This is a genomic window from Bacteroides clarus YIT 12056 (assembly GCF_900129655.1).
GTDB lineage: Bacteria > Bacteroidota > Bacteroidia > Bacteroidales > Bacteroidaceae > Bacteroides > Bacteroides clarus.
In genome coordinates this window covers 173,014-288,356 of the sequence record NZ_FQWK01000005.1, presented here as the reverse complement: position 1 = coordinate 288,356, position 115,343 = coordinate 173,014, and the positions used below count along the sequence as shown (strand labels likewise).

Annotated in this window: 90 protein-coding genes and 2 tRNA genes (2 of these 92 only partly in view); 46 read left to right on the top strand and 46 right to left on the bottom strand. The window is 44.8% G+C overall.

The window, feature by feature from the left end; translation table 11 throughout:
• On the bottom strand, positions 1–781 hold the 5' end (the start) of the coding sequence (locus BUB52_RS10650; RefSeq protein ID WP_009122134.1) for an acetate--CoA ligase family protein. The gene continues 1,283 nt to the left of window position 1, outside the view; the window shows 781 of its 2,064 coding nt (coding positions 1–781); the start codon lies at positions 779–781; the stop codon falls past the left edge of the window.
• 218 nt (positions 782–999) lie between these two features.
• On the opposite strand from BUB52_RS10650, the gene metG reads away from it, so the two are divergent.
• The 3 genes from metG to BUB52_RS10635 are packed head-to-tail and all read left to right on the top strand — an operon-like array spanning position 1,000 to position 5,503.
• Positions 1,000–3,042, top strand: coding sequence for a methionine--tRNA ligase (metG, locus tag BUB52_RS10645; protein WP_009122132.1), 2,043 nt, complete (start codon positions 1,000–1,002; stop codon positions 3,040–3,042).
• Positions 3,043–3,047: 5 nt separating this feature from the next.
• Complete coding sequence (locus BUB52_RS10640) at positions 3,048–4,493, top strand: lipopolysaccharide biosynthesis protein (RefSeq protein WP_009122131.1); 1,446 nt, start codon at positions 3,048–3,050, stop codon at positions 4,491–4,493.
• A 2-nt stretch (positions 4,494–4,495) separates the two neighbouring features.
• Positions 4,496–5,503, top strand: coding sequence for a glycosyltransferase (locus tag BUB52_RS10635; protein ID WP_009122130.1), 1,008 nt, complete (start codon positions 4,496–4,498; stop codon positions 5,501–5,503).
• A 14-nt stretch (positions 5,504–5,517) separates the two neighbouring features.
• Here BUB52_RS10635 and BUB52_RS10630 read toward each other — a convergent pair whose 3' ends face one another.
• Genes BUB52_RS10630 through BUB52_RS10610 form a run of 5 tightly spaced genes read right to left on the bottom strand, consistent with a single transcriptional unit; the run spans position 5,518 to position 9,570 of the window.
• Positions 5,518–6,015 carry a KdsC family phosphatase gene (locus tag BUB52_RS10630; RefSeq protein ID WP_022218528.1) on the bottom strand — a complete coding sequence of 166 codons (498 nt, stop codon included), beginning with the start codon at positions 6,013–6,015 and terminating at the stop codon, positions 5,518–5,520.
• Between the two features lie 37 nt (positions 6,016–6,052).
• Positions 6,053–6,913, bottom strand: coding sequence for a glycosyltransferase family protein (locus BUB52_RS10625; protein ID WP_009122128.1), 861 nt, complete (start codon positions 6,911–6,913; stop codon positions 6,053–6,055).
• Positions 6,910–7,953 carry an N-acetylneuraminate synthase family protein gene (locus BUB52_RS10620; RefSeq protein WP_009122127.1) on the bottom strand — a complete coding sequence of 348 codons (1,044 nt, stop codon included), beginning with the start codon at positions 7,951–7,953 and terminating at the stop codon, positions 6,910–6,912. The genes BUB52_RS10625 and BUB52_RS10620 overlap by 4 nt, the downstream gene beginning before the upstream one ends.
• A 16-nt stretch (positions 7,954–7,969) precedes the next feature.
• On the bottom strand, positions 7,970–8,722 hold the full coding sequence (locus BUB52_RS10615; protein ID WP_009122126.1) for a cytidylyltransferase domain-containing protein: 753 nt from the start codon (positions 8,720–8,722) through the stop codon (positions 7,970–7,972).
• On the bottom strand, positions 8,719–9,570 hold the full coding sequence (locus BUB52_RS10610) for a hypothetical protein (protein ID WP_009122125.1): 852 nt from the start codon (positions 9,568–9,570) through the stop codon (positions 8,719–8,721). Before BUB52_RS10610 ends, BUB52_RS10615 begins: the two co-directional genes overlap by 4 nt.
• A 226-nt stretch (positions 9,571–9,796) precedes the next feature.
• Here BUB52_RS10610 and BUB52_RS10605 point away from each other — a divergent pair, with 226 nt between their 5' ends.
• Positions 9,797–11,062, top strand: coding sequence for a glycosyltransferase family 4 protein (locus BUB52_RS10605; protein WP_039950857.1), 1,266 nt, complete (start codon positions 9,797–9,799; stop codon positions 11,060–11,062).
• Positions 11,055–11,801: a glycosyltransferase family 2 protein gene (locus tag BUB52_RS10600; protein ID WP_009122122.1), complete on the top strand. Its 747-nt coding sequence runs from the start codon at positions 11,055–11,057 to the stop codon at positions 11,799–11,801. The genes BUB52_RS10605 and BUB52_RS10600 overlap by 8 nt, the downstream gene beginning before the upstream one ends.
• A gap of 136 nt (positions 11,802–11,937) precedes the next feature.
• Here BUB52_RS10600 and BUB52_RS10595 read toward each other — a convergent pair whose 3' ends face one another.
• The gene (locus tag BUB52_RS10595) at positions 11,938–12,636 is read right to left on the bottom strand and encodes an SIR2 family NAD-dependent protein deacylase (protein WP_009122121.1); all 699 of its coding nucleotides are present in this window, start codon (positions 12,634–12,636) and stop codon (positions 11,938–11,940) included.
• Between the two features lie 196 nt (positions 12,637–12,832).
• Here BUB52_RS10595 and BUB52_RS10590 point away from each other — a divergent pair, with 196 nt between their 5' ends.
• The 11 genes from BUB52_RS10590 (at position 12,833) to BUB52_RS10540 (ending at position 23,668) form a co-directional block, all read left to right on the top strand.
• Positions 12,833–13,426 carry a BamJ family beta-barrel-assembly machinery protein gene (locus BUB52_RS10590; protein WP_009122120.1) on the top strand — a complete coding sequence of 198 codons (594 nt, stop codon included), beginning with the start codon at positions 12,833–12,835 and terminating at the stop codon, positions 13,424–13,426.
• A 13-nt stretch (positions 13,427–13,439) separates the two neighbouring features.
• Entirely contained in the window at positions 13,440–14,303 is an 864-nt protein-coding gene (locus tag BUB52_RS10585) for a BamJ family beta-barrel-assembly machinery protein (RefSeq protein WP_009122119.1), read from the top strand.
• A gap of 240 nt (positions 14,304–14,543) precedes the next feature.
• Entirely contained in the window at positions 14,544–15,008 is a 465-nt protein-coding gene (locus BUB52_RS10580; protein WP_004291634.1) for an Lrp/AsnC family transcriptional regulator, read from the top strand.
• Positions 15,009–15,082: 74 nt separating this feature from the next.
• Entirely contained in the window at positions 15,083–15,394 is a 312-nt protein-coding gene (locus tag BUB52_RS10575) for a DUF4491 family protein (protein WP_009122118.1), read from the top strand.
• A 91-nt stretch (positions 15,395–15,485) separates the two neighbouring features.
• Positions 15,486–15,559 (top strand) — tRNA-Ile (locus tag BUB52_RS10570).
• 206 nt (positions 15,560–15,765) lie between these two features.
• Entirely contained in the window at positions 15,766–16,539 is a 774-nt protein-coding gene (locus BUB52_RS10565) for a LiaF transmembrane domain-containing protein (protein ID WP_009122116.1), read from the top strand.
• 3 nt (positions 16,540–16,542) lie between these two features.
• A complete protein-coding gene (locus tag BUB52_RS10560) occupies positions 16,543–17,352 on the top strand; it encodes a LytTR family DNA-binding domain-containing protein (RefSeq protein WP_009122115.1) in 810 nt (269 codons plus the stop codon).
• A gap of 140 nt (positions 17,353–17,492) precedes the next feature.
• Positions 17,493–18,239, top strand: a complete 747-nt coding sequence (locus BUB52_RS10555; RefSeq protein ID WP_009122114.1) for a M15 family metallopeptidase — start codon at positions 17,493–17,495, stop codon at positions 18,237–18,239.
• Positions 18,240–18,497: 258 nt separating this feature from the next.
• Positions 18,498–19,763, top strand: coding sequence for a class I SAM-dependent methyltransferase (locus BUB52_RS10550; RefSeq protein ID WP_009122113.1), 1,266 nt, complete (start codon positions 18,498–18,500; stop codon positions 19,761–19,763).
• 161 nt (positions 19,764–19,924) lie between these two features.
• Complete coding sequence (locus BUB52_RS10545; RefSeq protein ID WP_009122111.1) at positions 19,925–22,693, top strand: TonB-dependent receptor; 2,769 nt, start codon at positions 19,925–19,927, stop codon at positions 22,691–22,693.
• Between the two features lie 42 nt (positions 22,694–22,735).
• Entirely contained in the window at positions 22,736–23,668 is a 933-nt protein-coding gene (locus BUB52_RS10540; protein ID WP_009122110.1) for a metallophosphoesterase, read from the top strand.
• Between the two features lie 173 nt (positions 23,669–23,841).
• Here BUB52_RS10540 and BUB52_RS10535 read toward each other — a convergent pair whose 3' ends face one another.
• The gene (locus BUB52_RS10535) at positions 23,842–25,647 is read right to left on the bottom strand and encodes a mechanosensitive ion channel family protein (protein WP_009122109.1); all 1,806 of its coding nucleotides are present in this window, start codon (positions 25,645–25,647) and stop codon (positions 23,842–23,844) included.
• A 214-nt stretch (positions 25,648–25,861) separates the two neighbouring features.
• On the opposite strand from BUB52_RS10535, the gene BUB52_RS10530 reads away from it, so the two are divergent.
• The 3 genes from BUB52_RS10530 to BUB52_RS10520 all read left to right on the top strand — a co-directional run bounded on the left by BUB52_RS10530 (position 25,862) and on the right by BUB52_RS10520 (position 32,486).
• Positions 25,862–26,824: a calcium/sodium antiporter gene (locus BUB52_RS10530; RefSeq protein ID WP_009122108.1), complete on the top strand. Its 963-nt coding sequence runs from the start codon at positions 25,862–25,864 to the stop codon at positions 26,822–26,824.
• A 57-nt stretch (positions 26,825–26,881) separates the two neighbouring features.
• Positions 26,882–28,018: a hypothetical protein gene (locus BUB52_RS10525; RefSeq protein ID WP_009122107.1), complete on the top strand. Its 1,137-nt coding sequence runs from the start codon at positions 26,882–26,884 to the stop codon at positions 28,016–28,018.
• A 124-nt stretch (positions 28,019–28,142) separates the two neighbouring features.
• A complete protein-coding gene (locus tag BUB52_RS10520; RefSeq protein ID WP_039950781.1) occupies positions 28,143–32,486 on the top strand; it encodes a hybrid sensor histidine kinase/response regulator transcription factor in 4,344 nt (1,447 codons plus the stop codon).
• Positions 32,487–32,626: 140 nt separating this feature from the next.
• On the opposite strand, the gene BUB52_RS10515 is transcribed toward BUB52_RS10520, so the two are convergent.
• The 6 genes from BUB52_RS10515 to BUB52_RS10490 are packed head-to-tail and all read right to left on the bottom strand — an operon-like array spanning position 32,627 to position 45,830.
• Entirely contained in the window at positions 32,627–35,077 is a 2,451-nt protein-coding gene (locus BUB52_RS10515) for a pectinesterase family protein (protein ID WP_009122105.1), read from the bottom strand.
• A 25-nt stretch (positions 35,078–35,102) separates the two neighbouring features.
• Positions 35,103–36,938 carry a fimbrillin family protein gene (locus tag BUB52_RS10510; RefSeq protein WP_167317658.1) on the bottom strand — a complete coding sequence of 612 codons (1,836 nt, stop codon included), beginning with the start codon at positions 36,936–36,938 and terminating at the stop codon, positions 35,103–35,105.
• Positions 36,939–36,997: 59 nt separating this feature from the next.
• Positions 36,998–38,605 carry a pectate lyase family protein gene (locus BUB52_RS10505; protein ID WP_009122103.1) on the bottom strand — a complete coding sequence of 536 codons (1,608 nt, stop codon included), beginning with the start codon at positions 38,603–38,605 and terminating at the stop codon, positions 36,998–37,000.
• A 29-nt stretch (positions 38,606–38,634) separates the two neighbouring features.
• Positions 38,635–40,539: a fibronectin type III domain-containing protein gene (locus tag BUB52_RS10500; protein WP_039950778.1), complete on the bottom strand. Its 1,905-nt coding sequence runs from the start codon at positions 40,537–40,539 to the stop codon at positions 38,635–38,637.
• Positions 40,540–40,569: 30 nt separating this feature from the next.
• Positions 40,570–42,567 (bottom strand): RagB/SusD family nutrient uptake outer membrane protein, encoded by a 1,998-nt coding sequence (locus BUB52_RS10495; protein ID WP_039950856.1) that lies wholly within the window; start codon positions 42,565–42,567, stop codon positions 40,570–40,572.
• A 20-nt stretch (positions 42,568–42,587) separates the two neighbouring features.
• The gene (locus tag BUB52_RS10490) at positions 42,588–45,830 is read right to left on the bottom strand and encodes a SusC/RagA family TonB-linked outer membrane protein (RefSeq protein WP_009122100.1); all 3,243 of its coding nucleotides are present in this window, start codon (positions 45,828–45,830) and stop codon (positions 42,588–42,590) included.
• 398 nt (positions 45,831–46,228) lie between these two features.
• On the opposite strand from BUB52_RS10490, the gene BUB52_RS10485 reads away from it, so the two are divergent.
• The 3 genes from BUB52_RS10485 to BUB52_RS10475 are packed head-to-tail and all read left to right on the top strand — an operon-like array spanning position 46,229 to position 50,253.
• On the top strand, positions 46,229–48,151 hold the full coding sequence (locus tag BUB52_RS10485; RefSeq protein WP_039950854.1) for a DNA topoisomerase IV subunit B: 1,923 nt from the start codon (positions 46,229–46,231) through the stop codon (positions 48,149–48,151).
• Positions 48,148–48,621, top strand: coding sequence for a pantetheine-phosphate adenylyltransferase (coaD, locus tag BUB52_RS10480; RefSeq protein WP_009122098.1), 474 nt, complete (start codon positions 48,148–48,150; stop codon positions 48,619–48,621). The genes BUB52_RS10485 and coaD overlap by 4 nt, the downstream gene beginning before the upstream one ends.
• A gap of 18 nt (positions 48,622–48,639) precedes the next feature.
• Entirely contained in the window at positions 48,640–50,253 is a 1,614-nt protein-coding gene (locus BUB52_RS10475; protein WP_009122097.1) for a S41 family peptidase, read from the top strand.
• 8 nt (positions 50,254–50,261) lie between these two features.
• On the opposite strand, the gene BUB52_RS10470 is transcribed toward BUB52_RS10475, so the two are convergent.
• Positions 50,262–50,864: a phosphatase PAP2 family protein gene (locus BUB52_RS10470; RefSeq protein WP_009122096.1), complete on the bottom strand. Its 603-nt coding sequence runs from the start codon at positions 50,862–50,864 to the stop codon at positions 50,262–50,264.
• Positions 50,865–50,977: 113 nt separating this feature from the next.
• Here BUB52_RS10470 and BUB52_RS10465 point away from each other — a divergent pair, with 113 nt between their 5' ends.
• The 4 genes from BUB52_RS10465 to BUB52_RS10450 all read left to right on the top strand — a co-directional run bounded on the left by BUB52_RS10465 (position 50,978) and on the right by BUB52_RS10450 (position 55,519).
• Positions 50,978–51,880, top strand: coding sequence for a helix-turn-helix domain-containing protein (locus tag BUB52_RS10465; protein ID WP_083554544.1), 903 nt, complete (start codon positions 50,978–50,980; stop codon positions 51,878–51,880).
• A gap of 163 nt (positions 51,881–52,043) precedes the next feature.
• Positions 52,044–52,748, top strand: coding sequence for a fumarate reductase (locus BUB52_RS10460; RefSeq protein ID WP_039950777.1), 705 nt, complete (start codon positions 52,044–52,046; stop codon positions 52,746–52,748).
• Between the two features lie 35 nt (positions 52,749–52,783).
• Positions 52,784–54,730, top strand: coding sequence for a fumarate reductase/succinate dehydrogenase flavoprotein subunit (locus BUB52_RS10455; protein WP_009122093.1), 1,947 nt, complete (start codon positions 52,784–52,786; stop codon positions 54,728–54,730).
• A 33-nt stretch (positions 54,731–54,763) separates the two neighbouring features.
• Positions 54,764–55,519 carry a succinate dehydrogenase/fumarate reductase iron-sulfur subunit gene (locus BUB52_RS10450; protein ID WP_004291708.1) on the top strand — a complete coding sequence of 252 codons (756 nt, stop codon included), beginning with the start codon at positions 54,764–54,766 and terminating at the stop codon, positions 55,517–55,519.
• A gap of 117 nt (positions 55,520–55,636) precedes the next feature.
• On the opposite strand, the gene BUB52_RS10445 is transcribed toward BUB52_RS10450, so the two are convergent.
• From BUB52_RS10445 to BUB52_RS10410, 7 genes are all read right to left on the bottom strand, one after another.
• Positions 55,637–56,527 (bottom strand): helix-turn-helix transcriptional regulator, encoded by an 891-nt coding sequence (locus BUB52_RS10445; protein ID WP_009122092.1) that lies wholly within the window; start codon positions 56,525–56,527, stop codon positions 55,637–55,639.
• A gap of 146 nt (positions 56,528–56,673) precedes the next feature.
• Positions 56,674–57,654, bottom strand: a complete 981-nt coding sequence (locus tag BUB52_RS10440; protein WP_254302477.1) for a fimbrillin family protein — start codon at positions 57,652–57,654, stop codon at positions 56,674–56,676.
• 43 nt (positions 57,655–57,697) lie between these two features.
• Positions 57,698–58,663, bottom strand: a complete 966-nt coding sequence (locus BUB52_RS10435) for a DUF5119 domain-containing protein (RefSeq protein WP_009122089.1) — start codon at positions 58,661–58,663, stop codon at positions 57,698–57,700.
• A complete protein-coding gene (locus BUB52_RS10430; RefSeq protein ID WP_009122088.1) occupies positions 58,660–59,625 on the bottom strand; it encodes a DUF3575 domain-containing protein in 966 nt (321 codons plus the stop codon). The genes BUB52_RS10435 and BUB52_RS10430 overlap by 4 nt, the downstream gene beginning before the upstream one ends.
• A 406-nt stretch (positions 59,626–60,031) precedes the next feature.
• Positions 60,032–61,150 (bottom strand): DNA-processing protein DprA, encoded by a 1,119-nt coding sequence (dprA, locus tag BUB52_RS10420; protein WP_009122086.1) that lies wholly within the window; start codon positions 61,148–61,150, stop codon positions 60,032–60,034.
• Positions 61,143–61,550 carry an acyl-CoA thioesterase gene (locus tag BUB52_RS10415; protein WP_009122085.1) on the bottom strand — a complete coding sequence of 136 codons (408 nt, stop codon included), beginning with the start codon at positions 61,548–61,550 and terminating at the stop codon, positions 61,143–61,145. The genes dprA and BUB52_RS10415 overlap by 8 nt, the downstream gene beginning before the upstream one ends.
• Before the next feature lie 44 nt (positions 61,551–61,594).
• Positions 61,595–62,881, bottom strand: coding sequence for a peptidase U32 family protein (locus BUB52_RS10410; protein WP_009122084.1), 1,287 nt, complete (start codon positions 62,879–62,881; stop codon positions 61,595–61,597).
• A gap of 85 nt (positions 62,882–62,966) precedes the next feature.
• Here BUB52_RS10410 and dusB point away from each other — a divergent pair, with 85 nt between their 5' ends.
• Positions 62,967–63,944: a tRNA dihydrouridine synthase DusB gene (gene dusB / locus BUB52_RS10405; protein WP_009122083.1), complete on the top strand. Its 978-nt coding sequence runs from the start codon at positions 62,967–62,969 to the stop codon at positions 63,942–63,944.
• Between the two features lie 290 nt (positions 63,945–64,234).
• Here dusB and BUB52_RS10400 read toward each other — a convergent pair whose 3' ends face one another.
• Genes BUB52_RS10400 through BUB52_RS10390 form a run of 3 tightly spaced genes read right to left on the bottom strand, consistent with a single transcriptional unit; the run spans position 64,235 to position 67,157 of the window.
• Entirely contained in the window at positions 64,235–65,200 is a 966-nt protein-coding gene (locus BUB52_RS10400; RefSeq protein WP_009122082.1) for a phosphatase PAP2 family protein, read from the bottom strand.
• On the bottom strand, positions 65,191–66,198 hold the full coding sequence (locus tag BUB52_RS10395) for an NAD-dependent epimerase/dehydratase family protein (RefSeq protein ID WP_009122081.1): 1,008 nt from the start codon (positions 66,196–66,198) through the stop codon (positions 65,191–65,193). Before BUB52_RS10395 ends, BUB52_RS10400 begins: the two co-directional genes overlap by 10 nt.
• Before the next feature lie 44 nt (positions 66,199–66,242).
• The gene (locus BUB52_RS10390; protein ID WP_009122080.1) at positions 66,243–67,157 is read right to left on the bottom strand and encodes a cation diffusion facilitator family transporter; all 915 of its coding nucleotides are present in this window, start codon (positions 67,155–67,157) and stop codon (positions 66,243–66,245) included.
• 159 nt (positions 67,158–67,316) lie between these two features.
• On the opposite strand from BUB52_RS10390, the gene rnr reads away from it, so the two are divergent.
• On the top strand, positions 67,317–69,476 hold the full coding sequence (gene rnr / locus BUB52_RS10385; RefSeq protein WP_009122079.1) for a ribonuclease R: 2,160 nt from the start codon (positions 67,317–67,319) through the stop codon (positions 69,474–69,476).
• Positions 69,477–69,510: 34 nt separating this feature from the next.
• Positions 69,511–69,990: a pyridoxamine 5'-phosphate oxidase family protein gene (locus BUB52_RS10380; protein ID WP_009122078.1), complete on the top strand. Its 480-nt coding sequence runs from the start codon at positions 69,511–69,513 to the stop codon at positions 69,988–69,990.
• A gap of 57 nt (positions 69,991–70,047) precedes the next feature.
• On the opposite strand, the gene BUB52_RS10375 is transcribed toward BUB52_RS10380, so the two are convergent.
• From BUB52_RS10375 to BUB52_RS10360, 4 genes are read right to left on the bottom strand one after another with little or no spacing between them, the layout of a single operon-like run.
• Positions 70,048–72,321 (bottom strand): chondroitinase-B domain-containing protein, encoded by a 2,274-nt coding sequence (locus BUB52_RS10375; RefSeq protein WP_009122077.1) that lies wholly within the window; start codon positions 72,319–72,321, stop codon positions 70,048–70,050.
• Positions 72,322–72,349: 28 nt separating this feature from the next.
• Positions 72,350–73,930: a sialate O-acetylesterase gene (locus BUB52_RS10370; protein WP_009122076.1), complete on the bottom strand. Its 1,581-nt coding sequence runs from the start codon at positions 73,928–73,930 to the stop codon at positions 72,350–72,352.
• Positions 73,931–73,935: 5 nt separating this feature from the next.
• Positions 73,936–75,381 (bottom strand): RagB/SusD family nutrient uptake outer membrane protein, encoded by a 1,446-nt coding sequence (locus tag BUB52_RS10365; RefSeq protein WP_229116276.1) that lies wholly within the window; start codon positions 75,379–75,381, stop codon positions 73,936–73,938.
• An 18-nt stretch (positions 75,382–75,399) separates the two neighbouring features.
• On the bottom strand, positions 75,400–78,507 hold the full coding sequence (locus tag BUB52_RS10360; RefSeq protein WP_039950771.1) for a SusC/RagA family TonB-linked outer membrane protein: 3,108 nt from the start codon (positions 78,505–78,507) through the stop codon (positions 75,400–75,402).
• Positions 78,508–79,012: 505 nt separating this feature from the next.
• On the opposite strand from BUB52_RS10360, the gene BUB52_RS10355 reads away from it, so the two are divergent.
• The 4 genes from BUB52_RS10355 to BUB52_RS10340 are packed head-to-tail and all read left to right on the top strand — an operon-like array spanning position 79,013 to position 83,808.
• Positions 79,013–81,175, top strand: coding sequence for an alginate lyase family protein (locus BUB52_RS10355; RefSeq protein WP_009122073.1), 2,163 nt, complete (start codon positions 79,013–79,015; stop codon positions 81,173–81,175).
• 31 nt (positions 81,176–81,206) lie between these two features.
• Positions 81,207–81,551, top strand: a complete 345-nt coding sequence (locus BUB52_RS10350) for a cupin domain-containing protein (protein WP_004291739.1) — start codon at positions 81,207–81,209, stop codon at positions 81,549–81,551.
• A 5-nt stretch (positions 81,552–81,556) separates the two neighbouring features.
• Positions 81,557–83,023 (top strand): MFS transporter, encoded by a 1,467-nt coding sequence (locus tag BUB52_RS10345; protein ID WP_004291742.1) that lies wholly within the window; start codon positions 81,557–81,559, stop codon positions 83,021–83,023.
• A 32-nt stretch (positions 83,024–83,055) separates the two neighbouring features.
• Complete coding sequence (locus tag BUB52_RS10340) at positions 83,056–83,808, top strand: SDR family NAD(P)-dependent oxidoreductase (RefSeq protein WP_009122072.1); 753 nt, start codon at positions 83,056–83,058, stop codon at positions 83,806–83,808.
• A gap of 74 nt (positions 83,809–83,882) precedes the next feature.
• Here the strand turns inward: BUB52_RS10340 and BUB52_RS10335 are convergent, their stop codons facing one another.
• The gene (locus BUB52_RS10335; RefSeq protein WP_009122071.1) at positions 83,883–84,839 is read right to left on the bottom strand and encodes a 2-hydroxyacid dehydrogenase family protein; all 957 of its coding nucleotides are present in this window, start codon (positions 84,837–84,839) and stop codon (positions 83,883–83,885) included.
• Positions 84,840–85,059: 220 nt separating this feature from the next.
• Here BUB52_RS10335 and BUB52_RS10330 point away from each other — a divergent pair, with 220 nt between their 5' ends.
• Positions 85,060–85,773, top strand: coding sequence for a FadR/GntR family transcriptional regulator (locus BUB52_RS10330; protein ID WP_009122070.1), 714 nt, complete (start codon positions 85,060–85,062; stop codon positions 85,771–85,773).
• A gap of 62 nt (positions 85,774–85,835) precedes the next feature.
• Here BUB52_RS10330 and cysK read toward each other — a convergent pair whose 3' ends face one another.
• Complete coding sequence (gene cysK, locus BUB52_RS10325) at positions 85,836–86,783, bottom strand: cysteine synthase A (RefSeq protein ID WP_009122069.1); 948 nt, start codon at positions 86,781–86,783, stop codon at positions 85,836–85,838.
• Positions 86,784–86,941: 158 nt separating this feature from the next.
• Here cysK and BUB52_RS10320 point away from each other — a divergent pair, with 158 nt between their 5' ends.
• From BUB52_RS10320 to BUB52_RS10270, 11 genes are all read left to right on the top strand, one after another.
• Complete coding sequence (locus BUB52_RS10320) at positions 86,942–87,841, top strand: serine O-acetyltransferase (protein ID WP_009122068.1); 900 nt, start codon at positions 86,942–86,944, stop codon at positions 87,839–87,841.
• 60 nt (positions 87,842–87,901) lie between these two features.
• Positions 87,902–89,323 (top strand): THUMP domain-containing class I SAM-dependent RNA methyltransferase, encoded by a 1,422-nt coding sequence (locus tag BUB52_RS10315; protein ID WP_009122067.1) that lies wholly within the window; start codon positions 87,902–87,904, stop codon positions 89,321–89,323.
• Between the two features lie 20 nt (positions 89,324–89,343).
• A complete protein-coding gene (locus BUB52_RS10310) occupies positions 89,344–91,533 on the top strand; it encodes a S9 family peptidase (protein ID WP_009122066.1) in 2,190 nt (729 codons plus the stop codon).
• Positions 91,534–91,577: 44 nt separating this feature from the next.
• Entirely contained in the window at positions 91,578–92,852 is a 1,275-nt protein-coding gene (gene purD, locus BUB52_RS10305; protein WP_009122065.1) for a phosphoribosylamine--glycine ligase, read from the top strand.
• A gap of 6 nt (positions 92,853–92,858) precedes the next feature.
• Complete coding sequence (locus tag BUB52_RS10300) at positions 92,859–93,863, top strand: hypothetical protein (RefSeq protein ID WP_009122064.1); 1,005 nt, start codon at positions 92,859–92,861, stop codon at positions 93,861–93,863.
• Positions 93,839–94,318: a YqaA family protein gene (locus BUB52_RS10295; RefSeq protein WP_009122063.1), complete on the top strand. Its 480-nt coding sequence runs from the start codon at positions 93,839–93,841 to the stop codon at positions 94,316–94,318. Before BUB52_RS10300 ends, BUB52_RS10295 begins: the two co-directional genes overlap by 25 nt.
• A gap of 26 nt (positions 94,319–94,344) precedes the next feature.
• Positions 94,345–95,073 (top strand): tRNA (5-methylaminomethyl-2-thiouridine)(34)-methyltransferase MnmC2, encoded by a 729-nt coding sequence (mnmD, locus tag BUB52_RS10290; protein WP_009122062.1) that lies wholly within the window; start codon positions 94,345–94,347, stop codon positions 95,071–95,073.
• 71 nt (positions 95,074–95,144) lie between these two features.
• The gene (locus BUB52_RS10285; protein ID WP_009122061.1) at positions 95,145–96,047 is read left to right on the top strand and encodes a metal ABC transporter solute-binding protein, Zn/Mn family; all 903 of its coding nucleotides are present in this window, start codon (positions 95,145–95,147) and stop codon (positions 96,045–96,047) included.
• Between the two features lie 2 nt (positions 96,048–96,049).
• Complete coding sequence (locus BUB52_RS10280; protein ID WP_009122060.1) at positions 96,050–96,814, top strand: metal ABC transporter ATP-binding protein; 765 nt, start codon at positions 96,050–96,052, stop codon at positions 96,812–96,814.
• A gap of 502 nt (positions 96,815–97,316) precedes the next feature.
• A complete protein-coding gene (locus tag BUB52_RS10275) occupies positions 97,317–100,661 on the top strand; it encodes a glycosyltransferase family 117 protein (protein ID WP_009122058.1) in 3,345 nt (1,114 codons plus the stop codon).
• 98 nt (positions 100,662–100,759) lie between these two features.
• Entirely contained in the window at positions 100,760–101,374 is a 615-nt protein-coding gene (locus BUB52_RS10270; RefSeq protein WP_022218661.1) for a polysaccharide deacetylase family protein, read from the top strand.
• A gap of 102 nt (positions 101,375–101,476) precedes the next feature.
• Here BUB52_RS10270 and BUB52_RS10265 read toward each other — a convergent pair whose 3' ends face one another.
• From BUB52_RS10265 to metK, 12 genes are all read right to left on the bottom strand, one after another.
• Positions 101,477–102,709, bottom strand: coding sequence for a DUF4861 domain-containing protein (locus BUB52_RS10265; RefSeq protein ID WP_009122056.1), 1,233 nt, complete (start codon positions 102,707–102,709; stop codon positions 101,477–101,479).
• Positions 102,710–102,852: 143 nt separating this feature from the next.
• Positions 102,853–103,656, bottom strand: coding sequence for a gluconate 5-dehydrogenase (locus BUB52_RS10260; protein WP_009122055.1), 804 nt, complete (start codon positions 103,654–103,656; stop codon positions 102,853–102,855).
• A 33-nt stretch (positions 103,657–103,689) separates the two neighbouring features.
• Complete coding sequence (kduI, locus tag BUB52_RS10255) at positions 103,690–104,532, bottom strand: 5-dehydro-4-deoxy-D-glucuronate isomerase (RefSeq protein ID WP_009122054.1); 843 nt, start codon at positions 104,530–104,532, stop codon at positions 103,690–103,692.
• Positions 104,533–104,823: 291 nt separating this feature from the next.
• A tRNA-Gln gene (locus tag BUB52_RS10250) sits at positions 104,824–104,894 on the bottom strand.
• A gap of 92 nt (positions 104,895–104,986) precedes the next feature.
• The gene (gene tyrS, locus BUB52_RS10245) at positions 104,987–106,279 is read right to left on the bottom strand and encodes a tyrosine--tRNA ligase (protein WP_009122053.1); all 1,293 of its coding nucleotides are present in this window, start codon (positions 106,277–106,279) and stop codon (positions 104,987–104,989) included.
• Positions 106,280–106,357: 78 nt separating this feature from the next.
• On the bottom strand, positions 106,358–107,005 hold the full coding sequence (locus BUB52_RS10240; protein WP_009122052.1) for a TatD family hydrolase: 648 nt from the start codon (positions 107,003–107,005) through the stop codon (positions 106,358–106,360).
• Positions 107,002–107,223, bottom strand: a complete 222-nt coding sequence (gene yidD, locus BUB52_RS10235; RefSeq protein ID WP_009122051.1) for a membrane protein insertion efficiency factor YidD — start codon at positions 107,221–107,223, stop codon at positions 107,002–107,004. The genes BUB52_RS10240 and yidD overlap by 4 nt, the downstream gene beginning before the upstream one ends.
• Positions 107,220–107,639: a ribonuclease P protein component gene (gene rnpA, locus BUB52_RS10230; RefSeq protein ID WP_009122050.1), complete on the bottom strand. Its 420-nt coding sequence runs from the start codon at positions 107,637–107,639 to the stop codon at positions 107,220–107,222. Before rnpA ends, yidD begins: the two co-directional genes overlap by 4 nt.
• A gap of 164 nt (positions 107,640–107,803) precedes the next feature.
• The gene (locus BUB52_RS10225; protein ID WP_009122049.1) at positions 107,804–108,556 is read right to left on the bottom strand and encodes a uroporphyrinogen-III synthase; all 753 of its coding nucleotides are present in this window, start codon (positions 108,554–108,556) and stop codon (positions 107,804–107,806) included.
• A gap of 4 nt (positions 108,557–108,560) precedes the next feature.
• Positions 108,561–109,292: a DUF4271 domain-containing protein gene (locus BUB52_RS10220; protein ID WP_009122048.1), complete on the bottom strand. Its 732-nt coding sequence runs from the start codon at positions 109,290–109,292 to the stop codon at positions 108,561–108,563.
• On the bottom strand, positions 109,289–109,876 hold the full coding sequence (locus BUB52_RS10215; RefSeq protein ID WP_039950851.1) for an LOG family protein: 588 nt from the start codon (positions 109,874–109,876) through the stop codon (positions 109,289–109,291). The genes BUB52_RS10220 and BUB52_RS10215 overlap by 4 nt, the downstream gene beginning before the upstream one ends.
• A 180-nt stretch (positions 109,877–110,056) precedes the next feature.
• Entirely contained in the window at positions 110,057–111,349 is a 1,293-nt protein-coding gene (gene metK / locus BUB52_RS10210) for a methionine adenosyltransferase (RefSeq protein ID WP_009122046.1), read from the bottom strand.
• 286 nt (positions 111,350–111,635) lie between these two features.
• Between metK and BUB52_RS10205 the strand changes: the two genes are divergently transcribed.
• Positions 111,636–112,664 carry an endonuclease/exonuclease/phosphatase family protein gene (locus BUB52_RS10205; protein WP_039950768.1) on the top strand — a complete coding sequence of 343 codons (1,029 nt, stop codon included), beginning with the start codon at positions 111,636–111,638 and terminating at the stop codon, positions 112,662–112,664.
• A 10-nt stretch (positions 112,665–112,674) separates the two neighbouring features.
• Here the strand turns inward: BUB52_RS10205 and BUB52_RS10200 are convergent, their stop codons facing one another.
• The 3 genes in view from BUB52_RS10200 to BUB52_RS10190 are tightly spaced (at most 12 nt apart) and all read right to left on the bottom strand, a layout consistent with a single transcriptional unit that may run on beyond the window.
• Entirely contained in the window at positions 112,675–113,775 is a 1,101-nt protein-coding gene (locus BUB52_RS10200) for a glycoside hydrolase family 88/105 protein (protein ID WP_022218650.1), read from the bottom strand.
• A 12-nt stretch (positions 113,776–113,787) separates the two neighbouring features.
• On the bottom strand, positions 113,788–115,014 hold the full coding sequence (locus BUB52_RS10195) for a DUF2264 domain-containing protein (protein ID WP_009122043.1): 1,227 nt from the start codon (positions 115,012–115,014) through the stop codon (positions 113,788–113,790).
• 9 nt (positions 115,015–115,023) lie between these two features.
• Positions 115,024–115,343, bottom strand: the final stretch of a protein-coding gene (locus tag BUB52_RS10190) for a DUF2264 domain-containing protein (protein WP_009122042.1). Its footprint extends 871 nt past the window's final position; only the last 320 of its 1,191 coding nucleotides appear in the window; its start codon lies beyond the right edge, outside the window; it ends in the stop codon at positions 115,024–115,026.

Sequence of the window (115,343 nt, the reverse complement as noted above, 5' to 3'; positions counted from 1 at the left end):
CTCCCGTATGCGAGGATGCCGCACGACTGCCGCTCTCACTGCTGCCGGATTTAATGGCCGCAATCTTGCATCCCTTCTTTATCAGCGAAGAAGCATGGAACAGCAATCTGTCAGGATCGCTTATACTTTCGATATAAAGCAGTTTTATCTTGGAGTCTTTTTCCGAATCGAAATGCTCGTCCATATATTGCAGCACATCTTCTACTCCGATCTGCTTGGCATTGCCCACAGACCATACGGAATTGAACTGCAGCCCTTTTGTAACCGCACTCTCCAGAATAAACACCGCAGTCGCTCCGGAGCTGGATATCAAATCGACGCCTTGCGGATGCAGATTGGGGATGGGCTGACTGAACACGCTATGATGCCACGTATTCATCAATCCGATACAATTGGGGCCTATCAGCGAAGCGCCGTACCGATTCGCCGTTTCCAGAATACGGTCTTCCAAAAGCGCGCCCTCATGCGTTTCCTCACCAAATCCGGCTGAAAGGATAATGAACGCACGTACCCGCTTCTCAGAAGCAAGCAACTCTACCGCATCGGGACAAAGAACGGCGGGAATAGCAAGGATAGCAAGGTCCGTATCGGGAATATCCTTTACATCGGCATAGGCCTGTACGCCTTGCACTTCAGTCTCTTTCGGATTCACCGCCCGCAGTTCTCCGGTATAACCGCCATGAATCAAATTCTTCAAGATAGCCCCGCCGGGTTTATGTACATTGTTGGAAGCTCCCACCACCACAATACTGGCAGGATGCAGCAATTGGCTTGTTATCATAGTCTGTTCATATTAGTATAGTACGACAATCGTACAAATATACAATTTATATGCATAACGGCAAGAAGATAATCTTTTAATATTACTTCTTCTTTACTCTTTCAAAGACGGAAGGTTCCGGGCAAGAAGTATATATTCCTCTTTTTGTAGGTTTGAGAGAAAACCGTTATCTTTGCACATCTTAAAAGCGTTCATAACAAAAGAGATACATATATACAATGGAAAAGAAATTCAAGCGTACCACCGTGACATCGGCACTGCCCTATGCCAACGGCCCCGTTCATATCGGACACCTGGCAGGGGTTTATGTACCTGCCGACATCTATGTCCGCTACCTGAGACTGAAAAAAGAAGATGTGGTCTTTATCGGCGGCTCCGACGAACACGGAGTGCCCATCACCATCCGCGCCAAGAAAGAAGGAATTACACCGCAAGATGTAGTAGACCGCTATCATACGCTTATCAAGAAGTCTTTTGAAGAATTCGGCATTTCGTTCGATGTGTACAGCCGTACCACCTCAAAGACACATCACGACACTGCTTCCGAGTTTTTCCGCAAACTGTACGACAAAGGCGAATTCATTGAAAAGACCAGCATGCAGTACTACGATGAGGAAGCCAAGACTTTCCTTGCCGACCGTTACATCACCGGCGAATGCCCCCACTGCCACGCAGAAGGCGCTTACGGCGACCAATGCGAAAAGTGCGGTACAAGCCTCAGCCCTACCGACCTGATTAATCCGAAAAGCGCCATCAGCGGCAGCCAACCCGTAATGCGCGAAACCAAACACTGGTATCTGCCCCTCGACAAACATGAAGCATGGCTGCGCCAGTGGATATTGGAAGACCATAAAGAATGGCGTCCCAACGTGTACGGCCAATGTAAAAGCTGGCTCGACATGGGCTTGCAGCCGCGTGCCGTAAGCCGCGACCTAGATTGGGGTATTCCCGTTCCGGTGGAAGGCGCCGAAGGCAAAGTGCTTTACGTATGGTTCGACGCTCCCATCGGCTACATCAGCAATACCAAAGAATTGCTGCCCGACTCTTGGGAGAAATGGTGGAAAGACCCTGAAACACGTCTGGTTCATTTCATCGGAAAAGACAACATCGTATTCCACTGCATCGTATTCCCCGCCATGTTGAAAGCGGAAGGCAGTTATATCCTACCCGACAACGTGCCCAGCAACGAATTCCTGAATCTGGAAGGAGATAAGATTTCCACTTCCCGCAACTGGGCCGTATGGTTGCATGAATATCTCGCAGAATTCCCCGGCAAGCAGGACGTGCTGCGCTACGTGCTCACCGCCAATGCTCCGGAAACAAAAGACAACGACTTTACCTGGAAAGACTTCCAGGCACGCAATAACAACGAATTGGTAGCTGTATACGGTAACTTCGTAAACCGCGCCCTGCAACTCACCAAGAAGTACTTCGACGGTGTAGTACCCGCTGCCGGCGAACTGAACGATTACGACCGCGAAACGCTGAAAGAGTTTGCCGACGTAAAAGAAGAAGTGGAAAAGCTGCTCGACGTATTCAAATTCCGTGACGCACAGAAGGAAGCCATGAACCTGGCGCGTATCGGTAATAAGTACCTGGCAGATACAGAACCTTGGAAACTTGCCAAGACAGACATGCCGCGCGTAGCTACCATTCTGAATATCTCCCTGCAACTGGTCGCCAACCTTGCCATCGCTTTCGAACCGTTCCTGCCGTTCAGCAGCGAAAAGCTCCGTAAGATGCTGAACATGGACAGTTTCGACTGGGCAGAACTCGGTCATACAGACCTGCTGCCCGCCGGACACCGACTGGCAACCCCCGAACTGTTATTCGAGAAGATTGAGGACGATGTTATCCAGGCACAGGTAGACAAACTGCTCGCTACCAAGAAAGCGAACGAAGCAGCCGGCTACAAGGCAAATCCTATCAAGCCCGTCATCTCATTCGAGGACTTTGAGAAATTGGATATCCGCGTAGGAACCGTATTGGAATGCGAAGCCGTACCTAAGATGAAGAAACTGTTGAAGTTCAAGATTGCCGACGGACTGGAAAACCGTACTATCGTCAGCGGTATTGCCCAGCACTACCGACCGGAAGAGCTGGTAGGCAAACAGGTACTGTTCATCGCCAACCTGGTTCCCCGTCAATTCAAGAACGGACTGGTGAGTGAAGGTATGATACTTTCTGCCGAAAACTATGACGGCTCACTGGCTGTAACCTCATTGTTACGCGAAGTAAAGCCCGGTAGTGAAGTAAAATAATCCATATGAGTGAGCCTTCACTGAAACAACGAACAATAGGAGCATTGCTCTGGAACTTGCTGGACCGTATGGGCCAGCAAGTTTTGTTGTTTATTGTCGGTGTCCTCGTAGCCAACATACTCTCCGTTGAAGACTACGCATTGGTAGGAATGCTCGCCATTTTCAGCGCAATTGCCAATATCGTACTGGACAGCGGGTTCAGCGCCGCTTTAATCCGCAAGCAGGACGCTACCGAAACAGACTATAATTCTGTATTCTATTTCAACATCTTCATCAGCGCCTGCCTTTATCTGCTGTTATTCGTCTGCTCTCCGCTCATCGCCGGATTCTTCAACCAGCCTTTACTGACAGACCTTGCCAGGGTTATTTTCCTTGCGCTTCCCTTTAACTCGCTAAGTCTTATACAAACCACTTTACTCAACAAGCAAGTCAGCTTTAAAATTCTAACCAAGATTAATCTCATCGCCCTTACGGCATCCGGCATCGGTTCGCTTGCCATGGCATATGGCGGTATGGGAGTATGGACGCTGGCGTGGCAACCCGTTATACTGGCCTTCCTGCGTACCGTCCTTTTATGGTTCTTCAATAAATGGCGGCCTCAACTATTGTTCAGTATAAGTCACATCAAGGAATTATTCGGCTTTTCTTCCAATCTGCTGCTTGCCGGTCTGGTAAACTCCATTTTTACCAATATCTATTCGGTAGCTATCGGTAAATTATATCCGCCCGTTCAATTAGGATATTATTCACAAGGAAACAAGTTCAGCCTGATGGTAATCAGCTCGGTCTACTCCAGCCTGCAGACAGCTACTTACCCCATATTCTCGCATATCCAGAACGACAAAGAAAGAAGTCTGCGTTCTTATCGCAAGACGATACGCTTTACCGCTTTCCTCACGTTCCCCCTTATGACAGGCATGGTATCCGTAGCCTATCCGTTTATCGCACTGATACTGAAAGCGGAATGGATGGGTTGTGTGCCTTTTTTCCAACTGACCTGCCTGGCAGGAATCTTCACCATTCTGAGTACCGTCAACCAAAACTTTGCCAAAGTGCAGGGGCGCTCGGACCTTATCTTCAAACTGGAAATAGCACGTACCCTGCTGATTATAGCCTGCCTGGCAGCCAGCCTGAAACAAAGCGCGCTTATCATGGTAGCTTGTCTGGCACTTACCCAGATATTGATTTACCTGATCAGTATCGTTGTTATCGGAAAGGCCGTAGGGTATAGCTGGCTGAAACAGATAAGGGATATTGCCCCTTACGCCGTTCTCTCCGTAATCATGTGGGGAATACTGCTGATACCGGACTGCTTCCTGACGGAAAATTATCTGCTGCTTCCTGTGAAAATCGTTATCGGTATTCTGTTCTATTATGGAATCAACCGGATATTAGGCTCCGCAATCTTGGATGAAGCCATCCGGTTAGTATTAAAACGAAAAAGCGACTGATTATGGAAAAGACCGTGAAAGTCAGCGTCATTATGCTGGCATATAATATTGAGAATTATATAGAGATTGCCATCAAAGGCGTATTAAGCCAAAAGACCGACTACCCCGTTGAGCTAATCATAGGTGAGGACCGCAGTACCGACCGTACCTACGAAATATGCAAGCGATACCAGGAAAAGTATCCGGAGCTCATCACCGTGATACGGCACGAAAAGAACCTGGGCTACCAGCGCAATTATATGGAGACCTACAAACATTGCCGCGGTGAATACGTCGCCGTTTGCGACGGTGACGATTATTGGTTTGACAGGCGCAAGTTACAGCGTGCTACCGATTTTCTGGACACCCACAGTCAGTTCGCAATATGTTTCCACAGGGTAGTCAACTACTATGAGGAGGACGGAAGCAAGAGCCTGTCCAACGGACATCAAAGGAAAATCACCACCATCTCCGACCTTGCCGAAAGCAATTATATTACCAACTCTTCATCCGTATTCCGAAGATGTTACTATCCGGAAATGCCCGAATGGTTTGCCAAGTTCACTTCATGCGACTACGCCCTGCATCTGCTGAATGCACAACATGGGAATATCTATTATTTCGGCAAACCCATGGCCGTATACCGCAAACACAGCAAAGGGATATGGAGCGAAACCGGCATGGACAGGAGACTGGACATCGCACTTACCACCAGAGAGTTCCTTTTGGACTACTTCAAAGACAGACGTACGGATGTATACAACGGACTACGGCAGGCACATGCCAATATATGCCTGAATCTCATCCGTTATTATATCAGTTCCGGACAACCGCAACGAATAGAGGAAGCGGAACAGCGCCTGCTGAAATACCAGCCGCAATGGACGTTGAACGATGTGAAACGGCAGGAGACATTACGCCCCCGGCAAGCCGGAAAGAGAATAAAAGCGCAAATCGGGAAAATGCTGACATGGGGAAGAGAAACCGTTTCACGATACATACCGCTTCCCCGCGTCAACACAGAGATATGACATACATATTCCGGTTATAAGAAACGCTCTATGACAGTCTGCAAGCGTCCGTTGTCCGCCAGCAGTTTCTCCACAAACTCGCGAAAAGCTCCATAACCGCCGTGTGCGGTCGTTACATACTTTACTTCGCGTTTTATATATTCAGGCGTATTGCCGGGAGAAGCGCTGTAACCCACCAAGCGCAACAGCGGCAAATCATTCAAGTCATCACCGATAAAGGCAACTTCACCCAATGAAATACCTAACTCGCGACACAGTTCCTCAGCCTGTGCCACTTTATCCTTGACTCCCAGATAGCAATAGTTGATTTTCAACTTATCGGCACGTTTCCGGACAATTTGCGTATCCTCACCGGTCATAATAGCCACAGGTATATCCAATTCGCGCAGAAAAATCACTCCCCAACCATCTTTCACGGAAAAACGTTTCATAACGTCTCCTTCGGCAGTATAATACATTCCGCCGTCAGTCCAGACACCGTCAATATCAGTAATCACTAATTTCGGTAGCATACCTATCATATTTAAGATTAAGAAATAAGAATATCCATCAACCGCGCTCCCCCAGCCTACCGCGCTTCCCATCACGATAACCGTCCCAAAGCGCTTTCCATTTAGCAATCTTCCGCTTTTCATACAAAAGCACAAAGATAATCCGTTTATATAAATGATAACGCAAATGGGCTTTCAGGTTCAAACTTTCAGGATAGAGTTTGTGAAGCACCATACCATTACGCACATTATAATAAGTACGTGCCGGAGGATATTCGTTCGGGAAAACCTCCTTACCCAATAAGCGGTGTTTCTTCTTCTGATATCCCAAATCGTGCTGCAACAGGATACTTTTGAAACAAACCGTCCGCACGCCTCTGCGTGCCGCACGCCAGCAATACTCACAATCAATGCCCCACACAAATAGTTCTTCCATAAAAACACCCAGCTCTTCAAACAGGCCGACGGGATAAACAGTACCGGAAGTCATGGCCGAAAAAACCTCATCGACAGTATCCGTCACGGGATAAAGAGAGGACTGCCGGGATTTTATAAAATAATTCACGGAGAAAATAATCCGCTTATTCTCTCCATACTCTTGAATGGCCGTTATATAACGCCGGAAATCGCCTTGCAGAAAAAAACTATCCTGATCCAGCGTCAGCAGATGCGTATATCCATACTCACGGGCATAAGCCACGGCATCATTCAACGCAGCACCGATACCTACATTTCGGCCGCATCCCCTGTACTCCAAGCGTTCCGGATGACTGATATCCGGCAAAGGCAGTCGCTCTTGCCCGTCTCCGGGCGTATTATCCCATAACAGCAATTTATCCACCTGTGACAGATAGCTGTCGATATTCCCGGCTAAATCTTTACCGGGATGATAGAGAACAACAACAGCCAGCAGTCTCATTCCTCAATCAATGAAGAATAAATAATCTCGTTACGCGGTATCTCTTTCCGTACCCGGCGGCCTACCACCTTATCACGTTCCGCCCACTTAAAGCCATCGCCCGGACTAAGCAGGTGGATATCCTCTTCCGTAATAATATCTCCGGGATGCAGCGCCTTATTCGTGGCGATGGAACGTTCCAGTTTCACTTTGGCTGCAGAGACGGCGGAGTCGATATACAGTTCCTCCCTGCCCAACCAGTGCTCGGCGATACGAATATCACGAATCATGCGGTTTACGCCATCCGGCCCTAAAGAACCTTGCTGGTCTGTTCCTTTCATGCGGCGGTCGATGGTGACGTGCTTCTCTATAATCTCCGCACCCATTCCTACGGCAACCACCGGGGCTGCGATACCAATGGTATGGTCGGAAAAGCCGATATGATACTGTCCGTAATGCCGTTTCAGATAGGTTATCGTTTTCAGATTCAGATTGTCGGGCCGGGTGGGATACTGCGATACGCAGTGCAGTATGGATATATCGCTGTGATAACGGGTGATAACATCCAATGCGTCATCCAGCTCCTTCTTACCCGCCATACCGGTAGAAAGGATGATAGGTATTTTGGTTTCGGCCATGACTTCCAGCAACGGCAGGTTGGTAAGGTCACGGCTGGCCACTTTCAGGAGGTCGGGCGTAAAGAGTTTCAATAAAGACATACAACCTTTTGAGCACAGAGTTTCCACGAAATCCATTCCCAATGACTTGGCATGCCTGTAAACTTCAAAATGTTCTTCATCCGTCAGCTCCAAACAGGCGCGGTGCTCGCCATAAGTGCGTCCAAAAGAGTGGGGAGAGTCGTACGGACGGTTCATCTGCGAATCGGTCAACTCTTCATTCAAATCCCGTTTGGTCATCTTTACCGCATCCATAGGACGAAGTTCGAAATTAAAGACTTCTTCGCGTACGGGACGTGACACCAAATCGACAATCAATTTGGCTATATCGACGGAGCCGTTATGGTTCTGTCCGATTTCTCCGATAATATATGTACTCTTCATTTATATAATAAATTTATCATTTCTCGTTCCTTGCAATATTCTCCAGCATCTTGGCACGATATTCCGGATGCGCTTCCACCAACCGGAGCAATGCGTGGACGCTTCGGTCGGTCTGCTCATAGAAAGTAGCGTAAAGCTCTTGCAGCAAGGTAAAATCTCCCATCGTATCGAGCGTAAAGCGAAGGTCTAACCGGCCTTCCAATTCATCGGGCAACGGAAGCAGACGAATACTGAACGCTTCGGGATGCGTATAGAGGTAAATCGTAACGTGCTCTATATACAGCTTCTCCTGTGTAGCGGCAGCTGCACGGCGCAATGCGTCGGCGGTTGTCAGCTCGGCAAACAAGCCTAAATGCGATTTGATGGTAGGGCGGCCGTCTGCAAAGCCGTAGGCAATATAATCCGCCGGCCGGGCGTCATGTTCCGCGAAAAACGTCAGGAAACTGTCGGGACGCAGGAAAGGATTATCCGAACAAACACGGATAAAGCGGTCTAAGCCGAACGTTGCGGCCGCCCGGATAAAGCGGTCGAGCACATTATCCTCATCGCCCCGGTAGCAACAGATACCTGCTTCACGGGCAACCTCCGCCAATATGTCATCCTGAGGGCGGTTGGTAGTGGCAAGGACAATCGTCCTACCAATACAAGCCTGCTTGATATTGCCGATTAAGATGTCGATAATGCGCTGCTTGCCATAGAAAGGGAGCAGTATCTTATTATGCAACCGGGTAGAACCGGTACGTGCCTGAATGATGATTCCGTCTTTCATAACTTCATTCGTTTAAAAGCGTCTATATAACTGCCCGGCGTAACGTTAATCACTTCCTTGCCCAACCGTCGAGCATAGGCTTCGAGCACGAAATAGGACTTAAAGGCCACATACATGTGGTAAAGTATCGTATAAAGCCGTGCGCTATGCAGGTTCTCCTGCGTCACCGTCGCCGCCTGCGACTTGTCACGGTCATAGAAATGCTTTTGGTGCATCAGTACCACATTATCGTCCGTCACCGTGATTTCCGGCAACCAGGAATGGTCGGCACCTGCCAGATAAATCTTCTTGAACGGCAGGCGCAATCCGATGGCGACAGAGGGAATCAGCACATTGTGAGGGCGGGGTACCCCCCAACCTTTACCGAACACCCAGTTACAGAATCCCTGTACACCTTCTATCGGAGTGGTATTGTAAATGCAGAGGCGGATATTCCGGTTACCGGCCAGCATAGGCTGCCACTCTTTATTCTTCAAAGCACGGGCAGGAATAAACAGGTTCATCGGCCAGGCGGTCTTTTCGGCAAGCGTCTGAAACAACTGCACACGCTTTTCGGGAACAATCCAAAAAAGAGGGTCGGCTATCAGATATATCTCCGGGCGAAGCAGCTCGAACATAGGGGAGGTAACGCAGAAATTCACCGCCAGCAACGTCTTGCCTTTTATAAAATCCGGAGTTTCCTGAACCGTACGGTTCAATGAAGGGCCGTTAGCCAGTATCAACAACTCTTCCGGATTACTGAACGACGACGGCAAATGCGTACGCCACTTGGATTGCAACAGTATCTTCACCACGCTCAGGAAAGTCTGCCACAGTTGCTCCAGTCTTTTCATTCCTTTATCTCCCATACTTACATTTATTTTCTACCGATGAGCCATAGGTTTCTTACGACGAAAAGCCCGTTTCCTCCGATGATAAATCCGCTTTCCACCTCAATATTTTCATTGCTTACGACATCACGGGCTTTTAACTCCGGCAAAGATAGGGAGTTTAGCGGTTACAGACTAAAAAAATAAAAGATTTATGGAGCAGAAAGCGGCAAAAGCAGTACTTTTGTCCAAACATTCCGCAAAAATGAGAGTACTATTAATCAATACATCCGAACGCATCGGCGGAGCAGCCGTGGCGGCCAGCAGACTAATGGAGTCGCTCAAGAATAACGGCATCAAGGCCAAGCTTTTGGTACGTGACAAGCAAACCGACCAAATCACCGTAGTTTCATTGAGCCGCAACTGGCGCATGGTATGGAAATTTGTCTGGGAACGTATCGTTATATGGAAAGCCAACCATTTCAAACGGGATAATATCTTTGCCGTCGATATTGCCAATACGGGTACGGACATCACCTCGCTCCCGGAATTTCAGCAAGCGGATGTAATTCATCTTCATTGGATAAATCAGGGGATGTTGTCTCTGAGAAACATCGAGAATATCCTCGCATCGGGCAAACCCGTAGTGTGGACCATGCACGACATGTGGCCGTGCACCGGTATTTGCCATCATGCCCGCGAGTGTACCCGCTATCAGCAGGAGTGCCGTAACTGTCCTTTCATTCATGGCAATGGCGGCAAGAAAGACCTCTCCTACCGGACTTTCTACAAAAAACAGAATTTGTACAAAGGACGGCACATCAACTTCGTAACGTGCAGCCACTGGCTGGAAGGCTTGGCAAAGAAAAGCGCCTTGCTCGCCGGACACACGATTACCTGTATTCCCAATCCCATCAATACCAACTTGTTCAAGCCGCACAACAAGCAAGAAGCGCGCAGCAGATGTAAACTGCCTCAGGATGCCAAGCTCGCTCTGTTCGGCTCTGTAAAGATAACGGATAAGCGGAAAGGAATCGACTATCTGGTAGAATCGTGCAAACTGCTGGCGGAAAAGCATCCCGAACTGAAAGAAAAGCTCGGCGTCGTCGTTTTCGGCAAGGAGTCGCAGCAATTGGCGAACTTACTGCCTTTCAAAGTCTATCCGCTGGATTTTGTCAGCAACGAACATCAGTTAGTGGACATTTATAATGCGGTAGACCTTTTTGTCACTCCCTCACTGGAAGAAAACCTGCCCAATATGATTATGGAGGCCATGGCGTGCGGTATTCCCTGTGTCGGCTTCAACGTAGGCGGCATCCCCGAAATGATAGACCATCTGCACAACGGATATGTGGCGCAATATAAATCGTCCGAAGATTTTGCCAACGGCATCTACTGGACGCTTACCGACCCGGATTATTCCAGTCTCTCCGAACAAGCCTGTCGGAAAGCCGTCACCCACTATTCGGAAGGTACTATCGCTAAAAAATATATCGACCTGTACAACAAAGTCACCGGAAGAAATGCATAATCATCTCACCCCCAAGTTCAGCGTCATTACTGTAGCCTACAATGCCGAAGCGGTATTGGAAGACACTATCCAGAGCGTTATCTCGCAAACTTACCGCCATGTGGAGTATATCATTGTGGACGGGGCCTCGAAAGACAAAACGCTTTCTATCACAGACCGCTACAAGAATCACATCGCACAGGTAGTAAGCGAACCCGATAAAGGCTTGTACGACGCCATGAACAAAGGCATCCGGCTGGCTACGGGCGATTACCTTTGTTTCCTCAATGCCGGCGACAGTTTCCATGAGGATGATACGCTGCAACAAATGGTACATACATTGACAGGAAGCGAATTGCCTGATGTGCTGTATGGCGAAACGGCTCTGGTAGATAAAGAAGGGCACTTTGTCCGTATGCGCCGTCTGTCCGCCCCGGAAACGCTGACGTGGAAAAGCTTCAAACAAGGAATGCTTGTCTGCCATCAGGCATTTTTTGCCAAGCGCGCTTTAGCAGAACCATATAATTTGAAGTACCGTTTCTCCGCCGACTTCGACTGGTGTATCCGTATCATGAAGAAAGCGCAGACGCTACACAATACTCATCTCACGATAATAGACTATCTGGACGAGGGTATGACTACCCGGAACCGGGAAGCCTCGCTCAAGGAGCGCTTCCGCATCATGGCGCAACATTACGGCTGGATAAGCACCGCAGCCTATCATGCCTGGTTCGTACTGAGGGCGGTACTGAAAAAATAATTTGTACGGTTTAATAAAATCGGATGTGCCGTCTTATTGGCACACTTATGCCATCGAGCAGGCACAGGCCTGCCATCATAGTGACATAACATTGCCAATGAAGTGACACGTACATATAGGCTACGGGCAAGCGTACTTAGGGTTTAAGCAGCGAACGCAACTCTTGCACACCTTCCGATGCTCCCTTTTGGATTATATGTATCCGCCGCGTGGAATGTACATCTACCGGTTTAGGATCTATCAGATACACTTCCGCCTCACGAGGCACGTAGTTCAGCAATCCGGCAGCCGGATATACATTCATCGAAGTACCGATAATAACGAATATATCCGCTTTTTCCACATAGTTGACGGCCGTTTCAATCTCAGGAACCGCCTCCCCGAACCAGACGATAAAGGGACGAAGCTGAGTACCGTCACCGGCCTTATCTCCCAACTTCACTTCGTATTCATCCGGTTTCAGTTCTTTTATGTAATGCGGATTATAAGGGGCGCGACTGGAACAAACTTTTGTCAGTTCGCCATGAAGATGAATAACCCGTTTACTTCCGGCACGCTCGTGCAGATTGTCAACGTTCTGTGTAACAACCGTCACATTGAAATCCTTCTCCAGTCCGGCAAGCCCGATGTGCCCGGCATTCGGCTCTACGTCCAGTAATTGCTTGCGGCGCTCGTTATAAAAGTTGATGACCAGTTCCGGATTACGGGCATAACCTTCGGGAGTAGCCACCTGTTCTACCGGATACTTATCCCACAACCCGCCTGCATCACGAAAAGTACTGATGCCACTCTCGGCGCTCATACCCGCACCAGACAAAACAACCAAGTTCTTCATCTTTATATCTCCTTAAAGTTCATATAGTCATACAAATGTATGAATAATACCCGAAAAGAGGGAAGTTATTTTCACTTGCTAAGATTTTTTAATCTGAAAAAAACAAAATCATTCAAATAAAAGACGTACTTTTGCCATTCGTTAATTTGCAATAGGCTGGAAAAGAAATCATTTCAGCCGTCAACAAAATCACTTTATGGATAAATTCAGTTATGCTATCGGCCTCGGAATAGGTCAGAATCTTTTAAGTATGGGTGCTAAGGGCATCGCAGTAGATGACTTTGCACAAGCAATCAAAGACGTCTTGGATGGCAACCAAACGGCTATCAGCCACACGGAAGCCCGCGAAATAGTAAATAAGTACTTCGAAGAACTGGAACAGAAAATGAACGCCGCCAACATTGAAGCCGGCAAGAAGTTCCTTGAAGAAAACAAAAAACGTCCGGGCGTAGTTACCCTGCCCAGCGGACTCCAGTACGAAGTAATCAACGAAGGCAACGTAGGCACATACGCAAAAGCTACCGACCAGGTACAATGCCACTACGAAGGTACATTGATTGACGGAACATTGTTCGACAGCTCCATCAAACGCGGCCAACCCGCCACATTCGGCGTGAGCCAGGTAATTCCGGGATGGGTGGAAGCCTTGCAACTGATGCCCGAAGGCGCCAAATGGAAGCTTTACATCCCCAGCGAATTGGCTTACGGAGCACAAGGCGCAGGTGAAATGATTCCGCCGCACAGTGCCCTCGTTTTTGAAGTGGAACTACTTAAAGTATTAAATAAATAATTTTAAAAGCAAAATGAAAAAAGTAACATTTATCATGGCTCTTGCAGCAGCTGCCGGTTTGGCTTCTTGTACTGCACAAAGTCCGAAAGCAAATCTGAAAACGGACATCGACTCATTATCTTACGCTATCGGTATGGCACGTACTGAAGGCCTGGACCAATATCTTGCACAACAAGGTATCGATTCCACTCAGATGACAGACTTCCTGAAAGGTTTCAACGAAGGTGCAACAAAAACAGATAAGAAAGATGCCGCTTACATGGCAGGTCTGCAAATCGGACAAATGGTAAGCAAGCAATGGGTAGAAGGTTTCAACCAACAGATTTTCGGTGGAGACTCTACACAAACTATCAGTCGTGAGAACCTGTTGGCTGGTTTCGTTGCCGGAGTTATCGGCAAGGGCATCATGACCAAAGAAGAAGCTCAGACTTTTATGCAGACCCAAATGGATGCCGTAAAATCTAAAGCTTTAGAGAAGAAATACGCTGACAACAAAGCTGCCGGTGAGAAATTCCTCGCAGAAAACAAGACTAAGGAAGGTGTTGTAACTACTCCGAGCGGTCTGCAATATAAAGTTATCACCAAAGGAACCGGTGCAATTCCTGCCGATACCAGCAAAGTGAAAGTAAACTACAAAGGTACATTGATTGACGGAACAGAATTCGACAGCTCATACAAGCGTAAAGAACCTGCTACATTCCGTGCCAACCAAGTTATCAAAGGTTGGACAGAAGCTCTCACCATGATGTCTGTAGGCTCTAAGTGGGAACTCTACATCCCGCAAGACCTGGCTTACGGCGCAAGAGAAACCGGTGGTCAAATCAAACCGTTCTCTACCTTGATTTTTGAAGTAGAACTGGTAGGTATCGAAAAATAATACGATAACGCAATAAAGCGGTAGGGCGGTAAAGTGATGATACTTTACCGCCCTATTCAATTATCACCCTACCACTTTATCACCTCTCCATCCCTTATCACTTTATCACCTTATTAACCTATCACTTTATCGTATTATCACTTTTATTCTTTTTTTCTTCCCATTTTATAGATAAATTAAAATAAAGTCCTATATTTGCTTACTATTTGATAAGAACAAGAACTTTACTTATTTACTATTATGGAAAAAATAGACAATCTTGATCGGCAGATTCTGGAGATTATTTCCCAAAATGCCCGTATTCCTTTTAAGGATGTAGCTGCCGAGTGTGGCGTATCACGTGCTGCCATTCACCAACGTGTACAGCGCTTGATTGATTTGGGTGTCATTGTCGGATCCGGCTACCATGTAAATCCCAAGTCTTTGGGTTACAGAACTTGTACTTATGTAGGAATCAAATTGGAAAAAGGTTCCATGTATAAGGCTGTTGTCGCCGAGATGCAAAAGATTCCCGAAATCGTGGAATGTCATTTTACCACCGGTCCGTACACTATGCTGACCAAAGTGTATGCACGCGATAACGAACATTTAATGGATTTGCTGAATAACAAGATGCAGGAGATTCCCGGTGTCACCGCAACAGAAACTTTAATTTCACTGGAACAGAGTATCAAGAAAGAAATTCCTATTTGCCCGGAAAAGTAAGATAAATAAAACAATAGAGTGATAAAATTGTTATTTTATCACTCTATAATTTTACCACCTTATCACTTATAAATATGGATTTCTTAAACGAATATCACCTGTCAGGACTTGTAATCGGTATCTGTACTTTCCTTATCATAGGTATCTTTCACCCCATAGTAGTAAAAGCCGAATATTATTGGGGAACTAAATGCTGGTGGATTTTCCTACTGTTAGGGATCGGTGGCGTCATAGCCTCATTATGTACCGAGAACATTCTGGTAGCCTCACTTCTTGGCGTATTCGCATTCTCATCATTCTGGACTATCAAAGAAGTCTTTGAACAGGAAGACCGGGTAAAAAAGGGATGGTTTCCCAAGAATCCTAAACGAACATACAAATTCTAAACAAAATACATTCGCATTTTTATCTGAAACGCTTGCATATTTCAAGAGAAAATACTACTTTTGTCCCCGCTATCCGAGATAAGGATACACCGGACTTGTAGCTCAGTTGGTTAGAGCAACAGACTCATAATCTGGAGGTCCCTGGTTCAAGCCCAGGCTGGTCCACAAGAAAGAGGCTCATTCCGAAAGGAATAGAGCCTTTTTTAGTTATAAACTATTCAAGTTACCGGAAAACACGCTCATTCAGTACTCCCAATTCATCGGTTTCTATCCGGTTTTCATCGGTTTTCCAACCGTAACTACCCGAAAAGTATTCAGCAACATAAAGAATTAATCTACTTTTGAGCCGACAATCATAAAAACCAAAAACAATGGAAGACAAACAGAAATTCCCGTTTCACAAAGGTTATGGCAAAATGCTGACAGCCTCACTCCTTATCCTTACCGGATTATTACTCTTTGCCCGCAATTCGGGAATGATAACCGAAGAATATTTCAACCTTCTGGTAGCGTGGCACTCCCTTTTTATTATAGTAGGTACATACACCATCATACGCCAACGCTATCTTTTGGGCGGTACTTTACTATTGGCAGGCATCTATCTTTTAGGCAACAAACTCATGTTATTCCCCGATAACTCCCAAGCAATGTTTTGGCCTTTAATTCTTATCCTTACCGGAATCTTTGTCATCAGCCCCCATCGAAGTAAACATTGGAAAAACCGTAGAATGCAACATGCCAGAATGATGCAACAAATGGCAAATGCAAGAATGGGAACACAAGGAGAACAAAAATACCAATCGGAAGACGGTTTTCTATACTCAAACAACTCGCTCAGCGCCGTACGTCATGTAGTATTGGATGAGCTGTTTAGAGGAGCCAATATACGCACCTACTTCGGCGGTACAACAATCGACTTACGCCATACACACATAGCCTCCGGCGAAACCTACATAGACCTGAACTGCAACTGGGGCGGAGTCGAGTTATTCATCCCTTCAGACTGGAAAGTACAAATAGAGTGTAACTGCTTCTGCGGCGGTTGCGAGGACAAACGTTGGAAAGGAGCGGAAACCAAACAAGAATGGTCTGTACTCGTCATCCGGGGCAATATATCATTCGGCGGCATAGAAATAAAAGATTGACGTATGGAAGCACATCCGATAACAGATTACCCTTATCGCTGGACTCCGGCACTGGGACTTTCACTCTTTCTGGTGATTGCTCAAACCGCATTGCTCCGGTGTTATACCGACACAGACTGGATACCCGCCCTAATAGACGGAATTACCACAATTGGATGGTTCATAATACTATCCTATCTGTCATGGTTTATAGTAGGCACCGTTTCCATGTGCAGAACGAACATCATAACCGGTGTAACAGTCATTTTATTATGGCTGGCAGGAAGTTTCATGATTTGCGACATCATGGTAAGAATTGCAGGTATGCCATACATACCATTTGCCTATACCATACCTTTTCGCCTTTTGTTCGGTATCCCCGCCTGGATAGCCATACTTTTATGGTATCATCTCCAACAGGCAGGAAACGTACCTTCGGAAGAGGCAAACTTTCCCATCCCCGAACACGAGGAGATATCCACAGAAGAACAAGTACGAGATGAGCCCATCGACCGCATTACTGTAAAAGACGGTTCCCGGATACATATCATCAAAGTAGAAGAACTGCTATATATACAGGCCTGCGGAGATTATACCACATTGGTAACCTCCACGGGAGAATATATTAAGGAGCAAACCATGAAATATCTTGAAACACATTTACCCGCAGACAACTTTGTTCGTATTCATCGTTCAAGTATTGTGAATATAACGCAAATATCCCGTCTTGAACTTTTTGGCAAAGAAACATATCAGCTGATACTAAAGAACGGAGTAAAGCTACGGGTAAGCCTTGCCGGTTACCGATTACTGAAAGATCGTCTGGGTATATAAATCAAATACGAACCGGAGTTTCGGTAACCATCCCCTCTGCTACCGCCACAGCTATTTACATCACCATAAATCCTTAGCTGTAATAAGACCTGCTTTATCATATTTCGATTATCTTTGTCCATCACAAGGAGAATTGAAATATGATAAAATCTGCAAGATACCTGTTCTTCATCTGCATATCGGCTATTATTGGGAGCGGATGTCGGCAACATCCTTCCATACAAACCGCTGCGACTGAAGATATTTATACAGACACCATATGCTCCGTACTCCCTGCCAAGAGCAAAATGGCGACTTATCTGGATTCACTCGGCTTCATCAATATTGCCGAGGCGGATAACAGTATTGCCATAGACCTAATGTACACCCGTGCAGACAATTTCACAGGGCAGGTATTATACGAAGACTTGCATGAAGCCTATCTTCACCCGGAAGCAATGGAAAGCCTGCTGCAAGCCCAAAAGTTCTTGAAAGAGATACGTCCTGATTACAGCCTCATCGTCTACGACGCAGCACGTCCTATGTCTGTCCAGCAGAAGATGTGGAACGTGGTAAAGGGAACGCCCAAATATATATACGTATCCAACCCCGCACGGGGCGGTGGCCTACACAACTATGGCCTGGCAGTCGACATCAGCATCATCGATGCCCAAGGACAGCCGTTACCAATGGGTACCCCCGTAGATTATCTCGGTAAAGAAGCCCATATTACCGGAGAAGAGCAATTAGTACAAGCAAACAAGATTACCAAACAAGAAATGAAGAACCGCCGTCTCTTGCGTAAAGTAATGAGAGAGGCCGGTTTCCGCCCGTTACCCAGCGAATGGTGGCACTTTAACCGTGTCAACCGGCAGACAGCCAAAGAAAAGTACCCAATAATCCCTTAACCCAAGCAACCTCTATCTGCAAAAAACGGACAGTCTGCGTCTTACTTTGTTTCCTTACTATAATTTTACAAATGATACAAACCAAGAATTGAAATCTCCTCATATAGTGCAGAACTGTTTGTTTTGGTTATCTTTGTAATAAAATACCAAATTATCCCCCAATGATAACAAGAACAATGGACATTTTCACGTTTAGAAAGGAGATATAAAAAGATATATTTGACAATACAGTTCCTTATCTTAAAAAATTTACCGAGAATGGAAAAGACACGAATGACCGAAATACACAGCCAAGACACTCTCCACTTCATCCGTACACACCGCCGGGAAGACGTAAGACTCCTTGCTTTGCAGGCACACCGTTACCCCTCGGTAGATATACCTGCCGCCATCACACAAATTTCCGGCTGGCAGATTGCCAGAGAGAAGATACCTGCATGGGCCGAAAACGAGAAGATACTCTATCCGGCTCACCTTTCTCTGGAGCAATGCTCCTCCGAGGTGACGGCACGATATAAAGCGGAGATTATAAACCGTCTGCTGAAACCTGAGCAACAGAGCTCCGAAGAAAATGCCACTCCCATATCGGGAAATTCCTTCACCGACCTCACAGGCGGATTCGGCATTGACTGCGCCTTTTTATCTTCCTGCTTCCGGAAAGCTACTTACGTGGAACGCCAGCAAACACTTTGCGAGATTGCCCGGCACAATTTTCCCGCCTTAGGGTTGAACCACATTTCCGTCTGCCATGAAGACAGCATTCACCATCTGCAAGAGATGAAACCCGTAGATTGGATATTCATAGACCCCGCCCGACGTGACGGGCATGGAGGTAAAACGATAGCTATCAGCGAGTGCGAACCTGATGTGTCCGCTTTGGAAGACTTACTGCTTGAGAAAGCGTCACACGTTTTGGTTAAGTTGTCTCCTATGTTGGATCTGACTCTCGCATTGCACGATTTGAAACATGTACAGGCAGCCCATGTCGTTTCCGTCAACAACGAATGCAAAGAGCTTCTCCTCGTATTAGGGCACGAAACAAATTTATCCTCCGAGGAAATTCCTATTCACTGCGCCAATCTCACAGCATCGCAAAAGGCTCAAAACCTTCTGTTCACCCGCCAACAGGAGAAAGAGCATCCATGCCCGTATACCTCCACATTGAAAGCATACTTGTACGAGCCCAATGCATCCATCCTAAAAGCCGGAGCGTTCCGCAGCGTTTCATCCATATATAATGTAGAGAAACTGCATCCCAACAGCCACCTTTACACTTCCGACGCATATATACCGGACTTTCCCGGACGCAAGTTCCGCATTACCGGCAGTAGCAGCCTCAACAAGAAAGGGCTTAAAGAACTGATAGGTACGGAAAAAAAAGCCAACCTCACAGTACGTAACTTCCCCACCAGCGTGGCCGAACTGCGAAAGCGCCTGAAACTGGCGGACGGTGGAGATATCTATCTGTTTGCAACTACCCTTGCCGATGAAAAAAAACTATTGATTGCCTGTAAACAACCCTGATATATAGTCAAAAAGCAGTAAAACATAAAGACGTGGAACCGGCATATCCGATTTGCAACTTAATTGTAATATTATTGTTACCGGTTCTTCAAAATCCCGTAAAACAGACGTAACTCCATACCTGTACTTTTGCCGCAAATTATTAACAGATAATAACAGGTATGAAACAAATTGTAAGAGCATTCTTATTCCTGCTCCTATTCGCAACGGCCAGTAACACGACAATGGCCGATGAAAAAGCAAATATCGTTAAACAAGGTACGATACGCGGCCGTATCATCGATGTAACAAAGCAAACTCTCCCGGGCGCTTCAATCTATATCGAGAAACTACACACCGGCGTGACGAGCGACGTCAACGGTTTCTACACATTCCCCAACCTCGACCCGGGAACTTATACGGTGAAAGTAAGCTACGTAGGTTACTCGCCCGTAGAGCTGAAAATCACGATTCCCGCCGGACGTACTTTAGAGAAAGACGTGGTACTGAACGAAGGGGTCGAACTTCAGGAAGTGGTTGTGGGCGGCGCATTTCAGGGACAGCGCCGTGCCATCAACGCCCAAAAGAGCAATCTGGGAATTACCAATGTAGTATCCGCCGACCAGGTAGGTAAATTCCCCGACTCCAACATCGGCGATGCCTTGAAACGTATCTCCGGTATCAACGTACAGTACGACCAGGGGGAAGCCCGTTTCGGGCAAGTTCGCGGAACAAGCGCCGACTTAAGTTCCGTAACTATCAACGGCAACCGCGTACCCTCTGCCGAAGGTGAAACCCGCAACGTACAGCTCGACCTGATTCCGGCAGACATGATTCAGACTATCGAGGTAAACAAGGTAGTCACCCCGGATATGGATGCCGACGCCATTGGCGGCTCTATCAATCTGGTTACCAAGAACTCGCCTTACAAGCGCACCATTGCAGCCACCGCAGGAACAGGCTACAACTGGATTAGCGAAAAGGCGCAACTGAATCTGGGATTTACCTACGGCGACCGTTTCTTCAACGACAAATTAGGATTGATGGTATCAGCCTCTTATCAGAATTCCCCTTCCGGTTCCTACGACACCGAATTTACATGGGAGCAGGATGAAGACGGAAAGCTGTATGTCAACGACTATCAGATACGCCAGTATTATGTAACCCGCGAACGCCAAAGCTACTCCGCTGCTTTGGACTGGGACATCGACACTAACCACAAACTTACTTTCAAGGGTATCTTCAACAACCGCAACGACTGGGAAAACCGTTACCGCACCAACCTGAAAGACCTTGAGCCGGATGGCAGTGCCACCGTACGCATACAAACCAAAGCCGGAACACCCGATAACCGCAATGCCCGTCTGGAACGCCAGCGCACGATGGACTTCGCCCTCGGCGGCGAACATCTCTTCGGACCTCTCGCCATGGACTGGCACGCAAGTTACGCCAAAGCCAGCGAAGAACGCCCCAACGAACGCTACATCGACTTCCAGCTCAAGAAACAGAAATTTAATATGGACTTGAGCAACGAACGTCAACCTTTTGCTTCTCCCAAAGACGGTTCTACAATGACCTTGAATGACGAATTCAGTCTGAAAGAACTGACCGAACAACAAGAAGACATCAAAGAACAAGACCTGAAATTCTCCGCCAACTTCAAACTTCCGTTCAAAAACGGCAATAAACTGAAATTCGGCGCAAAGGTGGTTCGTAAAACCAAAGACAAGGAGGTGGATTTCTATGAATACTCTCCGCTGGACGAAGACGCCTTTATGGAAAACAGCCTTAAAAATACTGTTGACCAATCCAACAAGCACTTCATGCCCAATAGCAAATACCAGACAGGAATCTATGCCGGCAAGGAATACACCGGGTCATTAGACCTGAACAACGCCTCATTGTTTGAAAAGGAACAAGTACAGGAAGAGCTGGCAGGTAACTTCGAAGCCCGCGAAACCGTCAGTTCCGGTTATATCCGCTTCGACCAGAAAATAACAGACCGCGTAGAGTTGATGTCCGGTCTGCGCATCGAAAACACCGACTTAGCCTATACCGGACGTACATACGACGCGGACGAGGATATCACCGGCAAAACCGAACGCCAACACAACAGTTACATCAACTTCTTACCCTCACTGCTCGTAAAATGGAACGTAAACGAAGACTTCAAAGTACGCGGTTCATTCACCCAGACATTGTCACGTCCCAAATATTCGGCTCTTGTACCGAGCGTAAACATCAAGCGCTCCGACAATGAAATCACTATCGGAAATCCCGAACTGAAACCGACCATGTCTTACAACTTCGACCTGAGCGCCGACTATTATTTCCGTAGCATCGGTCTGGTCAGTGCCGGTATTTTCTACAAGAAAATCGATGACTTCATCGTAGACCAAATCAGTACCAACTACGAATACCAAGGTAATGTATATACTCGCTTCACGCAACCCAAGAATGCGGGTAACGCCAACCTGCTCGGCGTAGAGCTCTCTTACCAACGCGATTTCGGCTTTATCACCCCTGCCTTGAAGTGTATCGGTTTCTACGGAACCTATACTTATACACACTCCCGTGTAGAGGATTTCAACTTCGAAGGCCGCGAGAATGAAGAAGGCCTCAGCATGCCGGGGTCACCGACACATACCGCCAATGCCTCGCTCTATTTCGAGAAAGCCGGACTAAATATCCGTTTAAGCTATAATTTCGCTTCCGACTTTATTGATGAAATGGGTGAAAGCGCCTTCTACGACCGTTACTACGACAAAGTGAATTATATGGATGCCAACGCGAGCTATACCTTCGGAAAGAAAATCAAGACAACATTCTACGCCGAAGCCAATAACCTGCTGAACCAGCCCCTCCGCTACTACCAAGGTACGAAAGACCGCACCATGCAAGCCGAATACTACGGTGTAAAGGTGAATGCCGGAGTAAAGATTAACTTCTGACCTTATACTATCATTCAATAATATCTAACACAAGAAACAACAATGAAGAAAATATTCCTTTTATTATTCGTTACCTTGCTGGGCAACCCGGCAATCGCTCAAATCACCGATTATTCCATATTCGACAAGAAGTTCAACTTCTACGTAGCCAACGACTTGGGACGTAACGGCTACTATGACCAAAAAACCATTGCCGAACTCATGGGAGTAATGGCGGAAAACGGTACAGACCCGGAATTTGTACTCGCTACGGGCGATGTACACCACTTTGAAGGCGTACGGTCCGTCAGCGACCCGTTATGGATGACTAATTACGAATTGATTTACAGCCATCCCGAACTGATGATAGACTGGTTCCCCCTGCTGGGCAACCATGAATATCGCGGCAATACACAGGCTGTACTGGATTATTCGAATATCAGCCGCCGCTGGACGATGCCCGCACGTTACTATACCAAAGTCTTTGAAGATAAAGGCATGACTATCCGGGTGGTATGGGTAGATACCGCTCCGATGATAGACAAATACCGCAATGAAAAAGAAACCTATCCCGACGCCTGCAAACAGGATTACAAACAACAGCTCGCATGGATCGATTCTGTTCTGACCACCGCTAAAGAAGACTGGGTAATCGTTGCCGGACATCACCCCATTTATGCCGAAACGCCGAAAGACGGAAGCGAACGCCGGGATATGCAATCACGGCTCGACCCGATACTCCGCAAACACAAAGTAGATATGTATATCTGCGGACACATCCATAACTTCCAGCACGTCCGCGTACCGGGCAGCGATATAGATTACATCACCAACTCCGCCGGTTCGCTCAGCCGTAAAGTCAGTCCCATTGAAGGTACTGTGTTTTGTAGTCCCGAACCCGGTTTTTCCATTGTGTCCGCCAATAAAAAGACATTGGAGTTGCGCATGATTGACAAGAAAGGCAATGTGCTGCACACCGTGACACGCAGCAAATAATTCTTTTTAAAAATAAGTTCCATTTATAAGAGGCAAAACATTTAATGCTTTCTTTTCAGGTACGGATTACACAGATTTTCACGGTTCCCTTTAATTTTATCCATGTTTTTCCGTGTAATCCCGTGCCTGAAAGAAATAAATAGTAAACGAGCCTTTGTTTTATAGCATATTAATTATTTCTTCTCCCGCAAGTCGTCCTTCGGAATCGTACTCTGGCTTCCATCACGTGTAGCCACATAATGCGGAGACATAATCTCGATACCCGCTTCATTAAATTTGTCCTGGATATTCTGATGCAAATCAGAATAAATATCCGCCAAACGGTCGGCCTCTTTGATATATGCATTCACCTGATACACCGGATACCAATCGCTAAGCGAGGTTTCCAGCACAAAAGGACGCGGATCGTCTATCACACCGGGCGTATTCAGTGCGGCCTCTATCAACAGTTGATGCGTCTGCCGCCAAGGGATATCATAACCGATACTTACCTCTGAATGAATAATTAAACCGTATTCACGGGCAGAAGCGCTGTAATTGACGGTATGCGAGGACATGATGAAAGAATTCGGAATAGTTACCACCTCGTTCTTCGGCGTTCGGATACGAGTGACAAGCGGAGTCTTTTCGATAACGTTACCCGTCGTTTCATTCAGCTGAATACGGTCGCCCAACTTGAAAGGACGCATATAAGTAATCACCAAACCGGCAATAATATTCCCGATAACAGTACTTGACCCAAGCGAAACTATCAATCCTACAAAAACCGAAATGCCCTGAAATACTCCGGACTTGGAACCGGGCAGGTAGGGATAAATCATCGCAATCATAAAAGCATAGAGCAGAAAACGGATGATGTGGAAAGTAGGTTCAGCCCAATCGGAATAAAAGCCGCGTATCTTCAACCGCTCGGATTTCACCTCATTGGCAAGGTAATGGACAAAACGCACCAAATACTTCACCGCATACCATATCACAAAGATAGTGAACAGATTGGGTATGTACTCCACAACCGAAGTAAAGATACTCTTTACCGGAATCCAAATATAAGAAAACAGCTGGTATGCCAGGCTCTTGGTCTGCGGAAAGATGGAAAACAACAACGGAACCGTCAATAGTAATTGAAGGAACATGATGATATAACGCAGCAGATTCGAGAGGAAAATAAGCAGGTTAACCTGTTTCTGCGTGTCCAGTAATTCGTAATCCTGAATGGAGAAAGGTTTTAATTTAGTATCTTTCAACCTCTGTATCCGCACTTTCAGTTTCTTAAACAGCCAGATGGTAAGTCTGAAAAGGAAATATTGCCCTACAAGCACCAAGACAAAATACAGGATACGCTTGCCCAACTGCCACAGACCGTGCTCATCTTTCATTTCTTTCAACTTATCGACAATAACTTTACGGTTGTGGGCAGCCAACCGGTCACGGGTACAGTTCTCCCACAATCCGTCCTGGTCGATAAAGGAAGCGATGACTTTATTGTCATACATAAGGTCGGTAACGATATCGCTGCTTTCCATATACAGTGAATCGGGACGCAGATTAAAGCGTTTGCTCAATTCTAATATGGCAGCGGCATCCATCTCGGCACGTTGCTGGGGAGTATGGCCGCCACGCTTGGCATAGAGATAGAACAGCGTATCTCCCTCTACCACCACCGGAACGCCGGGAGTCACCTTACGCAGGGAGTCGATGCGTTGTTTCTGCTGCAAGTGTTTTACGGAGTCGGCCGCATAGCTGGCAAGCCTCAGTTGCTCCATTTCCATACGCAGGTTGGCTTCATTCAGCCGGGCTGCTTCCAACTCCTGCTTGATTGCCGACAGTGATACCGCAGAATCCGAGTCTGCCTTTATCGTTGTAACCGGAGCCAAGCTGTCTCCTTCTATGGCGCGAAGCACTTTCTCTACCAATTGGGCAGAAACTCCGTCGGCTGTCAGTAACATCAGCATCAGCCACAAGGCGCGAATCCCTCTCATCTCAAAATATTTTATTGGTTGTTATAATATGGTTACTTTAAATAAAACGTCAAACATACAGAATGTTTTTCATATTTCATAAAAAATGAACCTGTTCATTCCATTCCGCTATCGGTTTAAACAAATTCTTCATTCCCGCAGAAGTAAAACGGATTCCCTCTTAAACTCTCTTAATCGGAATTTTACATTATCTTTGCCCGCAAAAATAGATTCCATGAACATTCTGTTACTCGTAGGAGGACTTCTCCTCATTCTATTAGGTGCCAACGGACTGACGGACGGAGCTGCGTCCGTAGCCCAACGTTTCCGTATACCCAACATCGTTATCGGACTGACAATCGTCGCTTTCGGAACGTCTGCCCCGGAACTGACGGTCAGCGTATCTTCCGCCTTGAAAGGAAGCGCGGATATAGCTATCGGCAATGTCGTAGGAAGCAACATTTTCAATACACTGATGATTGTAGGCTGTACCGCACTGTTCGCCCCGATTGCCGTGACCCGGAATACGCTGCAAAAAGAAATTCCTTTGTGCATCCTCTCTTCCATAGCTTTGCTGGTTTGTGCCAACGACGTATTTCTGAATGGAGACGAAGCCAACATCCTCAGCATTACCGACGGACTGCTGTTACTCTGTTTCTTCGCCATCTTTCTGAGTTACACTTTTGCCATTGCCTCGCGTACCCCCGAAGAAACGGCAGGTAATGACGGGAATATCAAGCAATTGCCGCTCTGGAAATCCACTCTCTACATTTTGGGTGGCCTCGGTGCGCTTATTGCCGGCGGCAGCTTCTTCGTAGACGGCGCAAGCGGCATTGCACGCAGTCTGGGAGTAAGCGAGTCCGTTATCGGACTGACGCTTGTGGCCGGCGGAACGTCACTGCCCGAGCTTGCCACATCCATTGTAGCAGCCTTGAAGAAGAACCCGGAAATAGCCATTGGCAACGTAGTGGGCAGCAACCTGTTCAACGTATTCTTCGTATTAGGTTGCAGCGCATCCATCACACCTTTACACCTGACGGGCATTACCAACTCGGACTTATGGGTACTGGTAGGGTCGGGCATTCTGCTTTGGCTCTTCGGACTGTTCTTTGCCAAACGCACCATTACCCGTATCGAGGGAAGCATTATGGTACTTTGCTACATTGCATATACGGCATTCCTCATTTATAGCCTGTAAGGCAGCGTAGTTTAAAGATTTTCATGTATCTTTGCCCACTCATAACAACATACAACTATGGCAATTACAATTAAAAAGGTCTCTACGAAAAAGGAGCTGAAACAGTTTATCCGCTTCAATTACAAACTATACAAAAACAATCCGTATTCAGTACCCGACCTCTACGATGATATGCTCAACACCTTCAACAAGAAGAAAAACGCCGCTTTCGAGTTTTGCGAAGCCGACTATTTTCTTGCTTATAAGGATGATAGAATCGTAGGACGCGTAGCAGCCATTGTCAACAATAAAGCCAATCAGACCTGGAATAAGAAAGAAGTACGTTTCGGCTGGATTGACTTTATCGACGACCCCGAAGTATCAGAAGCCCTTATACGTACCGTCGAGGAGTGGGGTAAAGAGCGGGGTATGACCCACATACAGGGTCCGTTAGGCTTTACCGATTTTGATGCGGAAGGTATGCTTATCGAAGGTTACGACCAGCTCAGCACAATGGCAACCACTTATAACTACCCCTACTACCCGCAACACATGGAACGCATGGGCTTCGAGAAAGACGCCGACTGGGTAGAATACAAGATTTATATTCCGGATGCCATACCCGACAAGCATAAACGCATTTCAGAACTCATCCAGCGCAAATATAACCTCAAAATCAAAAAGTATTCTTCCGCCAAGAAGATTGCCCGCGACTACGGACAGGCTATTTTTGAACTGATGAATGAAGCATACAGTCCGCTGTATGGCTATTCCGCCTTGTCACAACGCCAGATTGATCAATACGTAAAAATGTATCTGCCTATTCTGGACCTTCGTATGGTGACGCTGGTTACAGATGCCGAAGACAAACTGGTGGCGGTAGGCATCTCCATGCCTTCCCTGTCAGAAGCTTTGCAGAAGTCTCATGGACGTCTGCTGCCCTTCGGTTGGTATCACCTGCTGAAAGCCCTGTTTATGAAACGTCGCGCCAAAATGCTGGATTTGCTGCTGGTAGCCGTGAAGCCCGAGTATCAGAACAAGGGCGTAAACGCATTGCTATTCTCCGATTTAATCCCTGTCTATCAGAAATTGGGCTTCGTGTTTGCGGAAAGCAATCCGGAACTGGAACTGAACGGCAAGGTACAGGCACAATGGGAATACTTCAAGACCGAACAGCATAAGCGTAGAAGAGCGTTTGTCAAAGCTATAAAGTAAGGCGCAACATAGTAAGATAGAGGACAAAATAAGGGAAAGGGTGGATTTTTTATGTAAAATCCACCCTTCTGTTTTTCTTCTGAACGCATTTCATTATTTTTGCTTAAACTTTAAAATAATGACTATGAAGCGGCTTAGCTTTTTCTTCTTCTTTCTGTCAGTCGTGTTATCCGCTGTTTCCCAACCGGTATGCCAGATTAAATACTTCTCAGTCAGTAACGGCCTTGCACAAGGCAACGTGATGAGTATTCTGCAAGACCAAAAAGGGCTTATGTGGTTCAGTACCTGGAATGGGATAAACAAGTTTGACGGTTACACGTTCAAAAACTACAAAATATTCCAAGAAACGACCTACTCTTTCGAAAGTAACCGTATAGGCAACATTGTAGAAAGTAAATACGGCGATATCTGGTGTACTACGTATGACGGACAAGCATGCCTGTTCGATGTCAAAACCGAGAAATTCATAGACGTCCTCCAACCGCTTACCCGGTCTCTCAATCATTCGAACCATGTCATACGTATTCTCTCGCTGAAAAAGGGAATTGCCTGGATACTTTGTAAAGACGGATATACTTACCGTGCCGACGAGCAACAGTGCAAGGACGGAAAAGGCATCTCGCCTTATTCCATCTTCAATGGCAACCTGAAAGGCAATCAAGTCTATACGGTCTTTCAGGACTCCGAAGAAGACGAATGGGTACTGACCGACAAAGGCATCACTATCGTCGGGAAAAAGACATTGGACACAGACTTCCCGTTCCGTCACATCATCCAATGGAAAGAAAACATCTATCTTGCCGCCGAACACGGCAAACTGGCCGGCTATGATTTCAAAACCCGCCAACTGAAATTCATAGATGTCCCCTATCCGTACCGGAACATCGCCAATCTGACAATCATCGGAAAAGATACGCTGGCATTGGCAACAGATAACGGACTCATACTCTATACCCCCGGCAACAACAAGTTCCGTCAGATAAACATCCAAACTCCCACTCAACACTCCAACTACGTAGAATCCGTCTACCAAGACCGGCATGGAGATATCTGGGTATTCTCGAATACGCCGGGCATTATCCGCCTCAACATGGCCGCCAATGAAAAAGAGCATCTGGTTACTCCCCGGGACGAGTTGGTTAAACATGAACGCAAAAGCCGTAAAATAATCTTTGAAGACAACACAAACACCTTATGGATGTTACCCACCGAAGGAAATTTCTCCTATTATGACAGAAAAGAAAAGAAACTCAAGCCATTGGTAATAGATATAAATCATCCCAAATCCATCTTCAGCCCGTTAGTCCGAGTTCACACCATCGACAATCAGGGCAATGCCTGGATGGCCAGTGCGCGCGGCGTCTACAAATTAAGTTTCTCACCGCAAAGTTTCCATTTCAATCAAACCGATCATGAAGCCGAAACACGCGCTTTCCTGCGCGACAGCGGCGGGCGGCTCTGGAGCGCATCAAAATCAAACCATGTCCGCATATATGCTCCCGACGGGAACTTGGAAGGCTATCTTTCCAAACAAGGCGATATCATCAAGGAACAGGCGCATTTTTTTGAAGATATCTATGATTTCATGGAAGACCAGGAGCACAACATATGGATGGGAAGCAAAGGTTCCGGTCTCTATTTGCTAAAAAAACAAGATACCGGCAAATACTCCGTTCATCACTATCAGTACAACCCCGAAGAGCCTTACAGCATTAGTGGCAACGACGTTTACACCATTTTCCAGGACACCCGTAAACGTATCTGGGTAGGATGTTTCGGCGGCGGCCTGAACCTGATAAAACAAACCGGAAATGGAGAGATACAATTTATCAACTGCAATAACGAACTGAAAAATTACCCCACAACCTACGGAACAAAAATACGTAACATCGCAGGCGGCCCCGAAGGAGTTATTTTTGTAGGAACCACCAGCGGATTAATTACGTTTGCGAGCGACTTCAAGCGTCCCGAAGAAATCAAATTTTACAGGAACAATCACCGGACGGGTGATACTCACAGTCTGAACGCAAACGATATTATGCAGATTTACACAGACAGGCATAATACGACGTACGTAATGAGCTTTACTGGAGGAGTCAATAAAATCATATCCGGACCACTGCTTGGAGAGGATATCCAATTCAAAGGATATGACAAGAAGGACGGATTGGCTTCGGATTTAATGCTTTCCATGATAGAAGATAACTCCGGTCAGCTATGGTTCGTGTCCGAGATAGCATTGTCCAAGTTCAACCCTGATAAAGAAACGTTCGAGAACTATCAGCTAAATTCAACTTATCAAGACTTCAATTTCTCGGAAGCCTTACCCGTAATAAACGCCCGTCACCAAATTGTTTTAGGAACCGATAAAGGTTTCTTGGAAGTAATGCCCGACAAGATGAAAAAAAGCAGTTATGTACCGCCAATCATCTTTACCAACCTCAGGATACAGGGGCATCCGGTTGAGCAGTCGATTGACAATCTGGCCGAGCTGGAGTTAAAAGCATCGCAAAGAAACGTCACTTTTCAGTTTGCCGCCCTTGATTATGTCGCTCCCGAGCACATTCAATATGCTTATCGTCTGGAAGGATTGGAGAAAGAGTGGAATGAAGCCGGCAACAACCGTTCGGCAAGCTACATCAACCTACCGGCCGGAGAATACCGTCTCCAGGTCAAATCCACCAATAGCGACGGTGTATGGACGGACAACATATATTCCCTTCCCGTACGAGTACTCCCCACTTTCTGGGAAACTTACTGGGCATGGGTGTTCTATTCCATGCTATTCATCCTTTTCACGGCAACGATTGTTTATGTGCTATTCTACATATACCGCCTGCGTCACCGGGTAGATATGGAAAAACAGCTCACCGACATCAAACTGCGTTTCTTCACCGACATCTCTCATGAGCTGCGCACACCTTTAACCCTAATCAGCAGTCCCGTCGCAGAAGTACTGGAGAATGAACCGCTCTCGCCCACCGCGCGCGAATATCTTACCGTAGTGCATCAAAACACCGAGCACATGCTTCACCTGATGAACCAAATACTGGATTTCCGTAAGATACAAAACCAGAAAATGAAGCTGTTGGTAGAAAAGAAAGACTTGATTTCATTGTTACGGAAATCAATGGACAACTTCAAACTAATCGCCAAAGAGAAAAATATGGATTACCGGCTGGTGACACCTGTACAGTCCGTATACGGATGGGTAGATAAGGACAAATTTGAAAAAATATTCTTTAATCTGCTATCCAATGCATTCAAATATACGTCTCCCGGCAAAGCGATTACCATAAAGGTTATCCCGAAAGAAGAATCGGTCGATATAGAAGTGAAAGACGAGGGAATAGGCATCGTGCCCGACAAGCAGCGTGTGTTATTCCAACGTTTCGAGTCTTTGGTGAAACAGAACATTCTACAGCCCTCTTCCGGTATCGGCCTGTCATTGGCGAAGGAAATGGTGGAAATGCACCACGGAAGCATTCAGGTAAGCAGCCAGCCGGGCGTCGGCAGTACTTTTACCGTAACCTTACCCCTGCAACAGAAAGTGTTCGAAGAAGACATGCAAGCCGAGTTCATATTGGATGACGACAAACAGGAAACCGTTTCCGCAGCCAACGGCTTAGACGGAGAAAACGCATACATGGAAGAAACGGAGATGACTGATTCCGACTGTAATTCCATATTAGTGGTGGAGGATAACAATGAATTAAGGCATTTCCTCAAGAGCAGTCTGTCCGGCAGCTATAATGTGATAACCGCTTCCAATGGAAAGGAAGGATTGCAACGTGCCATCGACAATGTGCCGGACCTCATTATCAGCGACGTTATGATGCCGATAATGGATGGTCTGGAGATGATAGGGCAGATTAAGGCAAACAATAATATCTGCCACATTCCTATCATCGTGTTGTCCGCCAAGGCTTCTTTGGACGACCGTATCGCCGGATTGGAACACGGAATCGACGATTACATCACCAAACCTTTCAGTTCCACTTACCTGAAAATCCGTATCACCTCTCTTTTACGCCAGCGCAAAGAACTGCAAGAGATGTACATGGCCAAGCTAACCGCAGGCAAGGACGTAGCTTTGGCGGATGACATTCCGGAACCGTCACAGCCGCAAATAACCCCGCACGACAAACTGTTTATGGAAAAGGTTATGGAGTTCATGGAAGAACAGATGGACAATCCGGATCTGACCATCGAACAATTCGCAGAAAAACTCCTGTTGAGCCGAACTATCTTCTATCAGAAGCTAAAATCAATAGTAGGACTGTCGCCTGTGAATTTCATATGCCAGATACGCATCAAACGAGCGGTACAGTTATTCGACAGCGGTGAATATAATATTTCGCAGATTGCTTATATGACGGGATTCAATGACCCGAAATACTTCAGCCGTTGTTTCAAGAAGATTGTAGGGGTAACCCCTTCGGAATACAAAGAAAAGAAGCAGCCATAACCGTGATATCGGACAGGCATTACGAGTGAGATATGATTAAAAGCCTTTTAATGTGATATTATAAGCCTTTTAATATGCAATTAAAAGGCTTATAATAGTAAATCACTGCAGGGAAGAGAGTAGGAACAAGTGTCGGCAAACTATTCAGTGAACCATGTTGTGTCTACGTAACCACCTAAAACGGTAGAGCGGTCTTTAAAGTATTGATTGTACTCTTCAAGGGTAAGCGTATGTATTCTATCTGCTCCATTAACACCACTTTCCTGTACAGACTTCTTATTTTCGCCATCATAGTACGTACAGTTATACATTTTACAACCGTCTTTGATGCCGGTGTCTTCACCGAGTGATACAACGTTATTTCCATCATTATATCGAATATCATCATAACCTGCAATAGGAACCATCGACTTATCCTTAGAATTAATACCGCCGCTGAAAAACTCCTTATCAATCGTAGTATTGACAAATGTTATATTATCAACCATTCCGGTGCCATCAGACCCTTCCAACAAACGGCACTTTGTCACTCCCTCCGCAACGGTCAAACTACACTCTGAAAATACATAACCGATATTATTTGCCTTAACACGCGCATTGAAGCCACGCCCACCGGAGGTTATCATTTCGACTTCGCAGCTTTCAAACAGGCATGCGGAGTTTCCTCCCCATATAAAATCGGTATCACCCTCTACATAGCAATCATAAAACCAGTTATAACCGCCACCCGGCAATAATGTATCCTGCTGACTATAAAATCTGCAGCGTACAAATGCCGTGGCATTATCGCTCTTGTTACGAATGCACAACACTTCCGCCTGCGTCTTCGTTGGATACAGGCAACGCATACTGACATCCTCAAAACGAATTTTATCCGCTTTTCCGGCTATCAATACACCGGCTCTTCCGCCGCCCTGATTACGTCCGTCGACATAGGGAATATCCATTCCCGGTTTCAGAGCATCGGCAAGGCCGCTGTCGCAACCGTCTTTGATACCCGGATTCCAGTTGTTGTTATTGTCCGACTGTATCTCGGTCTTATCCGCTCCGGCTCCCTTAACGGTAAGGTTGCTCAAATTACGGATATTGACAATTTCTTCAAACTTTCCTTCATCAAGCATAATGGTCTTTTCACCTTCTACCGCATTTCTTGTAAAGAAATCCACGGCGCCTTGCAAAGTATAAAAGTCCGCATTCGCATCCGTATGACTTACACTGACCGTAGTTTTCACTTCCGGTTCCGGACGGGTAGTGAAAAACCATTTGGAAGTAGTGATACCTTTGAATCCGTCATGCTGTATCGCTTCCTTGTCTATAAGTACAAAATAGTCGGTACCGAAATCCAATTTACGACTGTGAGGTTTAATAATGACTTCCTTGCCATCCACTTTTACAGCATGGTAGTTCACAATCAGTTTACGATCGCTCGAACCGATAACGTCCATCCAGGTATTAAACTTAGTACCGCCATTTTCCGAAATAGGCTCCTGACGTTCATCCATGCGGATTTCATCTATCGGTTCCGCAGGGTTATCCGCCCGATAAATACGGATAGAACCGCTTGTGCCTAACCGAGGCGTTTCTCCTGTAAACGTAATTTTCAGTTCAGTATCGGCAAAAGCTCCCTTATCGCAGGGATAAAGTTTGTATTGGGAAGCTGTGGCTATTCCGGTGGTCGTCTCATTCTGCCACGGAGTGGAAGAACTGCCGCTCTGTTCCACATCCGCCGCACCATCTATTGTACCCGATTCGGTAAGAATTTTCAAAGAAAAGACATACTTATACCCTGCTTCCAGAGAAGTCAATCCGGCAGTATTATCTTTGAACATCCAGCTATAAGCTTTGCCGTCAATCGAAAATTCGGCCACACAGTTATCAGTCAGCTCGCCGGGAAAGACAATCGCTTCGATACTGTTTTCATCTGTATTCAGAAAAGCCTGAATAGGTGCGGTGGCCGTTTGCGCAGAAAGATTTCCACTCTTCAGGTTTAATGTCACATGTGTTTTCATACCCTGAAATATCGGTTCTCCATCCGCTTGCAGCGGTTTTTCCTCTTTATCGGTCAGCTTCAAAATAACCTTCGCCAAACAATGGGAAAAGTTAAGCGGCACCATCGAAGAAGACTCTTCGCGGGTACGAGCGTGTGTGCCGTCCGATACGGCATACATCAAATCATAAGGAGCGGTACCCTGTTGCTGATTATCCAACACCAACGGATAAAGATATTCATTGATGTTTTCTACATAAGGATAATATGCTTTGAAAGAAACTTCCTGCTCATCCGCAGGAAACATCAAAGGTTTATCGGCTTTAAAGGTGGCAAGTTGCTCCTCATTCTGGCAGGTGTACGGAACATTATTGGAGAATGTCATCAAATTCTCCGTCCCTGCAGCGTACATATAAGTACCTATACGGTCTCCCTTAGCCCAGCTTCCGCCATCGGTCGCGATACGGGTTTGGTATTCTCCGATATTAGCGGAGAACACCACGCCGTTACTGTCCGATGAAGCTACTCCGTTGTTGTCTTCATCAGAACATGCATAAAGGCAAAGAACACCTAAAAGGGTGTATATATAAGATGTAAATTTCATATCAATAACTGCTTGTTGATTTTAGTTATTTCTTCCAACGCGGGTCACCGATGGTAATACCATCAGCAGGGGTAAAGTTCTTACCACCGTCCCCCGCATCTTCATTAGGGAAAATTTCAGCTCTAGACTTTGTATCATCTATTGCTCCATTATTGGTAAAATCAGCAATCTTAATACCGGAACCTGTTGCTGCAATATTATTTTGGATGACAAATGTATAAGCGCTATTATTAGTTCCTTTTACTCCATAGGCAATATGAGCATCTCCTGCCAAAATCGATATATTATTCTCATAATTTGTCAAATAGCCATAGCCGCCTGCTGTCTGAACGAGATTTTTCTTTAAATCGACTAATGTACAGTTCGTAACTTTAATAGGTTCACATTGCTTTATATCTTTAGTATCATTAGACTTACTAGAGAAAAATGCTATTTGTGAGAGGTTATACAGTGTGGAATTATTTAATGTAACAGCAAGTACCACACCATAATCAAAAACACATTCGACATTGTAAATTCGGCTATCATCAATAGTAAAAGAAGACAATCTTGAGAAATCAGTACTATTGGTCTCCGCCAAGTCTTTTCCACGTCCATAAACTGCTTTCACGCCATGAATATAACAGCCTTTTACTGTTAACTCTGCATCTTCTTTCAGCTCAGCTGCACAGATTGCCGTATTCGCATCAGTACCTTCAATTTCCAAATCTTGGAATGTAAGTTTATTCAACGTTCTTTCCGGCACACTCAGCCCTTTCATCGTAACCTTTGCCTGTCCCTCTTTTCCAATCAATAACAAATCCGTAATGTCTGCAGGTACGGTAATCATATCTGCCTTATAAGTATTTCCAGTAACAAACTTCAAGGCAATAGGACCTTGTTTTCCATTAAGGCAACCGGCCAATGCTTCCGCATCATCAGCAGGTGCTTCTACGACCATATATCCGGGTATTTCCGGTGTCACAGCTTCAGCATTACCGTTCACATCACCACCCGGTTTATACGGAGAGTTACCGCCTTCTATCTGGTCTACACTGCCCAATACGGATTCGCTTAAACCGATTTTGATAGTGTATATATAACCTGCCTTCAATTCAGAAATAGTACCGGAATTGAAAGTATACTCATACGTATTATCCTCTGCTGCATCAGTAGTAATAATCATACTGAGAGCTGTAGCCGGATTAGTAGGTAAAACCAATGCACTATATTTATTGTCGGCAGTCTTGCAGGGGGTGATATAACCTTTTGCTTCATTAGAAAACTCACCGGTAGCGATATTGAAATCGGCACTTATAGATATTCCCTGAATAGATACGCTCTGTACAGTCTCACCGCTATTAGAAGTAATCTCAATGGCAAGTTTTGCCAACTGATGCTTGAACGTCATAGACAAACTCTTGGCACCCTCACTACTTACATTATCATTCACAGCCCACATTAAATCGTGAGTAGCATAGCCTTCTGCCTGGTTTCCCAATGCAACTTTATAAATACCGCCGGTAATATCTCCATTTTGCGGATAATAAGCTGTAAACTTGGCATTCTCACCCGCAATCTGGATACCGGTCTCTGAAGTAAAATCCACAGGGCTTTCTCCGCCCTGTGTATAAAACAAGACGTTATCGGCACCATTCAGAATATCAGTACTCCCGGTACCCGCACCATACATATATACACCTATTTTATCAGTATTTTCCCATGTATTAGTCACATCATTGAAACGTGTATACGCTTTCCCGGCTGTCTGCAAAGACATCACTCGGTTATCCGCACTCCGGGAAAGATTCTCAATCTCGTTATTGCAGGCCGTAATCATTGTTCCGGCCGCCATTAAAGTAAATAGTTTAAAAAGTTTCATAGTACTATCCGTTATTTTTATATTAATAAATATTCCGTGTTGTTCATCCGGTACAACCATTACTCGACTACCGTGCCGCCCTCGCGACACTTATCCATAATGTCTTGTACCAAACTGTTCAGATACATTTCCAGATTGGTATATTCACCATTTTCATCAACAGTCTTTAAATTGCCATCGGCAGCATAATCCTTGTTCAATCCGTATTGCGTTTCCCAATAATCGGGAATACCGTCACCGTCGGTATCGGCCAAATCGTTATCCGCCACCTGCACCAATACAGGATAGCCATTTTCATCCACTCCTTCTACAATACCTACCAGCTCACTCGGATGGTTAATATAACCCAACTTATGGTTACTCCCTTGAATATTGCACGTTGCCTTACGCTCAGCTACTTCATCCATGATGAATTTGTCATAAGTGTCCCGATAGTTGCAAGCACCTACATACTTCAATACCTGCTCGTAGGCTGCCTCAGCCGTATGAGTAGTAACTCCTTTAACATCTACTACCTGACTGCCGTTATTGATGACCGATTTACCCTCGGACTCCCAAGTATAATCATTACCGTCATTGTCTTCCTGTTGTGCATAAACACCGTCTGTCCAGTTATCAGCAGTCACATCCGCATTGCCGAACATATAATTGCCGTCAATATAGAAGCGTCCCCATATTCCTTTAAAAGGCTCGAATCCCTCACCGTTATCATAATTCTGACCGTAAATGCCAATACGTGCGATACGATAACATCTTCTGTCTCTTAACAAGTCGGTGGTAGGTCCCGGCTTATAATAATTGTTCACCAGATTGGCATGCTGTGTTTCACCACCGTAACATCCTTCGCCACCCCAGTTGTAGAAAACATTGTTACGTATATCAACCTGTTCGCCCAATTCCAAAGTAGAGGGACGAGGGCCAAGACGCGGTGTACGGCTGTCACAGTGTGCTATCAGATTATGATGATAAGTAGCATTGTGCCCACCCCAGTTACCAGCAAAGCCATGCGCTTTACCATCCTTTGCCTGTGTGAAGTAAAGAGCCTGCGAAGCAATGCACCACTGTACGGTAGAGTTCTCCATGCCGTAAACCGAAAGAGTCTCATCCGAACTCCAGCTTACAGAACAGTGGTCTACGATGATATTCTTTTTATCCATACCGCCAAGACCGTCCACATCATCCGCCGGGTTACCCGGACGGAAACGCATGAAGCGTATAATAACATTATTAGCGGCAATGGTAAAGGCTTGATCCGCTATACAGATTCCACCCGGTGAGGTCTGTCCGGCAATGGTTATGTTATCAGCTTCTATCTTCAACGCTTTTTTCAAGTGGATAGTACCCGCTACATCGAACACGATAGTACGCGCACCGCTTTGGCGGACCGCCCAGCGGAATGTACCCTGGTCACCGTCACCGCCGTCTTCCAATGACGTTACATGGTAAACTTTACCACCACGTCCGCCTGTAACGTCACGTCCATGTCCTTCAGCTCCGGGAAAAGCACGTAACTCACCGTAATTCAACTGGGTAATGGTACCTTCCGGAATTTCTTCCGGAAGGAGAGGCTTATAATCATTATCCAATTTGGGCTCAATGGAAGTACATGACGCAAACAATGCACTTCCCGCCAAAAGGCTGCAACTCAACAAATATTTTATTTTCATAATTCTATCTTTATTATTTGATTCTGATTTTAATTATTCCAACGCGGGTCACCGAATTTCTTATAATCTTTCGGAGCTACGGTAAAGTCTCCAGCCGCTGCATTCGGGAATAGCTCCGCACTGGTTTTATCAATGTTCATAACTGTGGAAGAAGCAGGCCACCCGTTTTTACCGTAAGTAAAATCACTGGCGGAATAAACATTCTCGGCTGTTACTGCATTGCCATCCCTAAATCCCGAATCTGCGGCAATCTTACCACCAAACAATGTATTGGTAACCTTCAACGCAGAACCTAATTTCTCATCATTTGTAAACGCCTTACCATCACTATTCGGAGCTTCATAAAAAGTACATCCTTCAATATTAAATGTACGGGGAACTATTTTTGAGCGAATAACGTTACCTGCCATATTAAAAATAGTAGAATTCTTAATATTGATATTCGTCAATGTACCACTCTTATCCTCCGTCAGATTAAGCAAGCTTCCATCCTTTGTAAAATTGCCGACTATACAATTACTAATTGTCAGTATACCTAAGCTAGGCTTACCTTCTCCATGTTTCACTCTAAACAAGACTTGTCCGTCTAAAATATCACAGGCTTCTATCTTCATTTCCGTGAATGTGTTGGAATCATCCTGAATATTAAATATACGACCATTGGCGTTCTCGACAGTAGTAGTAATCTCCAAATTAAAGAACTCTATCGTATGGAAACTTCCCTTGATTCCCAATGCACTGGCCAACCTCAACACAGCTTTACTATCATCACTTTCCTCACCCCAAACAATTACATTTATATCGGAAGTACTCGGTATCTTTATGTCATCCACCTCGTTGCCATTATTCTTCATTTTTTTCAATGTAAAATCAGCATTGGAAGCCAGCTTAAATACCGTATTCCGAGTGATGCTCTTTGTTACTTCAGTGATAAAGTCATCCTCTGAACCTATCTCAATCACCGTGTACCCGGCAGGAATAGCGCGTTTTGTTGTAAATGTCTTATATCCCATCACAGCCGTACCATTCAGCAAAGCAAATGTATAAGTAGTATAATCATTGAGACTATTCAGCATAAGGCCGCTGTTACCATCAAAGGAAACCGGATTGGCAGTAGAATATTCCGTACCTTCCACCAGAGTATATGCATTGGCTCTGACATTGCCAACATAATTCCAGTCAAGAGTAGCGCTGTTTGTTTGGACATTACCGATTGTAATCGGCAACATCTCGCCTTCATCGGTCATTACTTCAATGCTTCCGCGCATTGTCTCTCCATTATAGATTTCAACCGTATAGCGTGTTCCTTGGGTAAGGCCGGAAATAATACACGAACCAAACGCTATATCAGCTTCCGAAAGTTCAATAGTTTCATCATAAGAAGCGTCTTCCGTATAAATGCGGATACGGTCAACTTTGCAAGGTTGCCAAGAGATACGGATGGATTTTTCTTCAATGTCACCGTTATCGGTGGAAGGAGTCACCAATACTTGTTCTTCTTTACAAGTCTTAAAAGTCCCATCTTCCAGATAAACCCAATCGGACTCTTTATCTCCGTTCACCGACTTGATACGTGCATAATATTCCGTATTCGGGCTCAATTCCTTTAGCGTATAAGCAGTCTTCGTTATCTGCTCATCCCCATTACCGAAAACAATACTCCCCTCAGAGGTTCCCGGCTCCACTTCGTCCGTCAAAAGAGCAGTACTGATTTCTATAATATAATTTTTCGTTTCCGGAGTACCTTGCCAAGAAACTTCAGCCTGCGCAATATCTTCCGCGGGAGTAACCGTGAAACTGGACGTCTTCGTACCGAAAAGACGAGCATAAGCCGAATCCGCCTCCCAATCATTACCGTCGGTACAAGAACTCGTACTAAGAACGGCCGAGAGCAGCAATGCTCCCAAACCGATAATATATCTAAAATCTCTCATAATGTTTCTCATTGTTATAGGTTCTGCAAATTAGTTGGCGTAGCCATAAGAGTTATACAAATTTCCATTCGATGTAGAAATGGTAGTAGAAGCGATGGGCAATAAATAGCGGTTCTTCACCTCCTTGTTCAAACCGGATGAAATGCTCGGCAGGTTAATCGTCAACTGTTCCTGTCCCTTACTGTCATTCAATTCCTTACCCCAGAAATCCTTACTCTCGAAGCCACTTGTACTCGACGGTTTTTCATACCAATTGATACTATTCATGTCTATCTCCTGGTCGGCATATACAGCAGTGGTTTTGTACTTGTAATATACCTTTGAAGGATAGCCCCCCGCCTGGTCGGCAAGATTTACACATTCCTTATAAGCCTCTTTGAACTCATCGATTTTGTTACTGAGTTCGTTCCAACGAATCAAGTCGAATTTACGTACACCTTCACCGGCAAGCTCCCATGCATTCTCGTCCATAATGGCACCCATGAAACCTTTATCGGCAATAACCTTCTCAATGAAAGCTTCTCCAACAGCCTTGTCCGCATCGGCATAAGCCCGTTTATGAACAGCTAGCAGGGCATCTTTAGCAGTCATCACACATACATTTCCATCCGCATCCACTCCTTGAGCCGATTCCGTCTTGTAATTTTCATAAACCGCTTCTGCATACATAAGCAAAACATGCGGATAACGCATCTTCACCACATTGATACCCGAACAAATCTTGGCGGACGCATCTCCCGCACGTACGGCTTCCAGCCATGACGTATTACCCGCCATCATGCGGTAATCCCACTTGCCGCAGTAGATAGAGAACGGCTTGTTACCGGAAAGGGTTTCACGAAACGCCTTCGTATCTTTATCTGTAGAAAACTCCGACAGTGCGCAGGTAATATTACGCCGCGTATCTTTTCCACTGTGGTCAAACGACCAGAAATAAGGAGCCGTCAATTTCAGCTTGCCGGAAGAATTACCTTTCAGCCCGAAGTAGCTGCTTGCTCCGCTTACACGGAAACCTACCGTATATCCCAACTCACCGCTTTTATTCAGCATCATCGGGATTTCAAACAAGTTTTCCGGTTGTACGGTCTGCAACTCACACACATTCATTTGTCGCCAATACTCCTCTACCGAAGTGGTCAGGGAGTGCTTCATGGAGTTGATGACAGCAGCCAGATGTTGCTCCGCCAACTTGTACATTTTGGCACGCGTCTCGTCGTCACAACGTTGGGTCGGATAGACAGGATCGCTGTTCTCTCCTTCAATATACCCCTCTTTCGCTTTCTCCCGGATAGCAAAGCCGGCACGCGTCAGCGCGATATTGGCCAATAATCCGTGAGCGTATCCGCGTGTAACGTGTTCCGTAGTATATCCGTCCTCACCTGCCCACGGAAGGTCCGGGATAATCTCTTCCAAATCTGTAATCAACGAGTCCATAATCTCATCACGGTCTGTCTTGCCAAGATAAGCATTGCTCAAATCCGATTGAGAACGCTCCATCTTAAAAGGAATATCACCGAACAAACGTATCAAATCGAGATAAACCATTGCACGCAATGTTTTCGCCTCAGCACGATAGCACAACATTGTTTTCTTAAGAGCCCGCGCTTCACTCGTATCTTCCGAGGGATTCAGCAAAGGACTTGCCTCTACGCCTTCAATCACCAAATTGGTATTCTCTATCAGCTTATACATGGCATCCCACACATTTGCCAGTCGCGACCAGCCGGGACTGCAATTATAGTTCATACATCCACGCTCATTCGACGTATTGCTTGCATCCACCCCTAAACCGTCCACCAATTCGCAGTCCGTATTCAGTCCGCAAACAATAGGGAGAAAGCTCGAATAGGTCTGGTCCTGTGTCAAATCGCCATACACCTTATTCAAAGCGAGATTAGTATAATACGTATTATTAAACACCGTTTCATCATTCATCTCTGACGGTGAACTTTGGTCAAGGAAATCGGAGCAAGAAGTAAAATAAATGACTCCCGCCGACAATATCAAGGTTTTATAGATTGCTTTCATATACATTTATATATTTAGAGTTAGAACGTAATATTGATACCACCGACAAACGAACGGCTTTTCGGATAAGCCGCATAATCGACACCCGGTGTCAACGCATTGCGCTTACTGCTGGTATCGACCTCAGGGTCTGCACCGGTATAGTTGGTCCAGCAGAACAAGTTATATCCGGTCAGATATATACGCACATTCTGCAGGAACGCTTTCTTCACCCAAGTTTTGGGGAGTGTATAACCCACGGTAATATTGTTGATACGTAAGAAAGAAGCATCTTCCACAGCATAATCTATCAACTGCATGGTCGTAACCGCAGCCGGGTGGAAGATTGAAGCGTTACGATTGAGTTGGTTCAAACGCAGTCCGGCCTCAGTCATAGAACCGTACGTTTCGAGTACAGCGCTACTGCTGCTGGCAAGATTCAAACCTGTTTCCGGGTCAATCCACGTGTAACGGTTACCCAATGCAAAGTCGTTATTCAAATTGTAACCTGTCCTTGAGCCGGAACGGAACGAAGAAGCCAACTTTGTACCATTGATAATTACATTTCCCAACGAGTAGTTGAAGAACAGATTGAAATCGAAATTACCGACATTACCGTTAAAGCCAAAACCACCTGTCAAAGGAGCCACAGTATTACCTAACCGTTGTTTGATGGGGTTACCGTTTTCATCGCACTGGAGTTTCAATCCTCCTGGAGAGTAAGCACCACCGGTAATGGTCTGACTATTATCTTTCAGTCCGTCACGCAATGTCCATTCACCGTCACCCCAAATCAGATCACCATTGGGATTGGAAACTGGGTCGTACACCGTATAATATCCGTTAGTTTTGAATCCCCATACTTCACCTAAACGGCCACCTTCTTCTACACGGAAATCCTCATACTTGGAAATCGTACTTCCCGCCCAATTGCTACTCTGCCATGGAGTATCCGTAGTCAGTTTATCAATCTTATTGCGGTTATATGCCAGATTGAACGTAAAGTTCAAACCGTATTTCTTCGTATCCAGCAGAACGGCGCTCATCGAAAATTCCACACCCTTATTGGAAGTCTGCCCGAAGTTGCGGTACTGATAGTTGTATCCGGTAGTAGACGGAATTTCCGTTTTCATCAACAAATCTTTGGTAGTGTTCCAATAAAGGTCGATAGAACCGGAAATACGATTATTCCAAAAGCCATAGTCGATACCAAGGTTACGGGTTACGGTAGTTTCCCACTTCAAATCAGGATTATATAAATTCGTACCATGTTCCAGCATGGAAGACATGGCATCGCCGAAAGCCGGATAGCGGGCGTCGTTACCCGAAAGGGAATAAGTAGTATTAAGCAATCCGGAATTAATGCGGTTGTTACCTGCCGTACCAAAACTCAAACGGAGTTTTAACGAAGAGAGCCAGTCTTTAGCGCTTTCCATGAACGTCTCATCCGAGATACGCCATGCCAATGCAGCCGATGGAAACAATCCCCATTGATTACCTTTACCAAACTTACTGGAACCATCGCCACGCAGTGTAAAGGTCAGTAAATAACGGTCCATCAAAGTATAGTTGGCACGACCGAAGAAAGAGAGCATGTTTTCCTTTGCGCCGAGGGTGGACTGCGTAGGAAGTGCAGTGCCCGTACCCATATTTGCTTTAATTTCCGAGATATTCATCGTATTCGGAAAAGCAACCGATACATTCTCAACGGACTTCTTGAAACTGCTGCTCACTTCATGACCGATGAGGACATTCAGGCGATCACGTCCATCGAACAAATCCTTGTTTTCATAAGTCAGCGTATTGGCATTACGCCAGCTATTGGTCTTCTCACGCAACAGATAAGCCTGCGGTTTACCGTTATTTCCGTATTTTGAGTTAGAAACGGCATCCACTCCCCAGTATTGCTCCGTATCATCATATTTCCAGCCATAGCCGAACTCCGAACGGAACGTCCAACCCTTAAACGGTTTCCAATTGATACCAACATTATAATTCTGATTAAAAGTACTGCGCTCTTTCTCTGTGGCCAGTAAACGCTCCAACGGAGTCTTCTGAGTTGCCGTAGAGTTCTCCTCGTCATCCGTACTGGCTTGCAAAGGGTCTATCGGACGGAAAATAACCGAATTGGCTACCGTAGAATTAGCCGCATTCGATTCGTTCGTATCTGCACCGCCGCCCAAGCCTTCTACTGCGGTATGGCTCAAACGGGCATTAAAATCCAAAGAAAGCCATTTATTCAGCTCCGATTTAATTTTAGCATTAATGTTGTCCTTCTTAAAACCGGAATTCAACATGATACTCTTCTCCTCGTTATGCGCATAGCTGACACTGTATTGCAACTCCTTACTACCACCGCTTACATTAATATTATATTGCTGTTGGTTACCGGTACGTCCAAACATCTCATCCTGATAATCGAACCCGTCCACCGAACGCCAAATGTCCATATCGCTGTAATTGCCATGTTTGCCCATATCTATCTCATTCTGATAAGCCACATAATTATAAGGGTCAAGTACTTTGGTAAGGCGGGTTACCTGCTTCACGCCGAACGAAGCTCCAAAATCCACCTGCACTTTTCCCTCTTTACCACTTTTGGTCGTAATGATGATAACTCCGTTGGCGCCACGTGCACCATAAATAGCGGTAGAAGAGGCATCTTTCAACACATCGATGCTCTGAATCTCGGAAGGGGCGATATCGCTGATGCTCGACACAGGAAATCCATCCACAATGTACAAAGGTGAATTATCCTGCGACAACGAACCGCCGCCACGAACACGTATTTTCATTTCCGCATCGGGCGAGCCCTCCGTAGTAGTGATATTCACACCTGCCAACTTTCCGGTCAAGGCCTCTACAGCGCTCGATACCGGAACTGCCGCAATATCCTCCGCTTTGACGGAAGCTACGGAACCGGTAAGGTCACGCTTGTTGACAGTACCGTAACCGATAACCACAACCTCGTCCAGCAATTCGGTATCATCTTTCAGGGTCACATTAACGGAAGGCTGTCCGGTATATTTAACCTCTTCCGTTTTATAACCGATAAAAGTAAAGACAATAACATCTGACTTCTTCACATTAGACAATGTAAAATCACCGTCAATACCCGTGATAGTGCCGTTTGTAGTACCTTTCACAATGACATTGGCTCCAATCACCGGCTCACCTGAAGTATCCTTAACGATACCGGACACCTGTTTCCCTTGAGCTAAAGCAAACAAGCAGACAAAACTTAATAGAACAACCAAGCAAGTCCTCTGGAATTTTTGATTCATAAATGTTTTTATTTTTAGTATTAGTATATTATTTAAATATCAATTCGGTGTGACATCATTTCCAAACACCATAGGAGTACCCCTTGAAATGCTCCATAGTATTAGATTCATATATATAAAATTAATAATGTATTAGATTTAAATACATCGCCTTATTGATATAATAGCGCAACAAAAGTAGCAACACATTATAATACGGATGTGGACTAATTAATGAAAAAGGTTCAAAAACTAACAGCAGCCCATAAAAAGTACCCTTTTCAACCGAACTTTTCCCTATTAAATATCCGGTAAACCGAGAAAAGTTTCAGGACATATATTTGTTTACATAGGTGTTTTATATTGATTTTCTTATTAACTTTGCGAAATATCAGTGCTTACAATACAAGATGTTTTCTATGGAAGATAATAATATGACTTTGCCATTGGAAGGTTCCGCCGATTACGAGGAAAAGACAACCGGTGCAAATACCGGTAACAGTGAGGTTGAATACAATGAAGATAATATTCGCCATTTGGACGACATGGAGCACATTCGTGTCCGTTCTGGTATGTACATAGGCCGTCTTGGCGACGGTTCGCAAAACGATGACGGTATTTACGTATTGCTGAAAGAAGTGATGGACAACAGCATCGATGAATTCAAAATGGGAGCCGGCAAACGTATTGAAGTCAATATAGAAGAAAATCTCCGCGTAAGTGTACGTGACTACGGACGGGGTATTCCGCAAGGAAAGCTGGTGGAAGCTGTCAGCAAGCTGAATACCGGCGGTAAATACGATAGCAAGGCCTTCAAAAAGAGTGTCGGTCTGAACGGTGTCGGCATCAAAGCCGTCAACGCGCTCAGCAGCCGTTTCGAGGTACGCAGCTATCGTGACGGGAAAGTACGTGCGGTAATTTTCGAGAAAGGTGTGCTGCAAAGCGATATCACACAGGACAGTACGGAAGAAAACGGTACTTACATCTTCTTTGAACCGGACAATACCCTCTTCCTCAATTACTCTTTTCAGAACCAGTTTGTAGAAACGCTGCTACGCAATTATACTTATCTTAATACAGGACTGACTTTCATCTACAACGGACAACGAATTATCTCCCGTCATGGTCTGGAGGACCTCCTGAAAGATAATATGACCAGTGAGGGACTTTATGACATCGTCCACCTGAAAGGAGAAGACATCGAAATAGCCTTTACACATACCAATCAGTATGGAGAAGAATATTATTCTTTCGTAAATGGACAGCACACCACACAGGGCGGTACGCATCAAACGGCTTTAAAGGAGCATATTGCCCGTACCATCAAAGAGTTCTTTAATAAGAATCAGGATTATGCTGACATCCGTAACGGATTGGTAGCCGCCATTGCCATTGACGTGGAGGAGCCGATGTTCGAGAGCCAGACCAAAACGAAGTTAGGTTCTAACAATATGTGGCCTGAGGGCCCTACAGTAAACAAATATGTGGGCGACTTCATCAAAACGGAAGTGGACAATTATCTCCACAAAAACCCGTTGGTATCCGAGGTCATGTTGCAAAAGATACAGGATTCCGAAAAAGAGCGTAAGGCTATTGCCGGAGTTACCAAGTTAGCCCGCGAACGAGCTAAGAAGGCCAATCTGCATAACCGCAAGTTACGCGACTGCCGCTTCCACCTGAGTGATGGAAAAGGTAAAGACCAAGAGGCCGAATCATGTATCTTCATCACCGAGGGTGATTCCGCCAGCGGTTCTATCACCAAAAGTCGCGATGTAAACACGCAAGCGGTATTCAGCCTACGCGGTAAACCTCTCAACTCCTACGGACTGACCAAAAAAGTGGTGTATGAAAACGAAGAGTTCAACCTGTTGCAAGCCGCGCTGAACATCGAAGACGGCATCGAAGGATTGCGCTACAACAAAGTGATTGTTGCCACCGATGCCGATGTAGACGGTATGCACATCCGCTTGCTTATCATCACGTTCTTCCTGCAGTTCTTCCCCGACCTGATAAAGAAAGGACACGTATATATTTTGCAGACCCCGCTATTCCGTGTACGCAACAAGAAGAAAACAAACTATTGCTACACAGAGGACGAACGGGTGAAAGCGATTGAAGAGTTAGGCCCGAATCCTGAAATAACCCGATTCAAAGGTTTGGGAGAGATTTCACCGGATGAGTTCAAACATTTCATCGGTAAAGATATGCGTTTGGAACAGGTATCATTACGTAAAACAGACTTAGTAAAAGAGTTATTGGAGTTTTACATGGGAAAAAACACCATGGAACGGCAAAACTTTATCATCGACAACTTGGTTATAGAAGAAGATTTAGCATCATGAGAAGAGCAATCTTTCCGGGTACATTCGACCCGTTTACCATCGGGCACTCCTCGGTAGTGCGCCGCGCGCTGACTTTCATAGACGAAATCGTCATAGGAATAGGTATCAACGAGAATAAGAATACGCATTTCCCTATCGAGAAGCGCGAAAAGATGATACGGGATTACTATCGGGACGAACCGCGCATCAAAGTACAATCATACGACTGCCTGACCATCGACTTCGCCAAGGAAGTGGATGCCAATCTGATTATACGCGGAATACGTACGGTAAAGGACTTCGAGTACGAAGAAACCATTGCCGATATAAATCGCAAACTGACAGGTATTGAAACCATCCTGCTCTTTACGGAGCCGGAGTTGACCTGCGTAAGTTCGACCACCGTACGCGAACTGTTGCAATTCGGAAAAGATATAAGCATGTTCCTGCCGGAAGGAATGGAAATGAGTGATGAAATGATTAGTGATTAGTGGTGAGTGATAAGGATAATGAAGAAAATTTTTACTATTATATTATGTATATGTGCCGTAACGGTACAGGCTCAGAAAATGGGTAACGAGGCTCTTCGTAAGTTGCAAATGGCAGAGTTTGCCATAGCCAACCTCTACGTGGACTCCGTTGATGAGAATAAATTGGTGGAAGAGGCTATCATTAAGATGCTGGCGCAACTCGATCCGCACTCTACCTACAATGATGCCGAAGAAGTAAAGAAAATGAATGAACCTCTGCAAGGTAACTTCGAAGGTATCGGCGTACAGTTCCAAATGATAGAAGATACGCTGCTTGTGGTGCAACCCGTTAGCAACGGCCCCTCGGAGAAAGTGGGTATTCTTGCCGGTGACCGTATTATAGCCGTTAACGATTCCGCTATTGCCGGAGTGAAAATGAACACGGAAGATATTATGAGCCGACTGCGTGGAGCAAAAGGTTCGGAAGTTAAGTTGACAATCGTACGCCGCGGAGTAAATGAGCCTCTGCTCTTCACTGTGAAGCGGGATAAGATACCTATTCTTAGTTTGGATGCCGCATATATGATACAACCCCGGACAGGTTATATCCGTATCAACCGCTTTGGAGCAACTACTGCCGAGGAATTTCTTAAAGCCTTAAAGGAGCTGCAGAAAAAGGGAATGCAAGACCTGATACTTGATTTACAAGGAAATGGCGGTGGTTATCTGAATGCCGCTATTGACCTCGCCAATGAATTCCTGCAACAAAAAGACCTTATTGTCTATACCGAAGGCAGGGCTGCGCGCCGCAGTAACTTCTATGCAAAAGGGAATGGGAAGTTTAAAGACGGCCGCCTCATCGTTTTAGTGGATGAATATTCCGCATCCGCCAGTGAAATCGTAACCGGAGCCATTCAGGATTGGGACAGAGGAGTGATTGTAGGCCGCCGCACTTTCGGCAAAGGATTGGTGCAACGTCCTATCGACCTGCCGGACGGCTCTATGATACGCCTGACCATTGCCCGTTACTATACTCCTTCCGGCCGCTGCATACAAAAGCCTTATGACAAGACTGCCAACTTGGACGGTACACTCAACGGAGAGAACAATCAGGAAAAGTATAATCAGGAATTGATAGACCGCTTTAATCATGGCGAATTAATGCATGCCGACAGCATACATTTCCCCGACTCCCTGAAATATCAGACAAAGAAATTAGCGCGTACCGTTTATGGCGGCGGCGGTATCATGCCCGACTTTTTCGTACCGATAGATACGACTCAATACACTGATTACCACCGGAACCTTGTAGCTAAAGGCGTAGTTATCAAGACAACGATGAAGTTTATAGAAAAGAATCGAAAAGAATTGCAGAACAAATACAAAAAGTTCGAGACATTCAATGATAAGTTCGAAATCAGCGATGAAGTATTGGCAAATATGCGTTCCCTTGCAGACCAGGAAAAGATTAAGTTCGATGAAAAGCAACATCAAAAGTCCCTGCCGCTCATCAAAACCCAATTAAAAGCCCTAATCGCCCGTGACCTATGGGATATGAACGAATACTTCCAAATAATGAATACCACGAACAACAGCGTACTGCAAGCTTTGAAAGTTCTAAATGAAGGAGCGTATGAGAAAGTGGTAAGGTAATCACCTTATCATTTTCCAAACAACCATTGATTCAGCCAGCGGTTTACGTAGATATTCACAATCGCACAACCCGCGCCGATAGCCGCACCGGCCAATACATCCGATGGATAATGTACGCCCTCATTCATACGGGACACTCCGACGGAGCAGGCCCACAAGGCGGAAGGAGCTATCACATACCATTTGGGATATTTTATACATAAAGAAGTGGCTAGAGCGAAAGCCGACGCAGTATGTCCCGATGGGAATGAAGGACTACTTTCATAACTATACGGATGTACCCTATCCGGGTAACGGTCATACGGACGTTCGCGGTCAACAAGATATTTCATGCCATATGTCACTACAAATGCACCCGCCACACTTGTTCCGACATATACAGCATCCTTCAATAAATCCTTATCCTTTTTAGCCCATGCCGTCAGCGCCATCGCTACCGGAACACCAATGGCTACATAGGGCTCCGAACGTGAAATAAATTTATTATAATTACGGACAAATTTATTATCCCAACTATTAACTCGATGTAATGTATTTATATCCCAATTCTGCGCAGAGAGATTTGATACAACAAAGGAAACAAAAAATACAAAAAAAATGGTTCTTTTCATAAAACCTGCCTATTAGTTTGACGCAAAGATAGCCGAAATCCTTAGAGTATTCGCAAAATTATCTTATCTTTGTTGCCACAATTTACATATTAATACAATTCACATATCTATTCATGACGTTAAATAGTTGTTGCTCTCGGCAAATTGATTGTGCGCTATGTCCTAAAACATCTCAAGGAGCATTGATATATAGCCAATATCCCAAGGGACAGCATTTCTCTGCCGAAAAGTGTACGCAAAACTGTATAATATTCATGTTGAAGGGTGAATTGCTTGTGAATAGTGAAGAATATCCCGGCACTACTTTACAAGCCCGCCAATGTATTTTACAGGCTATCGGCTCTAAGGTAGAACTACTGGCGCTGACTGATGTTGAATATCTTATCTATTGGTTCACGGAACTTCCTCTCCTTTGCGAAGAACGCTACAAAGAAATACTTGAAACAGCGCATGCCCCACTGACCTATACTCCTTTGACAGTCATTCCCAAATTGGAAAGATTACTTGACGATTTAACAGAATATTTCAAGGAACAACCGGCGACATGCAGCAAGTATCTCGACATTAAATGTCAGGAAATAATTTATATCCTGAGTTGCTACTATCCGATTCAGCAAATCTCCACTTTCTTTTATCCAATCAGTACGTATACGGAAAGTTTCCACTATTTCGTCATGCAAAACTACGATAAAGTAAAAAATGTAGAAGAGTTTGCCCACCTTGGCGGATATACCACAACCACTTTCCGGCGGTTATTCAAGAATATGTATGGCGTACCTGTATACGAATGGATTCTGGATAAGAAACGTGAAGGCATCTTAAACGACCTGCAATATACCAAACAGCGTATTTCTGCAATCAGTACCCGCTATGGATTCGATTCATTATCACACTTCGCCCACTTCTGTAAAGACTCTTTTGGCGACACTCCCCGTGCCTTGCGCAAACGTGCCGCCAACGGTGAAACCATCACTATTATCTGTAAAGAACACAACAAAGAGCAAGAGGACGAGTAAAACGGCCTGCTTGCCCGTCAGCTTCATTGTCCACCGATTACGGAATTATTTCTTTAATTCCTTGTTTAATCAAGGTATTTCCTCTATTTTTGCGAGAAATTAGTAAAACTGTATTTAAAAGAATATATTTTCTAACTATTAAATAATTTAAATTCAATCATTTATGTGGTTAAGTAATTCATCTGTAGGAAGGAAAGTGGTGATGAGCGTTACCGGTATCGCCCTTGTCCTGTTTCTGACATTTCACATGGCGATGAACCTTGTTGCATTGGTTTCGGCCAACGGCTACAACATGGTTTGTGAGTTCCTGGGAGCAAACTGGTATGCATTGGTAGCTACCGCGGGTTTAGCTGCTTTGTTCATCATCCACATCATTTACGCTTTCTGGCTGACTATGCAGAACCGCAAAGCACGTGGTAACGAACGTTATGCCGTAGTAGACAAACCTAAAACCGTGGAATGGGCTTCTCAAAACATGCTTGTACTGGGTATCATCGTAATTGTAGGTCTCGGTCTGCACTTGGTAAACTTTTGGGCTAAAATGCAGCTTCCCGAGTTAATGCACAACATGGGTATGCATGCCGACACACTTACTTTGGCTTATGCGGCCAACGGTGTTTATCACATCCAGAACACCTTCTCTAATCCGGTATTCGTAGTGCTTTACCTCATTTGGCTGGGTGCATTGTGGTTCCACCTGACTCACGGTTTCTGGAGCTCCATGCAGTCTTTGGGCTGGAACAACAAAGTATGGATCAACCGTTGGAAATGCATCTCCAACATCTATTCCACTATCGTTGTTGTATGCTTCGCTCTGGTAGTTGTCGTATTCTTCATCAAATCAATGATGTGTAGCGGCGCTTGCTAATAAATTATTGTAAATGATTAAATTGTAATAGCATTATGACTAAGATAGATTCTAAAATACCGGAAGGACCGGTAGCTGAGAAATGGACTAACTATAAAGCTCACCAAAAATTAGTGAACCCTGCCAACAAACGCCGTTTGGACATCATCGTAGTGGGAACCGGACTTGCCGGCGCTTCTGCTGCCGCTTCTCTCGGTGAAATGGGTTTCAGAGTATTCAATTTCTGCATTCAAGACTCTCCGCGCCGCGCACACTCTATCGCTGCGCAAGGCGGTATCAATGCTGCAAAGAATTATCAAAACGACGGTGACTCCGTTTACCGTTTGTTCTACGATACTGTAAAGGGTGGTGACTACCGTGCCCGCGAAGCAAACGTTTACCGTTTGGCTGAAGTATCAAACGCCATCATCGACCAATGCGTTGCGCAAGGCGTTCCTTTCGCCCGCGAATACGGCGGTCTGCTCGACAACCGCTCTTTCGGTGGAGCACAGGTTTCACGTACATTCTACGCTAAAGGCCAGACAGGCCAGCAGTTGTTGTTGGGTGCATACTCCGCATTGAGCCGTCAGGTAAACGTAGGTACTGTAAAACTGTTTACCCGCTATGAAATGCAGGACGTTGTACTCGTTGAAGGACGCGCCCGCGGTATCATCGCAAAGAACCTCGTAACCGGTAAGCTGGAACGCTTCGCCGCTCATGCGGTGGTTATCGCTACCGGCGGTTACGGAAACGCATACTTCCTCTCTACCAACGCCATGACCTGTAACTGTACGGCAGCTATATCCTGCTACCGCAAGGGTGCGTGGATGGCTAACCCTGCTTACGTACAGATTCACCCGACTTGTATTCCTGTACACGGTGACAAACAGTCTAAACTGACTTTGATGTCCGAATCACTGCGTAACGACGGTCGCATCTGGGTTCCGAAGAAACTGGAAGATGCCAAGAAACTGCAAGAAGGCACTCTGCAAGGAAAAGACATCCCCGAAGAAGACCGCGACTACTACTTGGAACGCCGTTATCCGGCATTCGGTAACCTCGTTCCGCGCGATGTTGCCAGCCGTGCAGCCAAAGAACGTTGCGACAAGGGCTTCGGTGTAAACAATACCGGCCTGGCCGTATTCCTCGACTTCAGCGATGCAATCAACCGTCTGGGCAAAGATGTGGTAGCTCAACGTTACGGTAACCTCTTCGATATGTACGAAGAAATCACAGACGTGAGCCCGTACGACAACCCGATGATGATTTATCCTGCCATCCACTATACAATGGGCGGTATCTGGGTTGACTACGAGCTGCAAACTTCCATCAAGGGTCTGTTCGCTATCGGTGAATGCAACTTCTCCGACCACGGTGCAAACCGCCTCGGTGCTTCTGCATTGATGCAAGGTCTGGCCGACGGTTATTTCGTATTGCCTTACACTATCCAGAACTATCTGGCCGATCAGATTACCGTTCCCCGCTTCTCTACCGACCTGCCTGAATTTGCCGCTGCTGAAAAAGCCATCCAAGACAAGATTGACTGGATGATGAACATCAAGGGTAAGAAGTCAGTAGATTCCATCCACAAGGAACTGGGTCACGTAATGTGGGAATATGTCGGTATGGGACGTACCGCCGAAGGATTGAAAGAAGGATTGAAGAAGATGAAAGAAATCCGCAAGGAATTCGAAACCAACCTCTTCATCCCGGGCGACAAAGAAGGTATGAACGTAGAACTCGACAAGGCTATCCGTCTGTATGACTTCATCACAATGGGTGAATTGGTAGCTTACGATGCCCTGAACCGTGACGAAAGCTGTGGCGGTCACTTCCGCGAAGAATACCAGACTGAGGAAGGCGAAGCTAAACGTGATGACGAAAACTTCTTCTACGTTGCTTGCTGGGAATACCAAGGCTCTGACGAAAAAGCTCCGGTATTGCTGAAAGAACCGCTGGTTTACGAAGCAATCAAGGTACAGACTCGTAACTATAAGAGCTAATCGGGAAGTTGAACATTTAAAGAATTAAAGAAAATGGATAAAAATATATCATTTACGCTCAAGGTATGGCGCCAGAAGGGTCCGAAAGCAAAAGGCGCTTTTGAAACATACCAAATGAAAGATATTCCGGGCGACACTTCATTCCTCGAAATGCTGGATATTCTGAACGAACAGCTCATCAGTGAAGGCAAAGAACCGGTTGTATTCGACCATGACTGCCGCGAAGGTATCTGCGGTATGTGCTCTCTTTACATCAACGGACATCCGCACGGACCTGCAACAGGTGCCACCACCTGCCAGATCTATATGCGCCGCTTCAACGACGGCGATACTATCACCGTAGAGCCTTGGCGTTCTGCCGGTTTCCCGGTTATCAAAGACTTAATGGTAGACCGTACGGCATACGACAAGATTATGCAAGCCGGCGGTTACGTTAGTGTACGCACGGGCGCTCCTCAGGATGCCAACGCCATCCTGATTCCGAAGCCTATCGCCGACGAAGCTATGGATGCCGCTTCCTGTATCGGTTGCGGTGCTTGTGTAGCAGCTTGTAAGAACGGTTCCGCCATGCTGTTCGTTTCCGCCAAGGTAAGCCAGTTGAACCTGCTGCCTCAAGGTAAACCGGAAGCATTGCGTCGTGCCAAAGCCATGTTGAGCAAAATGGATGAACTCGGTTTCGGTAACTGTACAAACACTCGTGCATGTGAAGCCGAATGTCCGAAGAACATCTCTATCAGCAACATCGCACGTCTGAACCGCGACTTCATCATTGCAAAACTGAAAGACTAACCGTACTTTCTACATTTGATTAATATCACAAAGAACTCTTCTATCGGGCAACCGGTAGAGGAGTTCTTTTATTTAAGAATTAACGGAAGCAGTTTATATCCAGGCAGAAAAGCAAGTCTAAACAGAAAGAGGCTCAGAACTTTGAACCGCAGAGAGCGATGAACTCCCAGCCTCTTTCCTTAAGCTGCGAGGAGACAATCCAAAATTCTTCTTACAGAAATTAGAGAAATGAGGCAAAGATTCAAAGCCATACTTATAACAAATCTCAGAAATCGTAAAGTCCGTATGCCGAAGTTCATAAAGAATACCTTCTTTTCTCCGTTCCTGCATCCACTCATACACAGGCTGGTGGAATACAGAAGTAAATATACGGCGGAAAGTCGTAGCCGTATATCCGCCTAATTCGGCAAATTCTTCAACAGTCTTGACCTTATCATAATTCTTAAGCACAAAATACTGAAAACTATCAGTGTATTCCGATAACGAGTGCACCAACATGGAAAGTTCATAATCCGAATAGTAATGCCACAAAATGAAAGCAAGTTCTTTCTGCTTAAATTGCAGTAACTCCCTGCAAATCTTCTCCCCGGCCAAATAAGACTTCGAAGCCTCTAAGAAGAAGTTCAGTTCGGAACAGATTTTCAACGGAAAGAAGATAAGAGGTGGAACCACGTCCTTTACGATATGCCGATAGCGTCCCTCACAAAAGGACTCCGGCCGGGAAAAACGATAGCATACACACTCAACATCCGTCATAGCAAGCACCTCGTACTTCGAACCGACAGCTTGAAGAATAAATTCACCCGCATGCAATGTCACACCTGCGTATTCTTTACTATTGATAAGGGCTTCTCCCTTCAAAAGAAACATAATGATATTGTTGTCGCATCTGGGCACAATAAAGTGAAATCCCCTACTGTGAGAAGCATATAGAATGAGATTGTCCACGGCCTTGGGACATTTCAGACAGTCAGCGTTACCCGCTCCACAAGCGGAAGAGTCATACATGACAGGTAGGATGTTTGGTTTGTTTGCTTTGGCAAAAATAACCATAAACAGCCAACAAAAAAAATATTCCCCGAAAACTTTGAAAGAAGCTTTCGGGGAAAAACTAAAGTATGATGAAAATAAAACAGAACTTTTATATCAAGGTTTTATAACCCGGTGAATGTACCGGTTGCATCCGTCCATGTATCAACCTTCGGAGTAAACTTGATAGGAGTAGCGTTATTTGTCAATGTTAACGTATAACGAATGTTCTTACCCATTCCCCAGCTGCCTGTAAGGGTAACGACCTTAGTATCATTCCAGGTATATTCACTTGATTTGTCTTTCGGTGCGGCAGTGTAGGTAACATCTAAGGTCACGCCCGTTAAGTCGTCTTGAGGCATCAACATAAACAAGGCATTGCCGGAAGTCTCAAAAGCCGCAGATGCATCAGGCTCGGCAGTAGTCGGAGTAACCGATACGGGGCTGCCTGCATATTCGTATGTCACACCTGAAGCAGACGCAGCCAAATTACTCCAAGCGCCTACGGTACTGCTTCCGTCAAAAGTAAAGGTAGCCTTATCCTTCGCACCTTTAATCACCAATTTCGATACGGTATAAATAAAATCGGCGACCTCTCCTTTAATTGTGAAATTCACCTGCGTCAAAAGATGCTGGAAAGGGAGAGAAATAGCCGATTCAGACTTTACTTGGTCTATGACATTGGCGGCAACCAAATCTTCTTGGTCGGCAACGGCTTTTACCGTATAGTCAAAATTCGGATAACCCGCAGCGGTAGTAATATCCAAGGTTTGTGCCGGTGAAGTAGCGAAGAATTGCAATTTACCGGAAATCGGCCAATAGTAATTTCCGGCATATTGCCATTCCGCAGACGGTTTAGTTACTTCTACATCATCCATAAAACCTGTACTCAGCTGTACGGTCGGCCCCATTACATCTGTTGTTTTATAAGCGCTTACGGTAAACGCGCTGAAATTCTCCGTAGTAGCTACCAACGCTTTTGTTCCGGTCTTCACTACTGTTCCGAATTGAATCCGGTTTGTCGTACTTCCATTCTCAAACTCTTCATTTTCGGAGCAACTTACCATTGCTACTGCGGCTAAGGCCACCAATAAAATCTTTCTCATAACCATTTGTTTTTAGTTAATATATTAATTGCTTATCTTGTTTCTACACAATAATATCCACATTGGTTTCATCATCCCAATTGCCTATATCACCGTCAATACCGCCATTTCCATTTTCGTCCTTATCCACCTCCACCGTAATCTGTCCGTCGGGAACAGGCACTTCAATATATACTTCCCTATCAGGAGCAGGCGGTATTTCCTCCCCCTCATCGGGAGCCGCAGTCTCTATCAGGTCTTCGATATCAACCCGCACCTCTTGTACCTGTTTATCCACCTTGATAATCCTAATGGTCAGCACCACCGGGTTATCGGCACGTGTATCGGCACTTTTCGGAAGCATGAAATGCGAGAAATGTCCCCATAACACTCCATTTTTACAATCAGTCTCCACACAAACGGGAGCTTCCGCGGGTATGCACATTCTTTTACCAAGAAAATAACCGCCATTCAATCCGCTAACATGGCACACAATAGCCGAAATATTTTCCACACCATCCACTTTGATGGCAAACGAATAACTGCTTACCACTCGTTCCGGTTTCAAATTCATCACAATAGCCGTTTCACTCTTCACTATCTCCACATCATCCAACGCCACAACATAAAAATCATCCGGTGACCAAACCATATCCTCCCCGACATCCATACCAATGCACTGTTCCGTATACGCTTTGATAGTCTCGTAACTTTCATCGTTCTCTATACAGACACTTTCCGTATTATAATTATAAACTACCACCGCATAATTGCCGGGCGGCACTTTCATTTCTCCTCCGGCAGTCGGCAGATAACCCTCTATTTTCCGTCCTTCGGTATCTTTCGGATAAAATATTACCCGCATGGTCTTCGGCAAGTTCTCCGCCGCATCCGCCCAATCCAATACTATCCGTACACCGCTGACAGGATAATCATCCAGAACTTCCCTAAAACCACATCCCGACAGCATTGTCAACAGACAGGGCAGAAGCATGAGCGCACTATATCTGATACCGCCTACCACTTTCATTGTCCTGCCGTTATACGCCACACCAAAGACACTTTCGCCTTTGTAGGGCCGATGAAATGATAGTGCCCGCCATTAGTCCAGACCAAATCTCCTTTATAAGAGGTATATTTACGATACCCGGTTGCTAAACAGCCTATTCCCAAACTACACTCGATGGCAAGATGCCCGGTCAGTCGGCGCGCATATCCGTAAGTCAGCCCCGAAGCCGTATAATACCTGCCACGAATGCCATTCTCCTTTTTCAGTTGAAAGTCATATACGCCACCTTCGGTATATATACCTAAGAAATGCCCCGTCAGCCTATCACGCATCTTTCTGTCACACAACCAATAGCGTGCTTCCATACCTCCCGAAAGAAGTTGATAGCAGAAGTCATGTCGGCTGTTCAACCACCACGGGCATTTATATTCAGTATTCAAAGACCACCTCTTTCCTATCGAAAGCTCTACCTCTATATTAGGAGCCAAAGCCAAATCGTATAATATATTATTCTTCAGAGCCACGATAACCCTACGCGATGAATCCGCTCTTCCCTCTTTCTCCATCAACACAGCCGGAACAAGCACTCCGGCATCAATATATGCCATCGGCAATATCCGCTCCGGCACCCGCATCGCAGCGACGGGAAGCTCCTCAGGCTTTATCGTATATCTGCCTATCCGTGGAAAAACAAACTGCAATAAATATGTATAGGCCTTGCCGCCGTTCAAATAGCGCAATAGTTCCGCCAATCTGTCAAAACTTCCATAATGATATCGAATCAGCATCAACACCTCTTCCTTATCCGGCACATTCTCATCGGCAATCACCCACCGATAAACCTCTCCCCACTCGCTCGGCACCATAACCGGTTCCCGTACTGCATTACTTACAACTTTCAAAGTATCAGCCCGCGCAAACACTCTTCCCACCGGTAAAAAAAAGAGCATGATAAGAATAACTATATTGATACGGTTCACCATAACTTTGCGTTGTATAAAGCCAAAAGTAAAGCATTAAAATTAAAGAAAATACAGAAAGGCCAGCTCATTGAACACGCTGGAAGGTTCTGTGAAACGATTGGAAACTTTTTGCAACTTATGTACCCCCCGATACAGGCAAACGTCCGGAATATTCCACGAAGGGTAAAAGCAACAGGCGCCACCTATCGGATTGTTATCATATAGTCAGTATATATACTCTATTTAAGTCAAGATGTCCAAGCGTGTACGAAAACAGTAAATATTCGTAAAAGAAAACTAAAAGAAATTCAGGAAAAGAGTAAATATTTGGAAGATATATGAAGAAACCATACATTTGTCATGTGATTTTTTTCATAGTATTAGATTTAAGGTTAACAAAGGTTGGAGTACAGCGGTACTCCTTTTTTTATGCCAATAAGTGATACATCCCTCCGACCAGCGTCTTTACCACTCCTTTCATCTCCAGTTCAAAAAGCAGCGCGCTCATACGGTTCACAGGTATATCCGCTTCTACTACAAGCGCATTGATATGCAAATCTCCTTGACGAGCCAGTATACGCACTATCATCCCCTCCTCATCCGTCAATTCCGGAAACAGATTGCGCTGAATACCCTCCGCCTTGGATGACGGCTCCGTACCGCCCCACCCCATTGTTTTTACAAATTCCCCGGCAGTTTGCACAAGCGCCGCCTTATTATCCCGTATCAACCGGTTACAGCCGATGGAAGCGGCATCCGTCACCCGTCCGGGTACGGCAAAGCAATCGCGATGGTAACCGTCGGCTAAATCCGCCGTAATCAAAGAACCGCCTTTAGCGGCGGATTCCACTACAATCGTCGCGTCGCACATACCTGCCACAATGCGGTTACGGCTGACGAAGTTATGCTTGCCCGGATTAGTTTCTGTGAGAAACTCGGTAAGCAAACCGCCATTTGCCAGCATATCGACAGCCGTTTTACGATGTACAAAGGGGTAAATACGGTCCAAGCCATGCGCCAAAACGGCAACAGTGGAAATATTATCGGCAAGTGCGGCACGATGCGCATGAATATCAATGCCGTAAGCAAGGCCGCTCACTATCAGAACATCGGGAAGAAGTACAGACAAATCGTGTACGAAGTCCGCACAAAACTGTTTGCCGTACTCCGTTGCACGACGCGTACCTACCATATTGATGACATGTAAACGATTAAAATCAACATTTCCCTTGAAGAACAGGACAATCGGAGCATCCTCACACTCCCGCAGGCGGGAAGGGTAGGCCTCATCCTGCAAAGTAAGGCAGGTCAGGCGGTTCTTTTCCACAAATTCCATTTCGCGCTCGGCGCGAAGAAAAGCGGCAGGACAATCAAGAGCCGTAATGATGGAAGGATTCACACCGGGCAGGAGCTCCGGCAACTCTTTACGCCGCCCGAAAACGTCAACGGCACTGCCTATGCCGTCCATTAAACGCTTTGCCCCGATATGTCCTATACCGGGGCAAAGCGTAAGAGCTATACAGCAAAGACGTTCGTCATTATTCATGGTCGAGGTAAGGGGCAAAGACGTTGTCGAATAATTCGCTGTCGCTTAAACGTCCGTTCACCACACATACCGTTTCAACCACCGCCTTAATGGCTACCTTATTATCACTTGCCCTGAAGATATCCTGATAGAACACATACTTGATGCCTTCCTTCTTCATCGCCAGTTTCGACACGAATTCGTCACCGCTCTTCAACGGCGTTTTGAATGCCATATTGATTCGTGCCACCACCGGGTCTACTCCCTGTTCGTGAAGTGCGGCAAAGCTGACACCCGTGCTCGACAAGAACTCGTGCCGCGTATGTTCCAGATAGTGCTGATAGTTGGCGTTGTTGACAATACCCTGAAGATCGCATTCATAGTCGCGTACCTTCATCTTCAGTTCATAAATATAGTCCATTATGGTATTTACTATTTAATAATTTACGATTCGCCGTTTAAAGGTCAACCGCGTTTATTCTCTATGTCCAAGCCTTTAAACCTCTTGAGCTCTTCCACGGAAACCAGTTTGTAGAGTTTGTCACTGGGACGTATTTTATCCGCTTTCATCGAGAAGTGCTGTCCTTTCTTCACGGTCTGTACGGGTTTCAAATCCACACGCGCTTCTTCCAACGTGGTAAAGACGGCTCCCGTGGTCGGTCCCGTTATCAGCAGCTTGTCGCCAACGCTGATTTCGGCGGCTTCCACCAAGAACTCCGCCACACCGATATTTGAGAAATACCGGATACCCTTGCCGACATAAATCTTACGTTCGGTAGCTGCGGAACCATAATTCCGGGTCCATTCGCCCAGGCGTTGCCCCAAGTAATAGCCATCCCAGAAGCCGCGGTTAAAGACGGTTTTCAGACGCTCATCCCAAACCGCTATCTTCTCATCGGTGAACGTACCGTCCACATAAGAGCGAATAGCTTCTTTATAACATTCCACCACGGTGCGCACATACTCGGGACCGCGGGCACGTCCCTCAATCTTAAACACACGTACGCCCGCATCCAGCATCTTGTTCATGAAATGGATGGTTTTCAGGTCTTTAGGAGACATAATGTATTGGTTGTCAATATCCAGCTCCACATCCGTCTCCTTGTCGCGCACCGTATAGGAACGGCGGCACACCTGCATGCACGCTCCCCGGTTGGCAGAATGGTTCATCTCGTGCAGCGAGAGGTAGCACTTGCCCGATACTGCCATGCACAAAGCGCCATGACAGAACATCTCAATACGTATCCGTTCACCGCCCGGACCGCAGATATTCTCTTCGCAGATATGGCGGTAGATTTCCGCCACCTGTTCCAGGTTCAGCTCACGTGCTAGCACCACTACATCGGCAAACTGGGCATAGAAACGCAAAGCCTCCACATTTGAGATATTCAGCTGCGTAGACAAATGCACTTCCTGACCTATCTGCCGGGCATAGCTCATCACCGCCACATCGGCCGCAATCACCGCCGAAATACCCGCCGCTTTGGCCGCATCCACAATGGTACGCATCAGAGGAATGTCATTATCATAGATAATGGTATTCACCGTAAGATAGCTTTTCATACCGTGCTCATCGCAGGTACGGGCTATCTCGCGCAGGTCATCTATTGTAAACGTATTCGCCGAACGGGCACGCATATTCAGATTCTCGATACCGAAATAAACAGAGTCCGCACCTGCCTGGATAGCGGCCGCCAGAGATTCGCGCGAGCCTACCGGCGCCATAATTTCAAAATCACTGATAGAGGGCATAAGTATTAATTAAGAATTAAGACTATAAACTTTGTCGCAAAGGTAGGCTTTTTTCCGTACTTTTGCAGGTAAATTCAGTTAGATTATGAAGATTAAAGATATAGACCTCGGCAAGTACCCCGTATTGCTTGCCCCCATGGAGGACGTGACCGACCCGGCTTTCCGCCTGATGTGCAAAGGTTTCGGAGCGGATATGGTATACACCGAGTTCGTGTCGAGCGACGCACTGATACGCTCCGTCAGCAAGACCGAGCAGAAACTGAACATCAGTGACGAAGAACGCCCCGTAGCCATACAGATATACGGTAAAGATACGGATACAATGGTAGAAGCGGCACGTATTGTGGAACAGGCGCGTCCGGACATACTGGACATCAACTTCGGCTGCCCCGTAAAACGTGTAGCCGGCAAAGGAGCCGGAGCGGGAATGTTGCAGAATATCCCCAAAATGCTGGAGATAACCCGTGCCGTGGCAGATGCCGTAAAGATTCCCGTCACCGTAAAAACCCGTCTCGGCTGGGATGCCGGCAACAAGATTATCGTAGATTTGGCGGAGCAACTGCAAGACTGCGGTATTGCCGCCCTTACCATTCACGGCCGTACCCGCGCCCAAATGTATACGGGCGAGGCGGACTGGACTCTGATTGGTGAGGTCAAGAACAATCCCCGTATGCATATTCCCGTCATCGGCAACGGCGATGTCACCACTCCCCAAAGGGCCAAAGAGTGCTTTGACCGCTATGGAGTGGATGCCATTATGATAGGCCGTGCCAGCTTTGGCCGTCCCTGGATATTCAAGGAAGTGAAACATTATCTGGAAACGGGCGAAGAAATGCCGCCCCTCAGCGCGGAGTGGAAGCTCAATGTGCTCCGCCGGGAAGTAGAAGACAGCGTAAAACTGTTGGACGAACGGCGGGGCATCCTGCACGTGCGCCGTCACCTGGCGGCCAGTCCTTTGTTCAAAGGTATTCCCAACTTCCGGGATACACGCATCGCCATGTTGCGGGCAGAGACCAAAGAGGAGCTGTACCGTATCTTTAAAGAGATAGAGAAGTTGATATAATCCGATATTATCCCTGTAAAGCGACGCAAAGAGCCGGCTTGTTTTCTCTGACAAGCCGGCAGTCGTCCGTTACATAAACCGGCAGCAGTCAGAACGCAATTTAGTACGTCCATTTCAGCTTATATTCGTGGCTGTAATGTGTTCAAACGCGCATGTAACAAACTGTTTCCCTATGGAAAACAAACTGTTTTGACGCATGGAAACAAAGTGTTCCGTACGGTGAAACAAACTGTTTCCCATAACAAAACAAACCGTTCCGTACCATGAACCGGAGAACTTTCATCCCTCTTTTACCTGAACATCGGCTGCGCAAACCACCGCTTGAACATCCGCGTTACCGCCACATAAAGAACAATGGCAGAGAAAAAGCCGACGATAGCATCAATCAGGTAATGCGCCTGAATATACACCGTAGCTCCGCACAGCAACAAATAGAAAGGAAGCAGGCAAGCAAACAGGCATCTGCTGCCCCGCCATGCCATAATCATCAGAATAGTGGACATACCGACATGGGAACTGGGGAAAGCCGCCGTCGGACGCTCTCCCACTTGTTGCGAACTCTCCACCAGATTGTAGAAAAATCCATGCTCGTATCCCGGCCCGGGCAGTAATTCCTGATTATGATTGAAATAATCGCCGATGGAAGGGAATAGTCCCTGCGCCACATTATCGTTGCCGATAGCGGGAAAATAGAATTGCGGTCCTGCCACCGGTACGAAAATATAAAACAGGTAGTAGATAAAGAAAGCGGTGACTATCACGAACGATACTTTCTCAAAAAGCTCAAAACGGTAGAGGAAGTACCACACCACTACCAGAAGAATCATCGGATAATAGAAGAAGTAACCCATGTTGAACGGCTCGCTGACCCACATCTGAGGGAACCGCAAAGAAAACCATACGGCAGGCTGCCCCCCGAATATCCATTGTTCGGCCGATGCGAAAACATGGTCCAGATTGGGAAAGATACGGTTGAACTCAAATGTATCGGGATACCAGTAAGAAAGCAGCGACATCTGGATGGCTATACGGATAAAGGCGGAAAACTTGCAAGGAGCAAGCCGATAAAGATACATCAGCAGAAACGTCATGCCCGCAATCATAGCGCGGTCGGCAAGCATCTGCGCCGGATGATCCATTTCTTGGAAAAGAAACAGTATGAGAATGGAAGTCAACAGGTTATATATCAGTGTGATCTTCTCTACCGCAAAAAGCCCTTTACGGGTTTCTACTCTCTTGAATAAGTCTAAAGCCATCCTTTATCTTTATACCAGGCAATGGTCTCCTTTACTCCCCGTTCCAAATCGTATCCGGGGCTGTAACCCAGTTCCTTAACGGCCGGAGTAATGTCGCACTGCCAGTTGCGTTGTTTCATTATTCTATACTTGTCCGAATTGAGCGTACTGGTAGTGTTCCGGCGCTTCGCCCAATATTCGGCGAGCAAAGATACAACTTTCAATATAATTAACGGACATCTCAGACGAATTACAAACGGATTCCCCAATTCTTTCCGTATCAAGTCGGAAAAGGCACGGCTTTGATACACCTTGCCGTCCGCCAGAAAATAGGCGCGGCAGGATATTTGTTTCTCTATTCCCAAGAAAACGGCCTGCACAATATCCTTGACGTAGACAAACGTCAAATCCTGACGGCGGAAGCCTACGGAGAAGTCCGTGTGCTGCCGGATGGACTTTACCATCAGGAAATAATCCTTCTCGCGCGGACCGTAAACACCCGTAGGGCGATAGATGACGTAAGGGAAGCCCGGTATGCTTTGCAGATAAATCTCCGCTTTCAGTTTGCTAAGACCGTAAGCCGTATTGGGCATAGGGGTGTCTTCTCCCGTTATCGGAGTATATGTCTTTTCGCGTATCGGACCGAATACGCTCAAGGTGCTGATAAAGATAAACTGCCGGGGAATCATGTTCAGCTCACGCAACGTATCTACAAAGTATTTGGTCTGCAGATAGTTCACACGCTCGAAGTCATTCTTGTCCACGCATTTGGTGGCTCCGGCGCAATGGATAATATAATCGAACTTGCTGTAAGTCCCTTTATGACCGGAAAGTTGCGCACGCAATTCGTTGGGATGCGCAAAGTCGAGCTCAAGAAAATGTATCTTCTTATCCTGCAAATACTCCCGGCTGCTGGACGAACGAACGCCTGCCCATACGCCGAATCCCCGCCTCAACGCTTCTTCCACGATGAAACTTCCGATAAACCCGCTTGCTCCTGTTACTAAAACCGACTCCACTTTTGTTTATTGCAAATTTTGATGATTACGAATTACTGCTCCCGCTATTTCACCGGCTCTACATGGATACCCACATGAGTACCTTCGCCAAACTGTTCTTTCAAGGTATTCTCAATGGCCGTCGCCGTACGGTGCGCTTCTTCCAGTGTTATTTTGCCGTCCATGCGCACGTGCACCTCTATCGCATAATGATTGCCTATGCGGCGGGTACGCAAATGATGCGGCGAACTTACTCCGGGGAAAGAAAGGATAATCCGCTGTATTTCATTTTCCACATCGGCAGGCAACGATTTCTCCAACAACTCATCCACACAAGGAATCAATAGCTTTACGGCTACCTTCATAATGAAGAAACTGACGACAACCGCAGCTATCGGGTCGAGTACCCGCCAGTGATTTCCCAAAAGAATAGCTCCGCCGATACCTATGGCTGTGCCTATGGAAGAAAGAGCGTCGCTCCGGTGATGCCACGCATTGGCCACCACTGCCCGGGAGTTCAATTTCTTTCCCCGAAACACCGTATAGCGGTAGAGCGCCTCCTTAAAGGCGATGGACACCAACGCCGCTATCAATGCCAGCATTCCCGGCTCCTGCAAAGAACCGCCGTGAAGAAACCGATAGATAGAAGAAGCGCCGTTCCAGAAAATTCCAAAGCCGACAAAAAGCAATACAATACCGATAATGGCGGTTGCCAAAGTCTCATATTTACCATGCCCGTAATCGTGTCCCTCATCTTCCGGCTTGGAAGAGATGCGCACAAAGACAATGACGATGATGTCCGTAACAAAGTCCGACAGCGAGTGTACGGCATCTGCCAGCATGGCGGCGCTATGCCCCGCGATTCCCGCAAAGAACTTAAACAGAAGCAACAGGAAGTTCACCACACTCCCCACAATCGTTACGCGGTAAATACCTTTTTCCCTCGCAACCTCTTCCTTATCCACAGGTCGTACTTCCATGCCCTTTCTTCTAAGTCGCTGCAAATATAGTACATAAATCTATTATGACCGGTCGTTCCCCTATAAATTTCAGTAAGACAGAAAGATTTTGAAGGCAGAGTGAACGAGTGAATACATTTATTTGTTTACTTTGCAAGAAAGATAAAAAGACATCAAATTATGGCTAAGACAAAGAAAGAAAAGAAAGAGAAAAAAGCCGGCAAGCGAATGAAGAAGAAAGAGCTCGTCAAAACGCTATTGGACTTCTTCCACATAAAACAAGACGAAGTACTGTCCCTGAAATACATTTTTGAACAACTGCACCTCACCACGCATCCGCTGAAAATGCTGTGTATGGATATCCTGTCCGAGTTGTCGGATGACGATTACATCACCGAGGTGGACAAGCATAAATACAAGCTGAACAATCATGGCGTGGAAATGACCGGTACTTTCCAGCGCAAAAGCAACGGAAAGAACTCATTCATCCCCGAAGGTGGCGGTGACCCCATTTTCGTGGCCGAACGCAACTCGGCACACGCCATGGCAGGCGACAAAGTACGCATCGCCTTTTATGCCAAACGCCGCGGACGTGAAGCCGAAGGCGAAGTCATCGAAATACTGGAACGCGCCAACGATACCTTCGTAGGAACGCTGGAAGTTGCCAAGTCCTACGCTTTCCTTGTCACGGAAAACCGTACGCTGGCCAACGACATCTTCATCCCCAAAGAGAAACTGAAAGGTGGAAAAACAGGCGACAAAGCCATTGTCAAGGTAGTGGAATGGCCTGATAAGGCTAAGAACCCCATCGGTCAGGTCATTGACATCCTGGGAAAAGCCGGAGACAACACCACCGAGATGCACGCCATCCTGGCCGAATTCGGGTTGCCGTATGTCTATCCCGCATCCGTGGAAAAAGCCGCGGACAAGATTCCCGCCGAAATTCCCGCGGAGGAGTATGCCAAACGTGAAGATTTCCGCAATATAACCACCTTTACCATAGACCCCAAAGACGCCAAAGACTTTGACGATGCCCTGTCCGTCCGCAAACTGAAGGACAACCTGTGGGAAGTGGGCGTGCACATTGCCGACGTGACACATTATGTAACGGAAGGCGGCATCATCGATAAAGAAGCGGAGAAACGGGCGACATCCGTTTATCTCGTAGACCGCACCATTCCGATGCTGCCCGAACGGCTGTGCAACTTCATCTGCTCCTTGCGTCCCGATGAAGAGAAACTGGCTTATTCCGCCATCTTCGAAATGACGGACAAGGGAGAAGTAAAGAACTCGCGCATCGTACATACGGTTATCAAGTCCGACCGCCGCTTCACATACGAGGAAGCGCAACAGATTATCGAAACCAAAGAGGGAGATTTTAAAGAGGAAATCCTCAAACTGGATTCGCTTGCCAAGATATTGCGCGAAAAGCGATTTGCCGCCGGCGCCATCAACTTCGACCGCTATGAAGTGAAATTCGAGATTGATGAGAAGGGCAAGCCCGTCAGCGTATATTTCAAAGAATCCAAAGACGCCAACAAGCTGGTAGAGGAGTTCATGCTACTCGCCAACCGCACTGTGGCCGAAAAGATAGGGCGTGTACCCAAAAACAAAAAGCCGAAAGTATTCCCTTATCGTATTCACGACCTGCCGGACCCGGAGAAGCTGGATAACCTGTCACAGTTCATCGCCCGCTTCGGCTATAAGCTGCGCACCAGCGGAACCAAAACAGATGTGTCCAAATCCATCAACCACCTGCTGGATGATATTCAAGGGAAGAAAGAAGAGAATCTCATCGAAACCGTATCTATCCGCGCCATGCAAAAGGCACGCTATTCCGTGCACAACATCGGGCACTATGGATTGGCATTCGACTATTATACCCACTTCACCTCTCCCATCCGCCGCTATCCGGACATGATGGTGCACCGGTTGCTGACCAAGTACCTGGATTTAGGCGGACGAAGCGTTTCCGAGCAGAAATACGAAGCGCTCTGCGAACATTCCAGCGGCATGGAGCAGATAGCCGCCAATGCGGAACGCGCCTCTATCAAGTACAAACAAGTGGAATACATGACGGAACGTCTGGGACAGACTTACGACGGTGTTATTTCCGGCGTTACCGAATGGGGACTGTACGTTGAGCTGAACGAGAATAAATGCGAGGGAATGATACCTATCCGCGACCTCGATGATGATTACTACGAATTCGATGAAAAGAACTATTGCCTGCGCGGACGACGGAAGAAACGCACGTACAGCCTCGGTGACGCTATCACCATCAAGGTGGCACGCGCCAACCTCGAGAAAAAGCAACTGGACTTTGCCCTGATTGAATAAAACAGGATTATTATAAAAGCTTACATACACATACATGAAGACAATTACTATTACAGATCGCGCGCAAATAGAAGATATTATCCGTAAATGCCCTTATTGTACGGTCGGGATTACCGACGGAGAAGGCAATCCGTATGTAGTGCCCATGAACTTTGCCTGGGAAAATGATACCGTCTATCTGCACTCGGGGCCCGAAGGAAGTAAAATAGAAATGGTGGTACGGCATCCGCAGGTCTGCATTAACTTTTGTGAAGGGCACGAACTGGTGTATATGCACAAACAGATAGCTTGCAGTTACAGCATGAAATCCCGCAGCGTTATCTGTAAAGGCAAAGTACGCTTCATAGAAGATATGGATGAGAAACGCCGGATACTCGATATGCTCATGAAACAATATACAGACAATGCGTGCAATTATGCCGAACCGGCTGTACGCAATGTGAAAATATGGGAAGTGAAGGTGGATGAAATAAGTTGCAAATCGTTCGGGCTGAGGCCGAGTGAAGTGAAATAACGAGAAAGAGCGTGCTTTCCCGCACGCTCCTAACCTAACTAATAAACCTAATTAACATCATTGTGTGATTCCTAAATCTTTCTTGTCAGAAGCTTTATTGGATAATGGTGATGTTGAAATCTGATAAAAATTACCAGTATTCGCATCTACATATTCAGGTCTATAGTTTGTAATATTCTTACTCCCCAATTTACCCCAGAAAGAAGCAATACGTCCGGAATTATACAGATTAATATAAGACACTGACAATTTATCCCAACTCATCTCATTGAAACGAATACTGGCTCCTCCCTTTCCACTGTTGGCAAAAGAACAATTAGTCACAGTAGCACTTTGTACTCCTATCAAACGCATAGCAGAACCTTGCTCTTTATTGTCCACATTTTCAATTGTACAATGGTCAACTGTCAACAATGGTCCACTGGTGCTTTCATCATTTCCACCTCGATAAATATTCAAAGCACTACCTAATAACCGATAAAATATACAATTATCAACATGTAACTCTTCTACATTGTACTTACCTTTATCATCCTTCTCTCCAGCAAAATTAATTGCTTCCCCTGACATGTCATGAAAAAAAGAATTCCGGATAATCACCATTGGTGAGAAAGTAGATTTTTCACCACGGATGGCCGCCAAGCCAGATTCATTGAAATTATAGAATTCGCAATTATCAACAGTAAGTAAATAAGGAGTAATAGTACCTGATTTCACGGTTATACCACCTTCGGACAAAGCTTTCCCCGCCTCACCTTCACCATTGAAAGCAAGACCTTGTATTTCCAAGTTTCCACCATTGACAATGGTCACAAATGCTTTACCAGACATACCATTAAAGCATAAAACGGGGCGTTTAGATAAATGGGAATCTGCTTGAATACGAATATATTTATCTATCAACAAAGTATTATCCAGCCAATAGACACCCTCTTCCGAGAGATTCAAAATATCACCGGACTGTGCTTGATTCAAAGCCTCTAATAGTGTATTTTGTCCTGCCTTCACACTGATTTCATTACCGGTAAGCACCAATTCATGATTTTCAGAAAGAGTATACCAACTTGCACCGTTTTTTTTCTCCATATATGGCTTTAAATCAATACTATCTGATAAAGTCGTATTATTCTGAAACCCTCTTTGTGTTACGGTATAGGGATAATTCACCACATTATCAATAAAAGTAAAACCAGAAATATCATCAAAAGACTGATAAAGCGCTTTATCCGACTTACTAATGAACTGATTACGAATAAAAGAGATATTTGAGGGTGGTAATGTACGTTCATTATCTTTTCCTACACAAAATAAGATATTATCACAATTAATAAAGCGGTTATCTTCTAACGTTACATCCTTTACATGATGATAACGGTTAGGTAAAGAATTAGGAACCGCATTCATCAACCCAAGAGCCGCAAAAAAACGATCACCTTTCAGCCCATAGAACAAATTTCCCTTAATAGTATGCCCTTCATTGACTATACGTACTCCGCCTGTACAAGGTAATCCATTTCCTATAAATGCATTTCCTTCAACTAAATTACGGTTACCATGACGTAAAGCCAAAATACCACGACATTCTAAAAATACATTATTACGAATAATGTTATCACTTGATTTGATAGAAACAACTTCAACTTCTCCATTACAATGGTGAAACATATTGTCTTCTATCACAGTATTCGAAGAAAAAAATGCATGATGTGAGGTTCCCACACGAATCGTTTCGCCCCCATTTGAGCCCAATATCGGACGTTCACCGAAATAATTATGATCAATTCTATGATTATTATTACGGTCTCCCTCACCATTTAAAATAACAGCCAAAGTTACTCCTGCATAAAGCTTACCCAAAATAGAATTATGGTCCAGTCGGTTATTTCGTCCGTAAAGAAGAATCCAGCTTCCAGATACCCCACGATCTATCGGATTGAAGTAATCAATGACACAATCTGTTATACGGCAGTTGTTAGCAACTTTTTCACCATTACGAAACTCAATCACAGCTCCTTTAGGAGTGTAACCATTACGAAAATGCAATCCGTTTATTTCAACGTATTCTCCACATAAACGAAGATTAGATACACCTTCTATAAAAACACTGCCTGGTTGTTGAGCCATAACAACAATCGGCTCTTCTACCTTACCATACCCCTCAAGTTGTAACTGGATATTTGTATATGTACCTGATTTAATATAAATCGTATCACCTGGACCAGCTTTCTCCAAAGTACTTTGAAGAGAATTTAAGTCAATAGTCCGATTTCCTTGCGAACATGCGGCCAACAAAGGAAAAATCCAACAAAGTTTAATAAATGATTTAAGCATCACAAGCTATATATTAAAGTTTCACTAGTTAACGAATTTTCATCGGATAATAAATACCCTCTGTCATTAATGAGAAATTATCTGTACGGAAAGGAGTTGCTGGGAAACCCTCTTTATTAAAAAGATTAGCTTCCGTCCAATTAGACCAACCATAACGTACCGCAATAGGACGCTCTACAACATCAGACCAGACAAATACTTTTCCATCCCTAATTTCCGCTCTTGCCGATACAAAATTATAATCCGCCCCACAAATAGAAAAACCTTTCAATTCCCCGCCCAAAGCAGTCAAACCAGAATAAACAAAATCAAAACTAATTTCTGCTTTATTGTCTTTTATTTGCATTGATTTATATACCGGGCCTGAATATGGTACTTTTTTATCATATTGCAAATGCAAAGCACAGGATGCTAAACGTTCACCAATAGGTTTCTTATAAATAGGGTGTACATCGTTTTTCTCCCCTTTATCAATACTGACTACCATAGCAGTATTCTTTACTGTTTTCCATGTAAATAGCTGGGCATCACGTAACTCAGCCCAATTTGGACGATCTTGCCAAAAAGGATGATCAAAATTCGACAACTGAACAAAATAAAATGGTAAATCAGGTTGATGAAAATCAGTACGCCATTGTCTAATTAATGCTGGAAAAAGTACTCTATACTGCTCCGCCCGCTCTGCATTACCCTCGCCTTGATACCAAATTACACCTTTAGCCGTATAAGGAATAATACGCTGCAACATAGTATGATACAATCCACAAGGGCGTTTATGATGTTTAGGGCCCACTGGTTCGAAAGGACGAACAACGTTTTTATATCCCATAGTCACTGAGTCATTATAAACCCTATAAAGTACCTTATACTCCTCCATTTTTTTCTCATATAAGGTATCATCCATAATAGCAACTTTACGATAATTATCCAAAATAGGACGTAATTTATCATCTCTTTCCAGCGTCTCTTCTTTCACCCAAGCTTCAGCAGGCGTTCCACCACGATAACAACAAATGATACCAATAGGAACATTTAATTCTTTCTGAAGCTTACAAGCAAAATAATAACCGATGGCAGACATATTCGCAACTTGTGGCGCTGTTGCGGTCTGCCATTTCATTTCTTTATTAACATTATGCCCTTTATAATATACTTGAGGTACTATTAGAAAATGAATATTCTGATTATTAGCTGAACGAACAACAGCTTCTCCATTTTCACTCATAAACAGCTTACGCTCCATATTTGATTGTCCTGTTGCTAACCACACTTCTCCAACATACACTTCAGACAGTAGAACAGATTCATTTTCTGAAGTTACTTTTAACCGATATGGCCCCCCAGCAGCCAGATTCTTCAAAGACAACATCCAGCGCCCGTCAGGCTTAACTTCTGTCTTTACTTTTTGATCTTGAAATTCGACCTGTACTATAGCAAAAGGACGTCCTATTCCCCAAATATTATTTATATCTTCTTGCTGCAATACCATTCCTTCACCAAAAACTTCAGCTAAAGACAACTGGAAATTATTACCCGTGGAGGCTCCCCAAAGGAGCCCCCAACAGATACAAATTTGCAAACATACAAATATACAACCTCTTTTCATCATTTTTATCAGTTATAACCCTCGTTCTGAGATAAAATTTCTTTTCCTAACAAACGAATTTCACGTCCCGGAATAGGATAAAGCATTTGAAATCTTTCTACCTTAGTAAATTTCTGCTTTGGTAAAAGTCTAGAGTCCTGTCCGTGTGCTTCCATAATTCGAATCGTTTCAGATACTCCAACTACACGCTGTAAATCAAACCAACGTTGGTTTTCGAACGCAAACTCAAATTTACGTTCCTGAAGTAATTCATTTCTAGAAACCGAAGTTACGGGAAGATACCCTGCACGTGCCCTCACTGCATTATAAACGGCTAAAGCATTCACATCATTAGTTATATCATTCGCATAAGGTTCAGAGGGAGCACCTAATACCGCTTCAACATACATTAAAAGTACATCAGCATAACGTAAAATAGGAGCATCGGCAGCATTATCCTTTTGTGAAGGCTTAGTTCCCCTTTTCAAGTATTTACCACACACAATCCAAATACCCGCCTTATCTTCTTCCATTAAATTGGTCTGGCTACGTACAACATCACTTTCACATTCCTCAGCGAATGGAGTAGTAGGTGTATTTAAACCTGAATTACCACCAAATACAGAAAAATCATAACTAAATGTTTGTCCTTCACCCGAAGTAGAATTAAATTGAACAGCAAATAATATCTCACTATTCCATTTAGTGCTTTCTGAGAATATAGAGCTATAGTCTGAAGCTAATCCTACTCCTGAAACAGTACTCTTGCTAGGATCTGACATATTAATCAAAGTAGCAAGCAAAGTCTTTGCATCGGAATGACGACCTAAAGTAAGATATACTTTAGCAAGCAACGCTTTAGCTGCCATAGCATTTGCTTTGCCCTTAGTCATGTCAGGCAAATTATTTATAGCAAACTCTAAATCGGGAATAATGACAGTAGAATAAACCTCAGAAAGAGGCTTCCGGCGAAACATATCTGTTTCATTGGCATCTATCGTACGAGTAATAATAGGTAAATCCCCCCATAAACGAACCATATTAAAGTAAACTAATGCACGTATAAAGCGTGCTTCACCTTCTATTCGGTTGCGAGTCACCTCATCATTTACTATACCCAAATTATCTATTACTAAGTTTGTACGGGAAAGAGCATTGAAACAGGCTTTCCAATAATTATATACATCACCACTCTCAACAATATCTTTCACAAAAGTGTCAATATATCCAAACTCACCTTCTGCCAAATAAGAAGAAGAAAGATCTGAACGCATTTCCATCAATACATAATCATGATTCAAAGACATTTGTTGGAGACCGTCATAACAACCAACCAAAGCCAATTCAACATCACTTGTCTTATTAAAGAAGTTTGTTTGTGTCAAATCTGATTTAGGTTGTAAATCCAATGCATCCGTACAGGAAGCCAAAAATAAGCTTAAACCCAAACCTATTATATATTTCATTTTTTTCATATCAGTCAACATTAGTAATTAAAATTGAAAATTAAAGCCAAGCGTATAAGTACGAGCCAACGGCATTGCACCACTCTGATAACCATCAATCAATGGAGTATCAAAGCTCTTAATACCTTCAGGATTATACCCTTTATAATCACCCAACAAGAAATAGCATGGATTATAAATAGACGCATAAACACGTAATGAACAGTTCTTCATAATATTTTTAGGCAATGTATATCCTAAATTGATACTGCGTATTGCAATAAAAGAAGCATCCTCTACAAACCAGCAGGCTGAAGCTTTATGTTTGATATTATTATAGGAATTCTGGTACTCTGGCAACAATTTCCCATTCCATTGACTCTGAGCATAATGCTCATCAATATTAAATACTTTATTACCATGTGACCCTTGAACCACTACATTTAAATCGAAATCTTTCCATTTTAAATCATTAGTCATACCCCAAGTTACTTTCGGATATGGAGAGCCCTGTGCTACCATATCATCATCGTCTATTTTTCCATTGCCGTCCAAGTCTTTAACATGTACCAATTCTGGTTTCACATCAACCGGCCATACAGGACTGATAAGCCCTTCGTTAGGAATCTCTTTTTCAACAACAAAGCCATAGAATTGAACTAAAGGTTTACCGACCTCAGTTACAAAATATGTAGGACGTTTTTCTTCTCCTTTAGGACTGCTTATAATCTTATCTACACCACCTAAGTTTAAAACCTTATTAAAGTTCTGTGCAATATTTAAACTTGTAGACCAAGAGAAATCCTTTGTTTGAATATTCTGGGTTGTAATTTCAATTTCATAACCGGTATTACTCATTTTACCCATATTAACCAACTGGTTTGTTTGTCCCGTCATACTAGAGATCTCTCTTTCCAAAAGTAGTTTATCCGTTATCGTATAGTAAGCATCAAGATTAATTCTCAAACGATTATTAAACATACCCAAATCAAAACCACCATTATACTGATAAGTTCTCTCCCAACCCAAGTCTTTATTTTCACTGGAAATTTGTGTATATCCAGGAGTTACTTTATTATTGATTACAGCATTGGACTGTGAAAGAAGACCAAATGCTTGGTAATTACCAATATTTTTATTACCACTGGCACCAAAACTTGCTCTAATCTTTAATTCATCAATTATCTTCTTAACCGGAGTAAAGAATGATTCCTCAGAAATACGCCAACCTAAAGATACTGAAGGGAAATACCCCCATTTATTATTAATACCGAAACGAGAACTTCCATCCCAACGTGAACTTACAGAAGCAAGGTATTTACCTTTATAAGAATATGTGACACGTCCTAGTGCCGATAATAACAGTTCCTCATACTCAGTAGTATTACCCGAGTTAATGATACCAGCATTCAAGGTTTGAATATTATCAGTCGGAAAGTCTGAAGCTGTCATATTGCTATTATAGCCTGTAGTCTTTTGAACTGTATAACCAGCCAATATACTTAAAGAATGATTTTCTCCTAAATTAGGAGTATAGGTCGCAATATTTTCATTCAACCAATCTATTACTTTTGCAGTTTTATATTGTCCGCTCGTTTTACCATTATTATGAGCTAAACTACTCTGATAAAATTTATAGTCCATCATAGAAGCATATCCACCAAAAGAACTTTTTAAAATCAAACCTTTAACAGGTTGATACTGTAAGTAGATATTTCCTAAGGCTTTAATATAACCAGTTCTATCATTACGCTCTAAAGTAGTAGAAATACCATTATTACCACCAGCATTTTTTACACTAATATATTCTCCATTATAAGGGACTTTCGAAAAATGATATTCATGAGCATAGTCACCTATATTTAATGTAGGATCAGACAAACGAGCCCATTCAATTGTCTCAGCAGTATGCCTTACTGGGATGTACATAGCATCTCTAAATACCTGATTAATATTTGATTGAGATCCTGAACGATAAGCGCGTTGGGAATCAACAACTGCATTCACATTGACGCCGAATTCTAATTTATCATTAATCTTAGCATCAACCTTAGCATTTAAATTAAACTTTTTATAACGATCTGTTATAACAATTCCTTTCTCATCCAAAAAAGAACCAGATGCGTAGTAGTTCACATTTTTTGAACCGCCAGAAACACTAATCTGATGGTTCTGTATATATCCCAGTTTTATTGTTTCTTCTACCCAGTCAGTTTGAGTTCCCAAAACATCAGAAGCAACATAAACTTTTTTCATATCATCTACCATAGACGCATGAGCTCCACTGATCGGTCTACCCATTTCTGCATATATTTGTTCTGCTTTTATCTTCCAGTCTTCAGGACGTGTACGTTGTATTCCTTTCAACAGTCGCTCTTTAACACCACCATAACTATTTATGCGAATAGTAGGTTTAGAGCCTTCAGAGCTACCACTACGTGTAGTCACAATAATAATACCATTTGCACCTCTTGAACCATAAATAGCAGCTGATGCAGCATCTTTCAATACCTCAATAGATTCTACATCATTCATATCAACATCTGACAAATCTCCTGGGATAGGATAACCATCTACTACGATCAGAGGATTCGTATCTGCAGAGATAGATCCAATACCACGTATCTGAATTTTAGGACTAGCCCCCGATTGCGCTGAAATATTTTGAATTTGCACACCCGCCAATTTACCAACTAACGCTTGGTCTGCACGAGAAACGGGTAATTGCCCCAGATTTTCATTTTTAATTTTTGAAATAGAACCTGTTAAATGAGATTTCTTCTGAACACCATAACCAACCACCACGACTTCATCTAGCTGTTGTTGATCCTCAGTCAAAGTTACATTTATTTTTGGCTGTCCTTTGCAAGCTACTTCTTTCTGAGTAAACCCGATATATGAAAATACAAGAATGTCTGTCGCTAAATCTGGTACACTAATTGAATAATTTCCATCAATATCAGTAATACATCCAATAGTAGTCCCCTTTACAAGAATATTCACACCTGGCAAAGGCGAATTTGTCACATCTATAACTTGGCCTGTCACAATTTTCGTTTGGGCAAAAATCGCCATACCATACAGTTGCATCCAGCAAAACATGATTAACAAAAAAGTTCGCCGAGAAGCAGTTTGAAATAATTGTCTGTTCTTCATAAAACTATAAAATTAATGATTAACAATAAATATATATCGCAATAAGATAATAATTCTAACAGTAGTTTTACCATCTTCCATAGCCATTCGCTACAGAAAAGTCGATCATCTTACGAATGCACTCAATCCAACAAAACAATAGACATTTCACATATTGGTTTGCCAAAAATAATAGTATTTTTAATAATATCAAAGTAAAAAGAAGAAAAATATAAAATAAATTATATTATCACATAAGAGCTCTATAAATAACGATATACATATAAAGTGGTACGTGTACATTATTATATTATTAAACACAAAACAATATAATACACTAATAATCAACGTAATTAATATTTAATTAAAGAAAGCAAAAGAAGGAAAGAAACAACCATAAAAAGTGAGTACAAAAAATATCAGGTAAGCCTATGATAAAAAACATAAAAAATATCAAGTATTTTATTTGCTCAAAACAAAATTAACCACTACTTTTGGAAAACCAATTTAAAACAAAGAAATACTCATGAAAACAAAAAGTATTCTAATAACTATTTTCTTGTTTCTGGCATTTACAATCCAGGCCAAGTTACCAAAGCATCCCTGCTTATTGCTTACTCAAAAAGGAATTGAAAAAATAAAAGCTCAAAACAAGCCGGCTATGCTATTCAATACGACATTAATTCAAATAAAAAATCAAATAGATCCTATCTTAAAACAACCGATAGAAGTTCCACTTCCTAAAGACGCAGGTGGTGGCTATACACACGAACAACACAAACGTAACTATAATAACATGTATAATGCAGGTGTACTTTTCCAATTAACTGAAAAAAAAGAATATGCGGAATATGTAAAAGAAATGCTTATACAATATGCTGAAATGTATCCTAATCTACCCTTACATCCAATTCAAAAATCTAATTATAGAGGAAAGCTCTTTTGGCAAGGGTTAAATGAATGTGTTTGGTTAGTATACACATCTCAAGCCTATGATTGTATATATAATTACTTAAATCCCAAAGAAAGAGAGTTTATTGAAAATAATTTATTTAAGCCAATGGTTGAGTTTATCGCTATACACAATAAATCCACATTCGAAAAAATTCATAACCACGCTACCTGGGCAGTAACAGGAGTGGGGATGATTTCCTATGTTATGGGAGATAAAGATATGCTTGAGAAAGCATTATATGGACTAGATAAAAGCGGAAAAAGTGGTTTTATTAGGCAAATAGATCAACTTTTTTCACCCGACGGATATTTCGAGGAAGGGCCTTATTATCAGAGATATTCATTACAGCCATTCATTATGTTTGCTCAAGCTATTGAGAACAATGAGCCTGAAAGAAAAATATTTGAATATAAAAATGGAGTAATATTAAAAGCCGTCACTACTCTATTACAAATGTCTGAAAACAACGGCCAATTCTTTCATTTCAATGACGCTTTAGACAAGACCTGGCACAGTACAGAGTTAGTTTGGGGTATTGATATCGCCTATAATAGAACAGGCAACAAACAACTATTATCTATAGCAAAAGAACAAAATACTGTTATCCTAAATGAAGCTGGATATAAAGTTGCTACTGACATAGAACTTGCACAACCTTTTATACATCAAACAATGGTCATAAGCGATGGAGCCAAAGGCGACGAGGGTGGCATTGGAATTCTACGCTGCCCAAATAAAAATAATGAAAGCTGTGTAGCTCTAAAATACACATCACAGGGTATGGGACATGGACACTTTGATAGGTTATCATTTACCTATTACGACAATAATAAAGAAATAATACAAGACTACGGGGCTGCACGTTTTTTAAATATAGAGCCTAAAAATGGCGGCCATTATTTACCTGAAAATAATAGCTTTAGTAAGCAAACAATAGGGCATAACACCCTAATAGTCGACGAAACCAGCCACTTCAATGGTAAATTGGACGAAGCATCAAAATACTCTCCCACATTCTATGCTTTCATCAATGGCGAACAGGTAAAAATGATCAGTGCAAAAGACAAACACGCTGTTCCCGGAGTAACTATGCAGCGAAATCTACTGCTAATCTCCCATCCTGCTTTTGAACATCCTCTCATTATTGATATATTCAAAATAATTTCACAAAAAAAACATCAATACGATTTGCCTTATTATTATAAAGGGCATCTCATTAATACTGATTATAAATACAACGCATTCGATACAACTCGCACTTTGTTAGGCAGCAAAAACGGATACCAACATTTATGGATAGAAGCACAAGGAAACCCCAGGCAAGAGACAACTTCTACCACTTGGTTAAACGATAATAGATTCTATACATTAACCGCTGTAACCGATGAAAATACAGAGATATTTCTAACCAGAATTGGTGGTAACGACCCTAACTTCAATTTGAGAAACGATCCTTGCTTAATGTTTCGCCAGAAAGAGAGTGATAATCATACATTCGTATCTCTCATAGAAGCACACGGAGAATACAACCCACGTCTGGAATATACATTAGCTCCTTACACAAACGTACAAAACATCCAAATTATAATGGACACAGAGGAATATACTATCCTCAAAGTTACAACTAAAAACAAACAGACCATAACTATCTGTTTTGCGAATACAGATAATAATCCACATTCTGTACATAAAATAAGAGATTATAGCTGGCAAGGAGTCTGCGAAATAAAATAACGTAAATAATAACTATTAAAAAAACAACATTATGAAAACATGTAGTAAAGTTTTCCTATTAGAAAATGAAATAAGTTGGGAACAAGTTGGTGAAGGTATTCAAAGGCAAATACTCGGATATGACGGACAACTCATGCTAGTAAAAGTGAAATTTCAGAAAGGGGCTATTGGAAACGCCCATGAGCATTTTCATTCCCAATCCACCTATGTTGTTAGTGGAGTGTTCGAATTTCATGTAAACGGAGAGAAGAAAATAGTAAAAGCCGGAGATGGAATCTATATGGAACCGGATGTCTTACATGGTTGTACCTGTCTCGAAGCTGGTATTTTAATTGATACCTTTAGCCCAATGCGTGAAGATTTTATAAACGAATAACTATCATGAAAATCAAAGGTGTAAGATGGTGGATTATTGGGCTAATCATGCTCATTACCATCATAAACTATTTGGATAGAGGTACTCTAAATTATATGTGGGTAGCCAATATTGAATACACTCTAACGGACTCTTTTAATCCTAGTCTTAGAGTGAACCAAGCCACTCAGATAAATGAGCAAACCTATCTTTTAACCAACGGTCAAGGCCATGAGATTCAAGTTGAAGCAAGTAGAATCTCACTAAAGGAGAAAAATGGCCAAACAATGGTAATAAACAAAGAGGGGATTGCCTATGATTTAGGACTAATCAGTACTGATTTGTCTACTGAAGAAGCTGCCAAGCAAGCTAAAGATATACTAGGAACGATTACCATATTTTTTATGATAGCTTATGGTATAAGCCAGTTAGTATCTGGAAAAATGTATGACAAAATTGGTACAAGAAAAGGATTCTTCGTTTCTGTATTATTATGGGGAGCCGCAGATGCCATGACATCACTATCACGAGGCATCCTTTCATTAACAACATTTCGTATGATGCTGGGATTGGGGGAAGCCGGTCCATGGCCAGGAACCACTAAAAGTAACGCTGAATGGTTTCCACAGAAGGAACGTGCATTAGCACAAGGTTTATTTGGTGCAGCAGCTTCGTTGGGTTCTATTTTTGCACCCATCATTATACTCATGCTGTATATTACACTTGGATGGAAGCTTACATTTGTAGTTGTCGGTGGTTTCGGTTTATTATGGCTAATCCCATGGATTATCATCAACAAAAAAGGACCTAAAGAACACCCATGGATTACTGATAAAGAAAAAGAATACATATTAACTGGACAACCGGAAATCAAGATTACCAATGACAAAGGCAAAGGCTGGAGAGAATTATTATCAAACAAAAAAAACTGGTCTGTTATTTTAGGACGTTTTTTTCTTGATCCCATTTGGTGGATGTTTGTCACTTATCTACCACTCTATCTAGCAGATGTCTTCAAACTTAATATTAAGGAAGTAGCATTCTCCGCATGGGTTCCTTATGTAGGCGCAATGGTTGGTAGTATTGCCGGTGGATGGATGTCAGGCTTTTTAATCCGAAAAGGAAAAAGTGTTGATTATTCACGTAAAGCTGCCATGTTATTGGGTGGATTTATTATCATCCCTTCTATAATTGCAGCCGTTTATTCTACAACTTCTATTATGGCAGTTATCTTTATGGCTTTCGTCTTGGGAGGTTTTCAATTTGTCATGACGAATATTCAAACAATACCCAGCGACCTACACTCCGGAAAATCCGTTGGCTCATTAGCAGGTCTAGGTGGTGCATCAGCCGTATTAGGAACTATTCTAGCAATATTATTTGCCCAATACATCACAAACTGGCTATTATTATTCTCACTACTTGCAGCATTAGTTCCATTATCATTATTATCCATATTTTTGACTGTCGGTAAAATAGAACAAATAAAATAAAGTTACACATATTCATTAAACTAAAAAATAATATGAAATTACAAGGTAAAGTAGCCATCGTAACAGGTGGAGCACGTGATTTGGGACGTGCAATCTCAATCAAATTCGCTCAAGAAGGAGCTAAAGTAGTTGTAAACTATTTCGACAACCCGGAAGATGCAGCAGAAACTTTAAAATTGATTCAGGCTGCAGGATCTGAAGGAATTATTGTACAAGGTGATATGACAAAAGCAACTGATGTCAAAAATCTATTTGACAAAGCTATTGAAGCATTTGGAAATCACATTGATGCATTAGTTAATGTTGTTGGTGGAATTGTCGGTCGCAAATTAGTAACAGAACAAGACGAAACTTGGTATGACTTTTTAATGGATGTAAATATGCGTAGCGTATTTCTATGCACCCGCGAAGCTGTACCGTACATGAGTGCCGGATCTACCATTGTCAATTTTTCGTCTCTTGCAGCCCGTGATGGTGGCGGTCCTGGAGCATCTATGTATGCAACTGCCAAAGGTGCTGTTATGACTTACACACGTGCTATGGCCAAGGAGCTTGGTCCCAAAGGAATACGTGTCAACGCATTAGCTCCCGGCACAATAGCTACATCATTCCACGATCGCTTCAATACACCAGAAAACAGAGAACGACTGAAAGCCACATATGCCCTCCGTCGTGAAGGTGAAGCAAAAGAAGTGGCAGATCTAGTAATCTACCTTTCATCCGAGGATTCCTCTTATATTACTGGTGCAAACATAGATATTAATGGTGGTAGTTTCTTCTCATAAAACAATTCAAAATAAATAATATATAAAGATGGCAGGAGCCCAATATTGGCTTCTGCCATTTTAATATAAAATATCTATTTTGTAACAGGCGAGAGGAGAGTTTTTCCTTCAAAGTAATTTATAATATTCTGAAGGGCATAACGAGTGCTTTCTACACGTGTATCAATAGTCCCTGTGCCATTATGAGGTGATAATAGCACATTATCAAGCTGTAATAATTCCGAAGGTATTTCAGGCTCACTTTCAAATACATCCAACCCCGCACCAAATATTCTTTTTTCTTGAAGAAAATGTATCAATACTCTTTCATTAATCAGATTTCCCCTAGCTGTGTTTATCAATACCACAGAAGGTTTCATTAGATTAAACTGTTGTATATCAATCATGTGATAGGTTTCTGAAGTCGCTGGGGCGTGTAATGATATAAAATCAGATGTAGCTAACAATTCATTCAAACTGACCCAATCAGCCTCATACACATTTTCAATTTCTTGAGATAATCTTTTTCTATTATAATATATAATTCTCATACCACAAGCAGAAGCTCTTCTTGCCAAAGCTTGCCCTATCGCTCCCATACCAACTATCCCTAAAGTCTTTCCATATAAACTGATTCCAAGATTTTCCATCACATCAATTTCTATTCCTCTTGATGAACGTAATTTCCTATCACATTCAGAAACTCTTCTAGCCACATTCAATAACAAGGAAAAAGCCAGCTCGGCCGTTGGTTCAATAACCGGTTTCGGAGAATTGGTTACCAAAATTCCTTTTGTAATAGCATAATTAACATCTATATTATCATAACCTGCTCCAAAGTTTGCAATAATCTCCAAGTTAGTAGCACGATCTATAATTTCTTTAGTTACCTTAAATGCATAAGTAGGAAGCAAAGCATCACAACGCCCAATCCATCTATCAAGCATACAGCTACTAATCAAGCCTTTATCAGGCATAATAATTTTATAATCATTTACAATTGTTTCAAAAGCCACTTTAGGAAGTTGATGAGTCACAAGAATCGTTTTCATATATATCACTAAAACATGTTTTACTATGACAACTTAATATACTTTTATACAAAAATAAGTTTTCAGAATTGGAAAACCAAATATAAGCTAAAAAAAGAATACTAAAACACCTAGCCTATCTCCAATCTAAACCGAATATATTTTCTAACATTTTGTTGAATTTATAAAAGAAGTATTTTGAATTAATTTGTATCTTTGCAAATATTTAATAAATTAACATATGACTGATATATTGAAGCTTTTAGAACCTGCTGGCGAAAATGCAACTGATGATATCATCAGACAAATTCGCTCTTTACTTGACTCTGGAGATTTACAACCTGGGGACAAACTTCCGGCAGAGCGTAAATTAGCTGAAAAGTTCCAAGTTGCACGTTCTCAGGTAAGGGAAGCATTTAAAAAACTGGAGTTTTATAATATCATTAAAACAATGCCACAAAGTGGCTCGGTAATCTCGGCCATTGAGTCTACTGCTTTAAATAGCTTAATCAGTGACATTTTAAAAATGGACAATTGCGACTTCCACTCTTTAGTAGAAGCACGTTCTATTATTGAAATTAATGCTGCAAAACTTTGCGCAATTCGTCGTACAGAAGAAGATCTGAAAATGATAGAAAGCGCAATGAACAACTATAATAAAAAAATAAAAGAATGCGGTTCTGCATTAGAAGAAGATTTATACTTTCACCGTACTATTGCTGAAGGCTCTAAAAATACAGTATTAAAATCTATGATGATGACAATTACACCTGATATCATGGTGAATTATGCTAAATTTAATGTTTGTAAGACAAATTTTGAGATCCCAATAAGTGAGCATCGCCTCCTTTTCGAATATATTAAAAATAACAATGCAGAAGCAGCTAGTAATATTATGAGTCAGCACCTTACAGGAGTACTAAATTTTGCTAAGACACAACAAATTGTCCTCTAGACATAAAAAAACAATTATAAAAAGCCTGAGAATCAATTTGACAATCAGGCTTTTATATTAAATCATAAAGGATATTCCTCAAAAGCATAAAGCAACGTCGACAAATAGCGTTCTCCCGTATCAGGCAGTAATACCACAATGTTTTTACCCTCGTTCTCCGGCAACTGCGCCAACTGAGTTGCGGCGCTGACAGCGGCTCCCGAAGAAATCCCGACCAACAAGCCTTCGTATTTCGCCAGTTCCCGCCCGGTACGGATAGCGTCATCATTGGATACCTGTAGAATTCCGTCTACTACCGCACTATTATAGTTTTTGGGGATAAAGCCTGCACCGATACCTTGAATTTTATGTGAACCCGGTTTTCCGCCTGACAATACCGGAGAATCCTCCGGCTCTACGGCTACCACTTGTATTTTAGGGTTATGCTTCTTCAAAGCCGTACCCACACCGCTCACCGTCCCACCGGTCCCAACACCGGCTACGAATATATCGACTTTTCCGTCCGTATCCTGCCATATTTCCTGTCCGGTAGTGCGCTCATGAACGGCCGGGTTAGCTTGATTATCAAACTGCTGTAAAATCAACGAACCGGGAGTACTCGCTTGCAATTCTTCGGCACGGGCTATAGCACCCTTCATACCATCGGTACCGGGCGTCAAGACAAGTTCCGCGCCAAGAGCCTTCAGTAAATTGCGGCGTTCCATGCTCATGGTGTCCGGCATAGTCAAAACCAATTTATAACCTTTGGCCGCCGCTACAAAAGCAAGTCCAACCCCGGTATTGCCGCTGGTCGGTTCGATAATCGTCGCACCGGGTTTCAACAGTCCTTTCGTTTCCGCATCCTCTATCATAGCCAGTGCAACGCGGTCCTTGACACTTCCCGCAGGATTAAAGTATTCCAGTTTGACTATCACATGAGCCCTCAAGCCCTTATTTTTACTATAATTGTTCAACTCCAACAAAGGAGTATTGCCTACTAAGTCGGTAAGGCGTTGCGCTATTTTTTTCATATCTTACAGTGAATTATTAATAAGACAAAAATACGGTGAAGTTCGTTCATTCAAAATACCATAAATGTGGTAAATCCATACTATAAATGAGGGATATGTAGGAAAATTGGTGAGTATTTTATACCTTTGTAGCCACTTTATTAATAAAGGATATCATAATGAGTCCACTTAATTTTACTCACATCCTGACACAGGCAGTCGATGAGCTATCGGAAAGCGAATCTTACAAAGGACTGTTTCACCAGCACACGGACGGCAATCCATTGCCTTCAGCTAAGGCATTGTGCGATATTATCGAACTTGCGCGCGCTATTATCTTTCCCGGATATTTTGGAAATTCAACGGTCAACAGCCGTACGGTAACTTACCATATCGGAGTCAACGTAGAAAGACTGTTCGACCTGCTGACAGAGCAAATACTGGCAGGGCTTTGTTTCGGCAGTGATGATGAATGCAGCTGCTGTACCGAGCTTCAACGTGAAGAGGCTGCATCGATCGCCGCCAAATTTATCAGCCATTTACCGGAATTACGCCGCATACTGGCAACCGACGTCGAAGCCGCTTACAACGGTGACCCGGCCGCCCATTCGTTCGGCGAGGTTATCAGTTGCTATCCCGCCATCCGCGCCATCAGTAACTACCGCATAGCGCATGAGTTGTTGGTACTCGGCGTGCCTCTCATTCCGCGTATCATCACCGAAATGGCACATAGCGAAACCGGCATCGACATTCATCCGGGAGCCGCCATAGGCGGTTATTTCACGATAGACCATGGTACAGGTGTGGTAATCGGTGAAACCTGCATTATCGGCAATAACGTAAAACTATATCAGGGTGTAACCCTCGGAGCCAAAAGCTTCCCGCTGGACGAAGACGGCAAACCCATCAAAGGCATTCCCCGCCACCCCATATTGGAAGATAATGTCATCGTGTATTCCAATGCCACTATCTTGGGGCGTATCACCATCGGAAAAGACGCTACCGTAGGCGGTAACATCTGGGTAACGGAGGATGTACCTGCAGGCGCAAGAATCGTACAAACCAAAGCAAAGAAATGAACGGCTGCAAAGCATAAAAGAAAGTTGTAAATAGTAAATCGTAAAATAGAAAATAAATAGATGAGCGAACAATCATTTGAAATGATTGCCAAAACTTTCCAGGGACTGGAAGAAACATTGGCACAAGAATTGACCTCTTTAGGAGCAAACGAGATACAGATAGGACGTCGTATGGTATCATTCTGTGGAGATAAGGAAATGATGTATAAGGCGAACTTCTGCCTGCGAACAGCCATCCGCATCCTGAAGCCTATCAAACAGTTTGTAGCAAAAAATGCCGATGAGGTGTACGAGCAGATCAAGGCAATCCACTGGGAAGACTATCTGGATGTTGACAAAACTTTCGCAGTGGACGCAGTTGTGTTCAGCGAGGAATTCCGTCATTCAAAGTTTGTTTCCTATAAAGTAAAAGACGCCATTGCGGACTATTTCCGGGATGCCTATAACAAACGCCCGTCCGTACGCATCAACAAGCCCGACGTACTGCTGAACATTCACATTGCCGAAACCAAGTGTACCCTTTCTCTCGATTCATCCGGCGAGTCTTTGCATCGTCGCGGCTATCGCCAGGAGGCAGTAGAAGCTCCGTTGAACGAAGTTCTGGCGGCCGGCATGATATTAATGAGCGGCTGGCGTGGAGAATGCGACCTGATAGACCCCATGTGCGGTTCGGGTACGATACCCATTGAAGCGGCCCTGATAGCCCGAAATATCGCGCCGGGCGTATTCCGCAAGGAATTTGCCTTCGAAAAGTGGATTGATTTCGACCAGGAACTGTTTGACAAGATTTATAATGACGACAGCCAGGAACGTGAATTCGCTCATAAGATATACGGATACGACAATAATCCGAAAGCCAACGAAATCGCTACCCACAACATAAAAGCGGCAGGCGTGTCCAAAGACGTGACACTGAAACTGCAACCTTTCCAACAGTTTGAACAGCCTAAGGAAAAGGCGGTTATCATTACCAACCCGCCGTATGGGGAGCGTATATCAACGAACGACCTTTTAGGCCTATACTCCATGATTGGCGAACGGCTGAAACATGCCTTTACAGGAAACACCGCATGGATACTTTCTTACCGTGAAGAGTGTTTCGATCAAATCGGATTGAAACCTACCGCCAAGATACCTTTGTTCAACGGCGCTTTGGAATGTGAGTTCCGCAAATATGAAATCTTCGACGGAAAATACAAAGAGTACAAAAAGCAGGAAAGCGAAGAAGGCGATAAAGAGTACAGACCTTACGCATCGAGAGAGAGAAGAGAGTTTAAGCCCGGAGAGAAGAGGGAATTTAAACCGAGAGAGCGAAGAGACTTCAAATCGGATGACAAACGGGAGTTCAAGCCTCGTGAATACAGAAAACCGGCAGACGGCGAATGGAAACCGAAGCGGGAATTCAACAGAGAGCGAGAGTTTAATAAAGATCGTAAACCGAGAGAGTTTCGGAAACGGGACAACGAACATAACAACGACTGATACCGCTAACACAAGAAGCTATGATAAAGAGAATCGGTAAAGCAATCATGGTGTTGCTACTGACAACACCCGCTTTATTATCAATGGAGCTTATGGCACAAGACTTGAAAAAGCCTACCCTGGAAGACCTTCTTCCCGGTGGCGCAACCTATCGTATCGCTGAAAATTTACCGGGTTTGCAGTGGTGGGGTGATATATGTATCAAGCCCGGCATCGATTCATTGTTTGCCGTCAACCCCAAAAACGGAAAGGAGACATTACTCACGACCCGGGAAAAGGTAAATCAAGTGCTCGGCTCACTGATAACTCCTACGGAAACAACCGCCACACCCAGCCATAAGGGAAGCAAAGTACAGCATTTCTACAATACCGAGTTCCCGTGGCCGGACAAGCCGTATATGCTTATCAAGCTGCCTGCGAGATACATCGTTTATGACTTTGAGAAAGATGAATTCGTCAAAGGCCTGCCGCAGGCCGGAGAGAGAAACGGCGCCAACATTGACTATACCCCGGAAGGCGGGCACATAGCTTATACCGTAAAGAATAATCTCTTTGTGGACAACAAAGCCGTCACCAAAGAACCCGAAGGAATTGTGTGCGGACAAAGCGTACACCGCAATGAATTCGGAATCGGCAAGGGTACTTTCTGGAGCCCCCAAGGAAACTTGCTGGCCTTTTACCGCATGAACGAAAGCATGGTAACTCCCTATCCGCTGGTGGATATTACTCCCAGAATAGCTTTAGTGGACAAGATACGTTACCCGATGGCAGGAATGCTCAGCCATCAGGTTACCGTAGGCATCTATAATCCGGACACTCAAAAGACCGTTTATTTGAATACCGGTGACCCTACCAACCGTTATTTCACCAACATCAGCTGGGCGCCCGACGGAAAGAGCCTTTATCTCATAGAGCTGAACCGCAATCAGAACCATGCCAAACTTTGCCGATACAACAGCGAAACCGGAGAGCTGATGTCCACCCTTATCGAGGAAACGCACTCCAAATATGTAGAGCCTCAACAACCTATCCTGTTCCTGCCCTGGGATCATACCCAGTTTATCTACCAGAGCCAGAAAGACGGCTACAACCATCTGTATCTCTACAATACGGACGGCAAGCTTATCAAGCAACTGACAAAAGGAGACTGGCTGGTGCAGGACGTTTTAGGGTTCAACGCCAAAAAGAAAGAGGTCATCATCGCTTCCACCGAGCTATCTCCCTTGCAGAGTAATTTATATAAAGTAAATGTAAATACGAACAAACGTACCCCATTGGACAATAGCGAGGGGGTACACAACGGGATACTTTCCGCTTCGGGCAATTATATCATCGATCGGTATTCCACTCCGGATACTCCCCGCCAGATAGAGATAGTCAACACCCAAAACAGGAAAAGCATCTCCCTGCTGACCGCGAAGAATCCTTATGAAGGCTTCACCATGCCTGCCATAGAAACAGGTACGATAAAGGCGGCCGACGGCAAGACCGACTTATATTACCGCCTTGTCAAGCCCGCCGACTTCGACCCGAACAAGAAATATCCCGCAATCGTCTACGTATATGGCGGTCCCCATGCCCAGATGATTACCAACGGCTGGATGAACGGCGCGCGCGGCTGGGACATCTATATGGCCAACAAAGGTTATATCATGTTCACGCTCGACAACCGCGGCAGCAGCAACCGTGGACTGGAATTTGAGAACGTCACCTTCAGACATTTAGGCGTTGAAGAGGGCAAGGATCAGGTAAAAGGAGTGGACTACCTGAAAAGCCTGCCTTATGTGGACGGTAACCGCATCGGCGTGCACGGCTGGAGCTTCGGCGGACATATGACTACCGCCCTCATGCTCCGTTATCCGGAAATTTTCAAAGTCGGCGTGGCCGGCGGACCGGTCATCGACTGGAAGTACTATGAAATAATGTATGGCGAACGCTATATGGATACCCCTCAGGCAAACCCCGAAGGTTATGAACAATGCGATTTGAAGAACCTCGCAGGGCAACTGAAAGGACATCTGCTTATCATCCACGATGACCACGACGATACATGCGTACCCCAACATACGCTTTCTTTCATGAAAGCCTGTGTGGATGCACGCACCTATCCCGATCTGTTTATCTATCCCGGACATAAGCACAACGTCTTGGGACGTGACCGTGTACATCTGCACGAGAAGATAACCCGATATTTCGAGGATTATTTATAAACCGGACGCATTTTCAACAGTAAACAATTAAACGTATCTATAAAATGAAAGTATTATTGCTTGGCTCAGGTGGCCGCGAACACGCTTTGGCTTGGAAGATTGCGCAAAGCCCCAAAATAGAAAAACTGTATATCGCTCCCGGCAACGCGGGAACAAGCGCAGTGGGCGAGAATGTAGACATCAAAGCTACTGATTTCCCCGCTCTCAAGGCTTTTGCCCTTGAGCATAAGATTGACATGATTGTAGTGGGTCCCGAAGATCCGCTGGTGCAAGGTATTTTCGATTGTTTCAAAGAAGATGCCGCTACCCGGCACATCGCCATTATCGGTCCTTCTGCAAAAGGCGCGCAGCTGGAAGGCAGCAAAGAATTCGCCAAAGAATTCATGCTGCGCCATAACATTCCCACCGCCCGCTACAAAAGCGTGACAGCCGAAACGCTGGAAGAAGGGCTTGCTTTTCTGGAAACCCTCACCGCCCCCTACGTATTGAAAGCCGACGGCCTGTGCGCAGGTAAAGGCGTATTGATTCTCCCGACACTGGAAGAAGCCCGGAAAGAGCTGAAAGAGATGCTCAGCGGTATGTTCGGCGATGCCAGCGCGACAGTGGTCATCGAGGAATTCCTTAGCGGAATAGAGTGCTCGGTTTTCGTGCTGAGCGACGGCGAGCATTATAAGGTATTGCCTGTGGCCAAAGACTATAAACGCATCGGAGAAGGCGACAAAGGACTGAATACCGGCGGTATGGGCAGCGTGACACCCGTTCCTTTCGCCAACGACGAATTTATGGCAAAAGTGCGCGAACGCATTATAGAGCCCACCATCAACGGCTTGCGCAAAGAAGGCATCCTGTACAAAGGTTTCATCTTCCTGGGACTTATCAATGTGCAGAACGAGCCCATGGTGATAGAATACAATGTCCGTATGGGAGACCCAGAGACAGAAAGCGTCATGCTGCGCATTAAGAGCGATATCGTGGAACTGTTTGAAGGCGTACACAAGGCAAACCTCGATACCAAGACAATGGAGCTCGACCCGCGTACGGCAGCTTGTGTAATGCTGGTCAGCGGCGGTTATCCCGAAGCGTACAAAAAAGGATATCCCATTACCGGCTTCAACCTCGCCGAGGCTACGGACAGCATCCTGTTCCATGCCGGTACCGCCGTAAAGGACGGCCAGACCGTCACCAACGGCGGCCGCGTGATAGCCGTTTGCTCCTATGGAGAAACAAAAGAAGAGGCTTTGGCTAAGAGTTACAAAGTAGCCGAAACGTTAAGTTTCGAGGGTAAATACTTCCGTCGCGACATCGGATTCGACCTTTAACAGTCAATGAGAAGCCAAAGATTCCAAAATCGGGTTACGGCGGGACGCTTTACGCTTCCCGCCGCCATCCTTATATCAGTAACCTGCTGGATACTGAGCGCCATCCTATTACCCGATTTGGAAATACGAAAAGACGATTATCCCCTGTGGGACCTATTCCGTGATTCATGTATCCCGGCCTGGGGCACCCGCCTTTTCAGCTTTATCCTATACTCCGTCATAGGATATTTTCTTATCGGGCTGAACAACGCGTTCGCCATCATCCGTATGCGGGCGTCCGTACAGACAGCCATTTATTTCCTGCTGGTTTCCGTCTGCCCTGCCATGCATATATTATATGCAGGAGATTTGGTGGCGGTCACTTTCCTCATAGCTCTGTATTTCCTGTTCAGAAGCTATCAGCAGGCTAAGCCCGCGAGCTATTTGTTCCATGCATTCGTATTCATGGGAATGGGAAGCCTGCTCTTCCCGCAACTGATGTTCTTCGTACCCGTATTTTGGATAGGCGCGTATAGCTTCCAGTCCCTGCACCCTAAGAGCTTTTTCGCTTCGCTCATCGGCTGGAGCGTACCTTATTGGTTCCTATTAGGCTACACCTACCTGTCCGGACACATGGAATTATTCTATCAGCCGTTTCTGGAACTGGTGAATTTCCGCTCCATCCGATTCGGCTTCCGGCCTTGGGAATTGGCGACAATCGGATATATACTCCTTTTATATATAGTAAGTTCAAGCCACTGCTTAATTGCCGGCTATGAGGATAAGATACGTACGCGCAGTTATCTGCACTTCCTGATATTCCTGAACTTCTGCATCTTCGTCTATATAGGGTTACAACCGGCTCTATATCCTCATCTGTTCTCCCTGCTGTTAATCGGTACCAGCATTCTGATAGGACACTTATTCGTATTGACCAACAGCCGGAGCTCCAACCTGTTCTTTATCATTATGCTTGTCGGGTTATTTACTTTATTCGGATTCAATCTATGGACGCTTTTGCAGACACACTGATACAACTTCTGATTGACTGGGGATATGCAGGGCTCTTTATCTCGGCCTTACTGGCGGGGAGTATCATTCCGTTCAGTTCCGAACTGGTGATGCTGGCGCTCGTCAAGGTAGGACTGAACCCCGCCGTTTGCGTCCTTGCCGCAACATTGGGAAATACGGTCGGCGGCATGACCTGCTACTACATGGGTCGGCTCGGCAAAACAGACTGGATAGAGAAATATTTCAAAGTAAAGAAGGAGAAGATTGACAAGATGCAGCGTTTTCTGCAAGGAAAAGGGGCTCTCATGGCTTTCTTCGCCTTCCTGCCTTTCGTGGGAGAGGCCATTGCCATAGCATTGGGATTTATGCGCAGCAACGTCATGCTGACCACTTCTTCCATGTTTGCGGGCAAACTGATACGATATATCGCCATGTTATTGGCCTTGCAAGGGGCATTGTCGGTGATGAGTGTTTAGTGTTTAGTGATTAGTGATTAGCGGATATGGAACGGATTATAGAACGGACGGAAGACGGAAGCGCCACATTGTTTGTGCCGGAGCTGAATGAGCATTATCATTCGGTAAAAGGAGCACGCACCGAATCGCAACATATCTTTATCGATATGGGGCTGAAAGCATCTGCCGCCATCCGCCCCCGCATTCTGGAAATAGGATTCGGCACGGGACTTAACGCCCTGCTCACTTTGGAGAGTGCCGGACAAGAGAAAAGAGCCGTCCACTACACCGGCATCGAACTCTATCCCTTGTCGTGGGAAGAAGTCGATGTACTGAATTATAGCGACCATCCCTTGTTTAAGGAATTGCACACGGCTCCATGGGATACAGATGTGAACATTACCCCTTATTTTACGTTACACAAAATACAAGGAGACGTAAATAAAGTGATTAGCGGTGAGCGGTTAGGGATTAGTGTTGAGCGATTAGGGATTAGCGATAAATCACCTATTAATCACTCATCACTAATCGCTAATCCCTATTTCGACCTTGTTTATTTCGACGCATTCGCCCCCGAAAAGCAGCCTGAGATGTGGAGTGAGGAGCTTTTCCGGAATATATATGCCTGTATGAACGCCAACGGCATACTGACCACCTACTGCGCCAAGGGCGTTATCCGTCGGCTTTTACAAGCCGTCGGGTTTACGGTGGAGCGGCTTCCCGGCCCGCCGGGCGGCAAACGTGAGATACTCCGAGCCACCAAAACAAAGGGATAAGCCGCCAGAAAGAAGATAAACAAAGCAACAGTTACCCTGAATTACACTTATAAAAGCCATAAATAAGATAGATGAAAAAGATATACTTTTTACTACTCGCAACCATACTCATAGCTTCCTGCAAGCCCAAAAGCGGCCAAAGCGACAAAACCGACGGCAAACCCGTCATTACCGTTACGCTCGAGCCTCTGCGATACTTCACCGAAGCCATTGCCGGCGACCGGTTCACAGTAGTCAGCATGGTTCCCAAAGGTACAAGTCCGGAAACCTACGACCCTACGCCGCAGCAGCTTGTAGACCTTGCCCGCAGTAAAGCCTATTTCCGCATCGGCTATATAGGCTTTGAACAAACATGGACAGATAAGCTGACAGACAACGCCCCGCACCTGCAATTCTTTGACATGTCGCAAGGCGTGGATTTGATTTACGACAATACCCACAGCCATCGGCATGCAGAAGACGGGAAAGAGCACCACCACGCCACCGGCGTAGAACCCCATATATGGAACTCCGCTACCAACGCCCAAATCATCGCGGGCAATATTCTGAGTGCGCTGTGCAGCATCGATAAAAGTAATGAAAGCGCTTACCTGGAACGCTATAATGCCCTCTGCCGCCAGATAGAGCATACCGACAGCCTTATACGGCAGACACTCACCGCTCCCGGAGCAGACCACGCCTTTATGATTTACCACCCGGCGCTTTCCTATTTCGCCCGTGACTACGGCCTGCATCAGATTCCTATCGAAGCCGGCGGCAAAGAACCGTCACCCGCACATCTGAAAGCACTGATCGATACCTGCAAGAGCGAAAAAGTACATGTCATCTTCGTACAGCCGGAGTTCGACCGCCGCAACGCCGAAATCATCGCCAAACAAACCGGAACCCGGATTGTCGATATCAACCCCCTATCCTACGATTGGGAAGCGGAAATGCTGAATACGGCGAAGGCGCTGAATTTAATGAAGAACTAACAATGAAACCTATTATTGAAATAAGAAACCTCAATGCCGGATACGACGGTCGCACAGTGCTTCGCGACGTAAACCTTACCGTTTACGACCGGGACTTTCTGGGCATTATCGGTCCGAACGGTGGCGGTAAGACCACTCTTATCAAATGCATTCTGGGATTGCTCAAACCCGTTTCCGGTGAAATAACTTTCACATCTCCCCGCACAACGGGCAATGCCCAACTCACTATGGGCTATCTGCCCCAATACAACAGCATAGACCGCAAGTTCCCTATCACCGTCGAAGAAGTTATTCTGTCGGGGCTCAGCAGTAAGAAATCGCTCACCTCGCGTTTCACCAAGGAACACAGGGAAAAAGCCCGTCAGGTCATTGCCCGCATGGGGCTGGAAGGGCTGGAAGAACGTGCTATCGGCGCACTGAGCGGCGGACAGCTTCAACGCGCGCTGCTGGGACGCGCCATAATCTCCGACCCCGAAGTGGTTATCCTCGACGAACCCAGCACCTATATCGATAAGCGTTTTGAAGCTCGCCTGTATCAGTTATTGGCCGAAATCAACAAAGATTGCGCCATCATACTCGTCAGCCACGACATAGGCACGGTATTGCAACAAGTAAAATCCATTGCCTGCGTCAACGAAACGCTGGATTATCATCCCGATACGGGCATTACCGGCGAATGGCTGGAACGTAACTTCAACTGCCCCATAGAGCTTCTGGGACATGGCACATTGCCGCATCGGATATTGGGCGAGCATCATCACCATTAGCATAAAGACAGAAAGTATCCGTGATACCGTCATACCGCCACAAGCCATAAGCACGCACAAAAAAGGCTGCGGCTTCCGGCAACCTATATCCGGTTAAACTGTTAGTTCACAGCGGTGAACACTTTGTTCCGATTGCAGAAAACAGTTTGTTTTCCGCCTATCAAACAGTTTGTTTCTTATAACGGAACACTTTGTTTCACCCTACGGAACAGTTTGTTTCCACACGGGAAACAGTTTGTTACAAGGTACAAAACAACTTGTCAGCAGTAAGCCGACAAAATACGGAAGCAGGGACAGCCATCACAGCATACCCGGCAAAGCCGTCCGGACAAGGACATTTTTGAAAAACCGCCCTGAACGGACGATACGGAAAGCTTTGTTTTTTCTGAAAATTCTCCCTATATCTCTAAACCAATCCTAATAATCCGCCTTATTGTCACTCATTTAGAACTGAAATCATTATCTTTGCGCCCGTCTATAATAAAAAACGAATTTCATCCGAATGAAACAGTACAAAACCGTAAACAACCTGATTGGTTGGATTACATTTATAATTGCAGCAACGGTTTATTGCATGACTATCGAGCCGACCGCAAGTTTTTGGGACTGCCCGGAGTTCATTACCACCGGCTATAAACTGGAAGTAGGACACCCGCCCGGCGCACCGTTCTTTATGTTAGTAGCCAATCTGTTTTCTCAGTTCGCTTCCGATGCCACCACCGTTGCCAAGATGGTGAACTACATGAGCGCGCTGATGAGCGGCGCTTGTATCCTGTTCTTATTCTGGAGTATCACTCACCTGGTACGCAAACTGGTCATCACCGATGAAAACAACATCACCAAAGGACAGCTGATTACCGTCATGGGCAGCGGTCTGGTAGGTGCATTGGCATATACATTCAGTGATACATTCTGGTTCAGCGCCGTAGAGGGTGAGGTATACGCCTTTTCCTCACTGTTTACGGCGGTGGTGTTCTGGCTGATACTGAAGTGGGAAGATGTAGCGGACGAGCCGCATTCCGACCGCTGGCTGATTCTTATCGCCTACCTCACCGGACTGAGTATCGGCGTTCACTTGCTGAACCTGCTCTGTCTCCCTGCCATCGTGCTGGTATACTACTATAAAAAAGTGCCCGATGCCAACGCAAAAGGCTCTCTGCTGGCGCTTCTCGCATCCATGGTGCTGGTAGCGGCCGTACTGTACGGTATCGTTCCGGGTATTGTAAAAGTGGGCGGCTGGTTCGAGCTGTTCTTCGTCAATACGCTCGGCATGTCGTTCAACAGCGGCGTCATCGTATATATCATCTTGCTGGCGGCCTGCCTTATCTGGGGTGTATACGAAAGCTACAATGAAAAGAGCAAGTCGCGTATGGCGCTCTCGTTCATACTGACCATAGCCATGTTGGGTATTCCTTTCTATGGTCATGGCAGCAGTTCCGTGATTATCGGCATCATCGTCATCGCGCTGTTATGGCTCTACCTCAAACCGGGTACGCAGGAGAAGATTAAAGAGAAATACCGTGTATCGGCGCGTACGCTGAACACATCTCTGTTGTGCACCATGATGATTGTCATCGGATATTCATCCTATGCGCTTATCGTAATCCGTTCCACCGCCAATACGCCGATGGACCAGAACTCACCGGAAGACATCTTCACGCTGGGCGAATATCTGGGACGCGAGCAATACGGTACACGACCGCTGTTCTACGGCCCGGCCTACTCCTCACAGGTAGCTCTGGACGTGAAAGACGGATATTGCGAACCGCGCATTTCCTACAACGGAACCAAATATATCCGCAAGGAGAAAGCCACTGCCGACGAAAAGGACAGCTACATCGAAATTCCGGGACGTATCGAATACGAATACGCGCAGAATATGCTCTTCCCGCGCATGTACAGCAGCGCGCACACCAACCAATATCAAGCCTGGCAGGATATCAAAGGGTATGATGTGCCCTACGACAAATGCGGCGAAATGATTATGGTAACCATGCCCACGCAGTGGGAAAACATCAAGTTCTTCTTCTCCTACCAGCTCAACTGGATGTACTGGCGCTACTTTATGTGGAACTTTGCCGGACGCCAGAACGACTTGCAGGGCAGCGGAGAAATAGAGCACGGCAACTGGATTACCGGCATCAAGTTCATTGACAACATGCTCATTGGCAATCAGGACTTGCTGCCGAAAGAGCTGAAAGAGAATAAAGGGCATAACGTATTCTACTGCCTGCCGCTGTTGCTCGGAATTATCGGTCTGTTGTGGCAGGCCTACCGCGGCCAGAAAGGTATCCAGCAGTTCTGGGTAGTGTTCTTCCTTTTCTTCATGACCGGTATAGCGATTGTGCTCTATCTGAACCAGACACCAAGCCAGCCGCGTGAACGCGACTACGCGTATGCGGGTTCGTTCTACGCTTTCGCCATCTGGATAGGCATGGGTGTGGCAGGCATCATCCGCCTGTTGCAGCATTATGCCAAGATGAAGGAGCTTCCCGCCGCGGCCATCGTTTCAGTGGCCTGTCTTTTTGTTCCCATACAGATGGCAAGCCAGACCTGGGACGACCACGACCGCAGCGGCCGTTATGTGGCACGTGATTTCGGTCAGAATTACCTGATGTCATTGCAGGAGACGGGCAATCCCATCATCTACACCAACGGTGATAACGATACTTTCCCCCTGTGGTACAACCAAGAGACGGAAGGTTTCCGCACCGATGCCCGTACTTGTAACCTCAGCTACCTGCAGACCGACTGGTACATCGACCAGATGAAGCGTCCCGCCTACGACTCTCCTTCCCTGCCTATCACGTGGGACCGTATGGAGTACGTGGAAGGTACCAACGAATATGTTCCGGTACGCCCCGAATACAAGAAGAGCATCGATGCCCTGTATGCCGAAGCAGAGAAACAAGCCCTGAGCGGTAATACCGAAGCACTGATAAACGTGAAGAAAGAATTCGGCGACAATCCTTACGAGCTTAAAAACATCCTGAAATACTGGATACGCAGCAAGAACGAAGACTTGAAAGTGATTCCCACCGACAGCATCGTGATGAAAGTGGATAAGGAAGCCGTACGCCGCAGCGGCATGATGATACCGGGTGATTCCATCCCCGACTATATGCACATCTCGCTGAAAGGCAAACGCGCCCTCTACAAGAGCGAACTTATGATGCTCGAGATGTTGGCGGAAGCCAATTGGGAGCGTCCTATCTACATCGCAGTCAGCGTAGGGCCGGAGAACCAGTTGAATATGGGCAACCACTTCATTCAGGAAGGTCTTACCTACCGCTTCACTCCGTTCGATACGGACAAACTGGGTGTGAAGATTGACAGCGAAAAGATGTACGACAACCTGATGAACAAGTTCAAGTTCGGCGGTATCGACAAGCCGGGTATCTACATTGACGAGAATACGATGCGTATGTGTCACTCGCATCGCCGTATCTTCTCCCAGCTCGTGCAGCAACTGATACGCGAGGGCAAGAAGGATAAGGCGAAAGCCGCGTTGGACTATGCCGAGAAAATGATTCCCGCCTTCAACGTACCATACGACTGGCAGAACGGCGCCGTACAAATGGCTGAAGCGTATTACCAGTTAGGCGATTCCGCAAAAGCCGACGAAATGATGAAAGCGCTTGCCAACAAAGCCGTGGAATACCTCACCTGGTATCTGAGCATGGACGACAGCCGCTTCGTTATCTCTACCCGTGAGTTTGAATACCACTGGGCAGTACTCGATGCCGAAGTAAAGATTATGAAGAAATACAATTCCAAACTGGCGGAAATCTACGAACCGAAAGTAGAAGAGTTGTACAACTTATATGTAGAAAGACTTAAACAGTGATAAGCGGATAGTGGTGAGTGATTGGCAAATAACTGTTTGCCAACTACTCACCACTGCACGCTTATCACTAATCACTAACCGTTAACCACTGATTAATCGTGTTTATAGAACAGCCTCCCGAGTTCGTTCGTAAATTATACCCCAGCGCCGTCTGGCGAATGGACCCGAATGAGAGAGCCATTTATCTGACTTTTGACGATGGGCCTATCCCTGAAGTTACTCCCTGGGTTCTTGATTTGCTCGACAAATACGGTATAAAGGCCACCTTCTTTATGGTAGGTGACAATATCCGTAAACATCCTGATGAGTTCCAAATGGTTGTGGAGCGGGGACATCGCATCGGTAACCATACCTTCAACCACCTCAGAGGATTTGAATATAACTTCAAAGACTATCTGGCCAATGCGGAGAAAGCCAATGAGGTGATGAAAACGGATTTATTCCGTCCTCCGCACGGACACATGGGATGGACACAGTATATGATACTGAAACGTCGCTATAAGATAATAATGTGGGATTTGGTAACGCGCGATTATAGTAAGAAGCTGCGCGGTCCTCAGGTGCTTGCCAACGTAATGAGATACGCGCGCAATGGTTCCATCATCACGTTTCACGATTCCTTAAAGTCCTGGAACAACGGAAATCTGCAATACGCACTACCGCGGGCAATAGAATTTCTGAAAGAAGAAGGGTACGAGTTTAAACTGTTATAGAGTTATGAAAATTAAAAGTTGAGAGTTGAAAGTTTAATGCGGCATAATCGCGCATCCTGACTTTCAACTCTCAACTTTTAACTTTCAAATCTTTCTGCTTTCTCAGTTTACTTTTATCGTCAACGGATTGCGTACTTTCTGAGCGAAATCAGCCATATACCGGTTCCAGGCATCGGCAGTCTTTATATCCGCTTTGTCCCATGCAAATCCCCAATAATATACATATTCCGAACCCGGTTCGTAATCGCTGACAGCAAGTACATGGCCGTCGGCATTATTACGTTCCTTCTTCTCCTGTTCAGAGAAAAGTACGGTTTTCGCATCCTTGACAACAGTGGGAACAGCGGCACCCATAAAGATTTTACCATTATCAGGACCGGTAGTAGGGTCTACATAAGTAATGTAACCGTTGGCAGCATCGGCAACAACAGCTCCATCGGGTTCATGCAGTACGATACCTGCAACGATAGGCAATGTTTCTTTCAGGTTGCTGTATGATACGGCAGTCCTGTTCAAATGAGAACCTGCGTCAAGTGTAATCAAACGTGTTTCCACCACAGTCGAGTCACCCTTTACAGTCAGAGGGGTGAACTCCAGCTTCACCGTAAAACGCAACGGGCCGTTATCCAGAATCTCCTGATTCTTATAGCACCATGGGTAGATGATGCTGTCGTTTACCATCAGTGCGGCCACACCGGCTCCCAGCGTAGGGCCTACTGCATAGCAGTCCATACCATAACCGTGATCGATATGATAAGAACGTTCACGGCTCAGTTCGGCAGCGGCTTTCGGATCGGTCTTTTTCAGTTCGGCAATCTTAGCCCGGGTTTCTTTGTTCAGTTCTTTGGCGTACATAGCTTCCAGTATCGGTTCGGTAGTATTATACTTCGTAAACAAGTCATAACCGAAGCCACGCTCTCCTTTGGCCTGCAAAGCGGGACCGTAAGCGCGGAAAGCCACCAAATCATTCTCCCAAGCCATATCATCCATACGTTCGGGGTAGCATTTACCGCAAGCCTTTACATCAAAAGCCTCGGGCGTACCGGTTTGGATGGTATACGTAGCGGCGCCATTGGCAGCTATCGTAGCCGGGAATATCACCTTGCCGTCGTACGTAATCTGATAAGGCACTTGCTGCCCGTCGGCATCCAATACCACAATCTGTGCCGTGTCTGCCAAACCCAAACGGTTTGTAATAGTCTCCATAGACACCTCTACCATTTCATTAGAGCGCTCCATGGCCAACGGATTGGTTACCGTAACGGTTACCGTCTTGCTGTCGTTACAAGCGAAGCAAAACAGAGCCGTCATACATAATAAAAGAAGTTTCTTCATATTGAATAAATAATGTGATAATACGGTAATGTAATAGGGTGGTAATGCGATGATGCGATAGGGTAATAAGCAGCCTGATTAAAAAAATAAGGCGGTAAAGTAATATTCCTTATCACTTACCGCCTTACCACCTTATCACCTTATTATTTAGGTTGTTTTCCGATATAAGCCAAGATACCGCCGTCAACGTACAGGATGTGTCCGTTAACCGCGTTAGAAGCCTCGGAAGCCAAGAATACAGCAGGACCTGTAAGTTCTTCCGGATCCAACCAACGACCGGCCGGAGTCTTAGCGCAAATGAATGAATCGAACGGGTGACGGCTGCCGTCAGCTTGTTTCTCACGCAACGGAGCAGTCTGCGGAGTAGCGATATAACCCGGGCCGATACCATTACATTGGATGTTGTATTCACCGTATTCAGAGCAGATGTTACGAGTCAGCATCTTCAAACCACCCTTAGCGGCAGCGTATGCAGATACAGTCTCACGACCCAATTCAGACATCATAGAACAGATGTTGATGATTTTACCATGACCCTTCTTCATCATTGCGGGCAGAACTGCCTTGGAAACGATGAACGGAGCATTCAAGTCGATGTCGATAACTTTACGGAAATCAGCAGCTTCCATTTCGTGCATAGGAATACGACGGATAATACCCGCATTGTTAACCAAAATATCAACAGAACCTACTTCTTTCTCAATAGTGGCTACCATAGCCTGAACAGCAGGTTCATCAGTTACGTCGCATACATAACCATGTGCTTGGATACCCTTTTCGGCATAAGCAGCTATACCTTTATCTACCAATTCCTGGTTGATATCGTTAAAACAGATTTTTGCACCTTGTTCTGCAAAAGCCGAAGCGATAGCAAAACCGATACCATAAGAAGCACCTGTAACGAGGGCTACTTTACCTTCCAAAGAAAAATTCAAATACTGATTCATGATGTTTATTTATTTTAGGTTGAAAAAATAGTGTTATTTCAAGTCTGTTATCAAAGAGAAGTCCTGATCGCCGTAATCCAGGTTCTCACCGCCCATACCCCATATAAAGGTATAATTGTGCGTAGCCGCGGCCGAGTGAATAGACCATTCGGGAGAAAGAACAGCCTGGTCGCCCTTCATCCACACGTGGCGGGTTTCGTCCACTTCACCCATAAAGTGGCAGATAGCGTGGTCTTCCGGAATCTCAAAATAGAAATAAGCTTCCATACGACGGCTGTGAACGTGCGCGGGCATCGTATTCCATACGCTGCCCGGAGCGAGTTCCGTCATACCCATCTGCAATTGACAGGTCGGCAACACTTGATTTACCAGCATCTTGTTGATATTGCGATGATTGGAACCTTCCAAAGAGCCCATTTCAGCCACAACCGCATCTTTCTTCGTCACTTTCTTATCGGGATAGTTGCGATGAGCCGTTACGGAATTAAAGTAGAACTTAGCCGGGTGGGCTGCATCCTTACTCTCAAACGTAACTTCACGGTCGCCCGAACCCAAGTAAAGGGCTTCCTTATAATCCATTTCGAATACGGCGTTACCGGCTCTCACCACACCCGGACCGCCTACATTGAAAATACCCATTTCGCGACGGGTCAGGAAATAAGGAGCTTTTAAAGGCTCAATCGCTTCCAATGGCAACACCTCGCCTACCGGCATGGCGCCACCTACCACCATACGGTCGTACATGGAATATACCATATTTACTTCATCAGGGGAGAATACTTTCTCTATAAGGAAATCGCGACGGATTCTTTTTGTATCATAACTTTTCGCATCTTCCGGATGTGCAGCGTAGCGAATTTCATAGTTCGTTTTCATGATTTTATTACGTTTTTAAGTTATCAAACCAATAGTCGTGCAGTACGTCGTTTACGTACACGATTGCAAATGTAGCAAAAGAAAACGGCAAAACATTGCTTTTTTGTCCTAATTATCTATCAATATTGTACAAAGAAAAGAAAAATCATTAGAAATGCCCTCATATTTAATGAATAATTCAAAAGAAAAAATTGGCACCAACACAATATAGAGTTCTCCAATCCTTTACCTTCCGATTGTGAGTTAAACGAAAAAAGCTCCGACAATCATCGACTGTCAGAGCTTTTTTCGTTGGACTACCAAGATTCGAACTTGGACAAACAGAACCAAAACCTGTTGTGCTACCATTACACCATAGTCCAAACATATGCGCTTTCTGTTAAAAAGCGGTGCAAAGATAGAGGTATGTCCCGAGATATGCAAATATTTCGGGACATTTTTTCATATCCGTATCTTATTTTGCTATAATCAGATAATAATTCTTCTTACCGCGTTGTACCAGCAGATACTTATCATCCAACAAATCGGCAGTTGTAACGACCTGGTCGAAAGCCGCCAGCTTTTCTTTGTTCAAAGAGACACCGCCGCCTTGTACCAACTTACGCATCTCGCCTTTGGACGCAAATACAGCTGCGTTGTCTACAAACAGATCGACCGCCTTCACACCCGCCGCCAACGCATCACGGGACACCTCGAACTGAGGTACACCCTCAAATACGGCCAGCAACGTATCTTCGTCCAATTTTTTCAACGCCTCTGAAGTAGCATTGCCGAAAAGGATATTGGAAGCATCGACAGCCGCATTGTAGTCCTCTTCGGAGTGTACCATAATGGTAACTTCCTTAGCCAGACGCTTCTGCAGAACACGCAAATGCGGAGCCGCTTCGTGCTCGGCCGTCAGAGCCTCGATTTCCTCTTTAGTCAGGGAAGTAAATATCTTGATGTAGCGGGCTGCATCGGCATCGCTCACGTTCAGCCAGAACTGGTAGAACTTATAAGGGGACGTATAACGGGGATCGAGCCATATATTGCCGGATTCCGTCTTACCGAATTTACCGCCGTCCGCCTTTGTAATCAGAGGGCTTGTCAGGGCAAATACCTCGCCTCCATTGGTACGGCGAATCAGCTCGGCTCCCGTAGTGATGTTACCCCATTGGTCCGAACCACCCATTTGCAACTTGCAGCCTTTGGTTTCATACAAGTGCAGGAAGTCGTAACCTTGCAACAGCTGGTAAGTGAATTCAGTGAAAGAAAGACCGTCGCGGGCCTCACCGTTCAAACGCTTCTTCACCGAGTCCTTAGCCATCATATAGTTTACGGTGATATGCTTACCTACCTCGCGAGCGAAATCAAGGAAACTGAAATCCTTCATCCAATCGTAGTTGTTCACCAACTCCGCACGGTTAGGGGCATCCGATTCAAAATCCAGAAACTTGCTCAACTGTTTCTTCATGCCTGCCATATTGCGTTGCAGTGTTTCTTCAGTGAGCAGATTGCGTTCTGCCGACTTACCGGAAGGGTCGCCAATCATACCCGTAGCACCGCCAATCAGCGCCAACGGCTTGTGACCGCAGCGCTGGAAGTGGCGCAATATCATCACACTGCAAAGGTGTCCGATATGCAGAGAGTCCGCCGTAGGGTCGAAACCGATGTATGCAGTAACTTGTTCCTTTGCCAACAGTTCTTCCGTACCCGGCATCATATCGTGGAGCATGCCACGCCATTTTAATTCTTCTACAAAATTCATCGAATGATTAACTATTAATTATTTGATTTATACTTTGTCTGCGACAAAAGTACGACTCTTTATCCTAACAAACAACTCTTATTGTTTAAAAAAGACTTTGGTGATATTTTCCTGCAGTGCCTCCGTAAGCTCAGCTAAAGATACGCAACGGACTTGGGCTGCCCGGCTATACACATCCGCAATCGGCACGTCACTCTCGTCAGTTTCCAGGAACAAGCGACCGGAAGGAGTAATCCGCAGGGCTTCTTCCTGATACTTTTCTCCGAAAGAGAGGTAAAACCCGTGTCTCAGATATTCCTCCGCCAGAACCGCCTTCCCGCGAAAACCATGAATAATCCAGGGATTAGTCGGCTTTATCTGCCGTTTTAGCTTCAGCAACTCATCCATGGACTTTACCAGATGAATGACCAAAGGCTTACCAAGCTCCATAGACAACCGTGCCTGATATTCAAAAACTTCTATCTGTACAGCCTGCGGAGCGTCAGCCAATTTATCCAAACCGGCTTCTCCTACGGCAAGAACCTGCGGATGCCCGGCTAAAGAAGCCAAAATATCCATTTCATGCCGAACTGCCGGAGTAGCAGCCGTTGGGATATGCCAGGGATGCATGCCTACCGAATACCACTCCCCCGCCTCCGGAACAAAAGTATCGGGATAACGGTTCACAATAGCCGTTCCGGGGATTTGCGGCAACTGATGCGCGTGTATGTCAACAGGAATTTTCATGGAACAGGATCATATCCGGAGCCACCCCAGGGGTGACAACGCAATATACGTTTTATCGCCAGATAAAGTCCCTTAAAAGGACCGTGCTTCTTAATGGCCTCAACAGCATATTGAGAACAGGTCGGAGTAAATCTGCACGACGGGGACGTCATGGGTGAAATGCACTTCCGGTAAAAATAAATAGGAAGCAACAACAGATAGGAAAGCAGGCGTTTCATGGCTTCAGAGGGGTTACCACTGCATCCGCATCTTGTGCCGCCACTTTCTCGGCGATACGCGCCAAAGCCGTCTTTACCCTCTCCTCTATCACGGCAGATTCCACCAGCTGATCGGAGAGATAAATAAAGGCGATAGCCAGTCGGCACTGCTTTTCCGCCAACACATTCAGCAACTCATGCTTGTTTACACGATAGGCCTCACGTATCTGGCGCTTCACACGGTTACGCTTCACCGCACGTTTGAAACGGCGCTTTGAAACACTGATAAGAATAGAAGCATCCGCCTCCAACTCCTCTACCGGCAAATACACCACACGCAACGGGAAAACCGAGAACGAACGAGAACCGCCCGCAAACATCTTCTCTATTATCTTTTTTTTATCCAGCCTTTCGACTTTATGTAAGGTATTTGCCATGAATGAACTATAAATTAGGAATGAAAATGAAGAATTATAAAAAACGAGCTACAAGGTCTGCGACATCTGAAATACCACACCTGTAGCCCGTAATTTCTATTGTTACAACTACAAGCCACAAGCCAACAGGCTCATAACCTATAATTCATAACTCATAATACCTTTCACTTTCCTTTGTTGTTCTCCTTAATGAACATATCGAGCGCTGCCGTCATAGAGGGCGCTTGTACACTGGGAGCTTCCAAGTCCAAGCGAAGTCCGGCGTCACGCACAGCTTGCGCTGTTGTAGAACCGAATGTTCCGATCTTAATTTCTTTCTGTTCGAAATCCGGGAAATTCTTCTTCAAAGAAGACACACCTGCAGGACTAAAGAATACCAGCATATCATAGTCAAACTTCTCGTCCGGAGTAAAGTCATTACTTACCGTACGGTACATAACTACTTCCGTATGCTGAATCTTGCTCTTATCCAGCAAATTCTTAATATCCTCTGTATGCACATCCGACATTGGCACTAAGTACTTTTCAGTCTTATGCTTTACAATCGAAGGCAACAAATCGTCAAACTTCCCGGTATTTCCAAAGAAAATCTTACGCTTGCGGTATTGTACATACTTCTGGATGTACAAAGCAATCGTCTCCGTCACACAGAAATACTTCATGGTTTCGGGGATTGTCACACGCAATTCCGTACAAAGATGAAAAAAGTGATCGATTGCATGACGCGAAGTGAAAATCACGGCAGTATGGTCTAATATAGACACTTTTTGCTGTCTGAACTCTTTCGCTGAAAGGCTCTCTACTTTGATAAACGGGCGAAAATCTATTTTCACACCGTACTTCTCGGCAATGTCGTAGTAAGGAGATTTCTCTGATGCCGGTTTCGGCTGCGACACAAGTACTTTCTTAATTTTCAACGTCCTAAAATTTTATTATCAAATAATCGTTTAGTTGTATCACCCCTTGATATAACATAAAACAAGGTATGATTTCAAGGGCACAAAAGTACAAAATTAAAAGGAAACTGCCATGTAAATTGTTACAAAAAAGCTTTAACCACTTATATAACATCAATATTTTAGTAAAAAAGGCTAAAATCAATCCAATTATTATTGTAAGTTGCAGGTTTAAATCGAAGTAGACTATGAATAAAGCAAACGGGAAAAGGGTAAAACCAAGGTAATAAAGCAGGGTAGAATACGATTCAAGCCAAAGCGTTGTAGTGCTTTCGTCAAAAAAAATCCAACCTAATACAGAATAGAGAACCCATTTCAGAAATAAATAAAAGAGACTTACTCCGATATAAATGCCCAATAACAGAAAAGGAGAAACATGATGCACCAATTCCGGCTGAATATCATTACAATAATTAAAAATACAGACTCCGGAAAGTATGCAAGTCTGCAAAATCAACAACAGCAGATAGCGCATATCACCGGCCGTTGAAGTTGCAAATATACTGGTACGCTCACGATGTAACAAAAAATCCTTGACTAGCTGCAATAGAAACCGACGACTACGGGAAAGAACATAGGCCGACAGAAAGAAACAGCATAACAAAACAATGGTAATGCCATCATCCATTCTTGGAGAATACGGAATAGGGATACCTTCCGCTCCACCAACCGTCCATGTCATCAACCAATTTGTCATATTGCCGCAAACTTACGGATAGAAGTATCCCACAAAGGAATAGTATGTACTAGTTCAACAGCCTCCTGCGCTGTTTCGGCCACATGCCAGATAGCACCGTGTTGCGCACGCATAAAGTTCTCCTCTACCGCTCTCTGAAGCATGGCGAGCAAGGGATCGAAATATCCCTTGACATTCAATATAACTATCGGATTCAGATACAACCCTAGTTGTTTCCAGGTAATGATTTCAAGCAATTCTTCCAAAGTACCGCAACCACCGGGCAATGCTATCACAGCATCGCTTAAATCTGCCATGAGTTTCTTACGCTCATGCATATTTTCCACTTCTACAAGCTTGGTCAATCCAGTATGATGCCACCTCTGCTCAACCATAAAACGAGGTATCACACCGGTAACTTCACCTCCCGCCGCAAGTACCGCATCTGAAACCGCAGACATAAGTCCCATATTACCGGCACCATTAATTAAACGGATATGCTGCCGGCCCAACAATGTTCCCAAGTCATGGGCCGCATCAAAATAAACAGGATCGATTTTGGTACTGGAAGCGCTGTAAACACACACAGAGTTTATCTTATTCATCATCTTTTAACTATATCAATTATACTTTGTTGCAAAGGTATATGATTTTAAGGAGATTTGAAAAAAGAAGCTGCTCATTCTACTCCGGAATATTCCGAAAGCAGAAAGGCAGCTTTCTATTATAAATAGCTTGTAAAGCTATGCTGATTACTGTTTTAATAAAAAACGAAGAATAAGGCCTTAGAGACCGAAGGCCGCTTTCACTTTATCAACGTAATCCAATTTTTCCCATGTAAAGAGCTCGACAGTCACATCCTTATCACCCTCATAACGGGATTTGAAATGCTTGGTGATAACCTGCGGCTCGCGTCCCATATGACCGTAAGCAGCGGTTTCCTGATAGATAGGATTACGCAACTTCAAGCGGTCTTCAATAGCTTTCGGGCGAAGGTCGAAAAGTTCATCAAGTTTTTGAGCAATCTCGCCATCGCTCATATTTACATGACCGCGACCGTAAGTGTTCACATATATATTGATAGGACGTGCCACACCGATGGCGTAAGACACCTGCACCAACATTTCATCCGCTACACCTGCAGCAACCAAATTCTTGGCTATGTGACGGGCGGCATACGCAGCGCTACGGTCTACCTTACTAGGGTCTTTACCGGAGAAAGCGCCACCTCCATGCGCACCTTTACCGCCGTAAGTATCCACAATAATCTTACGTCCGGTCAAACCGGTATCTCCATGAGGACCGCCGATGACAAATTTACCCGTAGGATTGACATGGTATTTAATATTATCGTTGAACAGTGACAATACTTTCTCATGATGGATAGAAGCGATGACACGAGGCATCAGAATATTAATGACATCATTGCGGATGATACCCAACATTTCCTCATCCGCTTTCAATTGCGCAGCTTCACTGTCATCGGCAGGCAGAATAAAATCATCATGCTGAGTAGAAACTACGATCGTATCGATACGGACTGGATTACCGTTATCATCATATTCAATGGTTACCTGGCTTTTGGAATCCGGACGAAGATAAGTCATTACCTCTCCTTCACGACGGATATCCGCCAATACTTGCAGAATACGATGGGCAAGATCCAATGAAAGCGGCATATAATTCTCCGTCTCATTAGTAGCATAACCAAACATCATGCCCTGATCGCCTGCGCCCTGCTCCATAGGGTCCTGGCGTTCTACACCACGATTGATATCGGGGCTTTGCTCATGGATAGCGGAAAGCACGCCGCACGAATTACTTTCGAACATATACTCACCCTTGGTATAGCCGATTTTCTTAATTACTTCACGTGCGATAAGTTGAAGATCAACATACGCCTTGGTTTTCACTTCTCCAGCCAGCACTACCTGTCCGGTAGTAACCAGAGTTTCGCAAGCTACTTTCGAACTGGGGTCGTAAGCCAACAGTTTGTCAAGCACAGCGTCCGATATTTGATCGGCCACTTTGTCGGGGTGTCCTTCAGACACCGATTCGGATGTGAATAAATATCCCATTTCAATTAAAAATTAAAAATGAACAATTAAAAATGGAAATGAGGAGAAGTTTCATCAATGAGTAGGCATGCAAATCTTGGTACACCGCGGTACTGTCAGAAAAGGATGTGTTTTAGCATTTTTTTCTGTGGTTGCAAGCTACTCAAATCTTTCCACATATCATTTTCGAGCGCAAAGATAAAGGTTTTATGGGAATATGATACACAATAGGCAAAGTATTAACGAAAAAACACGCTTATTACTGCAAAATATCTATTTTTGCAGAAACTTAATTCTAAAATCAATCATGAAAAAACTGTTATTGATATGCCTGTTGCTAATGGCGTCAATCTTTGGAAAAAGCCAAAACAAGAGTGAATTTACCGTACTGCAATGGAACATTTGGCAGGAAGGTACTAAAGTACCCGGCGGGTACGATGCCATCGTAAATGAAATTGTTCGTCTGAAGCCAGACTTTGTGACTTTCAGCGAGGTGAGAAACTATAATAATACCCGGTTTTGCGATCGTATCGTCCAATCACTGAAAGAGAAAGGAGAAACTTACTATTCTTTCTACAGCTACGACTCCGGACTGTTAAGCCGTCACCCAATAACCGATTCCCTTACCGTATTTCCCGAAAAAGACGATCATGGAAGTATTTATAAGATGACAAGCAAAATAAAAGGACACAAGATAGCTGTCTATACAGCACACCTGGATTATCTGAACGATGCCTATTATAATGTGCGCGGATACGATGGTTCTACATGGGACGAGATTCCTATCCCGCAAACCGTACTGGAAGTTCTGAAAGTAAATGACGCCTCTTTACGTGACGATGCCATTAAAGAGTTTATTGCAGCCGCCCGCAAAGATATTGCGGAAGGTACCATTGTCATTTTAGGTGGAGACTTCAACGAACCCTCACACCTTGATTGGATACGGGAAACAAAAGACTTATACGACCACAACGGCCTGATTATTCCTTGGACAGTACCCTTAATGTTAGATAACAATGGCTTCATTGACACATATCGTACTCTATATCCGGATGTATTAAGCTATCCAGGCTTCACTTTTCCCGCGGACAATCCATTAATTCCGGTAGAAAAGCTAACCTGGACACCTAAATCCGATGAGCGTGATCGAATAGATTATGTTTTTTATTATCCTCACCCAGCCATCCAACTGAAAGCCGCCGTAATATTCGGACCGCAAGGAAGCATAGTAAAAAGTCAACGAACACAGGAAAAATCAAAAGACAATTTTTTATTGCCTCAAGGAGTGTGGCCTACAGACCATAAAGGTTTGTTCGTTACTTTTGATATAAAATAAAAAATCAACGCTATTTAGCTAATTTATATAGCTCACTCCCAGCCAGCAAAAGGGCACCTACCCCATAGACATCTGTTGCATCAAATCCAGCAGCTTTGGGGGCTGCCCCAACTGGCTGTATATAGCCGAATTTACCGTCAGCATGAACAGCCTTTACCAGTGATTGCCATCCCTTTTCGAGTACGGGCTTATAAGTACGCTGAGGTAAATAGCCATTACGAAGCCCCCATGCAATACCAAAGCACATGAAAGCAGAACAACTGTTCTCAGGCATTGTATACGCTCCCGGGTCCAGCAGGCTGGTGCGCCAGTCTCCATCCTTGCATTGAGTATTGCGGACAGCCTCTGCCATATCTACAAATAATCGCATATAATAATTACGGGAAGGGCAATCCAACGGAAGATTATCAATAACCAACGGAAGTCCGGCAAAAACCCAACCGTTACCTCTTCCCCAGAATTGTTTGCTACCATTCTTTTCACGAACAGGAATCCGCTTGTTGTCTCTATAAAAGAGATGCTCTTCTGCATCATAAAGTGAATCTACACATGCCTTGTACTCGCTATCCAAATAATCCAAATAGATTTTATCTCCTGTCATTGTATATAAAGCCGCATAAACCGGTGGCGCCATAAACAAAGCGTCTGCCCACGACCAACGTTCCGTTGTTCCTATGGCATCCGTTTTCTGTAATAAAGCTTTCGATGGATGTGAAGCGACATAATATGCGCGTTCCAATACCGGCTGCAACATGCGCCTATCGTCAAATTTGCGATACATCTCAATAAATGCCTGCCCTACACAAATATCATCTGCATGATATACCCTGTCCCACATATTCCAATTATATTTTTCACCGATAGCCCGTACAAAATCATAGCAAGACTTATTCCCTGAAACTTTACCCCATTCCGTCATTCCACGATACAGAGCTCCGTTTGTCCAATCTAACGGATGATGCCTCACTTCACCTTGATGATTTATCTGCCATTCGGCTACGGCATTACAAACTTTGGTAATATCCTCTTTATTCATCCCTGATGAAAAAGGTTGCTGCGCGTGTAGTCCACAACCTATTACTGCTAAAAATAAAAAAAGAATCTTCTTCATATACATTGTTTATTAATTATCTTTTATAGCCTTATCCAACTTAACACTCTTATTACCATTCCAAATTTTCTTTCCGGTCCATTCCGCATAAGGAGTACACCAGAACTCATCGGTAGCCGGAAGCCCTAACGCAGTAAATACGACAGAACATAAATAAAGGCTACCTGTGGAAATGTATCTTTCAGCAATTTGCGGTTGATGCCCTGCAAAGCCCAAAGTCAGCCAACCTTGCTCATCAAAATTACCTTTTACGGCCATATGCCTTTTTATTACAGCAGTCAACCCGCACCTTACTTGAGCTTTAGTCACTGAAGCCGGTAACAGCCCATCCAACGCTGCTTGCGAAAGCACATGAAAAGCTCCAAAACGGTAAGCGATAGAACGACCTACCACCGGATATGCTCCATCAGGAGAAATCATTCTCTCTTGTTGTTCGGCGTATCTGGAAAAGCGCCGTAATTCTTTCTTATAAAAATCAGACTCGCCCTTATTATGCTTCTGCATAACTTTCAAAACATCTAAAAGCATCGGATGTATTACAAAACTATTATAATAGTCCATGTGTAAGTTTACACCGTCGCCATACCACGCATCACCTTTATACCATTCTTTAAACCGCATGACAGCATACTCTATCGGATACATATTACATTCACCTGTCAACTCCAATAAAGCAGCCTCTACCATAGCCGAAAAAAGCAACCAGTTACTTTCCACCGGTTTTATGGTTCGTATTTGCTGCAAGGCATTCAAAACATTCTGCCGGACTACCGGAGAGAGCCTGCCCCATACTTGTACAGGAGCACGCAACACCCCCTGGCAAAAGAAAGCAGCATCCACCAAAGGTTGCCGGGTAACCGTAAAATTCAAATAGTCGGGAGATTCAGGATCAAAACCATATTCAATGGACTTGAGCATTAATTGAATATATTTCTCACGTAATTGTCCTTCTGATGTTTCATCCGGTCCAAGTTCCAGCCAAGGAGCTATTCCTACCAATAAACGTCCCAAAGCTTCCAAATGAGTAGTGCGTGCATTAGAAGGATTGATCGCACCGGAAACTGTTTCTACCGGCATGCTTTTTCTTAACTCGCCTTTACTCATATTATCTAATAACGGATCTGCTACTTGTGACAATACGCTTATCCAGTATGCTCTATCCTCCTGTCCTGAAGCAACCTGCGAGCGACCGGTAATACAGAACATCAGTAAAGTTAAAATCAGAATACTATATTTCATGGTTCTATTTTATGGTTTTATGAACTTATCTATCGGAAATTCCAGACCACTGAATGCCTTTACACTTGTCCAAGGTTCTGCAGGCTCACACCAAAAAGGAGCATTGGCCGGAAGCCCTAAAGGAAGAAAGCCTAACGAGCATAGATAAACACAAGGAGTTGACAAATAAGTATCTCCCAACTCTTTCTGTTCACCGCACACTCCAATTGTCAGCCAACCATCTTTATCAAAAGTTTCCGGTTGCTCAAACAAACGTTTCAGCATGGCTGTCATAGCTCCCCTTACTTGTCCCGGTTTCAATGACTGAGGAAGCCGTTGAAATAAAGCAC

Coding starts and splice junctions, on each gene's coding strand:
- BUB52_RS10560 (WP_009122115.1), top strand. CDS start 16,543: ATGGAAGCACATCCGATAACAGATTACCCTTATCGCTGGACTCCGGCA.
- BUB52_RS10355 (WP_009122073.1), top strand. CDS start 79,013: ATGAAAACAAAAAGTATTCTAATAACTATTTTCTTGTTTCTGGCATTT.
- dprA (WP_009122086.1), bottom strand. CDS start 61,150: ATGAATAATGACGAACGTCTTTGCTGTATAGCTCTTACGCTTTGCCCC.
- BUB52_RS10555 (WP_009122114.1), top strand. CDS start 17,493: ATGATAAAATCTGCAAGATACCTGTTCTTCATCTGCATATCGGCTATT.
- mnmD (WP_009122062.1), top strand. CDS start 94,345: ATGGAACGGATTATAGAACGGACGGAAGACGGAAGCGCCACATTGTTT.
- BUB52_RS10635 (WP_009122130.1), top strand. CDS start 4,496: ATGGAAAAGACCGTGAAAGTCAGCGTCATTATGCTGGCATATAATATT.
- BUB52_RS10300 (WP_009122064.1), top strand. CDS start 92,859: ATGAGAAGCCAAAGATTCCAAAATCGGGTTACGGCGGGACGCTTTACG.
- BUB52_RS10550 (WP_009122113.1), top strand. CDS start 18,498: ATGGAAAAGACACGAATGACCGAAATACACAGCCAAGACACTCTCCAC.
- BUB52_RS10485 (WP_039950854.1), top strand. CDS start 46,229: ATGGAAGATAATAATATGACTTTGCCATTGGAAGGTTCCGCCGATTAC.
- rnr (WP_009122079.1), top strand. CDS start 67,317: ATGGCTAAGACAAAGAAAGAAAAGAAAGAGAAAAAAGCCGGCAAGCGA.
- BUB52_RS10475 (WP_009122097.1), top strand. CDS start 48,640: ATGAAGAAAATTTTTACTATTATATTATGTATATGTGCCGTAACGGTA.
- BUB52_RS10540 (WP_009122110.1), top strand. CDS start 22,736: ATGAAGAAAATATTCCTTTTATTATTCGTTACCTTGCTGGGCAACCCG.
- BUB52_RS10200 (WP_022218650.1), bottom strand. CDS start 113,775: ATGAAGAAGATTCTTTTTTTATTTTTAGCAGTAATAGGTTGTGGACTA.
- BUB52_RS10630 (WP_022218528.1), bottom strand. CDS start 6,015: ATGCTACCGAAATTAGTGATTACTGATATTGACGGTGTCTGGACTGAC.
- BUB52_RS10520 (WP_039950781.1), top strand. CDS start 28,143: ATGAAGCGGCTTAGCTTTTTCTTCTTCTTTCTGTCAGTCGTGTTATCC.
- BUB52_RS10435 (WP_009122089.1), bottom strand. CDS start 58,663: ATGAAAGTGGTAGGCGGTATCAGATATAGTGCGCTCATGCTTCTGCCC.
- dusB (WP_009122083.1), top strand. CDS start 62,967: ATGAAGATTAAAGATATAGACCTCGGCAAGTACCCCGTATTGCTTGCC.
- BUB52_RS10335 (WP_009122071.1), bottom strand. CDS start 84,839: ATGAAAACGATTCTTGTGACTCATCAACTTCCTAAAGTGGCTTTTGAA.
- BUB52_RS10525 (WP_009122107.1), top strand. CDS start 26,882: ATGGCAATTACAATTAAAAAGGTCTCTACGAAAAAGGAGCTGAAACAG.
- BUB52_RS10580 (WP_004291634.1), top strand. CDS start 14,544: ATGGAAAAAATAGACAATCTTGATCGGCAGATTCTGGAGATTATTTCC.
- BUB52_RS10470 (WP_009122096.1), bottom strand. CDS start 50,864: ATGAAAAGAACCATTTTTTTTGTATTTTTTGTTTCCTTTGTTGTATCA.
- BUB52_RS10195 (WP_009122043.1), bottom strand. CDS start 115,014: ATGAAATATAGTATTCTGATTTTAACTTTACTGATGTTCTGTATTACC.
- BUB52_RS10615 (WP_009122126.1), bottom strand. CDS start 8,722: ATGAAAGACGGAATCATCATTCAGGCACGTACCGGTTCTACCCGGTTG.
- BUB52_RS10495 (WP_039950856.1), bottom strand. CDS start 42,567: ATGAAAGCAATCTATAAAACCTTGATATTGTCGGCGGGAGTCATTTAT.
- BUB52_RS10605 (WP_039950857.1), top strand. CDS start 9,797: ATGAGAGTACTATTAATCAATACATCCGAACGCATCGGCGGAGCAGCC.
- BUB52_RS10625 (WP_009122128.1), bottom strand. CDS start 6,913: ATGAGACTGCTGGCTGTTGTTGTTCTCTATCATCCCGGTAAAGATTTA.
- BUB52_RS10460 (WP_039950777.1), top strand. CDS start 52,044: ATGTGGTTAAGTAATTCATCTGTAGGAAGGAAAGTGGTGATGAGCGTT.
- BUB52_RS10530 (WP_009122108.1), top strand. CDS start 25,862: ATGAACATTCTGTTACTCGTAGGAGGACTTCTCCTCATTCTATTAGGT.
- BUB52_RS10375 (WP_009122077.1), bottom strand. CDS start 72,321: ATGCTTAAATCATTTATTAAACTTTGTTGGATTTTTCCTTTGTTGGCC.
- BUB52_RS10205 (WP_039950768.1), top strand. CDS start 111,636: ATGAAAAAACTGTTATTGATATGCCTGTTGCTAATGGCGTCAATCTTT.
- BUB52_RS10330 (WP_009122070.1), top strand. CDS start 85,060: ATGACTGATATATTGAAGCTTTTAGAACCTGCTGGCGAAAATGCAACT.
- BUB52_RS10380 (WP_009122078.1), top strand. CDS start 69,511: ATGAAGACAATTACTATTACAGATCGCGCGCAAATAGAAGATATTATC.
- rnpA (WP_009122050.1), bottom strand. CDS start 107,639: ATGGCAAATACCTTACATAAAGTCGAAAGGCTGGATAAAAAAAAGATA.
- BUB52_RS10310 (WP_009122066.1), top strand. CDS start 89,344: ATGATAAAGAGAATCGGTAAAGCAATCATGGTGTTGCTACTGACAACA.
- BUB52_RS10260 (WP_009122055.1), bottom strand. CDS start 103,656: ATGAATCAGTATTTGAATTTTTCTTTGGAAGGTAAAGTAGCCCTCGTT.
- BUB52_RS10575 (WP_009122118.1), top strand. CDS start 15,083: ATGGATTTCTTAAACGAATATCACCTGTCAGGACTTGTAATCGGTATC.
- BUB52_RS10415 (WP_009122085.1), bottom strand. CDS start 61,550: ATGGACTATATTTATGAACTGAAGATGAAGGTACGCGACTATGAATGC.
- BUB52_RS10345 (WP_004291742.1), top strand. CDS start 81,557: ATGAAAATCAAAGGTGTAAGATGGTGGATTATTGGGCTAATCATGCTC.
- metG (WP_009122132.1), top strand. CDS start 1,000: ATGGAAAAGAAATTCAAGCGTACCACCGTGACATCGGCACTGCCCTAT.
- BUB52_RS10265 (WP_009122056.1), bottom strand. CDS start 102,709: ATGAAGAAACTTCTTTTATTATGTATGACGGCTCTGTTTTGCTTCGCT.
- BUB52_RS10350 (WP_004291739.1), top strand. CDS start 81,207: ATGAAAACATGTAGTAAAGTTTTCCTATTAGAAAATGAAATAAGTTGG.
- BUB52_RS10565 (WP_009122116.1), top strand. CDS start 15,766: ATGGAAGACAAACAGAAATTCCCGTTTCACAAAGGTTATGGCAAAATG.
- cysK (WP_009122069.1), bottom strand. CDS start 86,783: ATGAAAAAAATAGCGCAACGCCTTACCGACTTAGTAGGCAATACTCCT.
- BUB52_RS10640 (WP_009122131.1), top strand. CDS start 3,048: ATGAGTGAGCCTTCACTGAAACAACGAACAATAGGAGCATTGCTCTGG.
- BUB52_RS10445 (WP_009122092.1), bottom strand. CDS start 56,527: ATGTATGACTCTTCCGCTTGTGGAGCGGGTAACGCTGACTGTCTGAAA.
- BUB52_RS10370 (WP_009122076.1), bottom strand. CDS start 73,930: ATGATGAAAAGAGGTTGTATATTTGTATGTTTGCAAATTTGTATCTGT.
- purD (WP_009122065.1), top strand. CDS start 91,578: ATGAAAGTATTATTGCTTGGCTCAGGTGGCCGCGAACACGCTTTGGCT.
- BUB52_RS10360 (WP_039950771.1), bottom strand. CDS start 78,507: ATGAAGAACAGACAATTATTTCAAACTGCTTCTCGGCGAACTTTTTTG.
- BUB52_RS10500 (WP_039950778.1), bottom strand. CDS start 40,539: ATGAGAGATTTTAGATATATTATCGGTTTGGGAGCATTGCTGCTCTCG.
- BUB52_RS10275 (WP_009122058.1), top strand. CDS start 97,317: ATGAAACAGTACAAAACCGTAAACAACCTGATTGGTTGGATTACATTT.
- BUB52_RS10295 (WP_009122063.1), top strand. CDS start 93,839: ATGGACGCTTTTGCAGACACACTGATACAACTTCTGATTGACTGGGGA.
- BUB52_RS10545 (WP_009122111.1), top strand. CDS start 19,925: ATGAAACAAATTGTAAGAGCATTCTTATTCCTGCTCCTATTCGCAACG.
- BUB52_RS10450 (WP_004291708.1), top strand. CDS start 54,764: ATGGATAAAAATATATCATTTACGCTCAAGGTATGGCGCCAGAAGGGT.
- BUB52_RS10285 (WP_009122061.1), top strand. CDS start 95,145: ATGAAAAAGATATACTTTTTACTACTCGCAACCATACTCATAGCTTCC.
- BUB52_RS10455 (WP_009122093.1), top strand. CDS start 52,784: ATGACTAAGATAGATTCTAAAATACCGGAAGGACCGGTAGCTGAGAAA.
- BUB52_RS10590 (WP_009122120.1), top strand. CDS start 12,833: ATGGATAAATTCAGTTATGCTATCGGCCTCGGAATAGGTCAGAATCTT.
- coaD (WP_009122098.1), top strand. CDS start 48,148: ATGAGAAGAGCAATCTTTCCGGGTACATTCGACCCGTTTACCATCGGG.
- BUB52_RS10410 (WP_009122084.1), bottom strand. CDS start 62,881: ATGCCCTCTATCAGTGATTTTGAAATTATGGCGCCGGTAGGCTCGCGC.
- BUB52_RS10220 (WP_009122048.1), bottom strand. CDS start 109,292: ATGACAAATTGGTTGATGACATGGACGGTTGGTGGAGCGGAAGGTATC.
- BUB52_RS10215 (WP_039950851.1), bottom strand. CDS start 109,876: ATGAATAAGATAAACTCTGTGTGTGTTTACAGCGCTTCCAGTACCAAA.
- BUB52_RS10315 (WP_009122067.1), top strand. CDS start 87,902: ATGAGCGAACAATCATTTGAAATGATTGCCAAAACTTTCCAGGGACTG.
- BUB52_RS10595 (WP_009122121.1), bottom strand. CDS start 12,636: ATGAAGAACTTGGTTGTTTTGTCTGGTGCGGGTATGAGCGCCGAGAGT.
- kduI (WP_009122054.1), bottom strand. CDS start 104,532: ATGAAAACGAACTATGAAATTCGCTACGCTGCACATCCGGAAGATGCG.
- metK (WP_009122046.1), bottom strand. CDS start 111,349: ATGGGATATTTATTCACATCCGAATCGGTGTCTGAAGGACACCCCGAC.
- yidD (WP_009122051.1), bottom strand. CDS start 107,223: ATGAAACGCCTGCTTTCCTATCTGTTGTTGCTTCCTATTTATTTTTAC.
- BUB52_RS10340 (WP_009122072.1), top strand. CDS start 83,056: ATGAAATTACAAGGTAAAGTAGCCATCGTAACAGGTGGAGCACGTGAT.
- BUB52_RS10535 (WP_009122109.1), bottom strand. CDS start 25,647: ATGAGAGGGATTCGCGCCTTGTGGCTGATGCTGATGTTACTGACAGCC.
- BUB52_RS10390 (WP_009122080.1), bottom strand. CDS start 67,157: ATGGAAGTACGACCTGTGGATAAGGAAGAGGTTGCGAGGGAAAAAGGT.
- BUB52_RS10400 (WP_009122082.1), bottom strand. CDS start 65,200: ATGGCTTTAGACTTATTCAAGAGAGTAGAAACCCGTAAAGGGCTTTTT.
- BUB52_RS10280 (WP_009122060.1), top strand. CDS start 96,050: ATGAAACCTATTATTGAAATAAGAAACCTCAATGCCGGATACGACGGT.
- BUB52_RS10365 (WP_229116276.1), bottom strand. CDS start 75,381: ATGAAAAAAATGAAATATATAATAGGTTTGGGTTTAAGCTTATTTTTG.
- BUB52_RS10430 (WP_009122088.1), bottom strand. CDS start 59,625: ATGGTGAACCGTATCAATATAGTTATTCTTATCATGCTCTTTTTTTTA.
- BUB52_RS10320 (WP_009122068.1), top strand. CDS start 86,942: ATGAGTCCACTTAATTTTACTCACATCCTGACACAGGCAGTCGATGAG.
- BUB52_RS10490 (WP_009122100.1), bottom strand. CDS start 45,830: ATGAATCAAAAATTCCAGAGGACTTGCTTGGTTGTTCTATTAAGTTTT.
- BUB52_RS10620 (WP_009122127.1), bottom strand. CDS start 7,953: ATGAAGAGTACATATATTATCGGAGAAATCGGACAGAACCATAACGGC.
- BUB52_RS10510 (WP_167317658.1), bottom strand. CDS start 36,938: ATGAAACTTTTTAAACTATTTACTTTAATGGCGGCCGGAACAATGATT.
- BUB52_RS10515 (WP_009122105.1), bottom strand. CDS start 35,077: ATGAAATTTACATCTTATATATACACCCTTTTAGGTGTTCTTTGCCTT.
- BUB52_RS10465 (WP_083554544.1), top strand. CDS start 50,978: ATGACGTTAAATAGTTGTTGCTCTCGGCAAATTGATTGTGCGCTATGT.
- BUB52_RS10240 (WP_009122052.1), bottom strand. CDS start 107,005: ATGAAAATTCCTGTTGACATACACGCGCATCAGTTGCCGCAAATCCCC.
- BUB52_RS10610 (WP_009122125.1), bottom strand. CDS start 9,570: ATGGGAGATAAAGGAATGAAAAGACTGGAGCAACTGTGGCAGACTTTC.
- tyrS (WP_009122053.1), bottom strand. CDS start 106,279: ATGAATTTTGTAGAAGAATTAAAATGGCGTGGCATGCTCCACGATATG.
- BUB52_RS10585 (WP_009122119.1), top strand. CDS start 13,440: ATGAAAAAAGTAACATTTATCATGGCTCTTGCAGCAGCTGCCGGTTTG.
- BUB52_RS10600 (WP_009122122.1), top strand. CDS start 11,055: ATGCATAATCATCTCACCCCCAAGTTCAGCGTCATTACTGTAGCCTAC.
- BUB52_RS10440 (WP_254302477.1), bottom strand. CDS start 57,654: ATGAGAAAGATTTTATTGGTGGCCTTAGCCGCAGTAGCAATGGTAAGT.
- BUB52_RS10505 (WP_009122103.1), bottom strand. CDS start 38,605: ATGAAAATAAAATATTTGTTGAGTTGCAGCCTTTTGGCGGGAAGTGCA.